The sequence below is a fragment of the Viridibacillus sp. NPDC096237 genome (assembly GCF_050278625.1).
Taxonomy (GTDB): domain Bacteria; phylum Bacillota; class Bacilli; order Bacillales_A; family Planococcaceae; genus Viridibacillus.
In genome coordinates, this window is record NZ_JBNNTI010000006.1 from 3608 (window position 1) to 117881 (window position 114274).

The window sequence follows — 114274 nt, forward strand, 5'->3', positions numbered from 1 at the left end:
TAGGAGGAACAAATGATGACAAAACCAATGAATGCTAAGGAAGTAAATACAAAAGAATTCGATTTAGAGGTAGAACTATTAGATTTGGATGAAGTATCAGCGATCCCAGAAACAACAGCTAGCAGTGGCTCAACAAGCTGTTCGGCATCATCAACATGCGGCTCAACATCATGCTGCGGTTCATGTTAATAATCGTCCTAAAGGCTTAGAGTCAGTTGTGTAAAACAACATAAACAAAATAATAACTATTCTATAGGAGGAACAAATGATGACAAAACCAATGAATGCTAAGGAAGTAAATACAAAAGAATTCGATTTAGAGGTAGAACTATTAGATTTGGATGAAGTGTCAGCGATCCCAGAAACAACAGCTAGCAGTGGCTCAACAAGCTGTTCGGCATCATCAACATGCGGCTCAACATCATGCTGCGGTTCGTGTTAATTACTTGACTATTATCATCAGGCGGTTGAAACAAAGAATTGTGACAACCGCCTGATTATACTAAATCAGAATAAGTTTTGGATGCTAAAGAAGAGTTTGAAAATAATTAATATTTTGGAGTAGATTATTGCTTTTTAGAAAATTACATAAGGATAAGGGTGTGTTGTTGTGTATCAAACCTGTATATATAACTATGACAGTACATTAGAACAATCATTGCTATCACTTATTGATGATCAGTGGAAAGGAACTCAATATTTTGTTTCAAAGGGGTGGGAAGGGGGGCCACATATTCAGTTGATTACAAAAAATAAAATATTGCCTTCTGAATATACAGCTTTGGAAAAAAGAGTTGGCCTTCTTATTGAAGAAAAACCATTAGATAAATCGTACATTGAAAAAGTAAAGAAAAAATATAATCAAAGCTTCCAATTGATCTCAAACTTGGAAAGTAAGAAAAATGAACAAGTGATTCGAGAACATGGTGAAATAGACATCTATCCATATTCATTTCATTTTCATAATGAAAGAATAACAAGCTTATATGTGAATGAACGATTCAAACATTACCAACTGCTACTGGATACAAGAAAATATCTAGAAATACAGAATGTAAGCGTTGAGGAGCTATTCCCACTTATTTTTTCAAGGGTTTCAGATATCTATCATGAAGAAAATAACAATAAAGGTTACCTTTCATTTGTCTCACATGTTCAAGGCTTCTTTGAGCTTTCAGCCAAGCAAAAGAAACCTTTTACCGAAAAGTCATTTGAGACACTTTATTTAGAAAAACAATCAGGTTTTAAAGTAGCTGAGCATGCACATTCACAAATAATTAATAGATGGTTCAAGTACTTTTCAGAGTTTTATAGAAGTTGTTTAAGCCAGATGGATGAATTAATAGATGATCACTATAAAGCGGAATTGGCGCGTACTATTGAGGAATTGGAGAAAAATTTTGAAAATGATTTTCATAGGAACTTTGTTAGCTATTCAAAGACAAATAATTTTATGGAAAATCCCGAAGCAACGGCTTATAGATTTACTGTAAATTTGCTGTATTTAATACTACCTTACTTTAATATAAGTGCTTTGAAGAAGCAAAAGTATATTTATATGGCATACAGAGTAGTGGAAAAAAATAAAGGAATGACTTGGAGGGAGGAGTTAGATCTTGACTATAACAGTTACTCAAAATCCATTTAGTGTTTATCGAGGAACCAATACCTCTGATCAGTGGTATTTTGAAATGCGGGAAAAAGCAAAAGAAATTCATACATTTATAGAAGAGATTAACAAAATTCATGAAAAAATTGAAAGAGAGAAGGAAATTGTAGTTAGTCAAATTGAAGAAGAATTTTCTTTACAAAAGGATCCAAAATTATTGAATTTAAAACGGGATGTTCATAATTTACGTAGTGTTCGTTTAAAGAAATACGAAGGACCAATTCTGATGAGTCGTCTAGTAGAACTACTAAATCAATTAGATTTGTATCAAGAAATGCTACAACAAAGTTATGAAGAAGCTGTAATGAAATCAAGAGAGATTCTGCAACGGGAAATAGCAAATGACCAATTACAAAAGACAGTTTTATTTTTTAATCAAACAATTTATAAGAACATTGAAAAGTACTTATCAAAACCTGTACAAACACATAATAAAAAAGAAAAAAAGTTGGATAATTTTATAATCAATTTGTTAATGCGTAGCTCAATGAAAACTAGTCCGTTTTCTTATCTTACTCAAACGGGCTCTTCTGGAAATCGATTTTTAATTAAAAAGAAGGCAAACATTGAATTGAACCATGCTCTACTTTTTAGAATATTTTTGGAAATCATTCGTTCGAATAAAGAAGCATTAGAAAAAATCCCAGTCCATGTTTCCAAATTTGGCCAAAGAGACTCCAAGATTTTCTATGTTACTCAAGAAAATGTTCCGCAATCTAAGAAAATATATGAAACAAGAGATAAGCTGGTTGAGATGGGAATTGCGGAAGAAGTAATTCAATTTCTAAAGAAAAATCAGGGTCAAACCATATTTTATAAAGACTTTGCTCAATTTCTTAGAGAAAATGAACTGTATTCGGAACACGAGTTGGATGTATTTAAAAAACTTGTTTCCACAAAAATATTAGTTCAGAAAATTACAGTAAATGCTAAAAGAAATCTTGTAGAAGAGATGATTGCCTATTTAAAAGAACAAGGGATATGTGAAGATCTATCACTCCAGCTTCATTTTATAAATGAAATGAAAAAGAAGTTCGAGCTGGCAGGTACAAATGAGCGGTTAGTTCTTTGGAAAAAGATTGAGGATGTTATTAAAAATTTGAGTGAAAGCATTCCGAACTTTGGTACGGAAATTCTATATGAAGATATCTTGTTTGATTCTCAAAATAATAAGAGCTGTCTTAAAGATATTGAAAATAAATTTTCTAATCATTTTTTTGAAGAAATTACAGCATTTTTACTGTTGTTTGATGTGAATATTCGTGTGCAATATGAAGTTGCTGCGCTTTATAAGAAATTATATGGTGATTCGGAAACCAGTTTATCTGACAGCAATTTATTAAACAATGTATTCTTTGAAAAATTGAGATACTTCTTCCCTTATTTCCAAGACATGGATTATCGCTATGGTGAAGCGATTGCGCCTGAAATAAAGATTTTGGATGATCTTAGAGATGAATTCAAGACATTCTTTTCTCAATACTTAGATGAAAATCAAAATACAGAAATAGATTTTCAAGAACTAATCAAACCATTTTCTAAAAAAATTCCTGAGTATATTAAATACGGCAATGAATTTAGTATGACGTTTTTTTATCAACTTTTACAGGACAAAGTAATTTTAAACGATATCTATGATGGCCAGGAAAAATTTCTATCTAGATTTAAAGACTTTTTTGAGAATTTGAATGACGATTTACAGTATCAAGAATATGTTCAAAAAAATTATTATGATAAGAACTATTACGAAGTAACAGAGTTGTTTGGGTTTAATGGCGGAATTCATGATAGAAATTATGATCAAAAGTTGAATTTAGAATTTGGAAATCAAAGGTTCCATGATATTGGGCATTCTAATATATCTGAATTTTCCGTCAAGTATGATGAGCAAACGAAAAAACTGAAAGTGCTTGATCCTCAGAAGAAAGAAGCGAAGGTAGCCTACAAATCGTCATTAGTTCCAGTCTTTCTCCCAGGAGTTCTATCTGTATTACTACTTCTGTTTCAAAGCGGGAGAATTAATTTTGATATTAATTATTTCCTGAAAAAAAGAAGTGATATGCCAAGAATTATATTTGAAAATATTGTGATGTACAGAAAGAAGTGGAATATTAAACTGGGAGATTTTGCTGAAATAAGCAAAGAGGCTGCAAATGAATTAGAGCTGTATATACTCATTAATGACTATTTTTTAGATAAGCATTTACCTAAAACATTCTTTTTAAAGAAATATCGTATGGGAGAAGAAATTTCTGCAATGAAGCCATTGTTTATTGATATCACAGTACCAATATTATTTAAACATTTTATTAATGAAATTATAAATGAAGAAAATCAAGATCCTATGTTTTATATCGAAGAGGTGTTACCTGAATTTAAGAATGAGCTTAAGGAATATGTTGTTGAATATACGATTGACAATTAGGAGGGTGAACCATGCAGAACTTTAATGTAAAGGTAGAAAAATTAACAAAGAACTATGGAAAAAAGGCTGTTCTGAAAGGAATAGACTTTACTGCTGAAAAAGGTGAAATTATAGGTGTTATAGGCAAAAATGGTGCTGGGAAATCAACATTCTTGGAAATTTTAATGACGATTAAAGATTATAATGACGGGAAGGTAGTTGTTTTTGGTAATAACCTGAAGGAACTTGATCAAGCTCAGTTGGGAAAAATCAAAAGTAATATTTCCGCAGTACTTCAACCTACACAGTTTTATAAAAAATTAAAAGTAAAAGAACTACTAGATCTTTTCCGTTCCTATTATGGGAGCAATGTGGATTTAGATGAAATTATAAAAGAGTTTGAATTACAAGAGCATTTAAATACGTTTTTTGATAATTTATCTGGGGGATGGAAGCAAAAGGTTAGCCTTGCAATTGCTTTTTCTTCAAAACCGCGTTTGATTATTTTAGATGAACCGACTACTGGTCTGGATCCTCATATGCGAAACATTTTATGGGAAAGCATCACAGGATATATTAAGAAAAATGACAGTACAGTGATTTTATCGACTCATTACATGGACGAAATCGAGCTTTACTGTGATAAAGTCCTTTTCATTAATGATGGTGTAACAGAAGTATTTGATACACCAGAAAATATACTGAAATCCGGTCATAAATCAATTAATAGCTTTTATCTTGATAAAATCGCCAAATAAGGAGGAGTAAACATGTTATTAACTCAAATTAAATATGACTTAAAAATGTTCTTTAGAGAGTTATTTTATTTAGTATTCACTGTTGTTGTACCACCGGTAACATATATTTTAATGGGACAAATGTTCAGTAATGCAACCTATAGCGGGGGAATGAACTATGTTCAAGTGTATACACCATCGTTTATAGTCCTAATTAGCTTTTCAGTAGTATTTTTTGCCTTTGGTTTCGATCAGGTAATGAATCGTGCAGCTGGGATTGAAAAGAGGCTTTTCATTACGCCTATAACAGATAAAATTCTTTTGATGTCCAGTATTGCGAAGTCATTCATTATTGCAACTGCAGGATTTATCTTAATAACATTAATTGGCCTACTTGTTTATGATTTGCAATTTTCTATTGTTAACTTTTTGGTTTCATATCTAAGTTTGTTGCTTATTAATGCGGTAATGTTGGTTTATTCTCATGCAATTTATTCAAATTTCAAGGAAGTAAAAACAGCACTAATTATATCTATTGTTTTATTTCAAATTGTTATGTTTACTGGCGGCTTTTCTGTTCCTGTGGAGAGTCTTCCTAAATTTATTCAATATGTATCTTATGCGAATCCGTTCTATCATTTAAATAACATATATATTTCAGTTTGGAATCAGTCATTTGAACTTAATCAAGATATGTTAATTTCGATCGGTTACGCTTCGGCTCTCCTAATTATTTCATTAGTTGTTATTAAACTCAACAACAAGAAGGAGTGATTATTATGATTATTAAAGCTAGAAGAAATATTAGATATCACTATAATGAACCAGATTTATTTATATATGGGCCAAACGAAAAAATAAAATTGAAATTGAGCGTTTCTGAATATGAAAACATTACTTCTTTGATTAGTAAGGCATACCAAGGAAGTGAAGAAACAGAACTTTTTGAAGAATTTAAGCGCTACAGGAAACTTACTCAGTTACTTATAGAAAAACATATTTTTTATCTGATTGATCCGGAAATCTATAACTTTCACAGAAGCAGTATCTATTTGCCATGGGTAGAAGAGCATTGTCTATCCGTAGAAAAAGGTCTGAAAGAAATTGAAAAAATTTGTGTAAGTATTCCCGAATCGTTTTTTGGTGCAACTTGCCTAAAAGAATTATTGGAAGAGAATCAAATTCAAAGTGAAATTACAAATGTAGAGAATATTGAAGTTCTAACCGGGAAAATTGCTGCAAAATATCATATTGGAAAAAAAGGAGATAGAATATGGGTTTCAACAAGAAACCATAGGAATTTTGAAGAGGTATCAGAAGAGGATATTTCAGAGAAACTTCTGTCGGGTTTCCTTTTTTATAGCGCCATTATATCTGCTGTTAGTAAAAATCACCCTGTATTCAATATAAATACTATGATGGAAGTCGAAAGAAAAATGGCGTTTGGTGGAATTGAAAAAGTGGATTATCAATTTTCTGGACGGACGCATCAAGACGCTATAAAGAATTTTAATTCGCTAGAAATCTTTGTAAAGAAATATGATTCAAAAATCGTTTCCTTTAATAATGATAAAGCATATTTCAACTACAACCAATCTCCGTTGCAGGTTATTACTGTACAAACGGAAGACGAAGAAAATTACTATTTCGCAGATATTTCTTATGAAAGGCTTGCACAATTTCTTGCAGAAGCAGCATTTCTTGAGATCCTAAAAAACAGTTATTCAAAAGAACTTTTACTGAAGCAACAGAAAAAAATCATATATAGTACCCAACATGATAAGACAGGAGAACTGTTCAGATTAGATTTGAATGAGTTAGAAGAATCCGAGCTTATTAGTAGTTTACTGAATCAAGAAAAGCTATCAGCAAATTTCTATCTCCAGGCTTGTGTTAATGGTGGGTATTACTTGTATGTTGTAAATAACGATTCAGAGGCGCTAATTTTCCAAATCCCTGTAAGAACAGCAGCTCAGCTGACAACAGTCATATTGACTTGGATTAGTATGTATAAAAATGATGTATCTGTCAAAGAATCATTCTTTAAATCAGTAGATTTAAATGAATTCCAAATAAAAGAAGATAGTTCTTTAAATTGGAACAGATCTATTCAAGAAAAACAAGTAAGCGGACAGCAGACTACTGTGGGGAAAATTCTCGATGAAAATGGTTTTGAATATGAACTTTTGGAGGTGGAGTGATGTCCATACAAACAATTGCAGCTACTACAATTCTGATAAACCAAAAGTATATTTTTATTCATTCATCAAAGAATGATTCTTCCTTTTGTTTCAACTGCTATAAAGAGCGAACAAAAGAACTAAAATGCTATCAACAATATTTCGGTTGGCTAGAAGATCAGCCTAACCAGCTAGAATCTGAATTAATTGCTATGCTTGTTCAGAAGCTTGAAAAAAGTATCGAACCGTTCCTATATGAGCTAAATCGAGATACATTGGAAATTCAAGCGAAAGCAACCTTCAAGCGAGGAGATTGTGAGTGTAATGTAGACACTAGTTCAAACCGGCTAATGGAATTGGATACGATTTTCGATGCAAAAGATAATCGACAACTGAGCTTTGAAAAGGTTCGGGAGAAGATTGAAAAAAACAAGAAGTTAATCTATGCGCATCCATCGTCGATTGTGAACGCCTTGACGCGTTCAGGAGATTCCTATGGGACACCAATGGTACAGACTGAGGTACTGTATAAGGGGATTTCAATGCTTTCCTATGGTCGGACAGGGACATATGAAAAATCAAAATATATTTCTATTTTGGAATCGTTGGAGCGTTATGCTACAGCGTTTCCTTATAAAATACAAAAAACAGCAATACGGGAAAAGGATTCGGAAATTATTGATCTCACGCTGAGTGAAGTAATGACGCAATGCGATTATGGTAATCCAGAGAATTATACAGAAGATCAGCCTCTGAATTATGAAAAAGTTTGGGCATTACACAGCGAAAAAGAAGTTTTAATTCCCGAGCAGTTGATTTATTACAACTCTCATGTTGTTTCTGATGAAAAGAGATATATCTATGAAAGCTCCAATGGTAGTGCTCTAGGTTCAACAGAAGCTGAAGCGAGTCTGCATGCGATGCTGGAACTGATTGAAAGAGATGCCTTTTTAGCCACATGGTATGGGCAGATTCCACCTGTCAGAATCGATGAATCAAGCATTTATTCCACAAAAATACAGGCTTATCTGGAATCTCTCAAGCGAAAAGATATCCGTGTTCATTTGTTTGATATTTCTATGGAAGTGAGAATCCCGACAATCTGGGTGTTATTAGAAAAGAAGGAACCTGAGGAAAATGAAATGGCCTTCTACACAGCTGCTGCAGCTTCTTTTGACTTGGAAGAGTCCATTGAACGAGCATTGATTGAAGCTACAACCGCGATTACTGTTTTTACAAATGTATTCAATAATCAGGAATATCAGACTAGAAAAAGACAATTGTTGAAGAATCCTCAATCCGTTCACAGATTGGAAGACCATTTGCTTCTTTATTCAAATAAGGAGATGAAGAGTGCATTTAAATTTGCATTAGATACTGAAATGGTTTCTTCCTTTGAGCAATTAGAAGCAGGGTATACAACTTATCAGGGAAAATTTTTAGAGGTTGTTCGAGCGCTTGAAGAGCAACTGGTCAAAATATCTGGTAAAGCGTATCGGGCTACTACAGAGAATCCGAACTTATTTTCTGCAGGATTTGTGAATGTGAAATATATAGTACCTGGTATGCTGACGATGACCTTTGGACATCAAAATAGACGAGTTGTAAGTCAGCGTATTGAAAAGGCTATTCAGTTTAAGAAGAAAGGGAAGTTAGATAAAAACTGGATAGAAAAGACGCCCCATCCATTTCCATAAATGAACGGGAGGGAATAAGGATGATTGATCAACATTATTTAGAACGATTCGGAGAGAATCGTTATAAGCAGAAATTGTCAGCTGCACAAATTGATGAAGATCTGTTGTTTAAAAATCATATAGATGTGATTGACATGAAATTTTTGGAAGAGCTTGGAAAAAGTGATGGCTGGAGTTCGATTATTTATGATCTCTATTATTATTTAGAAATGATACAACGGATAGATTTTTTCAGCAAATACTATTTCCATTCTTTTTCTCCAAAAGCTAGAAATATTGATAGTCTCAAATTGGTGTTTGTTCATAAGACCCATATGTTTGTTTACAATGCATTAACAGACAAAATTCATGTGTACAACCAAGAGTATTTTAAAGGATTGAATGCTGAAAGAGACTATCTAGTAATAGTAAATGATAATCGTCAGCTCCAAAAAATCTATGGTGGTTTTTCATCGATGCTGGGTTTACTGAATACGGGTCACTATCTCTATAATCTTGACTTTGTTTTAAATGGTCATCAAATTTGTCATCGTAGACTAACAACGGTTTCGTTGGAGATACCTCGTGAATTTGTCACAATTCCTCTTGTTTTGGAAATAGCTATGGATCAAGAATATCATTTGAATACAGAAGATATAAAAGAGCAACCAGAAACTGAATTTTTCAGGAGAAGGGTATCGGAGCAAAATATTCGCGGCGATGCAGTGTTAAGAAAGATTATGTCAGCTGATACTAATCGTCAGTTATTGAAGGAGTGTCAAGCAGCTGTGCAAGACTATCCTGATATAGGTTTATGGAGTTTTATAGATAATATTACTGATTTCAGAAGTGGGTTTTACCAGATTGGAGAAAAGTTTGAATTTATTCAACCTAAAGAAGAATTTATGTATAAAAAGATGTTACACGAATATCAAGATTTCACTAATCTAGAGGGAATGAACTATTGGTTTTTCTTTACATTTGAAAAAACAGGACAAGATTATGATGAAATTTTTTTGAAGATTGGCCATTTTGCTCAACGTTTATCAATTATTGCTGCGAAATATGGATTAGCAGCTCGTGGGATTAAAAATTATAACGACACTATAATAAAAGAGAAATTCAATTTAGAAGAAAATAAACAGATTGGCTACTCATTAAATCTTTTTAAGAGCTGGAATACAAGTCACAGTATATTTTTAAAATAAAGGAGAGTAGTAGTATGTGGATATCTAAACATTTATTCATTCATGATTATCTATTAATTGAGGAGTTTTTAAAAGATTGTCTGTTACCTTATTTAGATAAAGAAAAAGTTCGATATTTTTTCATTCGCTATTGGGATGGGGGTCCTCATATCCGATTGAGATACCAAACTGAACCTGAAGCAGCAGAGAGATTTGAAAAAGATTTGGATCAATTATTGGAAAGTTTTCATCAAAAGCATAAGAGCCATACGTTCCAACCTATTTCATATGATGAGGCAATTGTACAGACAGAAGGCATTAAACCAACTGCTCCTTATCCGAATTTTTCAATTCAGACAATTGATTATGTACCAGAGCTGAACCGTTATGGTGGAGAAGTAGCGATGGGATTGTCCGAAGAACTATTTGTACACTCGTCAAGATTTGCCGGACAAATTATTCAAAAGCTTAATCGAAATCAGCGTTATGTATTAGCAATTGATCTTATGTACTTCTGTACAGAAGTTGCTGAAGAATTAGGATATATCGAGAAGCATGAGACAATGTTTCTTGCGTATCGTGAAATATGGACACAATTTTCTAAGAATAAGACTTCGGAGAATTTATACAAAGTGATTAGCAACAGAATCAGTAGCTTGAAAAAGGGAGAACTTGAGACTGCAATCTATCAGCCGTATCTTAAGGTTTTTAAGTCATTGCTTGCACAAATAAAGTTATGTCAAACGACTTTTGAGCCTGAGTACGCCTTTTATATAGTAATTTCACATCTTCATATGCTGAATAATCGTTTAGGAGTTTCTCCGGAATTTGAATTTATTTTTTCAGATGCTTTCCTTAAAGCTGGATGATTTCTTAAAAGGGGGGGAGTTTAATTTGTGGAACTTTAAAGGTGAGCGGAATATAGAGAAAAAATTCATTGATTATCATATGATGTCAATCAATGAACCTGAATTCACCAATACTCAAGTATATGCTCACAGACCGAGGGAATTACAGGGAAATGGAAATTTTCCGCTAATTGATTTGGATTATACATTTGACCAAGACAATTTATTTGAAAGAATTTTAGGGACGAGATATTCGGCAAGGGAACCATTCAAAGCCAAGGTAAAGGTTGATAGAAAGTTAATGGCACAATTTGCTCAATTGGCAATGATTGGCGGAGATAGAGAGAATCGTACATATCCTTCCGGTGGGGCACAGTATTATGTCAACATTTACTTTTTATTCAACGAGCAATTGGTAGATATTGATTTAATAGAGCAGGGAAATATTATGCGGCTGAATAGTGATACTCAAAAGTTATTGGTTAAACAATATCAGCCGTGGAATGAAATCAGTAAAGTATTTATTCAAAAGTATCTGGCTAATACAGCACAGTTCGCTATTGCATTGAGTTGTGACATGTCGGAGATCTCTGGGAAGTATACAGATATCTCGTATAAGTTGGTGCAACAAGAGGCTGGACATATTGGACAGAATATTCAGTTAGTAGCGAACTATCTAGGATTGGAAAGTGTACCCTTAGGCGGTTTTTATGATATTGAGTTATCAAGACTGTTGAGAGATAATCAAACATCTTTGTATGCATTTCTTTTAGGCTAGAAAGGAGCTGGGATGGAATATGTATTGCTTAAAATTGAAATATCAAGTAAAAAAAGTAAACGATTTCTTTATGATTCAGGACTGTGTAACATTAGAAACAGTCATGGCTTTTAAAGTCAAAGATATGGAGTTTAATAAATTAAAAGAAATTGTCTATCACGGAATAGATGAAACAACAGATTGTTCGGAGAATAGGCTTGGGAAGCAGCTGTTGGAAAAGGATTCTAAACTGTTTACTTACTATGAAAAGCAAAAATCTAGAGATCTTTTGAATCTAGTTAGAAGCTATACGGAATTTTTTACCCCTTATTTTATTTCAACAGAAGCGATTAATGAATACGTGATTTTTGCAGAAAAAATTATTGAGACAGGGAAAATATTTAACATTCAGGTTTTTTTAGAAAATAAATTCCCAAATGTTCAAGAGTTTCTGGAAAAATCACCGTTTATACAAACTGTATATGATGAAAAACAGCAGGAAAATATTGATCTGCTAATTGGAACACAAAAGAAAATTGCAGAAATCAATCAAATAGACTCTTTTGCGAACTATGTACTGGCATTGAGCTGTCAGGAAAATAGTTTGGAGATTGGTCCATTAATAAATACAACAAAATTCGAGATTCCCAAGTTTACAATAGAAGGAGAGCAGAATGCAGCAATAATGCATCATGAAGAATTATTGATGTGTTTCTTCTTAGAGAGAATTCTATTTATTCAGCTATTCAATTTATATAATAAAATGCGGCAAAATGAATTTTTCCCAACTAGAAACAAAGTCTGCATTAATCGAATGAATCTTCAAGGATACAGTGAAGCGGTTACGCTTTATCCAAAATATTTAGTTGAGTTTGTCGTATAAAAAAATCATGATTGTAAGGAAAATACTCATAACTGTGTATTTTCCTTTTTTTTTTTACGTTTAAGTGATTAGAAGAATAACTTAATATACTTTTGATAATAATAGAATAAAGAAGGTTATCCTATAATTGTAAAGAAAAACAAGGGAGGGGTAAAAATGGAAGTCTTGCTAAAAGGATTCAGAGAAGAAGTGTTGTCAGAATATATGGTTAGGAAATTAAAAGAAAGACAAAACCTGACTAGAGTTCAAGAGTTGAAGTGTAAATTGGGTATTGAAGTTTGCCTCATAAATTTGGGAAAAGCCATTCCAGTTTATATGACAGCATTTTTACTTCATTCTATTTGGCTGACATTTATTTTTCACAGTGCTTATTTCTTAATAAGGCTAAATGCTAGAGGTATTCATGCTCAAAAAAGCAGTACCTGCACTTTAATAAGTGTTTTCCTATTCGGAATATTACCGGTAGTGGTACGAGATATTTCATTATCAGAACCGATTAGCTGGATTGTAATTCTAGCTGTATATAGCTGTCTTTATAAGTATGCCCCCCGAGATACAGAAAAGAATCGCATTAATGATAAGGTGTTAAGAGCAAAGCTGAGAAACAGAGCAATAATAGGTTATTCGATATGTGTGGCAGTAATGGTTAGTACTAGTTCACAAGTAGTTTTCAATCAAGTATTTTTTGGAAGTTTACTAGCTGTATTTTGTATTCTTCCAATAACATATAAAATATTAAAAAAATAAGAGAGGAAGAAAAAAATGAAAAAAATTCAAAGAATGTTTACTGAAGGTATAATAAATCTATTTATTGGAGTAGGTGCGTTAAGCGTGGAGAATTTCTGTTTATTGTATAATTTTGAACCAGAAATTCCAGAGGAATTAAAGAAGTAGATTATAAGTGGAAAGTATAAATTTGCCTAATATTACAATTTACTGATCTATAGTATAATATATAGTGAAGTTTACTATATAGAAATGAGGGGTCAGGGATTGACTATATTAGCATTCATACAAGTAGCAATTTATTGTATTTTAGTAAGCTTTGTAATAGGTAAACGTTTTTTTCGAAAGGAAAATATTATTTCAGTCATATTATTTAGTTTGATTATGGCATGGTTATATCCGTATTTAGACATTTTTGGTTCACTATTAATATTTACATTTGTTCTTGCTATATTTAAGTATACCTATCAAAAATGGATACCTGCATTGTACGACGCATCAATATTATTGATTGCTATGATTCTGATTGATCATTTAACAACTTTTATTATGGGAAAAATCTTAAGTATTAGTACTTTTTCAGAAACAAATGAAACCATTTTTTCAGCGGCATTACTTCATCAATTTATTACCCTGATTATTGGGCTTATATTTATAACTTTCTGGAAAAGATTGAATATTCAGATTTTTGAAAAGGATGAGAATGACAGGGATTTACAGCGTATTTTAGCTTTCCTAGGGCTTTTTACATATGTAATTTATTTTACAATGATTGTGTATGTAAGATTAACGGGAAATCAAAATACGCTGGTATTGATGAATACGATGTACTTATTTATCTATTTTGCTATTTTTGCTGTCAGTTTGTCGTTTCTAGTATATACCTTTAGAAAGCAGTTTGAGATGAGGGAAAAGGAAATTGAACTAAACAGTATACAAGTGTACACTGAACAGCTGGAAAAAAACTATTATGAGATGCGAACATTTCGCCATGATTACATCAATATCCTGTCTTCTATGTCTGAATATATCACCAATCGTGATATGACTGCTTTAGAGAGCTATTTTAATGACAATATTATGCGTGTCAGTCAAGAGATTCGTGACAATGATTTTAAGATGAGGGGTTTGTCCCAAATAAAAATTCCAGAAGTAAAAGGTTTGGTATCCTCCAAACTAATTACAGCACAGGAAAAGGGGATAGATGTGGTTTTTGAATGTCCTAACGAAATACATTATCTGAATATGGATAGTGTACTGTTGTGCCGCTGTATCGGAATTATTTTAGACAATGCCATTGAAGCAGCAGAAGAAGTAGAAGAAGGTATGGTTCGAGTTGGATTTGTGGAGCTTGAACAATCTGTATCCTTTGTGGTTTGGAATACGTTTAGAGATACTGGGTATAAGCTCTTTCAATATTTCGAAAAAGGTTTCTCAACGAAAGGAGAAAATCGAGGGCTGGGGCTGAATAGCCTGAAGAAAATGGTAGATCAAGAAAATAAGACACGGTTGGATACAGTTATAGAGGATAATTATTTTAAGCAGGAAATTGTAATTTTAAAGTGAGGGATTGAGATGATTGATGTTTTTATCTGCGAAGACCAAAAGGAACAAAGAGAAAGGATAGCCAGGTATGTCTCAAATTATATAATGATTGAAAACCTTGATATGCAACTGGTTCTAACAACTGCAAATCCAGAAGAAGTATTAACGTATATAAAAGAGAGCAAACGATCTGGTTTATATTTTCTTGATATCGACTTGAATCATGAGATGAATGGTATCACACTTGGCGCGGAAATCAGAAAAATTGATCCAACAGGTGATATTGTTTTTGTCACAACCCACTCTGAACTTACTTATTTAAATTTCATTTATAAAGTAGCCGCGATGGATTTTATTATTAAAGATAATGTTAATTCTATACAGAGCAAGGTTGTTAGCTGTTTGAAGGTGACAAATGAAAGAAAGCAAGTAACAAACAAGACATCCAATAAAAAATTCGTTCAGAGAATTGCAGATAAAATTATTAGTGTCAACTATGATGATATCATGTTTTTTGAATCCTCCCCATTACATAAAGTTGTTTTACATTTGGATAATCGTCAAGTAGAGTTTTATGGGAAGTTGAAAGATGTAGAAAAAGAGTATGAAGGCTTCATTCGTTGCCATAATTCTTTCGTAGTGAATATCAACAATATACAGGAAGTGGACTTTAAGAAGAAAGAAATTCTAATGAAAAATGGAGAAATTTGCTATGGGTCTGCTCGAATGATTAAAGCTGTACAAAAGAAATTAGAAATGAATGATATTGAATAAGGAAATAGAGAGTAGAGACCTAGGTGAAAGCCGCATAATTTCTCCACTGGAACGTCAATATGCGCTATAAACAGCATCACATATTCAATGACATTGTAATAATGATATAAAGAATTTGCACAACAAGCTAGTGAAAACTATAGTGGTAAGCTAAGCTAAGCTAAGCCGTCGGTCGGAGGTACGAATCCGAGTATGGGATAAAATACTACCTCCATTTTACACTACTGTTATTTTTAAAGATGGACCAATAATTGAATACACATATTTTGCACATAATGACGTCATTCAAATTGAGTAGCGTTCTTTAAATAATAAAGCTAATATAAAATCATCTGAACTTAAACATTATGAACCTTATTCAATTCGGAGAGCGAATTGAAATTATTCCCGACTTGAAAAAATAAGCGTATTCGAAAAGTATCTCGAATACGCTTATTAATATAAAGAAAATCAATAATAAAGTTAAACAGAGCCTACAAATAAAGAAAACCTCAACTCAGTTGGGAAATCCTTTTTATTCGTTCTAATTTAACTCTATCGCTCAGAAACAGCGACAAGGCTTGTAACAAAAAACATAATTGCTGTGATGTTATTAACTCATTTAACCGTTATATAGAAAATGTAACAGTTAAATGAGTTCAAACAAAACTTTATTAATCTTTTTCAACTTTTGGGAAAGGCATTAATTTTCTTTTAAAATACAGATGGTTAAGCTCTAAAAAATTCTACTTTTTGCTCAATAGTTTCTCACATGTTAAATTAAACCGATTAACATAGCAGTTAATACAAGCACGATACTTAATCCCCACATCAAGAAAAGGGAATAACGCAGGTGACGGCCCATTTCCAATCCAGCCAAACCTAAGGCAAGCCATACAGCTGGTGCTAACGGACTGACAAAAGTACCGACAATGTTACCTATAATCATAGCGTAGCCAGTTGATATTGATGCAACCCCATAAGTCGCAGCGATTTGGTCAACTACCGGGAATAAAGCAAAATAGTATGCATCTGTACTCAACACTAAATCAAAAGGCACACCTAACATACCTACTATTATGTGTAAGAATGGTCCTATAGCTGTTGGCATTATTTTGACTACATCGTTTGCAATTGCTTCAAGCATTCCAGTTCCGTTTAATATTCCTAAAAACAGACCCGCTGCTAGAATAATAGAAGCCATTGTAAGAGCATTAGGTGCATGGGCACGCAATCTCTCCATTTGACCTTTCACTTCTCTAAAGTTAATCGGCAAAGCAATGCTCACACCAATCATAAACGCCAACCCGGCGGGAATAATGCCATATACAAGTACACCAAGCACTAGTATAGCTAATAAAGCATTAATCCATAACAATTTCGGTCGAGCATGTGGATTTGCTTTTTCTAATGCATGTTTTTCATCTTTTTCTTCCACTTCTAATGCTACTGCAGCTTCAAGAGATCCATGGGCTTTCACAATTCTGCGTTTTTCTCTCATTCCTAAGAATACCGCTAATACAAGCATTAATACCATACCTAAAATTTGAATAGGAATGAGTGGTCTCCACAATTCGGTTACGTCCATTTCCAATACAGACGCTACACGTCCTAATGGCCCGGCCCATGGAAGCATATTCATGATGCTCGCACTTCCTGCTATAAGCAATAATAATAAATAGGGGCTCATCTTTAAGCGTTTATATAACGGCAGTAATGCCGGGATGGTGATTAAAAAGGTGGAAGCACCTGATCCATCTAGTTGAGCGATGGCTGCAACTACAACGGTACCTACTGTAACTGTAATAATATTACCGTGCGATAAAGTAACCAATTTATTGATAATTGGGTCAAATAAACCAACATCTTGCATAATACCGAAAAAGATAATAGCAAAAATAAACATGATTGCAACATTAATAACCGAGCTAACTCCACTATCAAAAAAACCGCCTACCTCACTAAAACTAAAACCTGCAATAAGCGCTCCTAAGATTGGAGGCAAAACCATCGCTACAATCGGAGTAACCTTACCACTAATTAATAAAGCCATAATTACAATAATTGTTATAAATCCAATAAGGCTTAAACTCATATTTATATCCCCTTTCCGTCATAAAAAAATTTCCACACTTAACCTCATTCTATAATTAATGAATGCGTTTTCAATTCAGCGTAAAAAATTATATTTTTTAGATTAGTATGAGATTAGCACGTACGAAAAGAAGAATAAATATTCTGAACATAAAATCAATATTGTCTATTTTATTGATTTTGTTCATAAGTTTCACAGATGATGTATCTTCGCTCAGGCCGTCCTACAGTACCATAGATTAACTTCGTTATTACCATCCTTTGTGAGACTAAGTATTCCAAGTAGCGCCTTGCAGTCGAACGGCTAATGCCAAGCTCGGAACTTAACTCAACAGCAGTGATCCCATCAATTTCTTTTACTGTGAATAACAAATAAATTTTATCGAGAGTAATAGAATCAATTCCTTTAGGCAGTTTTTCATCGCTTGTTGGAGATTGAGAACTTTGGCGAAGGCTAAATAAAGTATCTATTTCACCTTGTCCCATTTCACTTTTAGATTGAAGATTTTCTTGATAGTCCTTATACTTTAATAGCGATTGGCTAAAGCGTTTCTCATCAACTGGTTTTAAGATATAATCAAATACGCCACCGCGATAGGCTTCCTGAATGGCCTTTGTTCCTTTCTCGGCAGTTAGAACAATGATATCCGCTTCATGATACGACTGGCGAATCTGCCAAAAAAAATCCATCCCTTCGACATCAGGAATATATAAATCCAATAGAAAAATATCAGGAATCGTATGACTGGTTTCCAGATATTCTAATGCTTCTTTTTTACTTTTCACTATTTTTTGCACGGCAAAGCCACCGGTTTTTTCAACGTACTGACGATTAATATCGGCCACTCTAAAGTCATCCTCGATAATAAGTACAGAAAATATTTCGTTCACGGCTATCTCCTTTAATCCTTTGGTATGATGATAATAAAACAAGATCCTCCGAGATCTCCTTCTTCTAGAAGAATCTCGCATCCTGCATCATTCAGCATAAGTTTTGTTAGCGCTAGGCCTGTTCCTCTATGGCTTCCTTTTTTCGTTGAAAACCCTTGCTGAAAGATACGAGCGCTATTCTCTTCAGATACTCCTGAACCAGAATCCTCAATTTCAAAAATACAATCGTCCCCAATATCAGTAAAGAAGATTGAAATCTTGCGAAACCCGTCCTCTTTTTGTTTAATAGACTCTAAGGCATTTTCGATCACGTTACCCAATGCGGTTAAAAGCGCATTCTGCTTTTCTTCTGAAAGCGAGTATTCGAATCTGCTATCTGGATGAATGCTCATAATAATGCCGAGCTCATTTGCCTGATTAAACTTTCCTTGAAATAAAGCTTGAACAAGAGGATCTACAACCTTTTCTGATAAAAGCTTTAATCTATCCTGCTGAATATTGCTTTCTTTTTTAATAAAGTCTATTGCTTCATTCTGTAGGTCGTTTTGCACTAACCCAAGGATAATATGCAGTTTATTGGAAAATTCATGTGTTTGTGACCGCAGTGCATTCGCATATTGTTTAATTCGTGATAGCTCTGCTGTTACTTTTTCTAACTCCGTTTTTTTTCGGAAAGTATAGACAAATCCTGTGGAAACATCTTCACTTAGAATCGGCGTCTGGTTAACAAGCACAACTTCCCCGCCTAGTACCATTTCACGATCATAAAACCCACTTCGATGAATTACATACATACTATTGCCGAGCGGTGGTACAATTTCTTCTATTGAAGCGCCTACAAAATCTGTTTGTTTTTGCTCCAGCTTGTTGTAAATGATATCTTTAGCCGCTTTATTAATTGCCGTAATTGCTCCGTGATGGTCCACTGCAATGATGCCTTCATGCGTCGACTGCAATATAGCTTCCTTTTGAAAATACAAATGTGAAATTTCCTCAGGCTCCATATCATACAATAACCTTTTGATGTAATATGCAATAAAAATAGCACCGAATATCCCCAGTAGAATAATCGCACTTATGGTCAGCCAGAGAGATTTACTTTGTTCTGTAACAATTCTCTGTACATCATTACTGAGAAAACCAACTGATACTACACCTACGATGGTTCCTTCAGAAAGGATTGGCACTTTTCCACGGATTGATAACCCAAGTGTTCCATCTTTCTTTGACTTATAGGATTCACCCAGCAGTAAGGCCCTATCATTATCCCCGCCAACCATTTTCTTTCCTATAAAGTCTGGATTGGGATGGGAGTATCTTATTCCTTCCTTATTTCCAACAACAATAAATTCTGCGCCTGACTCCTGCTGAATCGGTTGAACGATGCCCTGGATTACTGAAGAAGGGTCCTCCAATGCAAATGCTTCTTTGACTTCTGGTATATTTGCTACACTATGGGCAAGACTCAATGCTCTTTTGCCGATTTGATCCTCCGCCATATCCGATATAAACCGCTCTAGGAATACTGAGAAAATTATCCAAATGCTAATAATCAATAAGCTAATAAGCAGAATCATTTTCATTCTTAAATTGAATTTTATATTTAGAAATCGCTTCATCGTTTCAAACTCCTCAAAGCCCTTATTAAAATAATCTCATTATATCATTATATTGCTTAACCTTCTTGAAATGTATTTCCTTGTTTAACCACTCCTAATACCTTTTGAAATTCCGTATGTTCTTTTAATTGTACCTGTAAAATGTTCTGAATAAATCACATCACAATTTTCAGTTTGCCATACTTTTATTTTGCTAAAGACAATTGTTGAGGTGAATAGTTTTGTTAGAACTTTGACTATCTAAAAAATAAAATGATGAATCAAGATATAGCAAATCTATATAGTGTATCATATCAAAAAATTATTAGATTAATTAAAATAAATCGTTTAGATCCAGACGTATTGAGAGAAAGTAATAAATATTTCCCCTATGTTTGTGCCAAAATCGCTAAAAGTTCTATGAGTTCTGCTACAGTATTTTGGGAGAGGAGATTTAGATACGAGTAAATACCATTTAAAATCGTTTTACGAAATACGCTAGCCTAGCAGGAACTAATAAGCGAGTTAGTCCACATATATTTAGGCAACTTTGGCAAGACGAATGGTAGCAGCAGGTATAGATACCTTTATCCTAATGACGATATTAGGACATACGGAAGGGTTACTTGCCGATTTCGCTCTGAAAAAATAGAGTTTTAGTTAAATTAAATTATTTCAATTATATATTATTTATTTGTAGTCAATTTGACCTAAACAATTCAGGTTTCCATTGAATATACTATTTTTACAGACTAAAAATGCCAACATAGGCACTAGAAAGGTTGATAAGCAAATTTATGAAAACGATTATTTTTATAGGTAGTAATAAATCTGGTTCAAGTAGAGAGGCAATAAAGGCTGCTGAAAGGCTAGGTTTTTTTACTATATTATTAACCGATAGGAAACGGTTCCTTGAAAACAGACTTGATTTCCCAGAAGTTCACCAAATGGTTCTGACTGAATTGAGGAATCATAATTTGTTAAAAGAAAATATAAGAGCAATACAAGCACAAGGAAAAAAAATAGAAGCAATATTGAGTTTTATTGATCCTTATGTCCATGTAGCTGCAAAACTGTCAAAAGAATTTGATTTGACTGCAGTGTCCCCTGAACCTTTAGAGAGAATGGAAGATAAGCTTTCAACACGTGAACTTTTAAAAAATCTTCCGGTATCCCCCTATTTTGCAAAGTTTGAAAAAGATGATTCCTTAGAAGACTTTATCGATAATCATAAAGGGTTATTTCCTCTCATTGTAAAAACCCCCGTTTCAACTGGTTCTAAAGATGTGTTATTTGTCAAAGATGACAAGCAATTAGAACAATCCATTAATACGTTATTAAAGAAAGGGAACAGTGAGGTATTAATTGAGGAATATTTAGAGGGTCCTCAATATTTGATTGAAGCTTGTGTGTACAAAGGAAAAGTTCATATTATTGCAGTTCTTGAACAGGAAATAACGTTTTTCGACCGTTTTATTGTTACTGGTTATTGTTTGTTGGGAGATATGGACATAGCCCTTTACAATAAAATCTATGAAACCGTTTGTTTGGTACTGGAACGGTTTAATTTGAATAATGGATCTTGCCATTTAGAAATGCGATTAATTAATAATGAATGGAAACTAATTGAAATAAACCCTCGGATTTCAGGGGGAGCAATGAATCGAATAATTGAAACGGCCTATGGAATTAATTTAGTTGAAGAAACCATAAAGATTTTTTTAGGACAAGAGCCTAGTCTCGAAAAAAAATACAAAAGATTTGTATATGCACAATATTTAACAAGTGAATCTACAGGTACTTTAATAAAGGTGACAGGAAAAAATCGCTGTTCTCGGATAGACGGCGTGGAGGAAGTATTTATTAAGCCTAAAAAAGGGAAGACATTACATCCACCTTTATCTATGGGGGATCGCTATGGATATGTGTTGGCTTCTTCAGAAAATAAAGAAGAAGCAATCAGGATTGCTAAGGAAGCTGCAAAGGAAATCCGTTTTTATATTGAACCTATTTAATTGGAGTGGATAAAAAATGATAGATGGCCGACATGAAAAAAAAGAAGAAGACGAGTCCGTTTGTAATCTGAAATCTACTTTGAAAACGATTTATGGAACTCAGAAAAGGGCAAAATTACCAATGTTTCAAGGTATACTTCAGGAAACCATCCCATTTATTTTATATTCCTCAGCAACTGCTGAACCTTATTTTACCTTTGGTACTACCACGACCTCACAATCCCTATTTAGAACTTGTTTTTTCCGTATTGAGGATATAATTGACTCGAATGTCTCCCTATCATTATTACGTCCAATTGATATAGAAGGGAATTGTTTAGACACCATACACAATCCTTATCGATTAGAAAAAACGAATATTAAAGTGATTGTATCCATACAAGAACTTTCCGGTATTCAGTGTATCAGCCCTAAATTAATAGATCGTCAAAGTATCATTGTTGAACAAAAGTGCTAGGAACAAAAGACGAATTAGCATTTTCAAATCTTTGATTCACCGGTCTTACTAAGCATCTTTAGATATTTAGCAAACTTGATGGGAAATTGGACTGCTAGGCTTTTGGATATATTATGCACGTATCTTTGTCATTGTACAGTGAAAATCATAAATTGATTATATAGGATATAGGTGTTCATAAAAAGGGGAATACTGGGATATTCTTCTCTAATGATTTTCTTAGAATGATATCTTTTATAAGGAGAGATGAAAAAATATGGTCTTAATTGGAATGCTGCATCACAGAGCAGAACCTGAGAAAGTTAAGAAGGCCTACGCTTATTCTGTTGTGGCTAAAGCTGAAGGTGTGGAGTTTTTTTACTTTACACCTGGTAAAGTTGATATTGAAAACCAAAAAATTATCGGGAAATATTATGAAAATGGTGTGTGGATTGACAAGGAATATCCATTTCCAGATGTCATTTATAATGCAAGTTATCCCTTAGGTGAAAAAGCAGAGCAAACCTTCGACTATTTATTTGAGAGGATTCCATTTACTAGTCATTCAATCGGAGATAAATTGAGTGTCCATAATAGGATTAAGGAAGGTGAGGATTTTAAACAATACCTGATTCCAACACTCGAACTAACAAATGTCAAAGATTTACTGGACATGATTAATCTATATCCAAAAATCATTATGAAACCTATTTCTGGCCACCAAGGTGCGGGTATCCTTTTCATTGAAAAAGAAGATGATGAATTCAAAATTAATGACGCAGGCAAAATCTCAATTTATACGAAAGAAGAGTTATTAGACTTGGCGTTACTTAAAATTCAGGAACAAGAATATATAGTTCAAAGGTTTATTTCATGTCAGATAAAATCAGGCCATGTATCCGATTTCCGTTTGCATGTACAAAAAAATGGAGAGGGCAAATGGGTCATTACATCAATATACCCCCGTATAGGACCTTTGGGCAGTATTACATCTAATTTAGGTAGTGGCGGTTATACTGCTTATCTTGATCATTTTTTACAAAAAGAGTTTAATGATGACTGGTTCAATGTCAAAAGATCACTTGAGCATTTTTCATTAAGCTTTTCTAGCCATTTTGATTCATTATATGATGATTTCCCACTCGATGAATTAGGAATTGACGTTGGAATCGATGAAAACCAAAGATTGTGGTTATTTGAAGTAAATTGGCGGCCTGGAATCCCAATAATATTTAATAGTGAATTAGACGTAGCAAAAAACACGATTCATTACGCTAAATATTTAGCCCTTAATAACAAGAACTTGTCTTCGAATTGAGGCTTAGAGAAATGTAACTGCCATTACTTTTTGAGAAGGCCGTTTTTTAAAAGAAATTTTATCTAGATTGTATACAATATTAGGTAAATGAAAAAATCCGTTATTGAACTAGCGGAGGCTTTACTCGAAGATTAATGAGCTGCGTAGACTGCTCTTTTTTCTTGTTCAATTAAAGGGGTAGATTCTTGAAGAAATAAAGGGGAGCAAATAAAGTATTGCTCCCTTTGTACTGACGAACATTAAACATTCGCACCTTAAAATTCAAAATCTATTTTTGGATTTTTAAAATAGTACACCTTATCACTCTCTAATTTCACGAACCACTTTACAAGGGTCTCCTACTCCATCACGTTTTCCGGAATATCTTTTGTCACGATACTTCCCGCACCATTAACCGAATTATCAATAATTGTCACACCTGGCATTACTATGACCCCAGCATCAAACCAAACATTTTTCCCAATATCAGCGTTGAATTGTAAATGTGAGCGATTATTCGAAGTTGGCGTGATTGGATAACCAGATTTTTTAAGTGTCACAATAGGACCAAACATGACATTATCTTCAACATAAAGAAAATCATATTCTTATTTTAAACATTAATACGCATCAAGCATTAAGGGTTATATAATAATAGGAACTCCTATTTTGATGTATACTCAAAATCGTGTTCTTTTGAGAGTGTCTGTTTGTCCCCGACCACCGGTATCCTAAAAATAAACTTTATCAAGAGTTCTCATTATGAGGGCTCTTTTTTTGTTGTCTTGAATAAGGTGAAAATAACTAATGATCTATTTAGTTATAAATTAAAGTCAATAATTATTCTAAAAAAGATGAGGTGTAGAAAACTCTAACAATACTTTTTGGAGTGACAACATGAATTTTTTCTATGCAATACAAGGTAATTCTTTCGCTAGGGACGGCTATTATAAAGTGTATATTAAACAGAAAGAGCTATGGTTTGGACAAATAGGGCGACAACTATATGGCATGTAGCAATTGGGAGGAAATTCAATTATACTGGAATTATTTTTTAGTAGTCTCAGACGTTGGCGCATTGTACCAAGAGGGAAAAAACGGGAACAAGCATTAGATGCAATTTTATCATCTAGAGAATTTTTAATGAGAAAAGGAAACCGTATTATCAGTTTCGATGATCTCGCAGAAGTGACCATCAACGAATTGCAATCACTACATACCATACATGGTAACAGTGGTACTTTAACTTTAAAATTAGTTGATGGAAAAGAATTTACACTGGTTCTAGAAGAAAATACAAGTTTAAAACAATTGGAAGCAATTTTTTATCAGAAGCCAGTAAAAAGGATTTGTGGTAGAGGTTCAGTTCTAATAATTCACAATGTAATTAAAGTTTCATTAGGAAACCTAATTTAAACTGTACTCACAGATGACTTAAGAATTCGCTTTTCATATATAGAGTTTGTTAAAGTAGAAATAAGAAAAAGAATATATTACTAGGAGTTTTAGGAGATGAAAATACGTCCAAAGAGATTACAAGCTGGAGATACAGTTGGGATTATTGCACCTGCCAGTCCACCAAATATAGAAACGTTAACAAAGTCATTCGCTTTTTTGGATGAGCTTGGCTTGAAATATGTTATTGGCAACTCTGTACAAATGAAGAATGGATATTTAGCAGGAACAGATGAGGAGCGTTTATCGGATTTACACGATATGATTAAAGATCCTAACATTACAGCGATTTTCTGTGCTAGTGGTGGCTATGGTGGTGCACGTATTGCAGAACGCATCGATTATCAATTATTAGAGGAGAATCCTAAAATTTTCTGGGGATTTTCAGATATTACGTATTTACATACCGCGTTTGGTTTGTATTCAGATATTGTGACTTTCCATGGTCCAACTTTATCTAGTATGGGTAGGGAAGATGTTACTGAACGTTCTAAGCATATGTTTAAGCAGTTATTTGAACCGGCTGAGATTCATTATGAAGAAGATATCTCTAAACTTACAACCGTGTCACGCGGTACGGTAAGAGGAGAACTTGCAGGTGGTAATTTATCGCTAATTGTCAGCAGTATTGGGACCAAGTATGAAATCGATACTAAAGGTAAGATTTTGCTTATTGAGGATATTGGTTTAGAGCCAGCTCAAATTGATGGTCTTCTCAATCAGTTAAAGCTGTCACGCAAGCTAGATGAAGTAGCAGGTGTTATTGTTGGAGAGTTTACAAACGCAGAGCCGAAAGATTATGTAGAGTCACTTACACTAGATGAAGTATTTGACCATTATTTTGGTCATCTAGGCAAACCCGTTGTGAGCGGTTTTAAAATAGGACATTGTGAACCAAATGTAGCTATTCCATTAGGTGTGGATGCTATTCTAGATGCAGATCGTAAGCGTTTGGCTATTTTACCTGGTGTTCAATGATGCCTTACTATAGCATTCAATAAAAATTAAAAAATTGGGTATTAGTTGAAGGTACAATACTCAATACTATTTATCATAATTCTTCAGACATTATTTTAATACAATAGCTTCTTGTTAATAAAATTTGCATTAAACTACAAAACTTTTACTATGAAACTCATCTCTCTACGAGGTGAGTTTTTTTATATATCTATTAGTATATCCCAGTAATTAAAAGTAAATATATTAATTTATAAATAATTGATATTAAAGTAAATTTCTGCTAATGTATTTTTATAATATTATCAGAATATTATAAAAACTAAAAGGGGTGGTATTGTGAAGTATTTTTTATCAGTAGATATGGAAGGAATTACGGGGTTACCGGATTATACGTTTGTATCTCAATCAGAAAATAATTATGAACACTCTAGAAAAATTATGACAGATGAGGCTAACGCAATAATAAGTGCTGCTTTTAAAAGCGGGGCTAAGGAAGTGTTAGTGAACGACAGCCATTCCAAAATGAATAATTTATTGGTCGAGGATTTGCATGAGGATGCAGATTTGATCACGGGAGATTTAAAACCTCTCTCAATGGTTCAAAACGTAAATGAAACATTTGATGGCGTTATGTTCGCTGGTTATCATGCGAGAGCGGGGCAACCTGGGGTAATGAGCCATTCAATGACATTTAGTATTCGAACAATGTTCATTGATGATGTAGAAATCGGTGAAATTGGCTTTAATTCTTATGTGGCTGGTTATTTTGGAGTACCAGTTATTTTCCTAGCAGGTGATGATTGTGCATGTCGTGAGATTGAAGCACTTATTCCTGGTGTTGTAACTGTAGCAGTAAAAGAATCAATTTCGAGATCGGCCGTGAAGACATTACATCCTAAAAAAGCACGTGCGTTGTTAGCTGAAAAAACGGCTGAGGCAATTGCGAAAAAGGATTCAATTAAACCACTTGTACCACCAGCTACACCGACGTTATGTATTGAGTTTACAAATTACGGGCAAGCCGAGTGGGCTGCATTAATGCCAGGAACGAGAATTATTGAAGGTACAACAATGGTGGAGTTTCAGGCAAGGGATATTTTAGAAGCATATAGAGCGATGCTAGTAATGGCTGAGTTGGCTTACCAAACACGATATTGCTAATAAAGAGGAGGGGGAGGGTTTGAATGATTCAATATATTATAAAGCGCTTCTTCATGATGATTGTAACGGTATTGCTTATTGCAACATTGACGTTTTTTTTAATGCATGCAGTTCCCGGCTCGCCATTTGATAATGATCGTACTTCAAATCCTACAATTCAAGAGAATCTTGAAAAATACTATAAGTTAGATGAGCCATTGCCGGTGCAATATATGAATTATTTGAAGGCAATTGTTACATTTGATTTTGGTCCTTCGATTAAGAAACCAAATGACTCAGTTAATAGTTTACTCGCTAGGGGGTTTCCTATTTCGTTTGAGCTAGGGATTGTGACAATACTCGTGGCCGTTTTATCAGGTGTAGTATTAGGCACACTAGCAGCACTCCGGCATAACGGGATAATTGATTATCTAGCGATGACTTTTGCCGTTGTAGGTATTTCAGTTCCTAACTTTATTTTAGCAACATTACTCATTCAAATTTTTGCAGGTGAATTGGGATGGTTACCAGCAGCAACTTGGCAGAGTCCACTACATATGATTTTGCCAACTTTAGCATTAGCAACAGGACCTATGGCAATTATTGCTAGGCTCACTCGTTCTAGTATGTTAGAGGTACTGACTCAAGATTATATAAAGATGGCGAGAGCGAAAGGTTTGAAACCTTCTAGAATTATTATCCGGCATGCACTCCGAAACGCAATGATGCCGATTGTAACAATTATGGGGACGATGCTAGCGGGTATTTTAACAGGTACGTTCGTTATTGAACGTATTTTCGCAATTCCAGGAATGGGAAAATATTTCGTTGAAAGTATTAATAATCGTGACTATCCCGTTATTATGGGCTCTACTGTTTTCTATAGTGCATTTTTAGTATTCATGTTATTCCTAGTCGATATTGTATATGGCATATTAGATCCACGTATTAAATTGCACAAAAAAGAAGGTGAATCATCATGACCAGTATAAAAGATGTTGAAATAAAAGACGAGTGGTTTAAACCTAAATCGAAGAACTTGGAAAAGGCTGAAATGGTAGTTAGGCCATCATTATCTTATTGGGCAGATGGTTGGCGTAAGTTAAGAAAGAATAAGCTAGCGATGTTAGGGCTGTTTTTTTTAATATTGCTTGCTTTGATGGCTATATTTGTCCCTATATTCTCGCCATATTCAGTAACTGCAACGGATTATCCAAATCAAAACAAAGCGCCTTCTATGACTTATTGGTTTGGAACGGACGAAGCGGGGCGAGATGTTTTTACTAGAACTTGGTATGGAGCTAGAATTTCTCTATTTGTCGGTTTGATGGCTGCATTTATAGATTTCTTTATTGGCATTATTTATGGGGGTTTTAGTGGTTATAAGGGCGGCAAAACTGATTTAATCATGATGCGAATCATTGAAGTTTTATATGGTCTACCTCATTTACTTGTAGTTATTTTGTTAATGGTTGTAATGGGACCTAGCTTAACGACAATTATCGTTGCCTTAACAATTACAGGATGGGTTGGTATGGCACGAATTGTTCGTGGGCAAGTATTGCAAATCAAGAATTATGAATTTGTAACAGCTTCTAAGTCTTTTGGGGCTAAGACTTCACGCATCATCCGAAAAAATCTGTTACCAAATACAATGGGAACTATTATTGTACAGATGACCCTGACAGTACCAAGTGCAATTTTTGCTGAAGCCTTTTTAAGCTTTTTAGGCTTAGGCATTCAAATGCCATTTGCCAGCTGGGGTGTTATGGCGAATGATGCATTACCGGTTATCTTATCTGGAGATTGGTGGAGGTTATTCTTCCCAGCATTATTTATTTCCTTAACGATGTTTGCATTTAACGTTCTTGGGGATGGACTGCAAGATGCACTCGATCCAAAACAAGGAGGGTGAGTGGGATGGTACGTGAACAAGCGCTACACAACAAATTTACGGGGCAACCTACATTCGAAGAAAAAGAGAAGATGAGTGAGAAAATTTTACAAGTGGAAGAATTACAGGTGACGTTTACTACATTTGGAGGTGTAGTTCAAGCTGTAAGGGGCGTTACATTCGATTTGCATAAAGGTGAAACACTTGCCATTGTAGGAGAATCTGGTTGCGGTAAAAGTGTTACATCAAATGCAATTATGGGATTAATCCCGCAACCTCCAGGGAAAATTACAAATGGTAAAGTAATCTTTAAAGGCAAAGATTTGACTTCTTACAGGAAATCAGACCTGCGTAAAATTCAAGGTCTAGATGTGTCAATGATTTTCCAGGATCCAATGACGGCATTAAACCCAACGATGACAATTGGAGAACAGTTGACTGAGGGACTACGTACGCATCATAAGATAAGTAAGGCAGAAGCTAAAACTAAGGCTATTGAAATGCTACTACTTGTAGGAATATCAAATCCTAGTGAACGTTTAAAACAGTATCCTCATCAGTTTTCCGGTGGAATGAGGCAAAGGATTGTTATAGCAATCGCTTTAATATGTGAACCAACCTTATTAATTGCGGATGAGCCAACAACTGCACTGGATGTTACGATTCAAGCGCAAATTTTAGAACTGTTTGATGAAATTCAAAAGAAAACAGGGGTCTCCATTATCTTAATCACACATGACCTGGGAGTAGTTGCTAAAATAGCTGATCGGATTGCAGTTATGTATGCAGGTAAGATTATTGAAATAGGTACGAAGCGAGAGATCTTTTATGAACCCGCACATCCTTACACAAAGGGACTGTTAAATTCTGTACCTCGACTAGATTTAGTAGAGGAAGAATTAGAGCCAATTGAAGGCACACCACCAGATTTATTTGCTCCACCAGATGGCTGTGCTTTTACAGCGAGATGTCCATATGCGATGGAAGTATGTAGTCATGTATATCCAACTGCAATATCTCTATCTGAGAAGCATAAGGTAGATTGTTGGTTACAAGATGAACGTGCAAAAGGATTATTTAACTGAAAATGGTGAGAGGCACCTTGTGCTTAATATATTTCACAAAAGAGTTAAAGGGGGATCATTCATGAAAAAGTGGTTAACAGTTTTATTTGTAGCAGTATTTGCAATTGTTTTATCCGCTTGTACGGCAAGTAAAGAAGCAGGTAAAGAACCATCATCCGGAAAGGGTGAGGGAGATGCTAAAGGAAAAGTTCTTTACTTAAATAATGGTAGTGAACCAACTTCTTTTGATCCATCTGTTGGTTTTAATGCAGTATCTTGGAATGCATTAAATAACTTGATGGAAGGTTTAGTTCGCTTTAATGACAAAGATCAACCTGTAGAAGCGACAGCTGAAAAAATTGCTGTTTCTGATGATGGATTAACTTATACTTTTACAATTCGAGATGGTGCTAAATGGTCAAATGGTGATGCAGTAACGGCAGGAGATTTTGTTTTTGGATGGCTACATATGCTTAATCCAGAAACAGCTTCACCAGCAGCATTCTTAGCTTATTCAATTGATGGCGCTGAAGCTTATAACACTGGTAAAGGTAAGGCGGAGGAAGTAGCAATCAAAGCAACAGATGATAAGACATTTGAAGTGAAGTTGAATGCACCGACTGATGCGTTCTTGAGCATCATTACAAACCCTAGTTTCTTCCCTGTGAATAAGAAAGTTGCGAAGAAAAATCCGAAATGGTTTGCAGAAGCAGATTCATTCGTCGGTAATGGGCCATTCAATTTATCAGAATGGGAACATGATGTGAAATTCGTATTCAAAAAGAATAATCAGTATTGGGAAAAAGACTCTGTAAAGCTTGATAAAGTAGATTGGGCAATGGTGAATGATACGAATACTGAATATCAAATGTACAAATCAGATGAGCTAGACGTATCAGGCGTTCCTGCTGAGCTAGCAGAACAGTTAAAGGATGATAAAGAATTACATGTAGAAGACCAAGCAGGCATATACTTCTATCGATTTAATGTAGAGAAAAAGCCATTTACAAATAAAAAAATACGCCAAGCTTTTGCTAAAGCAATAGACCAAGAGAATATCGTGCAATATGTAACAAAAAATGGCGAGAAACCAGCACATGGTTTCGTAACATATGGCTTTAAAGGTCCAGATGGTAAAGAATTCCGTGAATCAGTTGGAGATTTAGTTTCTTTAGATAAAGAAGAAGCAAAGAAATTGTTAAAAGAAGGTATGAAAGAAGAAGGCTGGTCTAAGCTTCCTAAAGTGACATTAACTTATTCAACAAGCCCAGAACATCAAAATATCGCTGTAGCTTTACAGAGTCAAATTAAAGAGGCACTAGGTGTAGATGCAAAACTTCAGAACGTAGAAGCTAGTGTATTCTTAGCTGAACAAAAAGAACTGAAGCATCAAACATCTCGTTCATCATTCTTATATGACTATGCTGATCCAATCAATGCACTTGAAAGTTTTATTACAGGTTCTCCAATGAACCGTACAGGATGGTCAAATAAAAAATTTGATAGCTTGATTAAAACAGCTAAACAAGAAACAGATGCAACAAAACGCTGGGAAGCATTACAAGAGTCTGAGCGTGTGTTAATCGATGAAGCACCAATTGTCCCATTATATTTCTATAATCAAGTTTCATTAGAAAAATCTAATGTATCTGGTATTGTTCGTCACCCAGTTGGTTATACGGAACTGAAGTGGGCAGATAAAAACTAATAAGTAGCGGTGCCTATTATAGGTACTGCACTTTCTTTAATAAATGAGGGAATGCATATGCCGCGTTCTTTGATTTATTTTAGAAAGGGAGGAAACGATGATGAAAAAAAGACCTATGAGACTTCAAAAGGGTGACACGATTGGGATTATAGCTCCATCAAGTCCACCAAACCTTGAAAGTTTACAACATTCACTCGTATTTCTTGAAGGGCTTGGATTGCATTATAAATTTGGTCCATCCGTGGAGAATATAGATGGTTATTTAGCAGGTACTGATGAAGAACGGCTAAATGACCTACATACTATGTTTGCGGACCCTACAATTGCAGGTATCGTATGCGCTGGTGGTGGTTACGGCTCGGCACGTTTTACAGATAAAATTGATTTTCAGTTCCTTGCTGATAATCCTAAAATCTTCTGGGGCTATTCAGATATTACATTTCTACATACAGCGATAGGAAAGTACTCTAATTTCATCACCTTTCATGGACCAATGCTAGCTTCTGATGTAGGGAGGCCAACATTCCGAGAAAAGTCGGGTCAAATGTTTAAACAACTTTTTCAACCAATGGAGTTGCAGTATACAGAGGATTACTCACCCTTGGAGACAATGGTTGCAGGGGTGGCAAAAGGAGAAATCACAGGAGGTAACTTAAGTCTCTTATCAAATGGACTTGGAACAGAATTTGATGTCGATACAAGAGGGAAAATTCTATTAATTGAGGATGTAGATGAAGAGCCTTATAGAATAGATTGTATGCTAAACCAATTACGACAAGCGGGGAAATTACAAGATGCAACAGGCTTTATTGTAGGCGATTTTAGCAATACAGAACCGAAAAAGCGTAAAGTAACATTGACGGTAGAGGAAGTGCTAACTCATTATTTAGGTGCTTTAAATGTGCCAGTAGTAAAGGGTTTTAAAATTGGACATTGTGAACCCCATTTCGCAATACCTTTAGGAGCAGAGGCTATTTTAAATGCTAATGATAAAACGTTGACCATTTTACCAGGGGTCCAATAAATTAAGGAGTGACACGTCATGATTATCCAATCCGTTGAAGCATTTAAAGTTGCTGTACCTTTACAAAAGCCATTTAAAACAGCATTACGTACTGTAACAGTCGCAGAGTCCATTTATGTACGAGTAACAGTTGATGATGGGCGAGTAGGTTGGGGGGAAGCGCCTCCAACACATGTGATAACAGGTGAAACATTAGGAAGTATTCAATATGCTGTTGAAAAAGTATTTGCACCATTATTAAGTGGGCAAGATCTCCGGTTTTATGAGCAAGTTTTTCAAACGTTGCATACCGCTATAGTGGGTAATACAAGTGCAAAAGCAGCAATAGATATGGCATTGTATGATTTGATTGCACAACGAGGAGAACTCCCACTTTATCAGTTTTTGGGTGGGCATAAAAAGGAAATAGAAACGGATTATACAGTAAGCGTAAATTCTCCAGAAGAAATGTCAGCTGATGCAGCAAAATATATTGCTAATGGATTTCATGTATTGAAAGTAAAGGTCGGTATTGGTGAAATTTCTGAAGATATCGCTCGGATAAAAGCAATTCGAGATGAAATTGGTTATACAACAAAACTTCGACTAGATGCCAATCAAGGTTGGAATGCAAAGGAAGCTGTGTATGCCATTTCTAAAATGGAAGATCTAGGTCTAGAAATAGAATTGATTGAACAACCCGTATTAGCGCATGATATGCATGGTTTAAAATTTGTAACGGATCATACATTAACACCAATTATGGCTGATGAGAGTGTCTTTTCAGTGCATGATGCAAAAATTATTTTAGAGATGCGTGCAGCCGATTTAATTAATATTAAGTTGATGAAAGCAGGCGGGATTTATCAAGCCTTGAAAATCAATGCACTAGCCGAAAGTTGCGGAGTGCAATGTATGACAGGGAGTATGATAGAAACCAAAATTGGTATTACTGCTGCAGCTCATTTTGCAGCTAGTCAACCAAATATACAATATTATGACTTTGATGCTCCGTTAATGTTGAATTTTGAAACGATCAAGGGAGGAGTCATATATAAAGAAAGTAAGATTTGTTTCTCAGAACGCAGTGGGTTAGGCATTGAGGAAGTATTTAAGGGGGAGAACTAGATGGCAGCATTACATAATATTTGGCATTGTTCTGTTGCAGTAGCATCTATTTGGACGAAGCCAGAATCAGCTCGAGATATTGATCAACCAGCTATTACAAACCCCGTACAGCTTGTAAAATGGTTAGAAGCACTCCCTTATAAAGAACGATTAGATTTATGTGATAGCAATAGAATTCAAACGCAATTGTTATTTGGAGAACCTGTAATAGTAGAGGAGATTCACGGAGAATGGGCGAAAGTTATTGCCATTTTGCAACCTACTCATAAGGATGAAAGAGGTTATCCTGGCTGGGTGCCTTTAGTGCAACTAGCTAAGCAACAACTTTCAGAGTCAATGGAAAACATCATTGTGAATGTAGATAAAACACAATTATGGTCAGAAGATGATACACCACAAATTGTCTTATCTTTTAATACGGTATTGCCTGTATTAGATGAGAGAGGGCAGTATTATATTGTTGATACACCAATAGGAAGAGGAAAAGTATTAAAATTGGGTGCAGTAAAATATACAGGAGACATTGTTCAAAAGATGGGTAAGGCTGTACAGTTTGGGTTGAATTATTTGGACTTACCGTATATTTGGGGTGGTATGTCTTCGTATGGCTATGACTGTTCTGGCTTTACTTATAATATGGCCAAGGCTTGCGGCCTGCGAATTCCGAGAGATGCAGGTGATCAAGCTACATATGGGATGGCTATAACAAAGGACAATGAAGAGGAATGGCAAGTAGGAGATTTATTATTCTTTGCAGATGAAAAGGGCACAAAATCTGTGAGGCATGTAGGTTTTTACTACGGAGATGGACAAATGCTTCATTCGCCTCAAACAGGGAAAACGGTTGAACTGATAAAACTTGCAGGCACGATATTCGAGGAAGAAATATGTGATGTTAGACGCTATGGACCGGGAGTGAAAACAACATGACAGAGAAAATAATATTATCCGTACAACAACTAAAAAAACATTTTGATTTAGGAAAAGGTGCAACATTAAAAGCGGTAAATGGCATAAGTTTTGATGTGATGGAAGGTGAGACGTTTGGATTAGTTGGCGAGTCGGGATGTGGCAAATCTACAGCAGGCAGAACAATTTTAGGTTTGTATAATCGTACAGATGGTAAAGTGTTATTCGAAGATCAAGATGTTCATTCAATGACAGAGAAAGAACGCAACAACTTCTTAAAAAAGATGCAAATGATTTTCCAAGATCCATATGCATCATTAAATCCGCGTTCTACTGTTTTTGAAATTATTGCAGAACCAATAGAAATTCATCATTTAAATAAATCGAAAGAAGAGCTAAAAGAAAGAATATATGAATTATTAGAGGATGTTGGTTTGAATCGTGATCATGCCAATCGCTATCCCCATGAATTCTCAGGTGGTCAACGTCAAAGAATAGGAATTGCCAGAGCATTAGCACTTGAGCCGAAGTTAATAATTGCTGATGAGCCGATTTCAGCTTTAGATGTATCTGTTCAAGCATCCGTAGTAAAGCTATTGCAGAAGCTCCAAAAGGAGAAAGGATTAACGTATTTATTTATTGCACATGATTTATCAATGGTAAAATATATTTCAAAACGAATTGGCGTTATGTATTTAGGGCAAATGGTAGAACTGACGACAAGTAAACAACTTTATCAAGAGCCTCTTCATCCATATACACAAGCTTTATTATCAGCTATTCCGATACCTGATCCGGATATTGAGGAAAAAAGAGAGCGTATTATTCTTGAAGGAGAATTACCGAGCCCGATTAATCCACCAACAGGATGCGTTTTCCACACCCGATGTCCAAAGGCGAAAGAAGTTTGTTCCCAACTACAACCAAAATGGCTAGAAAAAAGCGAAGGGCACTATATAGCTTGCCATTTATATGATGAAGAAGTGCTTGCGATGGAGCAGTTTGAGATAATTGCCCACTAAAGAACATATAAAAAACGGGGTTATCTAATAAGTCCTATTTCGACTCATTGTCGCTCCATTTTAAAAACCAAGAATGTTGATTTAACAGCATTCTTGGTTTTTTATTTACTTCATTTTGGATGATTTAGCCCTTTTGGGACAGCCCCGTTTTTTCGTAACGGCAAAATGTAATAAATATAGAACCCCATTAAATTTCAAGTGATTGTTGATCTTTAGATAGTAGACCAGTCGTGAAGTCGCTACCATGCACTTGCGTGAACATTTTGCCTGCAGCTGCTAACAATTCAGTGCTCTCTTTAGGAGATAAAGAAGGACGTAAATAGAATACGTGAAGCGCTTCGGTCGTATTCTCTGTTACAGCTGTCCGTTTTGAATCGACAAAGGGGCTACCAAATGCTCCTTTTATATCTGAAGTGACAATAATATTATTTAGCGAGTTGAAGCGGCCATTTAACCCTTCATAGCCCGTTTCCCCATTACCAAGTGATACTGTTATATCACCATCTAAATTGTTAATATCATAAATACCAACTGGCATTTCGTATTGTAATGAAAAGAAATTATTTAAGTCTACTGCCGAATGAAATGGCGTTATGTAGTTTTGCTTGGCAATACGACGCATCAAACTTTCAGCTGAGTGACGATAGCGGTTTGGATCTGCACCAAGTGATTTCCAAAGCTTACGCCATTCAGAAATGCCAGCACGCTCAGTTACAGGTTTATCCTGTAATTCTAGAAATAAGTTCTCTTGATATAACTGAGTACGTCCCTTAATCATTTGAGGAGATTCAGACACGACAATTTTGGTATAATGGATAATGCCGATTTTAAAGTCTGGTACTTTGTTTAATAAAGTAGAATCTAATGCAACTTTTATCATGAACATCACCTATATCTTGTATTTTCACAAGTGTAACATATAGAAAGGAGTAGAACCAAGTGATTGTCAACGACTTGCAAGAAGAGCTGATTGAGTACGCAAAAACCATTGGCATAGATAAAATTGGTTTTACATCCGCTACACCATTTTTGGAGTTAAAGAACTTATTACGTCGCCAGCAAGAGCTCAACTTCCAATCTGGCTTTGAAGAATCCGATATTGAAAAACGCACTGAACCAACCCTTTTGCTAGAAGAAGCACAAAGTATTATTGCCATCGCGATTGCTTATCCTTCACGAATGGAAAATGCACCTAAAGGTAAACGTGGTGAGCGCAGAGGTATTTTCTGTCGAGCATCTTGGGGAATGGATTATCATACTGTGCTACGCGAAAAATTAGCATTACTTGAAGCTTTTTTACAGGAGAAAATCCCGCATGCTAAAACGCGTTCGATGGTTGATACTGGAGAGTTGTCTGACCGTGCTGTAGCTGAACGAGCGGGCATTGGTTGGAGTGCAAAAAACTGTTCAATCATTACCCCTGAATTTGGATCTTACGTTTATTTAGGAGAAATGATTACGAATATTCCTTTCGCACCAGATGAACCAATAACTGACCAATGTGGGGATTGCACACTTTGTATTGATGTTTGTCCGACAGGTGCTATCGTACAAGGAGGCCAATTAAACTCAAACCGCTGTGTAGCGTTTTTGACACAGACAAAAGGTTTTTTGCCTGATGAATTTCGTACGAAAATCGGTAATCGAATTTATGGTTGTGATACTTGTCAAACGGTTTGTCCAAAAAACAAAGGCAAACTCAATTGGCTACACGATGCCTTTAAACCAGATCCTGAAATTGCGAAGCCACTACTAGAGCCATTATTAACAATTTCAAATAAGGAGTTTAAGGCAAAATTCGGCTATATATCTGGCTCATGGAGAGGGAAGAAACCAATTCAGCGTAATGCTATAATTGCACTCGCTCATTTTAAAGAAGAGTCAGCCATGCCAAAACTAATCGAAGTTTTACAGAATGATGAACGTCCAGTAATCCGTGGAACAGCTGCATGGGCTATTGGTAAAATGGGTGTAGTAGAAGCAGAACAAACTTTACAAACAGCACTACAAAAAGAACAAGATCCTGAGGTTATTATAGAAATAGAAAAAGGATTAGCCTTTTTAGCAGAAAAATAAAGGAAGTGTCAAAGTTGTCTTTGCATATCGTTTTATATCAACCAGAAATACCGGCCAACACTGGTAATATCGCCAGAACTTGTGCTGGTACGAATACAAGCTTACATTTAATCCGTCCTTTGGGATTTTCAACGGACGATAAAATGTTGAAAAGAGCTGGATTAGATTATTGGCATAGTGTCGATATTACGTATTATGATTCAGCGGATGAATTTTTCAGAAAAAATGATGGTGGGTCATTTTATTATATTGAAACATTTGGTGATAAAGCCTATTCAGATTTTAACTTTAGTAACCAAAATGAAGAGATTTTCTTTATTTTTGGGAAGGAAACGACAGGAATTCCAATGGAGTTATTAGAAGGACATCAGGATCGATGCTTGCGTATTCCACAAAGTGATAATATACGCTCGTTAAATCTTTCAAATACTGCAGCTATTTTAATTTTTGAAGCACTACGCCAACAAAATTTCCCTGGCTTAAAATAAAAAGAGGACAGCCTATGAAGTAGGTTGTCCTCTTTTTATATAATGGATTATTTTTCAGAAGTTCCTTGTTTGTCTTCATAACCTGAAGTGAAAATTGCAGTTAAGAATGCTACACAAACACCAAGAATTAAAATTAATTTCATGGAAGTACCCTCCTCATGTTTATAAAAAGTTCTTTATCAAGTATAGCCTACTTTGTATTAAAATGAAATATTCCCAAGTTATAAAATTATGGCAGAATTCGTTCTTTATTATTTGTAATGTTCTTACTAATCGCATAGGATGAATAAAAGATGCAAATAATTCCTAAGTAATACATTTTTGTTAAAGGAGCGGATAATATGGATAAGCATGAAAAGCAACCAGTAAATGGCTCAATGGCAACTTCAATGGAGGAGCTTAAACAATTAGGCAAGCAAATGGATAAAATGCGTGATGGTGAGGAACTTGAACGTGATGGTCGAATACAAGATCCTGTACAGTCAGATAAAGCACCACTAATTCATCAACGTGAGGATTAAATAATATGGTAATGACCCCAGACACGTACCCATCTTTTCATTTGAGATTCAGAAGGAATACCATATTTAATAGCTAATAATTTATAGCCTAAAGTACCTTTTAAATATTCTTTAACAACTTTTAATTTAAATTCATCGCTATATTTTGCCATACAAAAACACCCCAAAAGTTAGATTTTAAACTCTAACATTTGGGGTGCAGCACCTATGCAGTGGGAATTTTTTTGAATTATTAAGCTAAAAAGGTTAATTGAAATGCAAATAAAATAGCAAATAAATAAAGCAAAGGATGTACTTTTTTTGCCTCTCCTTTCGCTATTTTTAAAATAGGGTAAGAGATAAATCCGAAGGCAATTCCTGTTGCGATACTTGAAGTAAGTGGCATGATTAAAATAATTAAAAATGAGGGGAAAGCTTCCTCAAATTTATCCCATTCAATTTCTTTAATAGAACCAATCATCAACGTACCAACAATGATTAATATCGGTGAAGTAATTGCTGAAACCCCTGATACAGCATTAACTAATGGCCCAAAGAATGAAGCAACGATGAATAGAATAGCGACAGTTAAGCTAGTTAAACCTGTACGGCCACCAGCAGCAACACCAGCAGAAGATTCAACAAATGCTGTAGTTGGACTTGTACCAAACATAGCACCGAAAGTTGTAGCAACTGAGTCAGCTAACAATGCTTTGCGAGCGCGTGGTAATTTATTACCTTTCATTAAACCCGCTTGTTTCGCAACCCCAATCATAGTACCTGTCGTATCAAAGAGTGTAACTAAAATAAATGAAAACACAACGCTATATAATCCATAAGAAATAACCTGGCTAATTGCTTCGATCGGATTCCAAACTAATACACCTTCAGGTAGATGAGGAAGTGAAACCACCTTATTAATATGCAATTGATTCGTTAAAGTTGCAACAATACCTGTAATGATCATTCCGATGAATAAGGCGCCACTGACATTACGTACCATTAAAATTACTGTTACAAATAAACCGAATAATGTTAGTAGTACACCAGGAGAAGTCAAATCACCTAGCATCACTAAGTTACTTTCACTATCGACAATAACATTACCCATACGCAAGCCCAGGAAAGCGATAAATAAACCAATACCTGCAGCAATTGCACGTTTTAAATTTTCAGGAATTGCTATAATTAATTTTTCACGTAGTGGCGTTAGTGATAAAAGAACGAAAATAATACCTGCCACAAAAACAGCAGCAAATGCAGTTAAATAATCAACTTTACCATCTGATGATAATACGATTGAATAAGTAAAATATGCATTTAAACCCATACTTGGTCCGATAACAAGTGGATAATTCGCAAATAACGCCATCCATAAAGTTCCTATAACGATAGCAATTATAGTCGCTATGAACACTTGGTCAAGTGGAACCCCAGATGCAGCTAACATACTTGGATTCACAACAACGATGTATATCATTGTAAAGAATGTAGTCATGCCTGCTATTAGTTCAGTCTTAACATTCGTTCCATTTTCCTTTAAACGAAACATCCTAATACCCTCTCTCTTGGAAATGAACAATTTTTATAACGCGAAGTACTATATTCGTTCCTATTAGAGAAATTATACGCGAAATAATGATTGTTCCTATTCGAGAAATCAACTGTTTTTCTCAAAATCGTTATTCTCGAAATAATTTGATTATATTTGTATAATAAAATTAAATTAATCAATTAGAAGGAGTTGTGCTAATGTGTTGAATATTACATCTACAAAACCACTACATAACGGCGTGGGAATGCCACGTTTTGGACTTGGCGTATACAAAATGACTGATCGTGAAGAGGCGATTCAAGCGATGACTACTGCAATTGATACGGGTTATATCGCAATTGACACCGCTTCTCTATATAACAATGAGGTTGAGGTTGGGGAAGCAGTCAGAGCTTCTAATGTAAAACGTGAAGATTTATTCATTACATCAAAAGTTTGGAACACAGATCAAGGTTATGATGAAACTTTACGTGCTTTTGAAATATCATTAAAGAAATTAGATATAGACTATTTAGATTTATATTTAACTCATTGGGCAGTACCTGACAAATATAAAGACACATATCGTGCGATTGAACGTCTTTATGATGAAAAACTACTCCGTGCAACAGGTGTTTCTAATCATCAAATTCACCATCTAGAAGAAATCTTTGCTACAGCTAATGTCAAACCGATGGTCAACCAAATCGAAGTACACCCATATTTAACCCAAGTAGAAGTGCGTGACTTCTGTGCAGTAAATGACATCGCCGTTACTGCATGGTCTCCGTTAGCAAGAGGCAAAATTGTGGAAGATACAGCTATCACTAGTATTGGCCAAAAATACGGAAAATCTGCAGCACAAGTTATAATTCGTTGGCATTTACAGTTGGATAATATTGTGATTCCAAAATCTGTAACACCAAGTCGTATAAAAGCAAACGCTGATGTATTCGATTTTGAACTGACAAATGAAGACATGCAATTAATCAGTGCATTAAACAAAGACGAAAGAACCGGCGCACATCCAGATCATTTTAGTTTTAAGTTTTAATATTGAAGATACTCGTTCAGTTGCGGATCACGTTAGAAGACGGAGTTTTTTTATTTTATTGCTTGAAAAAGAGGACGTGAGTAGGGCTAAAGGGAGAGTGAGTAGGGCTAAAGGGAGAGTGAGTAGCGCCAAAGGGAGAGTGAGTAGGGCTAAAGGGAGAGTGAGTAGCGCTAAAGCCAGTGAGAAGCGCTAAAGCCAGTGAGTAGCGCCAAAGGGAGAGTGAGAAGCGCTAAAGCCAGTGAGAAGCGCTAAAGCCAGTGAGTAGCGCTAAAGCCAGTGAGTAGGGCCAAAGCCGCCAAAGCAGAGCCAGAGTGAGTAACACCTATCCACTCCACTCCTCCAAATAAAAAAGTATCTCCAAGCAATAAACTGCTCGGAGATACTATATTAATATTTATTGATCAATAATCTCCATTTTTTTATCTGTGAATGGATGAGTAAATTGAAGTTTTCTTGCGTGTAGAGAATAATCGCCAGATGCTGTTTCTCTTGCATCATATAAAGTATCTCCGACAATTGGGTGACCTATATGTGAAAGGTGGACACGAATTTGATGCGTACGTCCTGTTTCTAATACAAGATTGACGATTGTTGAATATTGCAGATGACGAACAACTTCAAAGTTTGTAATAGCCATTTGTCCTTCGGGTGCAACACGACGTCGAGTACCATGGTGGCGATCTTTAGCAATTGCTTCGCGAATTGTTCCTTTGCGTTCCTTCATATGGCCTTGAACTTCAGCTTCGTAAACGCGAAGGATTTTCTTCTCTTCTAACAAACGGTCGAAAATAGATTTTGCGATTGGATGTTTAGCAACGAGTAAAAGTCCGGCTGTACCTTGGTCCAGACGATGTACATGTTCTGCGTACACGCCACCTTGGTCTTGTATATATTTCATAACATGATTCATGCATGTAAAGCGATCCCAAAGATCATTTGGATGTGTAGCCATACCTTTTGGTTTAGAAACGATTAAGCAATGTGGATCTTCGTACACTACTTTAACTTCGCATTCACGAGTTGCTTCATATGAAGATTCAGGGACATCCATAGTGATGACGATCTCCATACCTTTTGGACGAGGGTCTTTCCATTGTAAAAGTTCGCCATTTGTATCTGAGATGGCTTTTGTCATACGTAATTCATGTACAGTCTTTTTACCAAGCCTCCACTGTTCACGGAGTAGCTCTTCAATTGTTTGGTTATCTTCTAGAATCGTAAAAGTCCAAGATTGTTTCATTATTATTCCTCCATTAAAAGAAGGATTACGTTGTTTGTACAACATAATCCTTACTAGTTGTATTATTTCACGAGATCAGTTTGTTTTAGGAATGCTTCGAAAGTAGCCTTATCAGCATCGCCTTCCATATGTTGAATCTCTTTACCATCTTTAAAGTAAGAAAGTGTTGGCGTTGCTTTGATGTTGTACTTGTCATCTACTTCATACTCATCTAAGTTTAATTGATCGATGTGTACACCTAATTTTTTTGCTATTGGCATTAATTTAGGTGTTGCAGCTCTACAATGTGTACACTCTGGACTGAAGAAGTATACCACTGTTGGGTCGCCTTTAGATAGCTTTTTCTCAAGTTCTGTCGGTGTGATGATGTTTTGATAGTTTTTATCACTAAGTAAATCAATTGTAGATTGTTTTAAATCGTCTTTGTCATAAAGGTTTGCTTTTAATTTTTCTTCATTTCCTTGATTGTTTAAGAAGATGATTAGTCCAAATAAGAGAACAATCACGCCGGCAATGATTAATAGCTTTTTCAATTATTTTTCCTCCTTCGATGCTTTTAACAAGTAAAAGCTTGCTCCTGCGATTAAGACAAATGCTGTTAATGCAAGGAATGGGATGGTGATGAAGCCAAACCAGTTAATATATTGCCCTGTACAAGGCACACGACCACATGTAATTGCAGAGCTCGATAAAAATTCGAACTTTTGAATGCCATAATGATAGATGGCAATACAGCCCCCGATTATGGAGAAAACAGCTAAAGTTACCGCAATACGTGCATTTTTTTGAATATAAGCCACAGTTGTAATGATGACAATTGGGTACATTAAAATACGTTGATACCAACAAAGCTTACAAGGTTCGTATTGTTGGATTTCTGAAAAAAATAGGGAGCCAAGCATTGCGACCAATGAGACAACCCATATGAATAGTAAACTATTCTCAACTTTTTTTGTCATATAAAAATCTCCTATTATTAGAGTATTTCCCTTTGAATTATATAGGGAATGAGAATATATGTAAAATATTTATTCTTGATAAAAAATTCTTTAAAGAGCTTTCTTGTGAAGGTGTAATGTCTAAATAACTAATGCTGGTCGATATAAGTGTTCAGATGTAACGGATAATGGGTATATTATCAAGCATAATCTAGATAGCTATAATTTATACGGAATCGAAATCATAGAAGACTCAAATTATCAATGAATGAAAGTGGGGCAACGTCTTTATGATGCACGAATAGATTTGGCTCGTCAATTCAATTTGAAATCTATTATTTAGGGGACGTATTCCAATCTATCATAAGCAATTCGTGGAGTATTCAATGATGATGTTGATTTGAAGTTTTAGGAGCCAACGATAAGTGTTATTGTTGCTTATTTGAAAGATCGTCGTCATGATGTATACCGTTTAAAATATTTTAAAGAGTAAAAAGTTTATACTACCTTATTTTATGAATAGATAAGGTAGTTTTTTCTATTTTCTCGGTCAAAAGGATGAGGGCTATTTCATGCGAAGGTATGACAGGCAGTGTTATCATAGTAGATACAATATATTTATGGATGGAAAAAGGAAGGAGGCAATTACATGCAGCCAAATGATCATTCTAACATCAGTTTACTCAAGGAAATTGCCGAACTTCTAAATGAAGAAACTGAAATTCAAGCAATGTTGCAAGGCGCTTTGCGAAAGTTTTTAGCAGGTACGAATTTTGAAACAGGTTGGGTATTTTTTATAAATAAAAAAGGTAAACATGAGCTTATAGCACATGATAATTTGCCACAAGCTTTAAAGCATAATAAGTGCCATTTTTTAGAAAAGGGTGGCTGTTGGTGCGTATCACGATATCGTAACAATGAATTAAAAAAAGCATCTAATATAATTGAATGTCAACGTATTGAAAGTGCCAACGCAGCTGAACTAGAGGGTGATGGAGGCATTACTCATCATGCAACAGTCCCATTGCAATCTGGGCAGGAGCGCTTTGGACTATTAAATGTAGCTACGCCAAACACCGTCAGTTTTTCTGATGATGAGCTTGCTCTGTTAGAATCAGTTGCCTTTCAAATGGGTTCCGCGATTAAACGTATTTTACTAACAAAACAAGAACAGCAAATGGCACTAGTAGAAGAGAGAAATCGATTGGCGAGGGATTTACATGATTCAGTGAATCAATTATTATTCTCTGTTACGTTAACATCTCGTGCAGGAATTGAAATGGCTGAGCAATCAGAATTGAAGGAAACGTTTAAGGAAATTCAAAATTTAACACAGGAAGCCTTAACAGAAATGCGTGCTTTAATCTGGCAGTTACGTCCTAAAGGATTAGAAAGTGGCTTAATGGAGGCGATTAAAGGTTATGCAGAAATGTTAGGCCTTAACCTATCTGTGAATGTTTCAGGTGTTTTACAATTGCCTTCTCGTGTAGAAGAAACGTTATTTCGTATCACACAGGAAGGACTAAATAACGTACGCAAGCATTCGGGTGTAAAGGATGCAGAAATTTTTGTCATTATTACACAGTCAGATGTGTTGTTAGTAATTAAAGATGAAGGTAGGGGATTCCAAGTAGACTCACTTGTGAATTTGCCATCAATCGGTTTGCAAAGCATGAGAGATCGTGCAAAAGCACTAGGCGGTAAGGTTGATTGGGTGAGCAATATAGGAAGGGGAACGGAAATTTTAATCCGTCTACCATATTAAGGGGGATTTCGATGATTAGAGTATTAATCGCAGACGATCACCATGTTGTAAGAAGAGGATTATTATTTTTTCTGAAAACGCAGAAGGATATAGAGGTTATTGGTGAAGCTAAAAATGGTAAGGAAGCAGTGGCATTAACGTCGGAACTAAAGCCGGATATTGTTTTAATGGACTTGGTCATGCCTGAGTTAGATGGTATCCAAGCTACAAAACGTATTAAGGAAAAATTTCCTAACACGCAAGTTTTAATGCTAACAAGTTTTTCGGATAGCGATCATGTTATCCCTGCGATTGAAGCTGGTGCTGCAGGGTACCAGTTGAAAGATATTGAACCAGATGAATTGGTGACATCAATTCGTAGAATAATGGCAGGAGAAAATACATTGCATCCACAAGCGACAACACAACTTATTAAAAGTCGTGAGATGCAAGAAGATTTGCCACATATGAAGCATACTTTAACACCTCGAGAACGTGATGTACTAGCTGAATTAACTAAAGGTAAGAGTAATAGAGAAATTGCATCCTCACTATTTGTTACAGAGAAAACAGTGAAGACACATATTTCGAATATTTTTTCTAAGTTAGAAGTACAAGATCGCACACAAGCGGCACTTTATGCAGTAAAGCATGGCTTAACTGAATCGAGTGAACAATAATAGAAGAAAAGCTGTCCTATAGTCATCGATATGACTAATAAGACAGCTTTTTTCAACGTTTTTTCTGTGGTTTTTGGCGTATGGTTTTTGAAACCTGTTTCCATTTATTACGTTCAGCAATTTGTGCTTGAGCGTTAGTCTTTCTTTCGGTATAAGCTAATTCACGTTTTAGCTTTATATAGCTGTTGTATCGTTTGTTTGTCAGCGTTCCTTCATGAATGGCAATTTGTACGGCGCATCCAGGTTCACGCTTATGTTCACAATCTCTAAAGCGACACTGAGTTGATAATTCCTCTATATCTTTAAAACTGCTATCTAAGCTTTCACCTTGATCCCATAATTGAAACTCGCGCATTCCGGGGGTATCAATTAATAAGCCACCGCCTGGAATTTTAAATAATTCTCGGTGTGTAGTGGTATGGCGACCTTTATCATCATCCTCACGAACTTCTTGGACGAACATTACTTCAGAGCCACAAAGTGCATTAGTTAAAGAAGATTTACCAACACCAGATGAACCTAAAAGTGCAGCTGTCTTGCCATCTACTAGTAATTGTTGAAGTTCATTAATACCTTCACCAGTAAAACTACTTACTGTATAGATGGGGACACCAAAAGCAACGGATTCTGCTGCTTGAATAAATGGCTCTACATCCTCACATAAATCTTTTTTTGTTAATACGATGATTGGAGTCGCACCTGAGTCCCAGGCAGCGATTAGATAGCGCTCTAATCTCCGTAGATTAAAATCTAAGTTCAAACTCATAATTAAAAAAACGATGTCAACGTTGACCGCAATTAATTGCTCTGCAGTAGTAGCACCTGCGACTTTACGCGAAAACAAAGAAGTGCGTGGCAATACAGCATGAATAATCGCTTTTTCTTCACCAGGCATTTGTTCAACTAATGCCCAATCGCCAACTGCAGGGAAATCACGTCGTTCAAAAGCGGTATGTTGGAAGCTTCCCGATGGACTGGATAGCCATTCTCCTTGTTCCGTAATTACACGGTAAGAATGCTTATGCTCTAGTAATACACGTCCGGGAATTGTTTTTGCTAATTTATTTGAAGCTTGGGCGATTTTATATTTTTCTTCCCAAGTTGTATTCCAGCCGAAATCTTGTAATTTTGTCATTTGTAAATCCTCCTATTGTGTGTGTAGAGATATTGAGCCGAGGTAACTGTTTTTGAAAGTGGGTCCTCAGCATTTAATTAAGATATCCAGCTTCACACGCCAGCTACTCGGGTCACTTCGGTCTCTCGACACAAGACAAAAAGCGTCTTGTGTTCGAGCCCTCCAGTGCCAGTCATAGCTAAACAGTCGTGTTCAGCATTTAATAAGATATCCAGCTTCAGGCGCTAACGGCTCGGGTCGTTTCAGTCGGTCGCTCAAAGTCAAAGAGTGACTTTGGCTTCCGCCTTCCAACGACCTCGCCGCTGAACTAGCGCCTTCAGCATTTAAGATAAAAAAAACTGTAGCTGCAAATCGGCAGCTACAGTTTATACACGCACAATAAAAGAAAGTATCCTTAAAAAGCATACGGATGGCGAGTATTTTGTAACAAACCGATTTGCGTTGATGCAATGCTCATTAAATTTGTCATAAAACCTCACCTGCTTTCCTTAAAGTTGTTCTTAGATTATCAAAATGGAAATATAATGTCAACATAAATATTCAATTATTATCAAAAAATTACATTAAGGCGGAATTATGCTCATGTATTAAACCATCTGGTTCAATATGGACAAGTACAACTGTCAACGGTTTAGCTAGACGAATCGTATTTTCAATATCCTCGGTAATTTGATGACTTTTCCAAACATTTAGCTCAGGATTAACGGTGACAGTTAAATCTACAAACACCATATTCCCGTGATTACGTCCTTTAAAATCTACGAGGTGAATAACACCATCTACATTACGGACAAGTGTTGATAATGTTTCAACCTCTTCTTCGTCAAAGCCATCAGTTAATGTATGAACAGCTTCAAAAAATATTTCGTAAGCAGTTTTAATAATGATAATACCAACAATGATTGCAGTAATGGAATCAATTATTGGAAAACCAACAATAGCACCTAAAATACCAATGGCAGTACCAAAGCTGACTAATGCATCTGAACGATTATCAAGAGCGGCAGCTTTAACAGCGGAACTCTTAGTCCTTTCAGATAACTTTAAATTATAGCGATAAACACTATACATGATAATACCACTAATAATAGCAACAACTGCGGTTAGCAGGGAAGGGGATGAGTGGTTGTTATCGATAAAGCTTTTACCTGAACTGAACAAAACTTGTAAACCAACGACTGCCATAATGAATGATGCTATTAGAGAAGCTACCGTTTCAGCTCTTAAATGGCCATAGTGGTGATCTCCATCTGGTGGCTTTTGTGAAATACGTAACCCGATTAGAACTGCCACAGAAGCAATAATATCTGTTGTATTATTTAGTCCATCAGCTTTTAATGCAGTAGATGCACCAATAAAACCAATTGTGAGCTTTGCAGAGCTGAGTATAAGATAAGTAGCGATACTTAGCCAAGCGCCTTTTTCCCCTTGTCTTAAATTTGTATATAACTCCACAATGTTTCCTCCTTGCAAGATTTATGGGCAATATAAAACGACGCACACTATTAGGAGTGTGCGTCGTTCTTTGTTAAATTTTCATTATTAATGTTCTGAAGATGAACTTTCATTATTTAATGTATCGTTGATGGTTTCATCTGGTAACTTAATAACTTCTAAGTATAAGATATGATGACCATCTACTTCTTTTACGATAAATTCATAGCCCTGTTCAGTGATTACTTCGCCTTTAACGGCATCAAAGTTTTTGGTCATAAACCAACCGCCGATAGTATCGATATCATCTTCATTAATGTCAATTTTAAGGAAATCATTTACGTTTTCAATTAACATTTTGGCATCAAAGATAAAATGATGCTCATCTACTTTGCGGACTTCAGGAATTTCGTCTGCATCAAACTCGTCTCGAATATCACCGACAATTTCCTCGATAATATCTTCGATTGTTACAAGGCCAGAAGTACCACCGTATTCATCCATTAAGATGGCCATATGAATACGCTCTCGTTGAATTTTCAACAATAAGTCACTAACTGGGATTGTCTCGATGACTCGAATGATAGGCTGCATATATTCCAACACCGATTTAGAGCCATTAGCTGGGTCTTTAATGTAAGCAGTTAATAGATGCTTCATATTGACGAGACCTATAATGTGATCTTTGTCTCCATCAATAATAGGGTAGCGTGTATATTGCTCAACACCCATTACTTCGAAAACCTCTTTAAGTGTCAATTCTTTATCAATACTAATGATTTCAGTACGAGGTACCATAATTTCTTTGGCAATACGATCGTCGAATTCAAAAATGCTATTCACATATTTATATTCAGACTGATTTATTTCACCGCTTTTCAAGCTATCCGATAAAATCATGCGCAACTCTTCTTCAGTCATAGCTACTTCCGATTCAGATACATCCTTTAAACCGAAAAGTGATGATAATGAGCGTGCAGAGAAGTTTAACGCTTTAATAAATGGATACATGATGTTGTGGAACGTAATCAAAGGACCAGCTGTTGCTAATGCTACAGATTCTGCCTTTTGAATGGCAAGCGTTTTAGGTGCTAATTCACCAACTACAACGTGAACAAATGTCACGATAGAGAATGATAGCACGAAGGATAGAACAGATGTCACATTTCCTTCAAGAGAAAACAAATCAAATATCGGTCTTAATAAAATTGATACTGTCTCTTCACCGAGCCAACCAAGTCCTAAAGAAGTAATCGTAATTCCCAACTGACAAGCGGATAAATATTCATCCAAATTAGATACTACTTTTTTTGCTTTTAAAGCTTTTTTGTTACCTTCAGCTATAAGCTGATCAATTCGAGTTGTTCTGACTTTAACGATAGAAAATTCAGTTGCTACGAAAAAAGCCGAACATGCGATCAAGACAGCAAATGCTGTCAACCGTATGGCTATGTCCAAAGACTTCCTTTGTTCCTGACCCAAATGAGGGGTGAGAACAAAGTGTACACCTCCTGTAATATAAAAAATAGTTAAGTAATATAATGATAAGACAAGTAGCGCTAAAAAACAAATCATCTACATGTTTTATTTTGCCTATTAATAATAATTGGTTATTAAAGAATGAAATGTTGTCAAAAGTAAGAATAAAATTAAATTACCCATTTTTTTCTAAAAGTATTGACAATTCAAAATTCGGAGTGCTAATATTGAGAGGTACTAAACAATTTATGGAAATGGAGGTATGGAACATGAAAAAGTTAAGAAGTTTAATTGTACAACTAAATAATGAATCCACACCTACCTATTCGGAAATTAAGTCTGTAATTTAACTTATGTAAATAATCGGTACAGGTGTAGGTACCTGTATCTTTTTTCAAAAGCGTATGCTCTGAAAAGGGTATGCGCTTTTTTTGTTGCCTTTTTAAGTAAATTACGAGTGCAAAATTTAATAAGGAGAGCTGAATATGTATATTCAAAAGCGGAAAAAGAAATTTAACAAGGATTCGATTGAAGACGGTTAGTGTAAAACCAAAATAAGAAAGTAGGAATATTAAATGTTCGAGGTATTATTTAAATTAAAATGGTTTTTTAAAGAAAACCGAAAGCGTTATGCAATAGCTATTGCCTTATTATTAGTGGCTAACGTCATTGAAGTGATGCCACCGTGGATTATTGGTCAATCGATTGATGCAATCCACTCAGAAACAATAACTAGTCAGTCTCTTATACTTTATATTGCTGCGATGCTAGTTATTTTGATAGTGGCGTATATCGTTAACTTTGTGTGGCAACATCAATTATTTGGTGGAGCGAATGTAATAGAGCGAAAACTACGGTCAAAGCTCATGACAAAGTTTTTGAAAATGTCACCACCTTTTTATGAACGAAATCGCACTGGAGATTTGATGGCGAGATCTACAAATGATTTACGTGCTGTCTCTGAAACAGCTGGTTTTGGTATTATGACGCTAATTGATTCGACATTATACTTATTAACAATTTTACTAACAATGGGATTCCTTGTTTCGTGGAAGCTAACAATAGCTGCTATATTACCATTACCGATTTTAGCGATTGTTATGCAAATTCTTGGTAAGAGAATTCATGAGCGCTATATGGTAGCTCAAGACGTATTTGGTGAAATGAACGATAGCGTACTTGAAGCTGTAGAGGGTGTGCGTGTTGTTCGTGCGTACGTTCAAGAACGTGCTACAGAGCAGCAATTTAGTGAAATGACAGAAGATGTTTACAAAAAAAATATGCATGTTGAGAAAATCGATGCATTATTTAACCCAATTACAAAGGTTTTAACGGGTCTTAGCTACATGATTGGTCTTGGTTTCGGTGCTTATTTAGTGTCTAGGCAAGAAATGACTTTAGGTGAACTAGTTACATTTAATGTGTATCTAGGCATGATTGTCTGGCCAATGTTCGCAATTGGAGAACTCATCAATGTTATGCAACGCGGGAATGCGTCACTTGATCGTGTTCAAGAAACATTAGACGACAAAGAAGATGTTGTCGATCCAAAAACTCCAACAATCATTCAAAATCCAGAGTCTATTGTCTTCAAAGATGTGACATTCCAATATCCACAATCAGCTTCTATTAACCTGGCAAATCTTGAGGTTTCTTTGAAAAAAGGGCAAACGCTGGGGATTGTTGGGAAAACAGGTAGTGGAAAGACGACAGTCGTTAAACAGTTATTACGTGAATATCCAAACGGTGAAGGTGATCTATTTGTCTCAAATAGTCCGATTCATGATCAAACGAAGGAGCAGGTTCGTAACTGGATAGGTTATGTACCTCAAGACCACGTATTATTTTCAAGAACAGTGAAAGAGAATATTTTGTTCGGTAAATCAGATGCGACAAATGACGAATTACATGAAGCAATTCGTTTAGCAAACTTTGAGAGTGATTTAGAAATGTTACCACTCGGTTTGCAAACACTAGTTGGAGAAAAAGGGGTTTCATTATCTGGAGGGCAAAAACAACGTATTTCGATTGCTCGCGCATTAATTCGTGATCCAGAAATATTAATATTGGATGATTCCTTGTCTGCTGTTGATGCTAAAACAGAGGCAACGATTATTCAAAATATCCAAACAGCTAGAAGCGATAAAACGACCATTATTGTGACACACCGCTTATCGGCAATTCAACATGCTGATTGGGTCATAGTATTAGAGGATGGTCGTATCGTTGAAGAAGGTACACATCAAACATTGCTTGAAGAAGAGGGCTGGTACAAAGAACAGCATGACCGTCAGCAAGTTGAGGGGGTGAAATAATGGGTACTGGTAAACGATTATTTCAATATGCTTTGATGTATAAAAAGCTACTTATTTCAGGCCTGTTATTATTAGCTATTGCTGTTGCTGCAGACTTAGCGGGACCATTAGTAGCAAAGAAAATTATTGATGAGCATATTGCAAAAGCAGAAGTTGCAGGAGTAGATTTTCAACCGATTGCCATTTTATTGGCTGTATTCTTTGGATTAGCAGTTGTAGCAGCTATTTTCCGCTATGGTCAATATCTTTTACTTCAAATGGGTGCAAATCGTATAATTCAAAAAATGCGAAATGAAGTATATGAGCATATTCAAACATTGCCGATTCGTTATTTCGATAATTTGCCAGCTGGAAAAGTGGTTGCGCGTGTTACAAATGATACGGAAGCCATTCGTGATTTGTTTGTAACAGTTGTCTCACAATTCGCTGCGAGCTTCATGACGATTTCCGGTATTTATATCGCGTTATTCTTCCTTGATTGGAAGATGGCGTTAATCGCATTATTTGTAATACCAATCTTGATTGTTTGGACGATTGTCTATCGTAAGTATGCTTCCAAGTATAATCATATCGTACGAGGAAAAGTATCGGATATGAATGGTATGATCAATGAATCGATTAATGGGATGACAATCATTCAAGCTTTTGGTCGTGAAAAACAAATTGAAGATGAATTTGCGGCATTAAATGAAGAACATTACCGCTATCAAAATAAACTGCTTATATTAGATGCAGCTACATCTCACAATTTAGTAGGTGTTATTCGCTCGCTTACATTTGTCCTCTTTATATGGTATTTTGGCAGTGCTGAATTAGATGGCGCAGCTGCTATCTCAGTAGGTATGCTATATGCTTTTGTTGATTATATTACACGTTTATTTAATCCTGTAACTGGAATTGTTAATCAGTTGGCTCGCTTAGAAAGAGCGAACGTTGCAGCAGAGCGTGTCTTTGAGTTATTAGATCAGCCAGGGGAACCCGTAGTAGATAAACGCATTTCTCGATATAAAGGGAATGTTCGCTTTGAGCATGTGTGGTTTGCTTATAAGGAGCAAGAATATGTGCTGAAGGATATTGATTTTGAAGCAAAGCAAGGGGAGACGGTCGCTCTTGTTGGTCATACTGGCTCTGGGAAGAGTTCTATTATGAATTTACTTTTCAGTTTTTATGATGTTTCAAAAGGTGCAATTAAAATCGACGGTATCAACATTAAAGAGCATTCTCGTCAAACCATTCGCGAGCATATGGGAATTGTATTGCAAGACCCTTATTTATTTACTGGTACGATTGAATCGAATGTTAGTTTAGGAGATCCTAGGATTACACGTGACACCGTGCAGAAAGCATTGGATGCAGTCGGTGGTGAACGCGTTTTGAAAAATTTACCGAAGGGCTTAGATGAGCCAGTGATTGAGAAAGGTAGTACATTATCTTCTGGTCAACGACAGTTGATTTCATTCGCTAGAGCGCTTGCCTTTGATCCTGCAATTTTAATCCTTGATGAAGCAACTTCGAATATTGATACAGAAACTGAAGAAATCATTCAGCACGCAATGGATGTATTGAAAAAAGGACGTACAACATTTATCATCGCGCACAGACTTTCTACTATTAAAAATGCAGATCGTATTTTAGTATTAGATCGTGGTGAAATTGTAGAACAGGGTACACATGACGAGCTACTGAAACAAGGCGGGCGTTATGAACAAATGTATAAACTCCAATCAGGTGAAAAAAACATCAGTTAATATGAAGACCCTTCATTGCATTAGCAATTGAAGGGTCTCTTTTAATGGAATAATTAGTTCAATATAGCTGCGATGAAAATAGAAAGAACTGCACAAAAGGTAATAGAGGTAAGCCAGTTCATTTTTGAAGTGGTTTCCAAAAAGACATTTAATATGCCACTAATTAGTAGTGAAACAAAAAAGGAGAAGATAAAATAATAGACTACTACTGGCATACAAATGTATCCTCCGATTTGAGAAATATAATGAAATATTTATTAAGGTTAGTGTATTTGATGCAAGTAGCTATTGCGAATTTCTGCCGAAACTCGTATATTTAGGGTGACGAATTAATTCGCTGATGGAAAGTAGGTGTCTCTTCTGAATTGGTGGCAAGATTGGTTACATAGTATCAAATCTTTTAATCGAAATATAAAATTGTTCATTATTGGGAATATACTTATTCAAATAGGAATGGGCGTATTCAATGTTATGTATAATTTATATATTCGGGAATTAGGCATGAAGGAAGCTGTTAATGGAAATGTTATTGCGATGACTGCATTAGCAACCGCAATAATACTAATTCCAGCGGGCCTACTAAGTGATCGCTTTGGACGTAAGTGGGCGCTTATTATAGGAACAGCATTAACAGCCATCACACTTTTCTATAGAAGTATTGTCACTGTTGAGCAACCGATGCTTTGGGCAGCATTCGCAACTGGAATTGTATGGGCTGTAGCTCAAGTTTCAGGGGTACCATTTTTAGCTGAAAACTCAAAGGCTTCCGAAAGAATGAAGTTATTTAGTATTCACTTTTCAATCATGACAATTGCAGGCTTTATCGGGAATTTACTTGGTGGAGTTGTAGCCGACAGCGCAAGTTTTCTATTGAAATTGTCTGCTGTCGAAGGAATTCGAGTATCACTATATAGTGGGGTCGCAATCTTTGTCATTGGATTAATCCCATTGTTCCGCTTGAAGATGGAAAAGAAAGTTGCCATAGATTCAGTAGCTTCTATCAAAGATGTAGTAAAAGAATCGGAAAAAAGTGCGAGCTTTAAAGAAAATATAAAAATCATTGTACTATTTGGTTTAGCACAATTGATTATTGGAATAGGTTCTGGGCTGGTCATTCCATATTTAAATTTGTATTTCGCCAATCGCTTTAATGCATCCAATACATATATCGGACTTATTTTGGCACTAGGATCAGCAATGACAGCTGTTGCAATGCTGATAGGACCTGCACTAGTTAAACGTGTGGGTGAAGTACGGGCTATTATTATATTTCAGTTTTTGTCCATTCCATTTCTATTTTTAACTGCATTTACGAATTCTTTATTTGTAGCATCTATTGGTTTTTTATTCCGCCAAGCATTGATGAATGCGGCAAATCCAATCCAATCGGCTATTGCTATGGAAATTGTGCATGATAAATATAAAGGTTTAGGGAACTCAGTTAATCAAATGGTATTCCAAGTTGGGTGGGCATCGATGGGACTACCAGCTGCCTTCTTTGTTACGAGGTTTGGGCCCTACTGGGGCTATGCCTATACGTTTACGATTACAGGAATATTGTACTTAATTGCATCGACTTATTTTTATCTGGTGTTTGGACGGAATAAAAAACTGGCTGAAGCATGAAAAACATATGAATAAAAAACATCTACATGTTGTACAGGGCACTGATAAACTTACGGTATTAAAATGTAATGTTCTTCAATAGTAAACACCGGCACTTTTCGTTCGATTTTGAACAGAAAGTGCCGGTGTTTTTTTGTACTTTCCTTGTTCTTCATTTAATAGCTCATGATACGTTTCAAATTCACCGCAAATAATGTTGTAGCTCCTTGGACTTCCGGGCCAAATAAACCCACCGATTTTGCCGTATTGTAGCCATGCGGATTTTTCAACACACTATTCTTCGCTTCAATTTTATAGCGCTTTTTCTCTTAAGTCTTCAAATTTTTCCATTTCTTAGAAATCCTCTTGCTCTTCATGTTCGGTTGATTTTATGGAAACTGGATACGTTTTGCTTTTGGCACCGCCTTTATAACAGCCATCTTATAATGGAGAAACCTTACATTTTTCTATGTCAAAGTAATACGTAACGAGTTCCTTGATTTGACGAAGCATATTCTCTCTAGACACAATTAAATCGTAACGCGTCATATAAGGGCTTAGAGTGAATGTTTCTTGCTTGGAAATCATGGTCTACACCACCTTGAATTAGTCCTTTCATAATAAAGGGTTAGGTGTGAATCGGAAAAACTCAGAAAAACGATAAAACTAGTTGATTGGAGTGCAGGTGGCGACTCCTTGGGGAATTAGTGAACATCTTGAGACCCCGCAGGAGCGTTAGCAACGAGGAGGCTCAAGGTTCGTCCCCAGGAAAGCGTCCGCCGGAACGGAAATTAACGGTATCGAAGAAAAAGCCATGGCTAAAATTCATTTTATGGACTTTTTCAGTGCCCTACATGTTGTGATGGATATAAATCAACAGGTAGGTGTTTTTTTATAGTTATATTAATAATTATTCCATAATACATCAATTACCATCGCCTTTCTAACATTCGAAAATTCAAATACGATAGCAAAACTGCTATTATAGAAATTAGTGTTTTTAAAAATTAACCAATTTCGAAGAGAGGAAGATATGTTCATGGGACAAGTAGTAGCTAAAGTTGAAACAGTGCGCACAAACCTAATCATGACAAACAAAGCACGTGAAGGAATTTTAGCATGGTCAAAAGATGAGCATGCTTTTTTTCATATTCAAAAATCGTTTTTAGTACATATTGAAAGAATGAGTAATTCTGCACAGGGAGAGACAGCAATTACAATTTATTTTGACAATGTAGCAAATACGAACCTTGCTGAGAAGCTAGATAGTCAAGTTGCAGTGATGAATTGTATTGTGAAATATGAAGGGCTACTGGCCACAAATTTCCGTGTTATTAGTTCTAGGGTTCCTGTGCGAACAAATAGAAGATTTGCCACACAGTTAGAATTCGTGACAACTCCTAAAAATACAGTAGGGTTGCCAATTGAACTCCATTCTAAAATTCGTCAGTTACCAATAGCTGAAGAGCGTTCAGAATATGTTAGAAAACGTATTTCTAGCTGGGAAGGTTATTTGAAAATTCAAGAGCGTGATGCCACGATAGAAGATATGACAGCATCATTTTCAAAGCTTTCGGTTAATGAAGATTTCAGTAGAATAACTCTAAATTGTAGTGGCTTAAAGGATAACGAATGGAATAAAGCAAAGGGTTTAAGTGCTAAATTTAAAGACTCTAGAGATGAACTTGGTGAAGTATTAAAAGTAAATCGTGCGAACAGAACAGTAGAAATTGAGCTACGTCCTTATATAAGGGAGAAACTTCGTAAAAATCAGCTAAAACCAAAAACAAAAGAAGTCGTCTTTAGTAATTTCGCTACTTTAAGCCAGATTCGAAGGTTACGTAAGGGGTTTGTTGATTTAGAAAAAGGCTTAGCAGCAAATGCCAATCTAGAAAAGATTTTATTTGAAGATCGACCTCGAATCCAAGTACCAAAGAAAAGAGCAAAACTAGAGTTTCATAACCGTTTAAATGAATTTCAGCAAGAAGCAGTGATTGGTGCCATGTCTGCAGAAGACTTATATGTTATTCAAGGACCTCCTGGAACTGGTAAAACAACAGTTATCTCAGAAATTTGTCAACAAAATGCGAAGGCAGGTTTGCGTACATTAGTGGCATCTCAGTCTAACTTAGCTGTAGATAATGCATTAAGTCGACTACTTTCAAATAAAGACATTCGCATTTTACGCTTTGGTCGAACAGAAAGTATTGAAGAAGAAGGCAAGAAATTTATTGAAGAAAATGTAGCAGAGTATTGGAGAGAGCAAACGTTACAAGATATCGAGCGGGAGCTAACGTTGCACGCTACTCATGAATCTGAACTTACTTCAACATTAGCGACATGTGAAGAAGAACTTCCAACATTGGAATCCCGTTTATTAGTTATCAAGGAAAAAATAGTAGAACAACAACAAGCAAAAGTCGATTATGAAGTTATTACTGAAGAAATTCAAAAACTAAAGAAGACATTAGGAACTTTAAGAAGAGAGCTTCGGGACCTTGAAGAACATTTTGGAGAAGTAGCCAATAAATACGAGCAGGTCTTAGCAAAGGTAGAAGAGCTAGAGCATTTTCTTGAAACAAATGAATCCAGTGAAAAATTACTTGAGCAGACTAATCGGTTAGCGAATGAAATTGAACTAACAAGAAATCAATTGCTATACCTTCAAGTTGAAGGGGAATTGAATGCTGTTAATGTAGAACTAAATGATTCTCGTACAGAATATATGAACTGGCAAAAAAATATTTTAGAACTACATCAATTGCAACATGCGTTAAATGACTTTACGAAAGTTGATGAACTAACTAATTTTATGCAACAGTATGATATTCCAATGGGGTTCATCATTGACCGACAGATTAATGCATTAGAGAAAATTAAAAGTCAAATGGTTAGTTATCACGATTGGATGGCTGTAAATAATAAGTTGAAAGCAGCGATTGACTATGTAGAGAAGCAAATGGGGCAGGCTGCTCAAATTATTTTGCAACAAGTTAACGCACGTTCAGAAGATAGCTATTCATCCTATTCTATCCGAGAAGTGCATGAAGCGATAGATTATATGAAGCAGTTTTTAATAACAGAAAAAGTTGTGAATCCTGCACAGTTAAAGATGCATTTAGAGCGACTTTATTTAAGAAGGAAATTTGTTTGGGAACAGGGTGTCATCCTACAACAATTAAAACAAGAAGCTATTAGATTGTTTGAGATGATTAAAAGAGAAGTGATTAAACAAACAACTGAAGTATTAACTAACGCACAGCATAAGAAAAGTACTTTAACGAATAAAGGGATGCTACTAAAGGATAAACAAGCCCAGCTTCAAAAACGATATGACCAACTAAAATTAAATTTGTCTGACGTACCTACCTCTAGCAATACAGAGCAACTAACAGCACTATTACACAAGCTAGAATTAGAAGTACAGCATGTTCAAACAACCTATCAAGCAGTATTACAAACAATGCCTCAGTTAGAACAAATGCAGCAGCAACATCAAAAGTTAATGGAAGAAAGAACTTCGATAGCTAGTGAACTTGAAGAAAAAAAACAAGTAATTCAAGAGATCAATTCTCAAGGCTTACAACAAGAAAAGAATTTAAAAGCTTTAGAAGAAATCCTTGACCAAGACTATGAAGACCAACAATTACAAACAGATTATGCTATTAAAAAGCTTACAGAGAAAATAACAAAACTCCAGCACAACAAAGCGCAGTTACCTATTAAACAAGCGCTACAAAAACAATGGTATACATTATTACAAGAAGCCAATGAGCATGATTTAGATGAAATTCGCAAAATGTATGTACGACATGCCAATGTTATTGGGACAACATGTGTAGCTTCCGCTCGTAAAGAGTTTATGGATAATTACCCAACATTTGATGTCGTAATTATCGATGAGGTATCAAAAGCAACACCACCAGAATTGTTGCTGCCAATGTTAAAAGGAAAGAAAATCATACTAGTAGGGGATCATCATCAGCTACCACCATTAGTTGGGGACGATACGTTAGAAGAAACATTAAAGTCTATTATAGATGAAAGTGATGCACTAGAAGAAAGTGCAGAGCTAAAAAAATTATTAAAAGAATCTTTATTCGAACGCCTATTTAAAAACCTCCCTCGAGATAATAAACAAATGCTAGCCATTCAATATCGTATGCACGAGAATATTATGAAAACAATTACGCCTTTTTATGAAAATGAAGATGACCAATTGCAATGTGGTCTAATTGATTCAGATAATGTTCGAGACCATTTCCTAGAGGGGCATTATATAAAAAGGGCTGATCACTTATTATGGATCGATATGCCAAATGAAACGCCGTATTTTGAAGAACAAATGAAAAATGGTAAAAGCCGTTTCAACCAAGGTGAATTGGATACAATTCGTCAGATGTTGCAAGATTTAGACCAAGCAACAGAGATGGCTAAAGCGGCAGGGAAGATAAAGCAAAATGAACGTAAAAGTATTGGAGTTATCAGTTTTTACGGAGAGCAAGTTAAAAAAATTGACCGCCTTATCCAACAAGAGTTAAATCTACAACATTTACATCTACGCACGGGTACTGTTGATAAGTTCCAAGGTATGGAAATGGATGTTATTATCGTTAGTATGGTTCGTAATACCCAACATAAAGGCGGCGATATCGGCTTTGCTAATGATTATCGTCGATTAAATGTAGCTCTATCGAGAGCGAGAGAAATGCTCATTCTTGTAGGTAGTACTGAAATGTTTACACAAAGGGCGAAACAGAGACATGCAAGAGATATGTATAGTCAATTATTAGAAACAGTTAAAGAACAAAATGGCCTCCGTGACCAAGACGGTAATGTGAAAGAGTAAAAGGGAAAGGAGGACCGAGTTTGAAAGCTCTTGAAAAAAGATTACAACGAGAAGTATTACAAAATGGAAAAGTGGAGATTTTAAAAACTTCCAGCTGGTGCGTACCCGTGCAAACAATTGACGTCACCTACCAACCAGTGAAACGCTTGAAAATGGATATTTTAATGAAAATGACACTACTGACTTTCCAACAAGCAGAAATTTCAAATGCTAACGAATTAGGTGAACTACTGTTAGTAGAGGATCTCTTCATTCAAGATCTTCTAAGCAGTTTAACGAAGACAGGGGTGATTGAAAAAGGGGAGAAATACTTTCTTCTTACATCTAAAGGTAAAATCCAACTCGAAAACGGTGTGTTTGAAGAAGAGCAAGAAATAGAAACCCAGCAGTTACTTTATAGCGCTTGCCACGAGGCATTTTTGCCTGTTGAAATTAATCAGATGAATGAGTATGACGAGTTACCAGATTTATTTCGATATGCTTCAGAAGAGCCCGAGGAGTCTTTAAAATTTGTAGAGGAAGAGTTAATAGAAGTTCTACAAAATAGCCGAGAATCAGAAGAAGAAGGTGAAGAACAAACGGTTATTACTGAAGTTTTATCAAAAGAAGCACAGCAAATTAATGATATACCTTGTCTGGAGTTTATCTTATACAATCGAGAGCAAGACCTTCTTTTCGTCCGAATTTGGAATACATTATTATCTCAATGGGATGAAAAGTTGGAGAAGTTGCTGATTGAAAAAGAAGTTGTTAAGTGGAGAGAAGAGTATTTAAAGGTATAACTAAAACATATTATTAAAAAAGGCATTATTATTAGGGGCACTTTGAAGGAGTGGACTTTTAATAATGCTTTTTTATTTTGTGGCAGAAATATTTAATTGTAGTTAAGTAATCGATGATTTTATGAACCTAGTTAAAGATCGATGAAAATGAAATATTCATCTTTTATGTTCTTTAATAGATAATTAAGAAAGGCTATTCAATGAACTGGGGTGATATTAATGAAACAGATACTATTGGCTGCTTGTTTGTCTGTTTTTGTATTAGCGGGGTGTAGTGAGAAAGTAGATAAGGAAATAAGCGAAAACTATATTCAACATTTAGAGCTCTCAAATCGTGAAAAAAGTTTAATTCAAGCCGTCACTGGTGATGGTGATAATCCAACATTTTTACATGAATTTAAAGTTGATGAGAAGTGGAAGTCAGTAAAATTATGGGTAGAGAAATATGAATTTGGTCAACTAAAAGAAAAGGATGCTGTAGCTGTTAGTGTGGGAATTGAAGAAAAAGGGAAGTTTGTCGTAAGCTTCAGGAGACTTCCCGATGGAAAATCTAATGCCATTGTTAGAATCGCTGTACTAGATGATAAAGCGATTTATTCTAGTGAAGGTAATATCGAACTACCAAAAACCGGTTCTTCTGGTTCAGCAAATATTGTTTCAGAAAAAGTAAAGGTAGAGCAAGATATGGTGTTAGCACAAGTGATTTATTCTAAGCAAGATCAAGGTATTTCTATTGGTGATTGGGATTTATATAATAACCCTAGTGGATTAGGAGAAAAAACGGCGAAGTATCCTGCTGTCTATTTTGTACGCTGTTCATTTTCTGAAAAAGATATATAGGAGAGTTTAGTCTGAGGTCAGGGGCCAACAGGATGTTGGTCATGCAACCGTTGCGACAGGACGTCGCGAACTTAGGTTGCCTACCTAAAGTGAGATATCCAGCTTCCGGCGCTAGCGGCTCGGGTCGTTTCAGTCGGGCGCTCAAAGTCAAAGAGCGACTTTGGCTTCCACCTTCCAACGACCTCGCAGCTGAACGAGCGCCTGAAGCATTTAGTGAGATATCCAGCTTCCGGCGCTAGACGCTAGATCGTTTCGGTCTCTCGGCACAAGACAAAAAGCGTCTTGTGTTCGAGCCCTCCAACGCCAGTCGAGTCTAAACGAGCGCCTTGGGCCAACAGGATGTTGGTCATGCAACCGTTGCGACAGGACGTCGCGCCTTTAGGTTGCCTCCCTAAACTAACATATCCAGCTTCACACGCCAGCTGCTCAGGTCACTTCGGTCTCTCGGACAAAAGCTGTGGTGATGCTTTTGATTCGAGCCCTCCAGTGTCAGTCGCAGCTATACGGGCGTGTTCAGCATTAAGAAAGATATCCAGCTTCAGCGGCCAGACTCTCGAGGTCACTTCCACTTTCTCGGTCGAAAACTAAAAGATGTTTTCAATTCGAAAGTTCCAGTGCTTGTCGAGTCTTGACGGGCCGCTTCAGCATTTAGGATATCCAGCTTCCGGCGCTAGCGGCTCGGGTCGTTTCAGTCGGGCGCTCAAAGTCAAAGAGCGACTTTGGCTTCCGCCTTCCAACGCCCTCGCAGCTGAACGAGCGCCTTGGGCCAACAGGATGTTGGTCATGCAACCGTTGCGACAGGACGTCGCGCCTTTAGGTTGCCTCCTTAAGAAAGATATCCAGCTTCCGGCGCTAGACTCTCAGATCGTTTCGGTCTCTCGGCACAAGACAAAAAGCGTCTTGTGTTCGAGCCCTCCAACGCCTGTCGAGTCTGAACGAGCGCCTTCAGCATTTAGTTAGTCATACACATGATAAAGCATTAGTTCATGTATCATTTTCTTAACGGTTTCTTCATTTGGAGGTGTTGGTCCTGTCCAGATGATGGAGCCGTCTTTTTGGTATTCGCCTTCGTATCGTTGGTGTTTGTAGAAGAAGGCGATTTGCCAGCCTGGTAATTTGGTATTTTCGAATAGTGGTTTGAAGCTGAAATGTTGAATCATATGTATACCCCTTTTCATAGTGTTGGTCCCGTTCGCATATAGTGTGAAAAAGCGTATGGGAGATGGCGGTATGTTTGAAGAACAGCTAAAGAAAGCGATTCAAGATGAATATCAGACTTATTTTTGGTACAAATCGATGCTCGAGCTGACAAAGGATCCGACATGGAGATCGTATATCGAGCATGCAATGACAGATGAGAAGAGTCATTATGAAATGTTCCAACAGCTTTATTATATGATGACTGAGGGATATGTACAAAATTTAACGAAAAGGCCACCGTGTAATAACCTTAAAGCTTGTGCTAAAGAAGCAATTGGCGAAGAGCTAGAGGCGACGGATTTATATAAAGAAATGTTCTTAAATACACCACTTCAACAAGGACAATATCCATTTTTTATCGCTATGCAAGATGAGATGGAGCACGCTATTCGCTTTTCAACAATTTACAATGCTCTATAATAGGTTGAAATCCCAAACTTCAATAGCTATTAATTCTCACCTACTGGACTGTCTGTTATAATGTAGGAGAGTTTTTGAAGAAATGGGTGAAGTATATGAGTGTGTTCGTAACAATACTATTCATGGCAGTAATTGGAGCAGTCATTGGTGGTTTTACGAATCATTTAGCGATTAAAATGCTCTTTAGGCCACATAAAGCAATTTATATTGGTTCTTGGCGTGTTCCTTTTACACCAGGCTTAATTCCGAAACGCCGAGATGATTTAGCAAAACAATTAGGGAAAACAGTAGTAAATTATTTACTCACCCCTGAAACATTTCGCAAAAAGTTCTTTTCAAATGATATTCGTTTGAAAATTGAACAATGGTTAAATGAAAAAATAGAAACAACTTTATTTACAGATGATAAAACAATCAATGATTGGCTTAAGCAAGCGGGTGTTGAAAATATCCACTTAGCGATTGAAGATAAAGTTGATGCTTTAATCATTGAGCAAGTAGATAAAGTACAAAATGTGCTATCTACTAAAACGGTACGCGAGCTTTTACCCGAAAGATGGCAAGAGAAGGCGAATACAAAAATTCCGGATATCGCACGTTATATTTTAAATAAAGGCGATGTTTATTTTGAATCAGAAGAAGGCTATCAGACAGTCAAACGATTAATTGACGATTTTCTTGATACAAAGGGAACGCTTGGTGGTATGATTCAAATGTTCTTAGGCGATTCATCATCAATAGTTAACAAAGCTCAAAAGGAAATTAAAAAATTTCTTAATGCAGATGGCACATTTGTGCTCGTTTCGAATATGTTAACGAATGAGTGGGTTAAGTTACAAGATCAAACAATTACTCAGCTCGTTGGTGATTTAGATTTCAATTCTACGACAAATGCGATTCAAAGTTATGTGAAGAGTGAATTACGAATTGAAAATCGTCTAGACCAGCCAATTGTACATTATTGGGCAAATGGAGCTGAATGGATGCAACAAAATGTTGTACCCCAGGTAATTGATAATGCTTTTGTACAAGCAGAAGCAAAATTAGAAGATGTTTTAAAACGATTAAATTTAGAAGAAGTGGTACGGGAACAAGTGGATACATTCCCTGTTGAAGTACTCGAGGATTTAGTATTAGGTATTTCAAAACGAGAATTTAAAATGATTACTGTTTTAGGTTTTGTTCTTGGTGGTATCATTGGGGTTGTTCAAGGTATTATTGTGACATTGATTTAATTAAAATTGAAAGTAGGGTATTAAAATGATTAATATTTATAATGACATTAACAAATTAGAAGCAACATTCCGTCAAACAGCAGAATTTGACGCATTAAAAGCTGCTGTTGCGGAAGTGAAAAATGATTCAGAGGCGTTGGCTTTGTTCCAAAACTTCCGTAAAGTTCAATTAAGTCTACAAGAAAAACAAGCAAAAGGTGAGCAAATCCAAGAAGATGAGTTAACATACGCTGGAAAAACTGCGCAACTTGCTCAACAAAATGGAAAAATAGAAAAAATGCTTCAAGCTGAAATGGCGTTAAGTGGTTTAATTGAAGAAGTAAATCGCATTCTGATTAAACCAGTTCAAGAACTTTACGCAGAAATCTAATCACGAATATAATTTGTGAGATATACACAAATAGATTAAGCCAAGCAAAATAATAAAGGAACTTGAAGAGGAGATACTACAATTTATGTAGTACCTCCTTTTTATTTTTTAGTAAATTTAATTGAACTAACAATTTCAATCTATCACGACGAAATTAGCTTGAATTCATCATAATATGCAAACATTCTTTGTACGCATCCAATTACAATGCATTTACATATTAAATTTTCAGCTCAAAATATAAACTCCCAACAATACAGAAACATTAATAATCAAGGTTTTCCTTTATAGACGAAACAAGGAATATACATAAATAATTTGGTTTTAAATTGATTCATTTACATATGGATAGTGTTCAAAAAATATATATAATTTCAAATATAATAGGTCTAAGTTATCAGGTGAAACTGTATGAATTTATATAGCTTGATTTATTAATCAATTAATAGAATGAGAGTCCTTAAATATTAAGATATTATACATAATTTGTGAATTTATTATCCCTATTGGATGAGTGTTGTAAAATATGTAAATGTTACCAAAGTGGTCTAGAATCTATGCGAAGCATACCATATAATCGAAATTATACTTAATAGATTTTCTATTAGGTAAGGTGCAACCAAAAAGTATAGAGAGGTGTGAGATAGTGAGGAATTACAGTTATAAATTTGTAAAACCGTTAACATCATTAGTGTTAGGGGCAACTTTATTAACAAGCGCCATCATAGCTCCGATAAATACCGTGGAGGCAGCAGGGTCTTCTAGCTATAAAGTTACCAAAGGGAAGCTAGTTTCAAAATCAACTAGTAAAATAGTAAAAGGTACTAAAACTTACAAAGGTAAGGTTTACAAAGATGGAAAGTTACTAACAGGATTAAAATCAGGGATTTATTACAAAAAAGGTTTTAAATCGACTGGGTGGTATAAAGGAAAATGGTACGAAAAAGGTAAAGTATTAACTGGGTTCGGTAAAAATACTAGCAAATTATATATTAATGGAAAGCTCGCAATGGGTAATTGGTATAAAGGTAAATGGTATGAAAATGGTAAAGTTTTAACCGGACTAAGTAAAAATACAGGGAATTTATACGTTAACGGTGTTTTAAACACTGGAAAGTATTTATTCAAAAATAAATTATATGACGGTGCAGTTTTAAACAAAGGTCTAACGCTATATAGAGACAAACTATACAGTGGTGTAGCATTAAATCAAGGTCTAATATTATTTGAAGGTAAACTATATAATGGCACGGCATTAAATCAAGGTTTAACACTATTTGAAAGCAAACTATATAGCGGTACAGCGTTAAATGTAGGCATCGTACAATATGGAGGTAAATGGTACAGCGGCTCTAGCTTAGCGTCGGGCACTATTACAACTCCGGACGGAAAAACAATACAAGTTGAGAATGGTGTTGAAAGTTCACCAGGTAATGGATCATCGTCAGGTAATAATGGCGGAACAAGTGATCATGCCCCAACCGCATCAAATGTCAAGATTGTAGGAGCTGCAAAAGTAGGTGTAACGTTAGAAGTTACTTATACTTATATAGATGTAGAAAAAGATGTAGAAAAGGGTACAACATTCCAGTGGTATGAGGATGGAAAAGCAATTACTGGCGCAACTACATCGACATTTAAACTGACAACAGACCAAGTAGGCAAAGTAATCTCTGTACAAGTGACACCTAAAAATGATAAAGCGATAGGAAATGTCGTAACAGCAACTTTACAAACTGTAGTAGTAACTCCTCAATAAAATTAAACGAAACGTTACTTTATAAGCTAGAGAAATATCTAGTGAAATAAGTGGAAATAATCATTCATGAATAGAATGTTTTATAAGATAAAGAATCTTCATAATGAATGTTTCTAACTGTTATTTTCCAATTGGTAGGTGTAATTCCTACTCTTGCTCAACAGTCTTTTAAAGCAAGTGCCTAATCCTCCTGGACCCAGTGATGCGCTGATCAGCGGAAGGGGTTAAGTCAGGTGAAGTCGTACTCGAAAAACGAGGCGGGGTTCTTTAAAAGACAGCTATGGTTAGGTAGACGAATCCATGTAGGCAGGGTGAGGTAGTGAATGTTGCGAATCGCTAGGAGTTCAACATTCATCCTTATAGATGTAATGGTGTAATGGGGGTTAGTAGAATTGACTGTTAAACTAACCATTCTCACACCTGAATAGTGGAGACCTAAGGCTGTCAAAATAAGGGGTGGATTTAACGGAACGTTTGAAGTTCTTCTTGAAGAGGTGAATCAGCACCAAAGAAGCAAGAAGAACGGCAGCGGGTTCGTAGTAGTGATGATTGCTGGCCGTTTGGATTTGTATGGTAACATACGAAAAGGATAAAACCAGTTGGAGCGAAGGAACCCAGTCAGTAGAGTATTTTCTAAATTGCTTATCTCTCTAGTGAGAATTCATAATATTCAGTTAATATAAGTATTTAGACGAGGTAAGGAAATAAGTAAAAAGATAATCATTCTACTGATAGCACGCCGTATGCGATGAAAGTCGCCTGTACGGTGTAGGCCCGAACCGAAAGCCACGAGATGTGGTATAAGACGGGAATAGCGAAGAAAACTTTACTTTGTCATTAATGCATACGAACGACACACATGCACATTTAGATAATATTGCGAAAAGAACTACTGCCATCAAAAATGTTAGAGCTAAAAAGCCAAATTCATTATTACTGGATGCAGGTGATGTTTTTAGTGGAACGTTATATTTCAATGAATTCCAAGGAAAAGCAGATTTGGAATTCATGAATTTATTAGGCTACGATGCAATGACCTTTGGCAATCATGAGTTCGACTTAGGATCAAGTTCTGAAGGGCATCAAGCTTTAGCTGACTTCATCAAAGGCGCAAAGTTCCCATTTATTAGTGCCAATGTAGACTTTTCTGCAGATAAGCGTTTTACAGGCTTATTTACAGATTTAATTTCGAGTAAACCTGAAAAAGGTAAAATTTATAATGGAATCATTAAAGAAATCAATGGCGAAAAGGTAGGGATCTTTGGTTTAACAACTGAAGAAACGAAGGATATTTCAAGCCCTGGTAGTATAGTTTTTGAAAATTATATTAAAAAGGCTGAAAAAGCAGTTAAAGCGTTTGAAGGACAAGGGGTTAATAAAATTATTGCCCTAACACATATTGGGTATGATGACAATGCCGCAATCGATAATGATTTAACATTAGCCGCAGCTGTTGAAGGTATAGACGTAATTGTTGGTGGGCATAGCCATACACAGCTTGATAAACCAGTTATTATAAATAAAGATAGTAATAACAAAGCAAAAGATCCAACAATCATTGTTCAAGCTTATCAATATAGTGATTTTTTAGGCAACGTAGATGTTGAGTTTGATGTGAAAGGTAAAGTTACTAAGGCAAATGGTGAACTGATTAAACTTAGTGGTCTGGTAGATGATCCAAAAGCAGCTGACATATTAAAAAGATACTCTGATCAGATTAAAGAAGTATCTAGTAAACCAATCGGAGCAAATGCAATAAGTGAATTGATTAATCCTAGAACAACAGATCCAGGAAATGATGGTACAAGTGTACGTAACAGTGAAACAGCACTTGGTAACATCATTACAGATGGTATGTTAGCAAAAGCAAAAACTTACAACGATAAAGTCATTATGGCACTACAAAATGGTGGAGGTATTAGATCAGGCATTAATGCAGGTGAAATCACTGTTGGAGAAGTCATCACAGTACTACCATTTGGCAACACATTAGCAACAATGACTCTTACAGGAGCTGAATTAAAGCAAGCATTTGAAATAAGCTTTAAGGAATTCCCAAAAGAAAACGGAGGCTTCCTTCATGTGTCTGGTGCAAAAGTTGAATTTGATTCATTAGAACCAGCGGGCAAACGGGTTGTATCGATCAAGTACAAAGATACAAATAGAACTTACGTGGATATAAAAGACAAAGAGAATTATACGGTAGCAACTAACGCCTTCACTGCAAAAGGTGGAGATGGTTATGATGTCTTTAAAAAGGCCTATGAAGAAGGTCGTGTAACAGACTTAGGATTGTCAGATTGGGGAAATTTAGCTGATCATTTAAAATCTCTTGGAAAAATCGAACCTACACTAGATGGACGTATTGTAGACGTGCAAAAGGGTGGAAATCTAGATATTGAAATTCCGGGTGCAGAATTCTCTGGTACAACTGAATCTCCAAAAGTTTACAACGGGAATGTGACCGTTGATATAACAGATGTTACTTTTTTGTCCAATGCAGTTATTAAAGGTAACTTAATTGTCAAAGGTACTATATCTAAAGAAATTACTATTTCTAATATAAAAGTTCATGGTAATTTAGATTTAACGGCAGTTGAAGGGGATAGTAATAACAGTTTTGAGAATATCGAAGTAACTGGTGAAACAATCTTTTGATTTTTTAACGGAGCCTTCAGCGAGTGAACGGTTGGCTTCCCCATTTAATATTAACGCTACAAATAAACTCTATAAGTGTAGAAGGAGACTGACTCTATGAGTAAAGGGAACTGGAAAAAGGCATTTAATGTTTTGTTGTCGGCAAGCTTAGTGACAAGTTTCATATTGCCTTCGCTGTCAACACCTACAAAAGCTGCAACGACTGAGACAGATTTAATTATTTCTGAGTATATTGAAGGAAGTAGTTTTAACAAGGCAATTGAAATTTACAATGGCACTGGTGCTTCAGTCAATTTAAATAATTATACGTTAGAACTTCATACGAATGGAGCAGCAACAGCAGCTCAAAAAGTGGCATTGGAAGGAACGTTGGAAAATAACGACACGTATGTTGTATATCATAAAGATGCAAATGCGACCATTAAGAGTAAAGGGAACCTTGAAAACTCTTCTGTCATTAATTTTAATGGTGATGACCCTATTGTTTTAAAAAAATCTAGTGAAGTCGTTGATTCGATCGGACAAGTTGGTCAACAAATTAAATTTGGAGAGAACATGACGCTTGTCCGAAAGAGCTCCGTGACGACTGGTGACAAGATTATCAATGATGTCTTTAATAAAGATGTAGAATGGGTAACTTATCCAAATGATACAACTGATTATTTAGGAGCTCATACAATGGATGATACTCCAGGAGAGCCAGGAGAGCCAGGAAATCCAGAGGACAATACAGTTATTTCAATTGCTGATGCACATGCTAAAGCAGTGGGTGAAACTGTAAAGGTTAAAGGTATAGTTGCTGCAAAGTTAAAGAATACTATTTCAGTTCAAGATGGGACTGGTGGTATTGCAGTTCGCCCGGTAAGTTTAAATGCCGTGGTTGGAGATGAAGTTACATTAACAGGTAAATTAGTAGACTATCGTGGATTGCTTCAATTAGATGGGGCGATCATTGTAGAAAAAAAGGAAAATGTAGGTGAACCTCAGCCAAAAGTAATTACAGGTGCTGATGTTAAGGAAGAAAACGAATCACAACTTGTGACAGTGAAAAACGTTACACTTTCGGCTGTACAAGATGGGGGTAGCTGGGCAAACTTTACTGGGAATGATGGAGCAGAATTCATCATACGGGATGAAACGAATGCTCTAGGTTTAACAGTTAATACGAGATATGAGTCTATTACGGGGATTGTTCAACAATTCGATAATGACTATCAAATCGTCCCGCGTTCTACAACAGACATTGTTTCTGATAGCACAACATTAGCTCCTGCTGTGGCTACTCCAGGGAGTGGGACATATGTTAAAGATACAGCTGTCACGTTATCTACAACTAGTGCAAATGCAGAGATATATTACACGCTAGATGGTACTGAGCCAACTATTGCTAGTACTAAATATGAAAAGCCAATCCAAATTACTAAAACTACAACACTCAAGGCAATAGTTAAAGCTCAAGATGGTAAATTGAGTGAAGTATCAACCTTCAATTATACAATAGCAGATCAATTTGAAATTCATGATATACAAGGAGATAAACATGTTACTCCATTTGATAATCAAACTGTGGAGGGTATCGAGGGTGTTGTAACCTATTCATTTAAGCTAGGCACTGCAAATTATTATACGATCCAAACGCCAGATGATTTGGCAGATAACAATCCAAATACGTCTGAAGCTATTTTGCTTTATAGCGGTAACAAAGCTTGGCCAATCAAAGTGGGCGATTTAGTATCTGTCACTGGTAAAGTAAGTGAATACGCATACGATGGATATAGTGATCGTCAAGATACAGACTTGAAAACAACTCAAATCAATATTCGTGATGATCAAGGTGGAAAGGTTACTGTCATTAAAAGTGGTGTTAAATTGCCAGCACCAATCATTATTGATGAAGAAAAAATGTCATTAGAGAAAATCGATAGTGATCATTTATCCGTTTTTAATCCAACAGTAGATGCAATTGATTTCTGGGAAAGCATTGAAGGTATGCGTGTACAAGTCGGAAACGTGAGAGCTGTAGCGCCACAAGATAACGGAGATTTAGTAACTGTTCTAGAAAGTGCATCAACGAATTCACTTCATGGCGGTGTTTTATTTGAAGAAAATAACCAAAATCCAAATCGTATCCAATTCCGTTTAGAACCAAATGGACCTGCTCGTGATTTTGAAGTAGCAACAGGAGATCGATTTAATGGCCCAATTACAGGGGTAGTAGGTTATTCATATCAAAATTTCAAAATTTATACTTCATTAGATGAGATGAAAGCAGCTCATAAAAAAGGAACTGCAACACCTGAAAAAACAACGATTGTCAAAGCAGATGATAAGTTAACGGTTGCTTCATATAACTTAGAAAACTTCTCTAATAATAAGACATCAACTTCTGATAGCAAAGCTAGTAAATTAGCAAGAGCAATTGGTATTGACATGCAAAGCCCTGATATCGTTGGTGTGACAGAAGTACAAGATAATAATGGTGAAAGTACAGGGGATAGCAAGGCAGACCAAAGTTTTGCAAGATTGATTACAGCTATTAAAGCAGCAAGTGGTGTGGAATACAAATATGTGAACATTGACCCAGTAAACAATCAAGATGGTGGAGCACCGAATGCAAATATTCGTGTGGGCTTCTTATACAATCCAAATCGTGTAACATTAACGGAAGGTATGCAACCAGGTGATGCAACGACTGCAGTGGGCTATGAAAATGGTAAGCTTACGCTGAATCCAGGACGAATTGATCCAACAAATGAGGCATTTAATAGTAGTCGCAAACCATTAGCAGCACAATTTAGTTTCCAAGGTAAGAATGTTGTAGTCATTGCAAATCATTGGAACTCTAAATCAGGTGATACACCATTATTTGGTTCTAAGCAACCACCTGTCTATAAGAGTGAAATACAACGCAAAAAAATTGCGCAAATTGTTTCAAATTTTATAAATGATATTAAGGCAAAAAATCCAAAAGAAAATATTATTTCTCTTGGGGATTTCAATGATTACCAATTTACTGAATCTCTTAAAATTCATGAAGGTAAGCATATGACCAATATGATTAATAAAGTAGAAGAATCCGATCGTTACACATATCTTTATCAAGGGAATTCTCAAGTGCTAGACCATATTCTAGTTTCTAATAACTTAGCGAACAAAACAGCAATTGATATCCTTCACATTAATGCTGATTTTACAGATATGGCTGGTCGGGCAAGTGATCATGACCCTGTCTTGGTACAAGTCGATTTCGATGAAGATACAGAAGTTGAACCATTGAAACCAGAAAAAATGTATGATTTGGTGAATTTTAAAACAACGAAATTAACTATTACGAAACCAAGTATTGCAGTACATTTAGATGGTAAATCTATCATCACAGAAGGTGTCTTATTAAAAAGTAATTATGCAGAACTGTATGGTACTGGATTTGAAACGACAAAAGTCAAGATTAATCCTATCAAAGAAGGCGCGATTATCGACTTAAAAGGTACTAAAATGAAGGAAATCATTATTGACGGATCAAATGTTAAGGAAATAAGAGGTGCTGAAAATATTCAAAGCATTGAGTTTACTAACGGTGCCAACGCAAAACAAATTAAATTTTCGAATACGAAAGGGGAACCCATTGAGGTTCCTTCTTTCCCATCAGAAAATAAAGCACCAGTCGTGTCGAGTGCAATTCCAAACAAAACAATAAAGACTGGGGAAACGGTTTCCATATTACTTACAAACCACTTCTCTGATCCAGATGGCGAAAAATTAACATTTACAGCTACAAAAGGAAATGTTAACCAAGCGACTGCTACCCTAACACTTTCACTTGAAGAAGGAAGCTATATTATCGGTGTTACGGCTTCTGATGGTAAAAAGGAAGTGACGACTAGCTTCTCTGTAACCGTTAAGGCAGCCGACGTTCCAGCTGGCGACTACTATAAAGACGCATTTGGAAAAACAGGTCAAGCTTTAAAAACAGCATTACATGACATTATAGATGATCATAAACAACTATCTTATGACCAAGCATGGGAAGCATTGCGTGAAACAGATGAAGACCCAAATAACTCAAATAATGTGATTTTGTTTTATTCTGGAGAATCACGTTCTAAAACGCGTAACGGAGGAAATGTAGGTGACTGGAACCGAGAACATACTTGGGCAAAATCACATGGAAACTTTGGTACTACCAAAGGTCCAGGTACAGATATCCACCATTTACGTCCTACCGATGTTCAAGTGAACAGTAGCCGCGGCAATTTGGATTTTGATAACGGTGGTAGCCCAGTTGCAGGGTGTAATGGTTGTTTTAAGACTTCTAATTCATTCGAACCACCTAATAACGTAAAAGGTGATGTCGCAAGAATTCTCTTCTATATGGCAACACGTTATGAAAAAGGTGATAAAGTAGATCTTGAGTTGAATGAAAAATTGAATAATGGAACTGCCCCATATCACGGTAAGCTTTCAGTATTATTACAATGGCATTTACAAGATCCAGTCGATGAATTTGAAATAAACAGAAATAATGTCATTCAAGAGTGGCAAGGCAATCGTAATCCATTCATCGATCATCCTGAATGGGTAAATCTCATTTGGGGAACGCAAAGCAACAGCAAAATAAGCGCAGTCAACTTAGTTTCTTAAGTACTACTGCTCAGTCAAATAAGCGGTGTATAGACATTTATGTATCCTTTGTTATAGACATTAATAATACATTAATTCGAGGAAGTTGATTTCTCCATTGTTCAGAAATCATTTTTCTTCAATTTGCATCTTTTAACTCACGCTATTGCTTGCATTAAAAGCATAAATTGCAAGTCAAAGGTTAAGCGAGCGAAGGGTTCTGCGAATGAAGTTTTAGATGTATTATATAAAGGGGAAACAAAACTAATATATATAATTAAAACCTCGCACTGGCAATTGTCAGTGCGAGGTTTCTTGTTACATAGCGGTAAGATTTTCAGTTGCATTATGGATAAGTTCAGAATTCTATTGAATAGAATTTAAGTTTTTATTAATATCACTCACACCAATAAATAGTTCGTTATTGCTGTTTTTTAGCTGATGCATCTGTTCAACGATTTTCTTAAATGACTTCTCTGAAATTAACACTTGAGTGTAAGAATCATTGACAATAAGCTGCAATTCTTGTGATGTCATTGAAATGGTATTCGTTTTTCTATTCGTTTCAGTTAAAATTTGCTCAACCTCTTCTAAAGAAGATTTAGTGCTTTCAGCTAACTTACGCACTTCGATTGCTACTACTGCAAAGCCTTTTCCATGTTCACCACGTGCTGCTTCAATTGAAGCATTAAGAGCTAGCAAGTTTGTTTGATTGGAAATTTCTGCAATCAATTGAGAAATAGTCATCTACATTCTTTGAGATTTCTATCATTTTATTTTGTAGAGTTTCACTATTTCTTTCAGTCGTTTTTAAGCTAAGTTGTTCCTGAGAAGCATCGTCAGCAACTTAATCAGTCAACTCTGTATTATTGCCAGAAAGTTTTTCTGAAAAGTTAAGAACCTTTGTCATTTCAACAATATCCTTTGATGTTTCTGATGTAACTGCACTAAGGGAAACGGAGTTTGAATAGATAACTTCCATGATTTCAGACTTCCGTTTATTTTCTTTAGTGAGCGCTTCTTGATGTTGCTTTTCATACGCTTCTAATACAATTTGCTGTTCAAAATTAATAATTTTACCTATAGTATTAATAATTTTAAGTTGTTCCCCATGATCAAAGTGGGTTTGTTGTACAATTGAGAAAAAGCCATTGAGTAAATCTTGGAAAGCACTCATATACCATTTAGGTTCCAGCCCAACCTTAGCATGGATAAAAGCGATTTTTGTAACGTTTCTTCATAAAACCTTCATCAATGTGTCCATCGAACATTTCTGTAATATGACTTTTTAACGCGGTTCTTAAACTATTTATAGAGCTGTTTTTGTTAATAATTTCTCCTAATGAATTTTCTTTTTCGAGATTTTCATAAAACTTTGCTACAATGGATTCAATGTTTTTGACTAGAATAGGTTTCATGATGCGTAAAGTAGCTAAGTCATTTTTTGTTAGTTGGATCATGTCCATCTGTGTATAAATGGATCGGTTGAGCGAATTAGAAATAACAATGTTTTTAAGTTCTTGAAAAACTAACATTTATAGAGATGGATTTATGTGTTTTGACTTCTTTGAGAGTAGAGGCAATATACTCACTCCTTTAACATTATAGTAAGAATAGTATAAAATTTTACCATTTTATATGAAAGTAAAAACGAAAGAAGTGAATAAATGATATGAAAGTTCTTGGAATTAATGGTGACTTCCCTCAAGATTGGATTAGAGTCTTCAATCATATTACGAATTTGTTTTTTGAGGATTCGAAAGTTTCGAAAACGGGTAAAGACACAGATTTAAATGTGTATTTTGATTGGCGTGTAGATGCTAACTATAAAGTAATAACAACTGCCGAACTACATTCAGAAGGTCAAAAATATACGAGTGAATTTGTACAAGAGTACACTAAGGAAGGCGATGAAAAGGAACAAAATATCCGATTGAAGAGAGCCTTATCTCATGTACTCCTAGATACACTTGAACAACTTACGGGTATCCACCAAAAGTGGGGTATCTTAACGGGGATTCGTCCTACAAAGTTGTATCATAAATTTAGAAAAAGTGGATTAACGGACCTAGAAATTCATAATAAGTTAAAAGAAGAATTTAGATTATCGGATGAAAAAATTACTCTTATGAAAAAAATTGTAGATCGCCAGCTCAGGACTATTCCGGACTTAGATACAATTGGTGAAGAAGTGAGTATTTATATTGGAATTCCATTTTGTCCAACAAAATGTGCCTATTGTACATTCCCAGCATATGCTATTCACCGAAAAAATGGCCGAGTAGAATCATTCTTGGATGGACTACATATTGAAATTCGTGAGATGGGTAAATGGTTGAAGGACCGTGATATGAAAATTACATCGATTTATTGGGGTGGGGGTACACCAACATCTATAGAAGCAGATGAAATGGATGCATTATATCAGACGATGTATGAATCATTCCCACATGCTGAATCGATTCGTGAAGTGACTGTGGAGGCTGGGCGCCCAGATACAATTACTCCATCAAAATTAGAAGTCTTAAAAAAATGGGGTATTGATCGCATTAGTGTTAATCCACAATCCTATACAGATGAAACGTTAAAAGCAATTGGACGTCATCACACAGTCCAAGAGACTATTGATAAGTTCTGGCTTTCTCGTAATATGGGAATGAATAATATTAATATGGATTTAATCATCGGTTTACCAAACGAAGGACTCGAGGAATTTGAGCGCTCATTAGCTGAAACAGAAAAAATGCAACCAGAGTCATTAACGGTTCATACATTATCATTTAAACGTGCTTCAGAAATGACTCATAATAAACAAAAGTATAAAGTCGCGGACCGTGAAACAGCAGAGAAAATGATGCATCGTGCACATGAATGGACTGCTGACAACAACTACGACCCATATTATCTATATCGTCAAAAGAACATTTTAGGGAATCTTGAAAACGTCGGATATTCTAAAAGAGGCGAAGAGAGTATTTATAACATCGTTATTATGGAAGAAGTTCAAACAATTATTGGACTTGGTTGTGGTGCTTCAAGTAAATTTGTAAACGCTGAAACTGGCAAGATTACGCAATTCCATAATCCTAAAGATCCTGCGGCTTATATTATGACTTTTACAGATGCTATTGATAAAAAGATTGAAATTCTTGATGAACTTTATAAAGAAGAACCAGAATTAATATAAAAAATAGGTGAGCATCTCTAATCAAGAGATGTTCACCTATTTTTCTTTATTTTTTAACCAAATGGCGATTTGAAGAATGATTGCATCTTGGAATATCGTAGGATTATAACCGGTCAATTCATGGATTTGATTTAAGCGATAAGTTAGTGTATGTCGATGAATACCGAGTTCTTCTGAACAGTTTGCGAGCTGTTGATTATTTAAAAAATATACAACCAACGTATGTATAAGTTTATTATTTAAATCTTTTAACGTACGGTTTGTAAAGAGCAAAGCTTCCGGGGAATCGCTTTTTTTTAGTAAGGAAAAAACTTCTACTTCTTCAAAAAAGTTAATGGTTTTTGTCTTATCACCATATTCAATTGCGTTTTTCGCCGTTTCATATGAATGAGCTGCTTTTTCTAATGTTTGAACGGGCTGACCGATACCGATTCTGACGGTAAAATATTTTCTCACTTGAGTTAACAGCAGCGTTAGTTTATCTATAATCGCTTTAACATCCATACCTGATACTAAAATAAAATGCTCGTTTAATTGATATCTACCAAAGATGACAGATTCATGAATAAAAAAGTCTTCCATATGTTCGACAAAAGATTGGTAAGCCATTAATGTTGCATCGACATCCAATGTAATCGCATAAAAAGGTGGTGCATGAAAGAAGCCGATTTTAGATAATCGTTCTTTTACTTTTTGCAATGGTTGCTGATTCATCAAATCTTCGAAAATAGTTTCACGCATTTTACGCTTCAATTCGCTTTGCGAGGCTATAAGTGCTTGGTGTACCATCATTTCAGTTGTTAACTGAACGAGCGGTGCCCATTCTGCAATATCATCTGGATTTCCTGTAATGCCAATTACACCTACAAGCTCATTTTGAAAGAAGATGGGCAAGTTAATACCAGGCTTTGCATTTTTGAAAAGATGGTTGTTTTCCTCCGTAATAATGAGCACCTTTTCTGTTTCTACAACAATTCGCGCCCCGCCATGAATACTTTCTACACGTAAGCGATCCCCTGAAGCCAAAATTCTCCCATTTGTATGCACAACGTTTATATTACGGTGTAAACGTAGCATGGTCTGTTCTACTATTTGGTTTGCTAACTGTTTTGATATCATAATTTTTCCTCCGAGATGTATAAAAACTAGTTGTTATAATACATGGAATATATACGTTAAGTATAATGTAAAGTATTGGGTTTATCACTATAATTATAGTAAATATTATAATTATTGGAGGTGTTGAGGTGAGAATCGTAGTCAGTCCTGATTCTTTTAAGGGTTCGCTTACAGCTAGTGAAGCGGCAAATGCAATGGCAGCTGCTATTCATGAAATAAATTCAGACATTGAAACGGTACTACTACCTGTAGCAGATGGAGGCGAAGGAACACTAGAACCAATAGTGGAAGCTACAAATGGTCAAATTATTACTGTAAAAGTACAAAATCCAATAGGTCGACTTGTTGAAGCTGAATACGGCATTTTAGGGGATGGAGAAACTTGTGTTATTGAAATGGCAAAAGCGTCTGGTTTAACGCTCTTGGCGAATGACGAGAGAAATCCACTTATCACTTCCACTTATGGAACTGGGGAGTTAATCCGTCATGCATTAGATGCTGGTTTCCGTAAATTCGTCATTGGCACTGGGGGAAGTGCTACGAACGATGGTGGCACAGGTATGCTAAATGCACTTGGTATGAAGTTTTTAAATACTGACGGACAGGAGTTAAAACTTGGTGCAGGCGCACTAAGTACGCTTTATAAAATTGACGATTCGTCTTTCGATGAACGTATTAAAGTATCTGAGTTTGTTATCGCATGTGATGTTAATAATCCATTCGTTGGGGCTAATGGAGCGACGGAGGTTTTTGGTTTGCAAAAAGGGGTAATGCCAGAAATGGTGCAACAAATTGACTATAATTTAACAATTTTAGCAGATAAGATCGAAGCTATGACAGGTGTTGCATTACATAATGAACCAGGCGCGGGCGCTGCTGGTGGTATAGGTGGAGCATTTTTAGCGTTTTTCCCTGTACAATTAAAACCAGGGATTGAGGTCGTTATGACAGCAATTAATTTTCATAGTCAAATACAAGTTTAACTGGGGAGGGAAAATCGGATTCTCAAACACTTTCGGGAAAAGCGCCAATTGGTATCGCAAATGTAGCAAAAAAAATGCAAGCATGCAGCTGAAAATGGTGTATGGTCTTTTGATGAATTTCATGGTGAACTTGGTAAACTCGTTACACATGATAAAAAAGGCAGAGAGAATAATTATGAGATAACAATTTCCAAATCAGTTGGCGCTGCTTACTACGATCTACGATTTGGCCGTTGCAAAAGGTGTATATAAAAAGGCCAAAAAACAAAAAATCGGTGTGGAAATAGATGTGTAGCTGTGAAATAAAATAAAAATTTATAAAAGCTCTTAAGCAAACGGCAAATATAATGCTTAAGGGCTTTTTCTATTTTTATGAAGAAGTTTAATTAATCCAGTGCTAAGGGAATATACTATCAAATTTATTTTTTGAGAATATTAGGATGTAAAAGGTTAATCATGAATAGCTTTACCAGTGAATATGTTAATAAAAGAGAATTATCACTAAAGGTGGTGTAGCTATGAATGAGGAAGAAGTAAAGAACCTACTATTAGAGTTGCAAAATGGTCAGAGGAATTGGACAGAGATAGCTGAGCATCGTTTTGTGTTTTCAATGATGGAGCATATTGGGTCAACTGATGCTGATTTTCGAGATGAATTGATTTATCAAGCATTTTGGAAACTAATTGATAACAGACATCTATCTGATGAGCTAATGATAGATATGTTAAATACTGCGCTTAGCGACATTTATTTATTTGATGAAATTGGTGGAAATGGCGTGGACAGTGTTTTTAAACGTTCTAACACAGCATTATTAATAGCTCTACTATTAAATCAAGACTTACAGCATCCATTTTTGACTGAAGAAATGATTGGAAAGGTTAAGGACAAGTTAGTTACATATTTAGATTTAGAGGAAGATATAAGGGGCTATGTTACAAACAAAGGGTGGGCTCATAGTGTTGTAAATACTGCGTATGCCATTGATGAACTAGTAAAGAATCCATATTTAAAAGTAGCCGATTATGACGAAATTTTTCAATCATTAGTGAATAAAATTTTTACATCGAAAGCAGTTTATATTTCCGATGAGGATGAGCGAGTAATCATACCGATATTTACGATGCTTGAAAATGGATTATCTATTGATATAGCAAAAGGACTTTTTGAGAGGATTCCGCCTTTTTTGGCCAAGCAAAAAGAAAAGGCGTCTACTAAAAAATTTGTTATTCTACAAGCGAACTGTAAGAAATTTTTAAAAAGCTTCTACTATATAGCGTCTACGGATAAAAAGTATGCTTTTATTGAGAGAAAGATTGTACGCTGTTTGAAAGAAATTAGTTAAATAATTTTCCTTAGAGTAGTTTGAATGGTTTTTCAAGTAAAATAAAAACCAAACTACATAAATAGATTGAACAGGAAACTAATATATTGCATTAGAATTTTTTAGATTTAAGATAAAATGCCTACCTTTAATATGGTACAATATTGAGAACTATAGGTTCGGAAGGTAGGGAAATATGTATTTCAAAGGTTTACTAGCAGGCGGAATAATCTCTAGTGCATTAGTGATTTCAGGCTGCTCATCTGAAGAGAAAGCAGAAAATATGCAATATAAAAAAAGTGACTTTACAGTAGAGAAAGACTTAATGAATATCGAAATAAAAGTCCCAGCCTCATTTTATGAAGGTGAAGATATAGATGCAATTATCAAGGATGCAAAGGAAAAAAATAAATATATAAAAGTTGAAAAAAATAATGATGGTTCTGCAACCTACATTATGTCACGCGAGAAACACAATACTCTTATGAAGGAAATGAAGGAGAGTACAGCTTCTAATGTAAAAGAAATTGAAGATGATTCAGAAATACCTTCAGTTCTTAAAATCAACTTTAATAGTAATTTCTCTGAGTATACAGTAACAGTCGATAAAAAAGAGTTTGAAAATAGCTTTGATGGTTTTGCGGTATTCTCTCTAGGTATTGCAGGTATGTTTTATCAAGTCTTTGACGGAACTGCAGAGGAAGATTTGAAGGTTACTGTCAAAATGAAAGATGCTAAAAACGGTAAAATATTCAATGAAATAATTTATCCAGATGTATTGGATGAAATCGGTGAAGATAATTGAAACGCTTTACATTAGGTCATTAGCTAAGAATCTCAAGCTAATGATCTTTTTGTTTTATTACGATAAAATTGTTGATTTAATTTGATGGATTTTAATAATTAATAACTAGAAATATGCTAGGATAATGATAATACATAAACTTTTCTTTTGATGAAGGAGACGATTATTTTGACAATTCGAACGGTAATTTTTGACTTAGATGATACTTTGCTTTGGGATAAAAAAAGTATTGCAGCTGCATTTGAGCTGACTTGTAAAAAGGCAGCAGAGCAGGTGACAGTAGATCCTTTTGAACTTGAAGAAACAGTGAGAGAAGCAGCATGTAATTTCTATGCGTCTTACCCTACATATGAATATACACAAATGATCGGCATTAACCCATTTGAAGGTCTTTGGGGAACATTTGATGATCCAACAGAGGAGTTTCAACAATTAAAACAAGTTGTTCCGGCTTATCGTAAAGATTCTTGGACAGTAGGTTTAGCAAAATTAGGAATAGATAATGCTAAGCTAGGTGCAGAACTAGGAGAATATTTTATCGAGGCGCGTAAGCAAAGTCCTTTTGTTTATGAAGAAACATTTGAAGTACTGGATGCATTAAAAGGGAACTTTAAATTGATTCTATTAACAAATGGTTCACCAAGTCTACAACAAACAAAATTGGAGATTACGCCAGAAATCGCTCCTTACTTCGAACATATCGTCATTTCAGGTGATCTTGGTCGTGGTAAACCGGATGTCTCTATTTTCGAACATGTCTTAAAAATCGCTAACATTCAAGCGGATGAAGCTATTATGGTCGGGGATAATTTGATGACTGATATATTAGGGTCATCACGTGTTAACATGCGCTCTGCTTGGATTAATCGTGAAAAAAAAGCACCTGTTGAAGGCGTTTCACCAACTTATGAAATTGAATCATTACGTGAATTATTACCACTTCTTAAAACAATTTAATTCTTTAAAAAGCTATCTAAAGAATAGATGGCTTTTTTGTTTTTATAAAGTAGTGCTTTAGTATATGAGAGAAGAATAATACAACTAAAAAAGAAATTTAAAGAATTGAAACTAAAAACTACTCCAGATTAATAAATCGAAGAGTAGTTTAGTGTGATAGGTATTAAGTTAATTGTTGAACGAGCGCCTTGGGCCAACAGGATGTTGGTCATGCAACCGTTGCGACAGGACGTCGCGAACTTAGGTTGCCTACCTAAAGTGAGATATCCAGCTTCAGGCGCTAGACTCTCAGATCGTTTCGGTCTCTCGGCACAAGACAAAAAGCGTCTTGTGTTCGAGCCCTCCAACGCCAGTTGAGTCTAAACGAGCGCCTTCAGCATTAATTATAAATCAATAGTTTTCGCGTCAAAGATGTTGTCTTGTGCTTTTAGGAAATCGACGTTTTCGATGTGGTTATCTACTGATAACATCATGATGGCATCTCCACCTTGGTTTGAACGACCAACTTGCATTGTTGCGATGTTAATATCTTTTTCTGCTAATAGAGTACCGACACGACCAATTGCACCTGGTTTATCAGTATGTTTGATAAATAATAAGTGGCCTTCTGGTACAACATCGATTACGTAATCATCTACTTTTACGATACGAGCACCTAGACCGTTTAATAGAGTACCTGTTACTTTATGAGTTCCAGTAGCAGTAACTAATTCAACGGTGATTGAGTTTAAGAAACCTTTTGCTGTAGTAGTTTTATGTTCGTTAATTTTAATTGTGTTACGTTCAGCTAAGTAACGTGCATTTACGTTGTTTACGTGGTTACCTAAATTACGTTTTAATAATCCTTTAACAGTGTTATTTGTTAATGGACGAACGTCGAAGTTAGCTAGTTCTCCAGCGAAGTAAAGGTTGATTTCTTCAACTGCTGCATCAGATAAACGAGAAACGAAAGCACCTAATTTTTCGCCAAGATCGAAGAATGGCTCGATTTTCGCAATAATGTCTTTCGGAATAGAAGGCATGTTTACTGGGTTACGAACAGTACCAATATTGAAATAGCTAAGGATGTCATGACTTACGTCAACAGCAACTGATTCTTGTGCTTCGATAGTAGAAGCGCCTAAGTGTGGTGTTGCAATGACTTGCGGTAATTCTAACAGACGGTTTCCTACAAAAGGTTCTTCCTCCATTACGTCAAGAGCAGCACCAGCTACTTTACCTGCAACGATTGCATCATAAAGTGCTTGTTCATCAATGATTCCACCACGAGCACAGTTGATGATACGAACGCCGTCTTTCATTAATGCGAAAATTTCTTTGTTGATCATATGTTTTGTTTCTTTTAATAGAGGTGTATGAACTGTGATAAAGTCAGCTACTTTAACTACATCTTCAACTGAACCGAAGTCTACGCCTAGTTTTTCAGCTTTTTCAGCAGTTAGGAACGGATCATATGCAATAACATCCATGCGGTTACCTTTTGCACGATGTGCCACTTCTTGACCAATACGTCCAAAACCGATAACACCTAATGTTTTATTTTTTAATTCGACACCTACGAATTTTTTACGATCCCAACGGCCTTCTTGTAATGACATATGTGCGTGTGGAATATGGCGAGCAAGGGCCATAATCATTGCAGTTGTATGTTCAGCAGCAGAGTTTGTATTACCATCTGGTGCATTTACTACGATAATTCCTTTTTCAGTAGCAGCTTCAAGGTCGATGTTATCAACACCAACACCAGCACGACCAATTAATTTTAAATTATTTGCAGCTTCAATAATGTCACGGGTAACCTTAGTTTGGCTACGAACTAATAAGACATCGAAGTCTTTGATTTTAGCTTTTAATTCATCTGGAGATAAGCCCGTATCAATAACAATATTTAAATCTAAATTTTTTTCTTGGCGAAGAGGGTAGATACCATCTTCGCTTAGTGGATCACTGATTAAAATGTTAATAGCCATGATTAGTTGTTCGCTCCTTCAAGATAAACTTTTTGTGCTGCAGCTATACCTTTACCAAGCTCAATTTCCTTACCAATTTTAATAAGCGCAATTTCGATTGCTGCTAATGTTTGTAATACGTCAGTTGGTGCGCAGTAGCCCATATGACCAACACGGAAGATCTGACCTTTTAAGTGTTGTTGACCACCTGCAACAGAAAGATTGAAATCAGTTTTTAGTACTTTACGGAATGCTTCAGCATCAAAATCAGCTGGTTTAACAGCTGTTACTGTTGGAGAACCATCAGCATCTGTTGTAAATAATGGAATATCTAGTGCTTTAAATGCTGCTCGTGTCATATCACGCATTAAAGCGTGGCGTTTGTATACTTCTTCAAACCCTTCAGTTTCAAGGTTTTTTAGTACTTGTTCAAGACCAAATAGTAAAGATAGTGCAGGTGTAAATGGTGTTGTATCTTTTTCTAAGTTGTCACGGTATTTTGTTAAGTCTAAGTAGAAGCCCTTTTTGGGATTAGCTTCGATGACTTTCCAAGCGCGATCGCTTACACCGATAAAGTTTAAGCCTGCAGGAAGCATGAATGCTTTTTGAGAACCAGTTACAAGAACATCGATGCCCCACTCGTCCATTTTTGTTTCAATACCGCCCATGCAAGATACACCATCAACGATTACTAGTGCTTCAGATACTTCATGAACTGCTTTTGCTAGTTCACCGACGGGGTTAATAACTCCAGTTGAAGTTTCGCAATAAGTAGAGAATACAGCTGTAATATCTTGATGTTCTTTTAAGTAATCTTTTACCTCTATTGGATTTAACGATGTACCCCATTTAACGTCAAATTCTTCAACATCAATTTGATACGCTTGGCAAATTTTCGTGAAACGTTGACCGAATACACCAGTTGCTACAACTAACACTTTATCGCCAGGTTTTACAACATTAACAATAGCAGCCTCTAAACCTGATGTACCGCTACCTGTAATCATAAGAACATCTTGTTCTGTACCGAATACTTTTTTCAAGCCAGGTTTAATGTTTTGGATCATTTTAGAAGTTTCTGAACCTCGATGACCAATCATTGGCTTTGCCATAGCGCGCTCTACACTTGGTGGAATTGGAGTTGGACCTGGAATTCTTAATAATTGATAATCTTGTAACATGTTAAATCTCCTCTCTTATTTGAAAAACAATTAAAGTATTTGAAAATATAAAAAGCCTTCCGTCCCTTACATAAGATTATGTAAGGGGCGAAAGGCTAAATTAACAGTCGCGGTACCACCCTTGAATTACTATCCGTATATATTGGACAGTCTTTGCTATATGCGTAACGTGCATGATCCGTATAGGCATACTTTGGAATGTTCAACCTATCTACTCGGGAGTGGAACTTGCCGCTGAAACCGCTAATTTTCACCAACCATTAGCTCTCTAAAGATTTCAAATTCGGGAAGCATGTCTCCGTCATCATATTTTTGCTGTGTTTTAAATTTAAATCAATATTAATGCTATATTCGGGTAATGTCAACAATGTTTTGAAAAAATTATATAAATGAGGTTTAAATGAGGCTTAAATTGATGTAAAACCGAACAAATAAATTAAAAAACATTATCGTAGTTCGTGTTAATGGAGAGGACAGTTTTTTAGGGGAATATTAAAATTATGTAATTATGCTTTTGGTTTTGTATCTATGTTTGTATATAAAATGCACTTGTAAAGCACTTTTCAGTATTAATGTGGTAAAGTGAAGCGTTTTCATAAAATAACAATTTTTATAAACTGGTTGTGTGAAAATAGTTGAAACTACCACAAGTTTTTTTCTGGAAAATGCTTAAACGTTCGTAATTAACATTATGGTATCTATTTCTGTAAAGACGATTTAGTACTTCTGGATTGTGAATTAAACTCTTTTTTATTTCATTGATTTGTAATTTTTCATTATGTTGATAATATAATTCCTTATTCAAACAATACGTAAACTGAAGAAATATATTAAAGTGAATGAAAGAATGAATATTTAAGTTGGTGCGTATAAAGGAGGAAGACGATGAAGTACGATGTAATAGTCGTAGGGGCAGGGTTAGAAGGAACATTTTTAGGAGGGTGTTTATTTAGCGGTAGGCAGGGAGTGGTGTTTAAAAAGATATAAAGAATAATAATTTTTCAAAAAATAAAGGGGTTCTGGAGAAAGTAGAGAATATTATTATATGAATGACTGTTCATTTTTAAAAAAAGGGGTGTTTTTTATGACATTTGAAACATTAAAATTAGAAAAAAGTGGTAGACTGGCGACGTTAACTTTAAACAGACCAGCTGCGATGAACTCGATGAATGAAGTAATGATGAGAGAATTAGCCGAATGCTTTGAAGCATTAAATGATGATGGGGATATACAAGTACTCATTATTAAAGGGGAAGGGAAAGTATTTTCAGCTGGTGGAGATATTAAAGCAATGCTTCATGAAGAAAGCCCAATGGATATTGACGAAGTTATGATTGATATTACTCGCTTCGTGAAAGCAATGTATATGTTACCGATGATAACAATTGCAGCAGTTCATGGAGCATCTGCAGGATTAGGCTTTAGTTTAACGCTAGCTAGTGACATTATTATTGCAGAAGAAAATAGTAAACTTGCAATGAATTTCATTGGAATTGGTCTAATACCAGATGGAGCAGGGCATTTCTTTATGAAGGAGCGTTTAGGTACGCCGCTTGCAAAACAGATGATTTGGTCAGGTGACGTATTAACTGGTTCTGAAGCAAAAAAACTAGGCTTGGCAGACGAAGTAGTACCTGAAGGGAAAGCTTCTGAACAGGCAGATTTATTAGCAAGAAAATTATTACAATCACCAGTTGCAGCAATGATTGCATCAAAGGAGATATTGCATACGCAAAAATATGCAGAGCTATCGAATGTTCTCAAAATGGAAGCAGTTGCGCAATCTAAAATGCGTAAAACAGTAGATCATTTAGAAGGTATTCAAGCATTTATACAGAAGCGTACACCCGTTTTCAACGGACAGTAAAAAAATGCCTTTCACAATGTAACTTTGTGAAAGGCATTTTCATTATGAATGGAACAAAATCAATTTGCCAGCAGAATTTACTAAGCGATGTGTTTGGTCTGCCAACCCTTTTTCTTCAATTTGTTGTTGCCCTTGATTTTTTGCAGTTTCATCGTCTGCAAATTCCCATGCTTCGTCAAAAAGTGTTTTCCCTGATTTTTCGAATGCCGTAAATCGGTATGCTTTCATAGTCATCACCCTTTTTTATGAATGTGTATTCATTATACTAGAAAAGTCAGAAAAAACATACAACTCATCAAGTGGATTATTATAGTAGTCTATTAGTTAAGCTAGATTATGCTATAAACTACCAGAATTTTATGATAAAATAAGAACAAATATTCGTGTTTATTATAGGAGGGAATCATGTCAACCATTCGATTTTTTCATACTGCTGACTTACATTTAGATAGCCCATTTAAAGGGATGTCTGCACTCCCAAAGGAGCGTTTACAGGAGCTTCGTAATAGCACATTTGCTGCGTTTGATCGCTTCATCCAATATGCAGTAAAAGAACGTCCAGATTTTATTGTAATTGTGGGTGATATATATGATGGAGAGGATCGTAGTTTACGTGCACAAGCTCATTTCCAAAATGGGATGGAACAATTATATGCCAAGGGTATTCCAGTCATCTTAAGTTATGGAAATCATGATCATTTAAATGGAAAATGGACACGTTTTGACTTGCCTCCTAATGTCCATGTACTACCAAAGGAAACGAAGCAAGTGACATTGCAAATCCGTGAGACTACTGTTCATATATATGGTTTTAGTTATCCTAATCGGCATGTGACAGAGCCCATGATTAATACATATCCAGTTGCTACAAATAATAAGGATACACTTCACATTGGTATGCTTCATGGTAGTTTAATGGGTAATACAACGCATGATGTCTATGCACCATTTACAAAAGAAGCCTTACTTTCAAAACAATATAATTATTGGGCGCTTGGTCATATCCACTTACGTCAAATAGTAAATGATTACCCACCTATTGTTTATTCAGGTAATATTCAAAGTCGCCATCGCAAAGAGCGTGGGATAAAAGGGTTTTATGATGTAGAGATGGACCAGCATTGCGCTAACCTAGACTTTGTACCGACATCAGTGATTGTTTATGAGCAGCTTGAAGTTAATTGCGATGGCCTTATTCATGCCAATGAAATTTTACAAGCATGCGAAAGTACGTTACAACAATTTCGAGATATATCTGGTGCAGGCGTTGTTGAACTAAAACTTGAGCACATAGAACCTAGCGCTAAAATGTTATTCGAAGATACTACTATAGAAGAATGGCTTGAATTGATACGCGAGAGAGAAGAGTTGAAATCCCCCGCTATCTGGGTGCAGTCTGTTCACATCAATTGGCAAGATTTTACGGAGTATGATCCTACTGTAGCAACAGAAGCAGTACTTTATGTTATTGACAGTTGGGACGATATGCAGTGGAAAGAAAATCTAAAAGATCTTTACCAGCATCCTAGGGGAGGACGTTATTTAGAGCCGCTATCTGAATTAGATTTAGAGCAAATTTCAGCACAAACAAAGAACTTATTTAAAAACCTAGTTTCAAGAAAACTTTAACTTCTTTCAGCAGAAGTCTCCCACCTCTATAGGTGGTGAGATGAATGCGGATTTAAGCTACTTTTCAGCGGGTGTCCAAACACCCGCTGAAAGAAGTTAAAGCCTCCGGCGGATGTCACGGAATCGGAAAGGAGTTTTTGTGCAAGCACAAAGCCGATTCCGGACACAATTATGCCGAGGCATAATTGATCTTTGAAGTAAAAGAAGGGAGTGAACAATATGTATATCCACAAACTGGTTATTTTCGGATTCGGGCAACATGAGAATGTCACGGTTAATTTGAAAAATGGCATCAATGTATTCTATGGGCTTAATGAAGCAGGGAAAACGACGATTCAGCAATTTATACTTCATATACTATTTGGTTTTCCTCAGAAGAATGCGCAACAGCTACGCTACGAACCGAAAGCAGGCAGTAAATATGGGGGCCAAGTGCATATAATAGACGATGAATTTGGGAACTGTGTTATTGAACGAGTGAAGGGGAAAGCAATAGGCGATGTTACGGTTTATTTTGAAGATGGTACAAGAGGGCATGAAGAGGAGTTAGCGAAAATAGTTCACGGCTATAATCGTGAAAGTTTTGAAGCCATTTTTTCTTTTTCTGTTCACCAATTACAACAGCTAGAGAATATATCTGAAGACGAACTGAGTAAAGTGTTATTAGCTTCAGGTACAACAGGTGTTGACCAGCTAACTAAATTGGAAAAGGAACTTGAAAAGAAAATTGGAGAGCTCTTTAAGAAATTAGGTAAAAACCCAACAATAAATAGACAAATTGAAGAACTTCGTGAAAGTGATCAAATTCTAAAAGAAGAGCGTAAAAAACTTGAGGAATATGAGCCTACTATTTTGAGGTTACAGCAAATTACAGCAGAATTAGATGATATTAAATCAGCTGAATCTATGCAATTGCAAGAGCAACAGAGGTTACATATTTTCCGTCAACTCTATCCTCTATTACAAAAGAAAGAACAGATAGAGCAAGGGCTCAAATCTATTTTACAGAGAGGATTTCCGACAAACGGAGTGCATCGTTATGAACTGTACAAAGACAAAAAACTTGAAGTACAAGCTATATTAAACCAAGTTCATCAAGAAAAAGAAGTACTCCAAAAACAGCTCCAAGCAGATTTTAATGATGAACGATACCAACGACTAAAGAACCTCAATGACCAAGATAGTGAATGGCGCGAGTGGCTCTCTAAAGTGAAAAGTATTGAAAATGATATTGAAATACTGCAACAAGAAAAAATGGCCCAATACCGTTTATTGGGCATTACGGATTATGAACAACAACAAGCTTTAGAGCAAACAGAAGTTTCTCTTGAACAGGAAGATTATTTTCGTCAATTAGTAAAGCAAATGGAAGAAAATGAAGAGCAATACCGATTTAGTCAGCGTACTGTGGACCAACTTCAACAGGAGTTAGTTGCAGTTGAACAAAAACTAGACAATCTCTTTGAACAGCAACCATCTGACTACGAGATAGAACGGGCAGCCAATTGGTCAGCAAAAATACAAAGAGCAGCTGAAGCGAAGGCAACCTTAAATCAAGGTCTAAAACCAGCTAAAAGCGCAAAGTCAGTAAAACTTTTCAGTATAGCGATTGTAGTATTAGCTATTCTAATTGGCATTAGTCAATCTAATTGGCTTGTGATTGCAATAGGCATTATTATAGCTGTTGCACTATGGTTTATTTTAGATAATAGTACAGTGCCAAAGGAAGAAAATCTAGTAGATAAAGAAGCTCATATACGTGAGATTCATGATTTTGAATCCCAGCAATCTGATATGGAACAACTTCTAACGAAAATTCGGCAATTTGAAGATCGTATTACTCTGTTACAAGAACAGTATGATGATAAACAAGGGCAATTGAAAGAAGCAAAGAAGGCCGTGTCTAAATTTAATATATTTATTGAACAAAGTGAAGAGCAACTTCAATTATTTTTAAAACGGTTTCAAATAAGCGGATCATTACAGCCGGAACTTTTAACAGAGTTATTCAGACAAGTACGTGAGCTTCAGCAAAAAAGTACAAGTATAATGATGAAAGAATATCAATTAGAAAGTCTTTCTGCTCAACTAGATGGGCGTACAAAAGATGCCACAGAAGCTTGTGAAATGATTTGTACGAAAGAAAACTTATCTTCTACCATTCAAGCTGTCTTTTTCAAAATGACTGAGCAACAACAGTTTGTTGTAACTGCTAAAGAAAAACTACAACAACTAGAAAGTATTATTGAGGAGAAGACAAATTTGCATAAATCTTATACAGCTGAAATTTTAAGTTTATTTGAAGAAGCAGATGTTGAAACAGCAGAGGGTTTCTATAAGGCTGCAGAACAATTTCAGCTTTATAAGGACAATTGCCTTTCATTAAAACAAGTAGAAGAACAATTGGCAATGTTTGATGAATCCGCTGTTAACATTCAATTAAATGATACAGAATCCCAAAATCTACTTGAGCACATATCAGCTACACTGCTATCTTTAAAAGAAAAGAAAGATAATTTACTCGGTGAACAAGCTGATTTACAAGCCAAAACAACAGGATTATTAAAAGACGAGAAATATGGTATTCAGATTCAAAGGTTTGAAGAGCAAAAAGCAGCTCTAGCGGAGCAAGCGCGTGAATGGGCTATAAATCAAGCAATCTCAACTGCAATACAAGAAACAATGCGAAACTTAAAAGAAAAAAGACTGCCAGCAGTTTTGAGAGATGCAGAACGATATTTTAAACAATTAACAGGTGGTCGATATGAGGCTTTAGAGATTAACTCAGAAAGTATTTTCGAAGCAGTGGCTGAAGATGGTATGCGCTATACAATAGCTGAATTGAGCCAAGGCACAAAGGAGCAAGCCTATGTAGCATTACGATTTGCATTGGCGGATTCATTACAACAATCTGCACCATTTCCGATTATTATGGATGATCCTTTTGTCCATTTTGATCGTTTGCGCATTGGGAACATGGTACAATTAGTTGATAGTATTCAAACGAAACACCAGGTACTCTATTTTACATGCCATGAAAATATGATAGATCAATGGTCAAAATCATTCGTCATTCATGTTTCAAATTTAAAAAGTGAAAGGAGATTGACTTCCATATGAATGGTATAGCATCACTTCAAGTCGGAGAGCCAGTCGATCATTATTTATTAATTAAGCAAGCTACAAAAGGCGTTACAACAGTGGGGAAGCCATTTATGACGCTTATTTTACAAGACAAGAGCGGTAGTATTGAAGCGAAATTATGGGATACAGGCGAAGAGCATGAAAAACTATATCAATCTGAGGGCATTGTACGTGTTGGTGGAGAAATCCATGATTACCGTGGTAAAGCTCAACTACGTATAAAAGCAATCCGTCCAGTAGCAAATGATGAGGGAGTTTCTGTAGTGGATTTAGTACCTTCTGCTGAAACACCGAAAGAGGAATTGTTTGAACAATTGATGCAGTTCTTCTTCGAAATAAAAAATCCACAAATATCACGCATTACTAGACATATATTAAAGGAAAACCAAGATGCGGTTATGACATTCCCAGCAGCGACAAAAAATCACCATGATTATGCATCTGGTTTAATAGACCACGTCGTATCGATGTTAAAATTAGGTCGAGCAATAGCTGATTTATATCCGACTCTAAATAAGGATTTACTATATGCAGGCATCATTTTACATGATATCGGCAAAGTAGTTGAGTTATCAGGACCAGTTGCAACATCATATACTGTAACAGGTAATATGCTAGGGCACATCTCGATTATGGTGACAGAAATTGCGAAAGCTGCAGATACACTTCAAATCGAGGGTGAAGAAGTCATGTTATTGCAACATATGGTGTTATCTCATCACGGTAAAGAAGAATGGGGAAGCCCTAAAAAGCCAATGTTGCAAGAAGCTGAAATGCTTCACTACATCGATAATATTGATGCCAAAATGAATATGCTAAAACGTGCTCTAGGTAAAACTGTTCCAGGAGAATTTACAGAAAGACTATTCCCATTAGATAATCGTTCATTCTATAAACCAACAATTGACTAATAAAATAAAAAAGGACCTTCCAGCGATGCTGAGAGGTCCTTTTTACGTACTAAAAGAGTATTACTGTTAACAGTTACGGAACAGTCCATGGAATGGTTTATGACACGGCATATTCGTAGGGCAGTGAACTGGTTTACCTGGATCAACTACTACGTTTTCAGTAGCTTGTGTGTAGTAATGACGAGGTACATTAACAATGTGTTTTCTGTTTACAGTAACTATAGGATGAATAACGGGAACTTCTCTTTCTACATAGCAATCATTGAACTGATATTGTGTAGGGCATACGACTGGGTGTTGACCGTGATGGCAATGACCGTGGCCGTGACGGTGGCCGTGGCCATGACCGAAACCATGGCAGTGGTGATGGTTGTGACATTTCAAAGGAATCACCTCCGTTCTAACTTGTTAATTCTATAACATGCTACAAATCAAAATGTTAAGAGGACAGAGGCCCGTATAAAGAAAAAATACCTGACCCATCGTAATGGACCAAGTACTTTTATGAGGCTAATTATTTTCCAGCCTTATCTTCATTTAAAAATTGGCTTAGTGCGTCTTTTAGATCTTTGTCTTTAATCTTCACGTCAGCTTCTTTGATTAACTTAGTAGCTGTTTCAAGGAATTTTTTTTGGGCTGTATCACCAGCAGCAATTTTTTGTTTAATTTCATTTTTGCTAGCTTCTAATGAAGGAAGGTCTTTAACATCACGCTTGTCCTCTAATTTAATGATGTGATAGCCGTGAGTAGATTTAACTGGCCCGCTAATTTCACCTTTTTTAAGAGCATATGAAGCGTCTGTAAATTCAGCAACCATTTTATCTGGGCCGAACCAACCTAGTTTACCACCAGCTTCTTTAGAACCTGGATCTGTAGAATACTTTTTAGCAAGTTTAGTGAAATCTCCACCTTTATCAAGTTTAGATTTTACTTCTTTCGCTGTTGCTTCATCAGCAACTAAGATATGGCTTGCTTTCACTTCTGTTTTCATACGTTCGTAGAAAGCTTCGATATCTTTTTCAGAAATATCCATAGCTTTTTCTTGTAATAAAAGAATACGGATGTAATTTTCTTTAAAATCTTTTTCAGTTAAGTTTTGAGTAGCAAGAGTTTGTTCGTAGGTATCACCCATTGCTTCTTTTTGTTTTTTGAACTCTGCGTCTACTTCTTTATCAGTTATTTTGTATTTATCTTCTAAAACACGTTTGATAACTAATGTTTGAAGCGTTTGTGTACCAGCCGAGTTTTTCATTTCTTGGTACAGTTGTTCTTTTGTGATGTTTCCAGCTTTTGATTCTGCTACTATTTCGTTACTTGAATTATTTCCACATGCAGCAAGAGCAAGAACAGATGCTGCTAGTGTAAGTGATAATACGGTTTTCTTCATCTTTAAAATCTCTCCCAACTTTAGTCACTTATAACCAATGTATTTGTAACTATAACACAAAACGATAAAAAAAGAAAAAGGTTCCATATATTCATTAGCCTAAAACAGAAAAACACCCATGCATAATATAGCAATTAGAAGGGGGTGCAGGTTATGAGTAATGGTGGCGGATACTCTAACGGTTCAGGCTTTGCTTTAATTGTCGTGCTCTTTATTTTGTTAATTATTGTAGGTACGGCATTTATTTGCTAAGTTTTAGGGAATAAGAAAGTCCATTTGCAGTAATGCGAATGGACTTTCTTATTTATAAATTTCATTTCACTAATTTTAGGATGGATGAACTAACTTAGTGTCGATAGAACTTATCCAACAAGCTATTTTAGATGTTATAAAATGGTTGCTTACACAGTAAACAGAATCTCCAAGTAAAAGGAGATTAACAAAATGGTAATCAACACATTTATTGTTCGATATATTTTTGGTTGTTTTTCTTCAGGAATTTCTTTTTGCACACAAAGAGCATACGTCATCCGGTTGATTTGAAATAAATAAAACACCGAGAATAGGACGACAATAGCAATCATCAAGTCTTTTCCTCCTCTCTATCTACACCACAAGCATAACAAAAGAAGAACAGAAATGACAAGTTAATCATCGTTGGTTAGAAGATGGAACTAAAATTTCAAAACCCTTATCTGTTTCTTCAATTAAAGCGGTTTTAGGTGAATGAATAAGATGCTTGACATACAATAGATCAATTAAGCAAAGTCCGCAGTGATAAGCCAACAAAATTGAAAAGTAATGTCTAAAGGATGGGAACAAAATCGCTCCAATCACTAAAGCTATGTTAAGCAGAACAAACGGTACAAGCAATGCAAAAATATAACGACTTTTTAAAATCGGCTCATGGATACGCATCGACAATACAGGTAAAAAACCATATTGTTTCTCAATAGAATAGCGCAAACTTTTACGATAATTAAAAAGTGGTATAAAATGCAGCACCTTATGAATAGGGTAAATCATAAAAAAGACAATTAAAAAGAGCGGGAATAAGTGATCTGATAACGGATCTTCTTTAAATATATTTAATAGTATATAAAAAACAGAAAATACGCTAATAACGATAATAGTAGACAATAAAAAAATACGATCGTGGCCGTATTGTTTCTGTACATTAATTGTTTTCCAGCAATGCAAGGTATAGCATCTCCAATTTCAAAATATGATAATCTTCGAAACCTAACATTAATGCTTTTTATAAGGAAAATCAAGTCATTTTATATTAAAAAAAAGATAGCGTTTTCATCCTTGAGAATTGCCCAATCGGAGCAATTCTCAGGTTGAACTCGTTGCGAATATTATTCAATATTGCGTAATGAACCTTCGAAAATATCCATGAAATCATCACCGTAGATATTACGAATAATAGCCATTAGGTCTAATAACTCTGGGAATTTACCATACATCTCCTTTAATGGCAGAGATCCTTCGAGAACACTATGTTTAGATTGGTTGTAATTTTCTGTTAATTCAACGAGTAATGACTTACCTTTTTCGGTGAGCTCGACATATGTATTTCGCTTATCGTCATTACGTTTAGAAAATGCAAGCAATCCACGCTCCTCTAAATTTTTCGAGAAATTGAATGCGGTTGATACGTGCATTACACCAAATTTTGCTATATCAGAAATCGATGCGCCTTCAAGATTAGAAGCAATCCATAATACATGGTGCTCATTGATATTTAAATCATATGGTTTTATCCATGCTTGCCAATCTTTTTCAGCAGCTTTCCATAGGGCCTTCGATAGCTGGGCGATTCTTTGGCTGTAAAGCATAGCTTCACGAACCGTATATAAGTCTTCAGGCATAGCTATCACCAACTTTCGCAATTTTCTAACATTATAACATTATTTGTAAATAATAAACAATCGTTTTCCAATATAAAATAGTATAAAAAGATACTTTTTCTAATAGTTTAACTATTTTTCTCGAAGAATATACTTTTATCAGATGATTTTATGCATTGTCTTTTTTTATTTTACGATTTTGAAACTCAGCTAAATGTTTTTCAATTTCTTCAACAGAGCTTTGTAAAGAATCGATCTCTTGTTGGAGATTCTCTTGAATAGGCGCTGTCTCAGCTTGCCAAGCAGCAAAAGATTCTTTAGATTCTTCAATAACTTTAGGGATAGTTTGTTGTGCTTCGTTTTTTATGTTTTCAATAGCCCCTTTAATATCTGCTATTCTATTTTGCAGGTCCTCTTTAGTAGTTTGTAATGATGATCTAAATTCTTTGCCTGATTGCGGTGTAGATAAAAGGACTGCTACCATACCACCAATTGCCCCCGTTGTTAATCCGATTAAAAATGTAGACGTTTTCATAATATCGTTTCTCCTTCCTACTTTTAACTATGTATATCCTTCTTTTACTATAATAAAACATGATAATTAATAAAAGAAAATAAAAACTGTTTATTCTTTGTAGCTATTAAAAAGAAGGTCATTATCTATAATACTGTAGATAGTGACCTTCTGGTTATATTATCTTTCATTTTGATATTTAGGCATGTGTTAAAGCTGTATTAAATTTCGAACGTTTAACCAAGTTAATGATGATTGGGTAAATAATAATAAATGCTACGACGTTAATGGCAACAGCAGGTAGTACAACTGTTATGAATAATGCTGTAAATGGAATTTTCGCTCCAACAACTAGTATGGCAGAACCTAAGAAAACACTTCCTGAAATAATCGTACCTACACCAGCAAGAACAGCTGATACTGCAATTTTCTGAGCAAACTTTCGTAATAATACAACTGCTACATAGAAAATAAATGCTGTGACTAATTTGTCGATAATGTTTGGTACAAAACCAGCTGGAAATGTTGAAAATAAGCCTGAAATCACGCCTGTTGTTATCGCAAGTAAGAAAACTTCCTTAATGCCAGGGAATAATAAGATGCCGATAAACATCATCGTTAGCATGAAGTCTGGCTTCATACCACCATTAATTCCTGGAATCACGACATATAATGCCGCACCTACACCAACTAAAAGTGCCATTAAAACTAAATTCTTCGTATTCATTTCTCATCTCTCCTATAGCTACACTGAGCTCAACTTTTGTTATTTCCTTCCGTATCCTCGTGATCGAAAGCGAAACTTACACATGATTTTACAGGTAAATTATCTGAAAATCAACACTATTATAATATTGTTAATAAGAAATTTAATCCTATTTATTTAGATTTACGATAATTTGTTCTGCTAGATCAGCTAAAATTACTGGCGTATATTCATCTGGTTTTGTAATCCAAGTAGGTTTAAATCCGTCTGTTTCATCATATCTTGGTATGAAGTGTAAATGGAAGTGGAAAACAGTTTGTCCAGCCGCTTCGCCATTATTATTTACTAAGTTCATGCCAGCTGGGTTGAAAGTATCTTTGATAGCGTTAGCTATTTTTGGTGCAATTGCAAATAGATTAGCAGCTACTTCAGAAGACATTTCAAAAACGTTTGCAACATGCTCCTTTGGAATTAATAATGTATGACCTTTTGATAAGGGACCGATATCCATAAAGGCGTAGACAAATTCGTCTTCATAAATTTTCTTGCTTGGGATTGAACCATCGATAATTTTACAAAATAAACAATCGCTCATAAAAAACACACCTTTCATCATTTTGCTTTTCATTTTACCATATTGATAACTGCTAGTTTGCGAAAATTTTGATAAACTGTAAGAAGAATAGGAGTGACGAGGAATGACAGTATTAGAATTGCAATCCGTAACAGGTGGTTATACGAGAAAGCCTGTTATTCATGATTTATCATTTACCATTCAACCTGGAGAACTAGTCGGGCTAATTGGGCTGAATGGGGCAGGGAAAAGTACAACAATTAAACACATCATCGGATTAATGACTCAAAAAAGTGGGGACATTCTTCTAAACGGGATCTCAATAAAGGAAAATATGGATCAATATCGTGCATCATTTTCATATATTCCAGAAACGCCGGTACTATACGATGAGTTAACGTTAAAGGAACATTTAGAATTAACTGCAATGGCATATGGGTTAGATGAACAGACATTGAAAGAACGCTCTGAACCATTATTAAAAGAATTCCGTATGGAAAAACGCTTAAACTGGTTCCCGTCGCATTTCTCAAAAGGGATGCGTCAAAAAGTAATGATTATGTGTGCATTCTTAGTTAATCCATCATTATATATTATTGATGAGCCTTTTTTAGGACTAGATCCACTCGGTATTCAATCATTATTAGACCATATGGATGAAAAGAAAAAAGACGGGGCATCTATTTTGATGTCTACACATATTTTATCGACGGCTGAAAAGCATTGTGACCGTATTTTATTGTTACATAATGGCCGACTTCGCGCACAAGGGACGATGGATGACTTACGCCAAGCTTTCAATATGCCAGGTGCGACTTTGGACGACTTATACATCGCAATGACAAAGGAGCAAGATCATGAATAACTTGCATGATGTGTGGCGTACACGCTTCTTTCATTATATAAATGAAGTGCAAAAGTATATGAAGTATGTCTTTACAGGGCATATGGCAATCGTACTTGTATTCATCATCGGTGCAGGTGGTTATCAATATAGTGAGTGGTTGAAAACAAATCCGACTGATTTTCCTTCTATATTAGTGACTGCAATGGTCTTAGGTTTTCTCTTAGCATTTAGTAGTCCTACGACTTTAATCCGCGAGCCTGACCAAGTATACTTATTGCCACTTGAGACAAAGCTTCCGATTTATTTTAGAAAGGCTCTAAATTGGACATTTTGGTCACAGATTCTTGTCGTTGTTATACCATTTATCGTAGCTCTACCTATGCTAAAGCAAATAGGACAAGTATCTACTGGAACGATTGGCTTCACATTTGTAGTTGTGGTGTTGATGAAGTGGTGGAATGTACAAGTCGATTTTGCATTTCGTTGGGCTAATCGAGGACAAGCAGTATGGGGAGACCGCCTCCTACGAGTATTAATCTCTATTACAGTTCTAGCATCAGTGTTATTGATGAACGTATGGATGATGATTATTGTTGCTATTCCAGTAATCTATTATGGTTTTACTTGGATGAAACAAAAGACAATGCATCCCTTCCCATATGAACATTTCGTAAAACTGGAGCAAAATCGTATGTTACGTCTTTACCGTTTTGCTAATTATTTTACAGACGTGCCGCATATACACGGTAGCATTAAAAGACGACAGTGGTTGGATGCTCTGTATAAAATGGTGCCGTTTAAAAAGGAAAACACACAAGCTTATTTGGTGTTCCGTACTTTCGTCCGTACAGATGACCATTTCTATTTATGGGTACGTTTAACGACAATAGCTGCCTTAGGTGCTTTTTTTATTAATATGCCTGTTGCTGTTGGAGTCTTTTTAGCTGCGCTTGCCTTTGCGACGACAATTCAGTTGAAGCAAGCATTAATTTCTTCAACAGATTTCACTATGTATATGTTATACCCAATACCAGCAGTTTATCGTAAACTAGCAGTTCATAAAATTGTTCGTCTAGTAAGTATCGTGCAAGCGATTATCGTGTTAATTTGTGGCATAGGTAATCCATTATTTTATGTCGGACCAATTATTATGTTAATCGTTGGTGAGCTTACTTTAAGAATGACAAAATAAAGAAAATCCTGAGACAGTAAAAATGTCTCAGGATTTTTTTGTTATAGATTTTGATAATCCAGTACAGCTGCACCTAACGTTTTAGAAGCAATTAACATCGATTCTTCACGGAAATCGAATTTCGGATGATGATGTGGGTAAACTGTATTTTCAGGCATTGCTCCGGTAAAGAAAAACACACCTGGTACTTCTTCAAGATAATAAGAGAAATCTTCGCCAACCATAAGAGGAGGACACTGCTGGACGTTCAGAACACCAGGAATTTCTTTAGCAATAGTTGTTAAGAAAGCAGCTTCTTTCTCATGATTGACTACTGGTGGATAGCCTCTTAAATAATCGTATGAATAAGAACAGTCTGCAGCAAGGCAAGTACCTTTTACAATACGTTCAATTTCAGCCTGAACTAAATCACGAATTTCGGGAATAAAAGTCCGTACAGTTCCAGAAATTTTAGCTTCTCCTGGAATTACGTTAAAGGTATCACCTGCGTTGAAAGAACCGATTGTTACAACAGCGGATTCGATAGGGTCTACTCGACGTGAGACAATTTGCTGTAGATAAGTAACAAGTTGAGCACCAACCGTTAAGGCATCAACTGTATCCTGTGGCATAGCCCCATGTCCACCACGACCATGTATTGTAATTTCAAAACGATCAGATGAAGCCATCATAGGTCCTGGGCGATGTTCGACTGTACCAAATGGCGTTAACGACCATAAATGGGTACCGAACACGGCGTCTACACCATTAAGACATCCAGCTTCTACCATTGGCTTCGCTCCACCTGGCGCAAATTCTTCTGCATGTTGATGAATAATTACGTATTCGCCAACTAACTGCTCGCGCATTTCATGAAGGGCTTTTGCTAGTTGTAGCATTGTGGCTGTATGACCATCATGGCCACAAGCATGCATAACGCCTGCTACAGTTGATTTATATGGTATATCATTTTCTTCTTGAATAGGTAATGCATCAAAATCTGCTCTTAAAGCAATTGTTTTACCAGGTTTTGAACCTTTAATGTGTGCAACAACGCCGTTACCACCAACATTCGCTTCATAAGCTACACCTAGCTCATCGTAAAATTTTTGTATATACTTAGCTGTTTCAGTCTCTTCAAAAGATACTTCAGGATGCATATGTAAATGGCGACGAATTTGTACCATATCTTTGTAAGAAGCATCTAGTTTATCAAAAAGTTGTATTTTCATTTGCTATACCCCACTCATAGATAGTATTTTTGATTAACTTCTATTATAGCAAAAAAAGCCGAGTGCCTTACTCGACTTTAGTAATTAATCTTTAGTTTCTTCATTTTTAGTAGTGGTATAGGTTGTTACATATGCTTTACTTGTGAAAATATTACGATTTTCAATACCTTCTATACCAACGCGATTTTCAAAAGCATCTTTATAGGCATTCGATGCTTTCCAAGCTTCAAATGAGTTTGGACCAGACCATTCAGTTAAGGTAATATAAGTTTCGGAATTTAGTGGTTTAAGTAAGCGGTATGCTGTGAGACCAGGGTCTGATTCAATTACATGAGAACGACTTAAAAAACGATGTTCAAATAGTGGACGACCTTCATCAGAGATAGGAAGATGATTCAGTACAAAAAAACCTTTATCTTCTAATTGATTAATTGAATCGATTACTTCGTAGCTTCTAGGGGTTTGAAATACTGATTTTCCCTCTGTTTCATGTAGTAACATAGAGTTACCTGAGCCAAGTAATACAATCATTTTTTCATTTGGGTATTTGTTTCGTAAGCTCTTCATAAATTCTGGTGTTCCAGATGTTAAATAAATATTCAATAATAACGCCTCCTGTTCAATTTATGTGTTCTTGGACTATATTCAGTTTCGGTTGCAAGTTGCCTTAGCCTGGAGCTGTATGTTTTCCATAGTGTCCAGCTTCAAGCGCGAGCACTTCGAGGTCACTTAAGGTCATAGGATGCGGGTCACACAACTGTCGCGTACTTAGGTTACCTTACTTGAATCGAAATCTTTTACCGTTATTTGTATAATATGTTTAGCCATAGCTTATATTAATTAAACATTATAGTATACATAATTAATAATTGTATGTTTGATATATCGATAAAAAGCAAAATATATTAAAAGGATTTGAGTATTTTTAGATTGTCAGACATCTTTGTCAAAAAGATGTCAACATTACAAACATTTTTATGACATTTCGGTCTGAAAACTATACAATAACATAGGAAACGACTATAGTGAAAACGGATACGAAAGTCGAAACGATTAACTTATATATATGAAGGGAATGAATCTGTTCATGAGAACGATTAATGATACGCTTTTACGCGCAGCACGTGGAGAGAGGACAGCCTATACACCTGTTTGGTATATGCGTCAAGCAGGACGTTCACAGCCTGAATACCGTAAGATTAAAGAAAAATACTCACTTGAGGAAATTACACATCAACCGGAATTGTGTGCATATGTAACACATTTACCAGTACAAAATTATAATGTTGATGCAGCTATTTTATATAAAGATATCGTAACACCATTACCAGGTATGGGTGTGGATGTGAAAATCAAAGCAGGTATTGGTCCAGTGATTTCAAATCCAATTCGCTCTGTAAAAGATGTAGAAGCTTTACGCGAATTTAATCCTGAAGAACATGTACCATTCGTGCTTGATACAATAAAACTTTTAACTGAAGAACAACTAGATGTACCTTTAATTGGTTTTGCAGGCGCTCCATTTACACTTGCAAGCTATATGATTGAAGGTGGTCCTTCTAAAAGCTACAGCTTAACAAAATCATTCATGGTATCAGAGCCACAAGCTTGGTTCATGCTAATGGACAAGTTAGCAGATATGATAATAGTGGATATTAAAGCGCAAGTTGGAGCAGGAGCTAAAGCGTTCCAAATTTTCGACTCATGGGTTGGCGCACTAAGTAAAGAAGATTATCGTATCTTCATTAAACCAGTTATGACAAGAATTTTTAGTGAACTAAAAGAGTTAGATGTCCCAATGATTACATTCGGCGTAGGTGCAAGTCACTTAGCAATGGAATGGCATGACTTACCAGTAGATGTTATTGGCTTAGATTGGCGTTTACCAATTAAAGAAGCGCGTGCTATGGGTATGACTAAACCAGTACAAGGCAACTTAGATCCAACATTATTATTAGCTGATTGGTCTATCATTGAAGAACGAACAAAAGCAATTATTGACCAAGGCTTAGAAGTACCAGGTCATATTTTCAACCTTGGACATGGTGTTTTCCCTTCAGTAGATCCAGATGTTTTAAAACGTTTAACAACACTTATCCATGAATATAGTTCAGAACAAGTAAAAGTACGTTTTTAATAAGTAGTAAATAACTTTTTGAGGTGAAATTACAATGAGAAAAACAATGGGCTTACTAGTTATGGCTTATGGTACACCAAACAACGAAGATGAAATTGAAGCATATTATACACATATTCGCCATGGTCGCAAACCTAGCGAAGAGTTAATCGAAGATTTACGTAGTCGTTATCAAGCTATCGGTGGTATTTCGCCTCTTGCTGAAACAACTCGTAACCAAGCAGCAGCTTTATGTGCACGTTTAAATGAAGTACAAGATGAAGTAGAGTACAAATTATATATTGGTTTAAAACATATTGCACCATTCGTGGAGGATGCAGTTGAGGCAATGCATAAAGACGGAATTACTGAAGCAGTTTCTATCGTACTTGCACCTCACTTCTCAACATTCTCTATTAAATCGTACAATGGACGTGCGAAAGAAAAAGCTGAAGAATTAGGTGGTTTAACAATCACTTCAGTTGAAAGCTGGTACAAAGAGCCGAAATTCATCCAATATTGGACAGAAAAAATTAACGATGCGTTTGCAGAAATGTCAGAAGAAGAACGTAAAACAGCTTGCCTAATTGTTTCTAACCACTCATTACCGGAAAAGATTGTTAAAATGGGTGACCCGTATGCGGATCAATTACATGAGACAGCTAATATTCTTCAAAAAGAAACAGGGGTAGAACATATGGAAGTAGGCTGGCAAAGTGCTGGTCAAACACCTGAGCCTTGGCTTGGACCAGATGTTCAAGATTTAACTCGCGAACTATACAATGAAAAAGGCTTCCGTTCATTTGTCTATACACCAGTTGGCTTTACTGCGGAACATTTAGAAGTATTGTATGACAATGACTATGAATGTCGTGTTGTTTGTGAGGAATTAGGTGCTAACTACCATCGTCCAGCTATGCCAAACGATGATCCATTATTCATCAATGCTATGGTTGATGTTATTAATAAAACGTTATCTCAAGCCTAATAGAAAGTGATGATTGATGTGACTGAACAAAAGCAAAGAGTAGCCGTTATCGGTGGTGGGATTACAGGCTTAGCTGCTGCGTTCTATTTGCAACAAGAGGCTAAAGAAAAAAAACTTCCATTAGAAATAGTACTGATTGAATCTTCTCATCGTTTAGGTGGTAAGATTCAAACTGTACGTAAGGAAAAATTTATCATTGAACGTGGTCCAAACTCATTTGTTGATAATAATAATTGTATGTCCAAATTAGTAAAAGACTTAGGAATCGAAGACCAACTTATTCGAAGTGAAGCAGGTCAAACTTACATTACAGCCAATGAAAAACTATATCCAGTACCAGCAGAATCAATTTTGGGGATTCCCACAAAGTTATCTTCCTTTTTAGCTTCTGATATTGTGTCATGGAGTGGTAAAGTACGTGCTACATGTGACCTATGGCTTCCTCGGTCTAGAATACAAGAAGATCAGCCATTAGGGAGATTTATGCGAAGAAGGTTTGGTAAGGAGACTGTTGAGAATATTATCGAACCGCTTTTATTAGGTGTTTCTGCTGGAGATATAGATATACTTAGTCTACAAGCGAATTTTCCAAAGCTTATCGAAATGGAAAAGGAATATAGAAGTTTAATAATAGGGATGAAAAACGCCCCTTCTGATATTACTATTAACGAATTGCAAGGTAATAAAAAGCGTCCTTTCCAAACTTTTAAAAATGGTCTTGAAACGTTGATTGAGGCATTAGAAGCTCAGCTAATAGATACGACTATTTTGAAAAGTGTCAAAGTGGAATCGATTGCAAAGACAGCGCATCAAGTAACATTATCTCTGAATAATAAAACCTCAATTGCAGCGGATGCAGTAATATTAGCTACACCACATCTGATAACCCAAAAAATGTTTGCCAATCAAGGTTTATTACAAAGTTTGCAAGAAATTCCCCTATCGACTGTCGCTACTGTTTCGATGGCATTTCCCATTGAAGCAATAGATGAAAGTTTTACTGGTTCTAGATTCGCTGTTCCGCGTAATAGTGATTTTTCAATTACATCGTGTTTATTGACACATCGAAAATGGCCGTCATTTGTTCCAGATGGCTATGCGTTGTTGGAAGTCTCTGTAGGACGTTCTGGAGATGAAGCAATAGTAGATTTATCGGATAGTGAGATTGAGAAGATTGTATTACAAGATATAAATAGAGTGACCCTGATAAAAGGAAGTCCTTTGTTTACAGTTGTTTCAAGATGGAAAGAAACAATGCCTCAATATACAGTTGGGCACGCTCAGCGCGTGGAATTAGCCAAACAAGATTTAAATGAACACTTTCCGACGGTGAAGTTGGTAGGAAGTTCGTATGAAGGTACAAGCTTACCAAATTGTGTTGACAACGCTCGAAGCGCAGTGGATGAGCTATTAATAAAGTTATTTGAATAATGAAGTCGTTCTTTTCGTTGGTTTACATATAGCCTACAGAAGAGCGATTTTTTTGTGGCTTAGGCCCACAGGATGTGGGTCACATAACCGTTGCGGCAGGACGCCGTGAACTTAGGTTATGTTCCATTATAAGGGCGTCCTCAGCATTTCAGAGTCCAGTTCCAAGCGCTAGCTGCTCGAGGTCGCTTCGGTCTCTCGGCACAAGACTGAAAGTGCGTCTTGTGTTCGAGTCCTCCAGCGCTTGTCGGGGGCCCACAGGATGTGGGTCACATAACCGTTGCGGTGGGACGCCGTGAACTTAGGTTATGTTCCTTTAGAAAGGCGTCCTCAGCATTTCGGAGTGTCCAGCTTCGGACGCCAGCTGCTCGGGTCACTTCGGTCTCTCGGACAAAAGCTGGAAAGATGCTTTTGTTTCGAGTCCTCCAGTGCCTGTCGCAGCTTGAAGGGCGTCCTCAGCATTGCAATTTGTTCACAAATTGCTTTGCTTTCTTTCATTATTATTTCACATTTATAAAGTATGATAAAAAGGGGAGGGGTGATGGGATTGAGAAAGAGTGTTACGGTCATCATATTATTTGTTTTACTGCTCCTTTTTGGGTGTGGAAAGGATGCGTACCCTGCGATTCCAGCAGATACTTCCTTTATTGCAGCAGTCAATATACAGCAGCCTTCAATAACTTTTGTGAATGAAAATCTTAATGTATTTGCTACTTGGCAATTAGAGAAAGCTTACACAGGAGCTACTTTGATTGGTCAACAATATATATTGCTTTATGGTAATCAATTAGAGAGTGCAGACGTTTTTAATTTAGCTACCGGAGAAATTACGTATTCCATTGCAACTGGAGTTGGAGTGACGAATGCGATTTATGCACAGGATAAGAAAATGTTCTATATTGCAAATGGTAAAACAAATCGCGTTACATCTTTCACTGCTCAAGGAGAGCAAGTCGCTGAGCAGAAGGTTGGGAATTATCCAATGTCGATGCTAATCCATGGACAAAATTTGTATGTAGTTAATTATAAAGATACAAAACTTTCAGTCCTTGATGCAAAGTCTCTTGAAACAAAAGATAAGTGGCAGATTCCAAAATCCTCTCACGGAATGGCCGCTTTAGATAAAAGAAGAGAACTATGGCTTGGTGGACACGGTGCAGGGATGAAGCCGAATACTACTGTCGATATTTTTGATATAGATAAGGGCAAGAAGAATCGTGAGCTTTCACTACCTATGATGCCAATCGGTTTTGCGGTAGATAATGACCGAATATATGTCGTCAGTCATGGGCAAAGTCAATTATATGAAGTAAATGGTGACGGACATATAATGAATAAACAAGAAATTGGTGCGAATCCATTTGCGGTGCAACTTTTTGAACAATATGTCGTAGTGGCAGGGTACGATGATCAAACATTATACTTTATGAAAAATAATAATGTTACAAAGAAAGTTAAAGTTGATAAAGGTCCATTTCAATTGATTGTAAGGGAGATGAACAAATGACATCTATTCTAATTGTAGATGATGAACAAGATATGAGAAATTTAATCGATATAATGTTGAAAAAGTCAAGATTTCAAACACTACAAGCTGAAAACGGCCACGTTGCTATCAATATCCTCTCACAAGAGAATGTCGACTTAGTGTTGCTTGATGTTATGATGCCGGGGATAGATGGCTTTCAAGTATGCGAAGAAATTCGTAAGACTTCGAATGTACCGATTATTTTCCTGACTGCAAAGGATGCGAATGAGGACAAGGTAAAAGGTTTAACGATTGGTGCGGATGATTATATAGTAAAACCATTTACTTCCACAGAGCTAGTAGCTCGAATCGTAGCTGTATTACGTCGCATGGGAAATACTCCTGTGGAAATGGACGTAAAGCATTTATGCAAAGGTACAATTGATTTGGACGAGGTATCGAGAAAAGTATTTGTAGCTGGAAATGTAATTCCACTAACATTAAAAGAATTTGATTTACTACATTTATTTATGACAAATGAAAATACGGTTTATACACGGGAACAATTATTAGAGATTTTATGGGGCATAGATTATGCAGGGGGAACCAGAACAGTAGATACACATATTAAAACACTTCGATTAAAATTAGGAAAAGAAGCCGGTAAATTTATTCACACTGTATGGGGGCTAGGGTATCGTTTTGAGGTAGGACTATGAAAAAACTATCATCGCGCATTTGGGCAATGATTTTAGTTTTTTTAACACTAACGGTTCTTTTTATGTACATACTAACCCATTTTTTATATGAACGATTGTATGTCAAAGATACGGAACAGTCGATGATTGAAGTTGGGGAGAAATTGGCAACAATTTACGAGGGTGGTAAAGTAACCGACGATTTAATCGCGCAAATTGATGATTATAATAACTATTCAGATATCTCTGTATTTGCCGTTAGAAATCCACGTGAACTAAGTGCTTGTGTACCATTTGATATTGATTATAAAACATTGATTGGTGCAGACGAGCGTCAACAGCTTCTACAAGAACAAGCTGTTACCAAGATGGGATATGAGGAGCGCTTTGATCGGCAAATTATTTCTGTCATAATACCGCTAACAGATCAAAATCGTTTAGAAGGCATTATTTATATCTATTTTCCATTAGCGAAAATATCGGAATTGGCATCTAAAGAAGTTATTTTTTTATTAGGAAGTGCAGCAGTATTTTTAATAATAGTAGGTTTTGGTATTTATAAAGGAATAGGGCATATTATGAAGCCACTTAATGCTTTGCAAAATGCGGCAGAGAAGATGGCTGACGGGAACTATGAAACGAGAGTACGAGTTACATCTAAGGACGAAATAGGTCGGTTATCAGAAACCTTTAATAAAATGGCGACCGCTATTCAACAAGAGGATGAGGCGCAAAGAAGTTTTTTAGCTACTGTATCACATGAATTACGAACTCCTATTAGTTATGTAAAAGGATATGGAGAAGTTATTAAAGAAGGGATAATTCCTGAACAAGAACAGCATGAGACGATTTCCTTAATCGTTCGAGAAGCTAATCGTATGGAGAAGCTGACAAATGAATTGTTACAATTATCACGAGCAACTAATTTATCTGAACCTATTGCATTATATCCGTTGCCGCTCGCTGAAACGATTCGTGAGGTAGTGTTATTAACAGAGCAACAAGCACATAAAAAGGACATGCAGGTGAATGTTAATGTTAGTGATGAAATCATCGTCAATGCAGATGAAGAAAAATTAAAGCAAATTTTCATCAACTTAATTGAAAATGCATTACGGTATTCTAATAACAACACATCGATTGAAATCACTGCAAAAGCTAATGGGAAATTGGCAGTTATTCAAATGGAAGATCATGGAATTGGTATTCCAGCTGAAGATCTACCTCATGTAACAGAGAGGTTTTATAGAGTAAATAAAGCGAGAAGCCGTAGTGATGGCGGAAGTGGATTAGGTCTTTCAATTGTTGAGCAGCTTGTCAAATTGCATGATGGAACTTGGCAAATTGATAGTGAGTTAGGAAAAGGGACAACGATTACAATACAAATACCAATGGTAGAGGAGTTTTAATGATGAAGAAATGGATAATTAGTTTATTAGTAATAACAGGTTTACTAGCAGGGTGTAATAATGATAAAAAGCAAGAAGACAATGTATCAAACAATGAAGGAACAACTGTGGAAGTGAAAGTTGATATCTTAACACCTGAAAAAGTGGATGCAAATAAAGAAATTGAATTAGCTGCACATGTAACACAAGGTGGAGAAGATGTGAATGATGCAGATGACGTGAAATTTGAAGTATGGGAATCAGGTATGCGTGAAGATGGGCAAATGATTGAAGGTAAACTCGATCAAAATGGGGAATATAAAGCGACTATCACATTAGACCATGATGGTGTTTACTATATGTTTGCTCATACGAATGCTCGAGGCCTTCATGTCATGCCAAAACAAAAATTAATTGTGGGTAATCCAGATATGAGTAAAGTGAAAGAAGAATCAAAAGATGGCTCAAAAGATATGAATCATATGAATATGCATGATAAAAAAGATGAAGAAACATCTGATCATTCATCAAAATAAAATAGAGAACTAATTTGTATGAAAAATACTTGCAACTTTCATTTGTTGCGTGTAGAATAAATGACCAGATGACTAAAATGGTTTTCTGGTCATTTTTATTTAATACGAAAGTGGGTGAGAAACAAAATGGACCGCAGACAAGAAATACTAGAAGCGGCTTCGAAATCATTTTCTCTTTTTGGATATAAAGCTACTACAATGGATCAAGTAGCGAAAATCGCGAACGTAGGGAAAGGAACTATTTATACTTTTTTTAGTAATAAAGAAATCCTTTTTCAAGAGATTGTCGTGAAAATGATTCAAGAAATGAAAACGGCAGCAAATGAAGCAATCTCAGCTGAACAGACATTCCAGCAAAATGCACATGCGGTGTTAATGAAAGTTTTAGAGTTTCGAGAAGTACACCTTCTGTATGCGAAATTGATTGAAGAAGAAAAGGAACTAAGAACACCTGCTGTGAAACATGTGCTCATTCGAATTGAACAAGAAGTTGTTAACTTTGTTGGTGATAAAATTAAAACAGCCATTATCAAAGGGGAAATTCGGGAATGTGAACCAGATCTAGTTGCATATCTTTTATTAAAAGCTTATTTCGGTTTTGTAGCTGACTGGGGAGAAACGCATGATTTTGAACTATCAGAAGAGAAAATAGCTTTAATGTTTCGAGATACCATTTTTCGGGGTCTCTTACCTTGAGACTCTTTTTTTGAATAAAAACGACTGATTGAGAGATTTAGTCACTTAGTTTTATAGGAGGAATGAAGAATGATTAAGGCAGAGTTTGCAAAAATTCTCCGCACGAAAAAAATGCTAATTGCTATTATTGCAGTTCTTTTCGTTCCTGTACTATATGCAGGTATGTTCCTATGGGCTTTCTGGGATCCATACGCAAATTTACAGGATTTACCGGTAGCTCTTGTCAACAATGATAAAGGTGCCGAAATAGAAGGAAAAGAAAAGCAATTAGGTAAAGATTTAGTCGATAATCTAAGAGATAGTAAAGAATTTAAATTTGTTGAAGTATCTAAGGCAAAAGGAGAGGAAGGATTAAAGGATCGCGATTATTATATTTTAATTGAAATTCCTGAAGACTTCTCAAAAAATGCTGGTACTTTATTAGAAGATAATCCTGAACAAATGAAAATTATTTACCGACCAAATGAAGGATACAACTTCTTAGGTGGACAAATCGGTAATACAGCAATGGAGCTTGTGCGTGCTGAAGTAAATAAAAAAGTTTCTGCTACATATGCAGAAACACTATTTGATAATATTGCAAAATTAGGAGACGGTTTCGGGGATGCAGCTGATGGTGCTGTTAAACTTGAAAAAGGCTCTAAAAAATTAAAAGACGGTGCTAGCCAATTAAAAGATGGTATCGGAACTGCTACAGATGGTGCCACTCAACTAAATGATGGTGCTAAAACAGCAGCAAAAGGTTCAACCGATTTAAAAAATGGTATTGATTCAGCGGCAGAAGGTGCAGGCACTTTAAATAGTGGAGCTCAAACCTTAGCAAAAGGTACATCTGAATTAAATACAGGTATTCTTTCTGCTAAAGACGGTTCAAATCAACTACAATCTGGTTCAACAGAATTGAAAAAAGGTACCGCTACTTTAGTAAAAGGTTTAGAAGGTAATACATCAAACATTAACGCATTAAATGACGGCGCACAAAAAGTGAATACAGGCGTTGGCACTTTAAGTGCTGGTTTAGGTCAATTAGCACCTGGTGCACAAAATGTTTCTGCAGGAGTTACAAAACTAGTAGATGGCCTTGGAGCAATGACTGAAAAAGTTCCTGCTTTGAAAAAAGGTGTTAACGATACAAATGATGGAGCTGCAGAATTAAGTGCGGGCACAAAAAAATTAGCAATGGGTACGAAACAACTAATTGCTCAAATTAATGCTATGGAAATTCCAGAAGCACAAAAACAAGCTTTACTAAAAACAGCAGGAACAATTGATACATCTGCTGATAATTTAAGTGCAGGCGCAGGTAAATTAAGTGCAGGTACAGCAGAATTAAACAAACAAGTTTCTACTATTCCAGTACCAACATCTGAACAAGCAACTTCACTAAAACAAGGTGCAACAACAGTTGCAGCTAGTTTAGATAAAATGAATAAAACCGTTAGTGGAGAATTAGCACCTGGTACAAAACAATTAGCTGGAGGTACTGATCAATTGGCTTCTAATTGGAGTTCTTCAATTGCAGGCGCTAAAAAATTAGATGCCGGAGCAGGCCAACTGCAAGGCGGTTTAACTGATCTAACTGGTGGTATGGGTAAATTACAATCAGGATCAACCCAATTAGCTGACGGTTCATTAAAACTTGCTGATGGTACTCAATCATTAACAAGTGGTCTTGGGCAATTACAAGACGGTTCAGGTAAACTTTCAACAGGTCTAGGTACATTAAGTGGTGGTACATCATCACTTGTAACGGGTCTAGATAAATTACAAGATGGTTCAGGTAAATTAAAAGACGGTACATCTGAATTAAAAGATGGTACTAACACATTACAAGGGAAATTAAAAGAAGCGAATGAAAAAGCTGCTGAAGTAAATGCAAATCAAAAAACTTATGACATGGTTGGCGAACCAGTAGCTGTTGAGAAACAAGAAATTAACGCAGTACCTAACTACGGTACAGGTTTCGCGCCATACTTCTTAGCACTTGGTCTATTTGTAGGTGCGCTATTAATTACAATCGTCTTCCCATTAGTGGAACCAGCTATTAAACCAATTAATGGTATCTCATGGTTCACTAGTAAAGTTGCTGTTTTGGCAGTTGTTGGATTAGTTCAATCATTGGCTGCAGTGGCGATAGTTATTTGGGGTCTAGATCTTGAGCCTATGAATATGGGGGCTTTCGTCTTAATGGCGATAGTAACAAGCTATACATTCCTAGCATTGACTCAAATGTTAGTATCAATTTTCTCTGATCCAGGTCGTTTTGTAGCTATCCTAATCTTGATTCTACAATTGACAACAAGTGCAGGTACATTCCCATTAGAATTAGTACCTAAACCATTGCATATCTTTAATACGTTATTACCAATGACATACTCTGTTCAAGGATTTAAAGCTGCAATTTCTACTGGTGATATGAGCTTCTTCTGGACAAATAGCGGTATCCTATGCGGCTTTATGGTAGGTTGTTTAGCTATTACATTCGGATATTTTGCATTAATCTTTAAAAAACGTCATTCAAATAGTGACGCTGTAGCAGAATAATATTTAAAAAGGTTAAAGAGCGAAAGGAGCTCTTTAACCTTTTTTGTTAAAATTTTTTTATAAAAGTTACTTTGTCAAATTAAGTGCAACACTTGCTCCATGAACGCTTCGTGTGCAGATTTCCAGCCCAAGCATTTTCTTGGGCGATTATTAATTAAATATAACGCCTTTTTTAATTCATCCTTGCTTACCTCAGCTAGGTCTGTTCGCTTAGGGAAAAATTCACGTAGTAAACCATTCGCATTTTCATTACTGCCCCGTTGCCAAGAAGAGTAAGGGTCTGCGAAATAAACTTGGATATTCAAGTCTTTTTCCAAGTTTGTATAACAACTAAATTCTTTGCCTCGATCAGTCGTTGCCGTTTGAAAACTGTCTTTTGGTAAAGCATG

At 35.8% G+C, this 114274-nt stretch carries 101 protein-coding genes, 4 pseudogenes and 1 other annotated feature; of the genes and pseudogenes, 71 read left to right on the forward strand and 34 right to left on the reverse strand.

Features of this window, described 5'->3' with window-relative positions; genetic code table 11:
* Positions 1–15 precede the first annotated feature (15 nt).
* From ACQKMD_RS05890 to ACQKMD_RS05965, 16 genes are all read left to right on the forward strand, one after another.
* Complete coding sequence (locus ACQKMD_RS05890) at positions 16–189, forward strand: thiazolylpeptide-type bacteriocin (RefSeq protein ID WP_100795899.1); 174 nt, start codon at positions 16–18, stop codon at positions 187–189.
* A 79-nt stretch (positions 190–268) separates the two neighbouring features.
* Complete coding sequence (locus ACQKMD_RS05895; protein ID WP_100795899.1) at positions 269–442, forward strand: thiazolylpeptide-type bacteriocin; 174 nt, start codon at positions 269–271, stop codon at positions 440–442.
* Positions 443–610: 168 nt separating this feature from the next.
* On the forward strand, positions 611–1648 hold the full coding sequence (locus tag ACQKMD_RS05900) for a hypothetical protein (RefSeq protein ID WP_427750287.1): 1038 nt from the start codon (positions 611–613) through the stop codon (positions 1646–1648).
* Positions 1617–4094 (forward strand): lanthionine biosynthesis protein, encoded by a 2478-nt coding sequence (locus ACQKMD_RS05905; RefSeq protein WP_427750288.1) that lies wholly within the window; start codon positions 1617–1619, stop codon positions 4092–4094. The genes ACQKMD_RS05900 and ACQKMD_RS05905 overlap by 32 nt, the downstream gene beginning before the upstream one ends.
* Positions 4095–4105: 11 nt before the next feature.
* Positions 4106–4831 (forward strand): ABC transporter ATP-binding protein, encoded by a 726-nt coding sequence (locus tag ACQKMD_RS05910; RefSeq protein ID WP_100795902.1) that lies wholly within the window; start codon positions 4106–4108, stop codon positions 4829–4831.
* A 12-nt stretch (positions 4832–4843) separates the two neighbouring features.
* Entirely contained in the window at positions 4844–5584 is a 741-nt protein-coding gene (locus tag ACQKMD_RS05915; protein ID WP_427750291.1) for an ABC transporter permease, read from the forward strand.
* 5 nt (positions 5585–5589) lie between these two features.
* The gene (locus ACQKMD_RS05920; RefSeq protein WP_427750293.1) at positions 5590–7011 is read left to right on the forward strand and encodes a hypothetical protein; all 1422 of its coding nucleotides are present in this window, start codon (positions 5590–5592) and stop codon (positions 7009–7011) included.
* The gene (locus tag ACQKMD_RS05925) at positions 7011–8687 is read left to right on the forward strand and encodes a YcaO-like family protein (protein ID WP_427750295.1); all 1677 of its coding nucleotides are present in this window, start codon (positions 7011–7013) and stop codon (positions 8685–8687) included. Before ACQKMD_RS05920 ends, ACQKMD_RS05925 begins: the two co-directional genes overlap by 1 nt.
* 20 nt (positions 8688–8707) lie before the next feature.
* Positions 8708–9874, forward strand: a complete 1167-nt coding sequence (locus tag ACQKMD_RS05930; protein ID WP_427750296.1) for a hypothetical protein — start codon at positions 8708–8710, stop codon at positions 9872–9874.
* A 14-nt stretch (positions 9875–9888) separates the two neighbouring features.
* Entirely contained in the window at positions 9889–10722 is an 834-nt protein-coding gene (locus ACQKMD_RS05935; RefSeq protein ID WP_390007140.1) for a thiopeptide-type bacteriocin biosynthesis protein, read from the forward strand.
* Positions 10723–10747: 25 nt separating this feature from the next.
* The gene (locus ACQKMD_RS05940; RefSeq protein ID WP_390007143.1) at positions 10748–11479 is read left to right on the forward strand and encodes a nitroreductase family protein; all 732 of its coding nucleotides are present in this window, start codon (positions 10748–10750) and stop codon (positions 11477–11479) included.
* 19 nt (positions 11480–11498) lie between these two features.
* Positions 11499–12341 carry an ABC transporter permease gene (locus ACQKMD_RS05945; RefSeq protein ID WP_100795908.1) on the forward strand — a complete coding sequence of 281 codons (843 nt, stop codon included), beginning with the start codon at positions 11499–11501 and terminating at the stop codon, positions 12339–12341.
* 156 nt (positions 12342–12497) lie between these two features.
* The gene (locus ACQKMD_RS05950; protein ID WP_390007149.1) at positions 12498–13088 is read left to right on the forward strand and encodes an accessory gene regulator AgrB; all 591 of its coding nucleotides are present in this window, start codon (positions 12498–12500) and stop codon (positions 13086–13088) included.
* Between the two features lie 15 nt (positions 13089–13103).
* Positions 13104–13235 (forward strand): cyclic lactone autoinducer peptide, encoded by a 132-nt coding sequence (locus tag ACQKMD_RS05955; protein ID WP_100795910.1) that lies wholly within the window; start codon positions 13104–13106, stop codon positions 13233–13235.
* A gap of 99 nt (positions 13236–13334) precedes the next feature.
* Positions 13335–14633 (forward strand): sensor histidine kinase, encoded by a 1299-nt coding sequence (locus ACQKMD_RS05960; RefSeq protein WP_427750300.1) that lies wholly within the window; start codon positions 13335–13337, stop codon positions 14631–14633.
* Between the two features lie 9 nt (positions 14634–14642).
* Complete coding sequence (locus ACQKMD_RS05965) at positions 14643–15386, forward strand: LytR/AlgR family response regulator transcription factor (protein ID WP_427750302.1); 744 nt, start codon at positions 14643–14645, stop codon at positions 15384–15386.
* 754 nt (positions 15387–16140) lie between these two features.
* On the opposite strand, the gene ACQKMD_RS05970 is transcribed toward ACQKMD_RS05965, so the two are convergent.
* From ACQKMD_RS05970 to ACQKMD_RS05980, 3 genes are all read right to left on the reverse strand, one after another.
* A complete protein-coding gene (locus tag ACQKMD_RS05970; RefSeq protein ID WP_427750304.1) occupies positions 16141–17460 on the reverse strand; it encodes a CitMHS family transporter in 1320 nt (439 codons plus the stop codon).
* 170 nt (positions 17461–17630) lie between these two features.
* Complete coding sequence (locus ACQKMD_RS05975) at positions 17631–18350, reverse strand: response regulator (RefSeq protein ID WP_427750306.1); 720 nt, start codon at positions 18348–18350, stop codon at positions 17631–17633.
* 11 nt (positions 18351–18361) lie between these two features.
* Positions 18362–19969 carry an ATP-binding protein gene (locus ACQKMD_RS05980; protein ID WP_427750308.1) on the reverse strand — a complete coding sequence of 536 codons (1608 nt, stop codon included), beginning with the start codon at positions 19967–19969 and terminating at the stop codon, positions 18362–18364.
* Positions 19970–20745: 776 nt separating this feature from the next.
* Here ACQKMD_RS05980 and ACQKMD_RS05985 point away from each other — a divergent pair.
* The 3 genes from ACQKMD_RS05985 to ACQKMD_RS05995 all read left to right on the forward strand — a co-directional run bounded on the left by ACQKMD_RS05985 (position 20746) and on the right by ACQKMD_RS05995 (position 23717).
* Complete coding sequence (locus ACQKMD_RS05985) at positions 20746–21963, forward strand: ATP-grasp domain-containing protein (RefSeq protein WP_427750309.1); 1218 nt, start codon at positions 20746–20748, stop codon at positions 21961–21963.
* Positions 21964–21979: 16 nt separating this feature from the next.
* Complete coding sequence (locus ACQKMD_RS05990) at positions 21980–22420, forward strand: CotY/CotZ family spore coat protein (protein ID WP_427750311.1); 441 nt, start codon at positions 21980–21982, stop codon at positions 22418–22420.
* 256 nt (positions 22421–22676) lie between these two features.
* Positions 22677–23717, forward strand: coding sequence for a YheC/YheD family protein (locus tag ACQKMD_RS05995; protein ID WP_427750312.1), 1041 nt, complete (start codon positions 22677–22679; stop codon positions 23715–23717).
* 338 nt (positions 23718–24055) lie between these two features.
* Here the strand turns inward: ACQKMD_RS05995 and ACQKMD_RS06000 are convergent, their stop codons facing one another.
* Positions 24056–24271 (reverse strand): hypothetical protein, encoded by a 216-nt coding sequence (locus ACQKMD_RS06000; RefSeq protein WP_427750314.1) that lies wholly within the window; start codon positions 24269–24271, stop codon positions 24056–24058.
* 568 nt (positions 24272–24839) lie between these two features.
* Here ACQKMD_RS06000 and ACQKMD_RS06005 point away from each other — a divergent pair.
* From ACQKMD_RS06005 to ACQKMD_RS06055, 11 genes are all read left to right on the forward strand, one after another.
* Positions 24840–25112: a hypothetical protein gene (locus tag ACQKMD_RS06005; RefSeq protein WP_427750316.1), complete on the forward strand. Its 273-nt coding sequence runs from the start codon at positions 24840–24842 to the stop codon at positions 25110–25112.
* 96 nt (positions 25113–25208) lie between these two features.
* Positions 25209–26129, forward strand: coding sequence for a S66 peptidase family protein (locus tag ACQKMD_RS06010; protein WP_427750318.1), 921 nt, complete (start codon positions 25209–25211; stop codon positions 26127–26129).
* Between the two features lie 318 nt (positions 26130–26447).
* Complete coding sequence (locus ACQKMD_RS06015; protein ID WP_427750320.1) at positions 26448–27272, forward strand: M55 family metallopeptidase; 825 nt, start codon at positions 26448–26450, stop codon at positions 27270–27272.
* A 23-nt stretch (positions 27273–27295) separates the two neighbouring features.
* Positions 27296–28234 carry an ABC transporter permease gene (locus tag ACQKMD_RS06020; RefSeq protein WP_427750321.1) on the forward strand — a complete coding sequence of 313 codons (939 nt, stop codon included), beginning with the start codon at positions 27296–27298 and terminating at the stop codon, positions 28232–28234.
* Entirely contained in the window at positions 28231–29166 is a 936-nt protein-coding gene (locus tag ACQKMD_RS06025; RefSeq protein WP_427750323.1) for an ABC transporter permease, read from the forward strand. Before ACQKMD_RS06020 ends, ACQKMD_RS06025 begins: the two co-directional genes overlap by 4 nt.
* Before the next feature lie 71 nt (positions 29167–29237).
* A complete protein-coding gene (locus ACQKMD_RS06030) occupies positions 29238–30230 on the forward strand; it encodes an ABC transporter ATP-binding protein (protein WP_427750440.1) in 993 nt (330 codons plus the stop codon).
* A 61-nt stretch (positions 30231–30291) separates the two neighbouring features.
* Positions 30292–31917, forward strand: coding sequence for a peptide ABC transporter substrate-binding protein (locus tag ACQKMD_RS06035; protein ID WP_427750324.1), 1626 nt, complete (start codon positions 30292–30294; stop codon positions 31915–31917).
* A gap of 100 nt (positions 31918–32017) precedes the next feature.
* Positions 32018–32941, forward strand: a complete 924-nt coding sequence (locus ACQKMD_RS06040) for a S66 peptidase family protein (RefSeq protein ID WP_427750326.1) — start codon at positions 32018–32020, stop codon at positions 32939–32941.
* 18 nt (positions 32942–32959) lie between these two features.
* Complete coding sequence (locus ACQKMD_RS06045; RefSeq protein WP_427750328.1) at positions 32960–34048, forward strand: dipeptide epimerase; 1089 nt, start codon at positions 32960–32962, stop codon at positions 34046–34048.
* On the forward strand, positions 34049–34978 hold the full coding sequence (locus ACQKMD_RS06050) for an NlpC/P60 family protein (protein ID WP_427750330.1): 930 nt from the start codon (positions 34049–34051) through the stop codon (positions 34976–34978).
* Positions 34975–35979, forward strand: a complete 1005-nt coding sequence (locus tag ACQKMD_RS06055) for an ABC transporter ATP-binding protein (RefSeq protein WP_427750332.1) — start codon at positions 34975–34977, stop codon at positions 35977–35979. The genes ACQKMD_RS06050 and ACQKMD_RS06055 overlap by 4 nt, the downstream gene beginning before the upstream one ends.
* A gap of 187 nt (positions 35980–36166) precedes the next feature.
* On the opposite strand, the gene ACQKMD_RS06060 is transcribed toward ACQKMD_RS06055, so the two are convergent.
* Positions 36167–36856 carry a B3/B4 domain-containing protein gene (locus ACQKMD_RS06060; RefSeq protein ID WP_427750442.1) on the reverse strand — a complete coding sequence of 230 codons (690 nt, stop codon included), beginning with the start codon at positions 36854–36856 and terminating at the stop codon, positions 36167–36169.
* 62 nt (positions 36857–36918) lie between these two features.
* On the opposite strand from ACQKMD_RS06060, the gene queG reads away from it, so the two are divergent.
* The 3 genes from queG to ACQKMD_RS06075 all read left to right on the forward strand — a co-directional run bounded on the left by queG (position 36919) and on the right by ACQKMD_RS06075 (position 39064).
* A complete protein-coding gene (gene queG / locus ACQKMD_RS06065; protein WP_427750333.1) occupies positions 36919–38055 on the forward strand; it encodes a tRNA epoxyqueuosine(34) reductase QueG in 1137 nt (378 codons plus the stop codon).
* 14 nt (positions 38056–38069) lie between these two features.
* Positions 38070–38543: a tRNA (uridine(34)/cytosine(34)/5-carboxymethylaminomethyluridine(34)-2'-O)-methyltransferase TrmL gene (trmL, locus tag ACQKMD_RS06070; protein ID WP_427750335.1), complete on the forward strand. Its 474-nt coding sequence runs from the start codon at positions 38070–38072 to the stop codon at positions 38541–38543.
* A 341-nt stretch (positions 38544–38884) separates the two neighbouring features.
* Positions 38885–39064 carry a hypothetical protein gene (locus ACQKMD_RS06075; RefSeq protein ID WP_427750337.1) on the forward strand — a complete coding sequence of 60 codons (180 nt, stop codon included), beginning with the start codon at positions 38885–38887 and terminating at the stop codon, positions 39062–39064.
* Here the strand turns inward: ACQKMD_RS06075 and ACQKMD_RS06080 are convergent.
* Entirely contained in the window at positions 39061–39216 is a 156-nt protein-coding gene (locus ACQKMD_RS06080; protein WP_427750339.1) for a transposase, read from the reverse strand. The two genes, ACQKMD_RS06075 and ACQKMD_RS06080, sit on opposite strands and share 4 nt — an antisense overlap.
* Before the next feature lie 80 nt (positions 39217–39296).
* Positions 39297–40595 (reverse strand): NCS2 family permease, encoded by a 1299-nt coding sequence (locus tag ACQKMD_RS06085; RefSeq protein ID WP_427750341.1) that lies wholly within the window; start codon positions 40593–40595, stop codon positions 39297–39299.
* A gap of 247 nt (positions 40596–40842) precedes the next feature.
* Between ACQKMD_RS06085 and ACQKMD_RS06090 the strand changes: the two genes are divergently transcribed.
* Positions 40843–41631 carry an aldo/keto reductase gene (locus tag ACQKMD_RS06090; protein WP_427750444.1) on the forward strand — a complete coding sequence of 263 codons (789 nt, stop codon included), beginning with the start codon at positions 40843–40845 and terminating at the stop codon, positions 41629–41631.
* Between the two features lie 394 nt (positions 41632–42025).
* Here ACQKMD_RS06090 and ACQKMD_RS06095 read toward each other — a convergent pair whose 3' ends face one another.
* From ACQKMD_RS06095 to ACQKMD_RS06105, 3 genes are all read right to left on the reverse strand, one after another.
* On the reverse strand, positions 42026–42871 hold the full coding sequence (locus ACQKMD_RS06095) for an RluA family pseudouridine synthase (RefSeq protein WP_427750343.1): 846 nt from the start codon (positions 42869–42871) through the stop codon (positions 42026–42028).
* A gap of 62 nt (positions 42872–42933) precedes the next feature.
* Positions 42934–43404, reverse strand: coding sequence for a thioredoxin family protein (locus tag ACQKMD_RS06100; protein WP_427750345.1), 471 nt, complete (start codon positions 43402–43404; stop codon positions 42934–42936).
* Positions 43405–43830, reverse strand: coding sequence for a disulfide oxidoreductase (locus tag ACQKMD_RS06105; RefSeq protein ID WP_427750347.1), 426 nt, complete (start codon positions 43828–43830; stop codon positions 43405–43407).
* Positions 43831–43969: 139 nt separating this feature from the next.
* On the opposite strand from ACQKMD_RS06105, the pseudogene ACQKMD_RS06110 reads away from it, so the two are divergent.
* From ACQKMD_RS06110 to ACQKMD_RS06120, 3 genes and pseudogenes are all read left to right on the forward strand, one after another.
* Positions 43970–44195: pseudogene (locus ACQKMD_RS06110) on the forward strand (carbon-nitrogen hydrolase); the annotation flags it as partial.
* 263 nt (positions 44196–44458) lie between these two features.
* Positions 44459–45574: a GAF domain-containing sensor histidine kinase gene (locus ACQKMD_RS06115; protein ID WP_427750349.1), complete on the forward strand. Its 1116-nt coding sequence runs from the start codon at positions 44459–44461 to the stop codon at positions 45572–45574.
* A gap of 11 nt (positions 45575–45585) precedes the next feature.
* Complete coding sequence (locus tag ACQKMD_RS06120; protein ID WP_427750351.1) at positions 45586–46233, forward strand: response regulator; 648 nt, start codon at positions 45586–45588, stop codon at positions 46231–46233.
* A 52-nt stretch (positions 46234–46285) separates the two neighbouring features.
* Here the strand turns inward: ACQKMD_RS06120 and rsgA are convergent, their stop codons facing one another.
* The 3 genes from rsgA to ACQKMD_RS06135 all read right to left on the reverse strand — a co-directional run bounded on the left by rsgA (position 46286) and on the right by ACQKMD_RS06135 (position 50260).
* The gene (gene rsgA / locus ACQKMD_RS06125) at positions 46286–47368 is read right to left on the reverse strand and encodes a ribosome small subunit-dependent GTPase A (RefSeq protein ID WP_427750353.1); all 1083 of its coding nucleotides are present in this window, start codon (positions 47366–47368) and stop codon (positions 46286–46288) included.
* A 558-nt stretch (positions 47369–47926) separates the two neighbouring features.
* Positions 47927–48823: a cation diffusion facilitator family transporter gene (locus ACQKMD_RS06130; protein WP_427750354.1), complete on the reverse strand. Its 897-nt coding sequence runs from the start codon at positions 48821–48823 to the stop codon at positions 47927–47929.
* An 87-nt stretch (positions 48824–48910) separates the two neighbouring features.
* Positions 48911–50260, reverse strand: a complete 1350-nt coding sequence (locus tag ACQKMD_RS06135) for a hemolysin family protein (protein ID WP_427750356.1) — start codon at positions 50258–50260, stop codon at positions 48911–48913.
* 596 nt (positions 50261–50856) lie between these two features.
* Here ACQKMD_RS06135 and ACQKMD_RS06140 point away from each other — a divergent pair.
* Both ACQKMD_RS06140 and ACQKMD_RS06145 read left to right on the forward strand, forming a co-directional pair.
* Entirely contained in the window at positions 50857–52596 is a 1740-nt protein-coding gene (locus ACQKMD_RS06140) for an ABC transporter ATP-binding protein (RefSeq protein WP_427750358.1), read from the forward strand.
* The gene (locus ACQKMD_RS06145) at positions 52596–54344 is read left to right on the forward strand and encodes an ABC transporter ATP-binding protein (protein WP_427750360.1); all 1749 of its coding nucleotides are present in this window, start codon (positions 52596–52598) and stop codon (positions 54342–54344) included. Before ACQKMD_RS06140 ends, ACQKMD_RS06145 begins: the two co-directional genes overlap by 1 nt.
* A 53-nt stretch (positions 54345–54397) precedes the next feature.
* Here the strand turns inward: ACQKMD_RS06145 and ACQKMD_RS06150 are convergent, their stop codons facing one another.
* A complete protein-coding gene (locus tag ACQKMD_RS06150; RefSeq protein WP_427750362.1) occupies positions 54398–54559 on the reverse strand; it encodes a hypothetical protein in 162 nt (53 codons plus the stop codon).
* 145 nt (positions 54560–54704) lie between these two features.
* Here ACQKMD_RS06150 and ACQKMD_RS06155 point away from each other — a divergent pair, with 145 nt between their 5' ends.
* On the forward strand, positions 54705–55970 hold the full coding sequence (locus tag ACQKMD_RS06155) for an MFS transporter (protein WP_427750446.1): 1266 nt from the start codon (positions 54705–54707) through the stop codon (positions 55968–55970).
* A 155-nt stretch (positions 55971–56125) separates the two neighbouring features.
* Here the strand turns inward: ACQKMD_RS06155 and ACQKMD_RS06160 are convergent.
* Positions 56126–56435: pseudogene (locus tag ACQKMD_RS06160) on the reverse strand (transposase); the annotation flags it as partial.
* Between the two features lie 553 nt (positions 56436–56988).
* Here ACQKMD_RS06160 and ACQKMD_RS06165 point away from each other — a divergent pair.
* The 3 genes from ACQKMD_RS06165 to ACQKMD_RS06175 all read left to right on the forward strand — a co-directional run bounded on the left by ACQKMD_RS06165 (position 56989) and on the right by ACQKMD_RS06175 (position 62420).
* Positions 56989–60798, forward strand: coding sequence for a DEAD/DEAH box helicase (locus ACQKMD_RS06165; protein ID WP_427750363.1), 3810 nt, complete (start codon positions 56989–56991; stop codon positions 60796–60798).
* Positions 60799–60818: 20 nt separating this feature from the next.
* Positions 60819–61580, forward strand: coding sequence for a hypothetical protein (locus ACQKMD_RS06170; RefSeq protein WP_427750365.1), 762 nt, complete (start codon positions 60819–60821; stop codon positions 61578–61580).
* A gap of 219 nt (positions 61581–61799) precedes the next feature.
* Positions 61800–62420 carry a hypothetical protein gene (locus tag ACQKMD_RS06175; protein ID WP_427750366.1) on the forward strand — a complete coding sequence of 207 codons (621 nt, stop codon included), beginning with the start codon at positions 61800–61802 and terminating at the stop codon, positions 62418–62420.
* A 956-nt stretch (positions 62421–63376) separates the two neighbouring features.
* Here ACQKMD_RS06175 and ACQKMD_RS06180 read toward each other — a convergent pair.
* Positions 63377–63580, reverse strand: a complete 204-nt coding sequence (locus ACQKMD_RS06180) for a YheE family protein (protein WP_427750368.1) — start codon at positions 63578–63580, stop codon at positions 63377–63379.
* A gap of 70 nt (positions 63581–63650) precedes the next feature.
* On the opposite strand from ACQKMD_RS06180, the gene ACQKMD_RS06185 reads away from it, so the two are divergent.
* From ACQKMD_RS06185 to ACQKMD_RS06210, 6 genes are all read left to right on the forward strand, one after another.
* Positions 63651–64040 (forward strand): ferritin-like domain-containing protein, encoded by a 390-nt coding sequence (locus ACQKMD_RS06185; RefSeq protein WP_427750370.1) that lies wholly within the window; start codon positions 63651–63653, stop codon positions 64038–64040.
* 95 nt (positions 64041–64135) lie between these two features.
* Positions 64136–65275: a DUF445 domain-containing protein gene (locus ACQKMD_RS06190; RefSeq protein WP_427750447.1), complete on the forward strand. Its 1140-nt coding sequence runs from the start codon at positions 64136–64138 to the stop codon at positions 65273–65275.
* A 25-nt stretch (positions 65276–65300) separates the two neighbouring features.
* Entirely contained in the window at positions 65301–65645 is a 345-nt protein-coding gene (locus tag ACQKMD_RS06195; protein ID WP_427750371.1) for a YlbF family regulator, read from the forward strand.
* 646 nt (positions 65646–66291) lie between these two features.
* Entirely contained in the window at positions 66292–67404 is a 1113-nt protein-coding gene (locus ACQKMD_RS06200; RefSeq protein WP_427750373.1) for a hypothetical protein, read from the forward strand.
* A gap of 840 nt (positions 67405–68244) precedes the next feature.
* Positions 68245–70062: a bifunctional metallophosphatase/5'-nucleotidase gene (locus ACQKMD_RS06205; protein WP_427750449.1), complete on the forward strand. Its 1818-nt coding sequence runs from the start codon at positions 68245–68247 to the stop codon at positions 70060–70062.
* A 96-nt stretch (positions 70063–70158) separates the two neighbouring features.
* Positions 70159–74703: an endonuclease gene (locus ACQKMD_RS06210; protein WP_427750375.1), complete on the forward strand. Its 4545-nt coding sequence runs from the start codon at positions 70159–70161 to the stop codon at positions 74701–74703.
* 345 nt (positions 74704–75048) lie between these two features.
* On the opposite strand, the pseudogene ACQKMD_RS06215 reads toward ACQKMD_RS06210, so the two are convergent.
* From ACQKMD_RS06215 to ACQKMD_RS06225, 3 genes and pseudogenes are all read right to left on the reverse strand, one after another.
* Positions 75049–75402 (reverse strand): annotated as a pseudogene (locus ACQKMD_RS06215) (methyl-accepting chemotaxis protein); the annotation flags it as partial.
* A gap of 127 nt (positions 75403–75529) precedes the next feature.
* Entirely contained in the window at positions 75530–75859 is a 330-nt protein-coding gene (locus ACQKMD_RS06220; protein ID WP_427750377.1) for a protoglobin domain-containing protein, read from the reverse strand.
* A 25-nt stretch (positions 75860–75884) separates the two neighbouring features.
* A complete protein-coding gene (locus ACQKMD_RS06225) occupies positions 75885–76217 on the reverse strand; it encodes a protoglobin domain-containing protein (protein ID WP_427750379.1) in 333 nt (110 codons plus the stop codon).
* Positions 76218–76354: 137 nt separating this feature from the next.
* On the opposite strand from ACQKMD_RS06225, the gene ACQKMD_RS06230 reads away from it, so the two are divergent.
* Positions 76355–77869 (forward strand): coproporphyrinogen III oxidase, encoded by a 1515-nt coding sequence (locus ACQKMD_RS06230; protein ID WP_427750380.1) that lies wholly within the window; start codon positions 76355–76357, stop codon positions 77867–77869.
* Positions 77870–77905: 36 nt separating this feature from the next.
* Here ACQKMD_RS06230 and ACQKMD_RS06235 read toward each other — a convergent pair whose 3' ends face one another.
* The gene (locus ACQKMD_RS06235) at positions 77906–78988 is read right to left on the reverse strand and encodes a CdaR family transcriptional regulator (protein WP_427750382.1); all 1083 of its coding nucleotides are present in this window, start codon (positions 78986–78988) and stop codon (positions 77906–77908) included.
* Between the two features lie 128 nt (positions 78989–79116).
* Here ACQKMD_RS06235 and ACQKMD_RS06240 point away from each other — a divergent pair, with 128 nt between their 5' ends.
* The 5 genes and pseudogenes from ACQKMD_RS06240 to ACQKMD_RS06260 all read left to right on the forward strand — a co-directional run bounded on the left by ACQKMD_RS06240 (position 79117) and on the right by ACQKMD_RS06260 (position 83058).
* Entirely contained in the window at positions 79117–79971 is an 855-nt protein-coding gene (locus ACQKMD_RS06240; protein ID WP_427750384.1) for a glycerate kinase, read from the forward strand.
* 35 nt (positions 79972–80006) lie between these two features.
* Positions 80007–80063 (forward strand): annotated as a pseudogene (locus ACQKMD_RS06245) (hypothetical protein); the annotation flags it as partial.
* Positions 80064–80489: 426 nt separating this feature from the next.
* On the forward strand, positions 80490–81317 hold the full coding sequence (locus ACQKMD_RS06250) for a DUF2785 domain-containing protein (protein ID WP_427750385.1): 828 nt from the start codon (positions 80490–80492) through the stop codon (positions 81315–81317).
* Positions 81318–81492: 175 nt separating this feature from the next.
* A complete protein-coding gene (locus ACQKMD_RS06255; RefSeq protein WP_427750387.1) occupies positions 81493–82101 on the forward strand; it encodes a hypothetical protein in 609 nt (202 codons plus the stop codon).
* Positions 82102–82269: 168 nt separating this feature from the next.
* On the forward strand, positions 82270–83058 hold the full coding sequence (locus tag ACQKMD_RS06260; RefSeq protein ID WP_427750388.1) for an HAD family hydrolase: 789 nt from the start codon (positions 82270–82272) through the stop codon (positions 83056–83058).
* Between the two features lie 383 nt (positions 83059–83441).
* Here the strand turns inward: ACQKMD_RS06260 and serA are convergent, their stop codons facing one another.
* Both serA and ACQKMD_RS06270 read right to left on the reverse strand, forming a co-directional pair.
* Complete coding sequence (serA, locus tag ACQKMD_RS06265; RefSeq protein WP_427750389.1) at positions 83442–85028, reverse strand: phosphoglycerate dehydrogenase; 1587 nt, start codon at positions 85026–85028, stop codon at positions 83442–83444.
* A gap of 2 nt (positions 85029–85030) precedes the next feature.
* Entirely contained in the window at positions 85031–86188 is a 1158-nt protein-coding gene (locus tag ACQKMD_RS06270; RefSeq protein WP_427750391.1) for a pyridoxal-phosphate-dependent aminotransferase family protein, read from the reverse strand.
* Positions 86189–86268: 80 nt separating this feature from the next.
* Positions 86269–86502: a binding site (T-box leader), on the reverse strand.
* Positions 86503–87272: 770 nt separating this feature from the next.
* Here ACQKMD_RS06270 and ACQKMD_RS06275 point away from each other — a divergent pair.
* Positions 87273–88055, forward strand: a complete 783-nt coding sequence (locus tag ACQKMD_RS06275; RefSeq protein ID WP_427750393.1) for an enoyl-CoA hydratase — start codon at positions 87273–87275, stop codon at positions 88053–88055.
* 42 nt (positions 88056–88097) lie between these two features.
* Here ACQKMD_RS06275 and ACQKMD_RS06280 read toward each other — a convergent pair whose 3' ends face one another.
* Positions 88098–88283: a YhzD family protein gene (locus tag ACQKMD_RS06280; protein WP_427750394.1), complete on the reverse strand. Its 186-nt coding sequence runs from the start codon at positions 88281–88283 to the stop codon at positions 88098–88100.
* A gap of 177 nt (positions 88284–88460) precedes the next feature.
* Here ACQKMD_RS06280 and ACQKMD_RS06285 point away from each other — a divergent pair, with 177 nt between their 5' ends.
* The 3 genes from ACQKMD_RS06285 (at position 88461) to yhaM (ending at position 93739) form a co-directional block, all read left to right on the forward strand.
* The gene (locus ACQKMD_RS06285) at positions 88461–89684 is read left to right on the forward strand and encodes a metallophosphoesterase family protein (protein ID WP_427750396.1); all 1224 of its coding nucleotides are present in this window, start codon (positions 88461–88463) and stop codon (positions 89682–89684) included.
* Positions 89685–89903: 219 nt separating this feature from the next.
* Positions 89904–92804, forward strand: a complete 2901-nt coding sequence (locus ACQKMD_RS06290; RefSeq protein ID WP_427750398.1) for an AAA family ATPase — start codon at positions 89904–89906, stop codon at positions 92802–92804.
* Complete coding sequence (yhaM, locus tag ACQKMD_RS06295; protein WP_427750400.1) at positions 92801–93739, forward strand: 3'-5' exoribonuclease YhaM; 939 nt, start codon at positions 92801–92803, stop codon at positions 93737–93739. The genes ACQKMD_RS06290 and yhaM overlap by 4 nt, the downstream gene beginning before the upstream one ends.
* Before the next feature lie 66 nt (positions 93740–93805).
* Here yhaM and ACQKMD_RS06300 read toward each other — a convergent pair whose 3' ends face one another.
* Both ACQKMD_RS06300 and ACQKMD_RS06305 read right to left on the reverse strand, forming a co-directional pair.
* Positions 93806–94123, reverse strand: a complete 318-nt coding sequence (locus ACQKMD_RS06300) for a hypothetical protein (RefSeq protein ID WP_427750402.1) — start codon at positions 94121–94123, stop codon at positions 93806–93808.
* Positions 94124–94253: 130 nt separating this feature from the next.
* Positions 94254–95126 (reverse strand): peptidylprolyl isomerase, encoded by an 873-nt coding sequence (locus ACQKMD_RS06305; protein WP_427750404.1) that lies wholly within the window; start codon positions 95124–95126, stop codon positions 94254–94256.
* Positions 95127–95270: 144 nt separating this feature from the next.
* Here ACQKMD_RS06305 and ACQKMD_RS06310 point away from each other — a divergent pair, with 144 nt between their 5' ends.
* Positions 95271–95378, forward strand: a complete 108-nt coding sequence (locus tag ACQKMD_RS06310; RefSeq protein ID WP_427750406.1) for a YjcZ family sporulation protein — start codon at positions 95271–95273, stop codon at positions 95376–95378.
* A 149-nt stretch (positions 95379–95527) separates the two neighbouring features.
* Here ACQKMD_RS06310 and ACQKMD_RS06315 read toward each other — a convergent pair whose 3' ends face one another.
* The 6 genes from ACQKMD_RS06315 to ACQKMD_RS06340 all read right to left on the reverse strand — a co-directional run bounded on the left by ACQKMD_RS06315 (position 95528) and on the right by ACQKMD_RS06340 (position 98794).
* Positions 95528–95710 (reverse strand): hypothetical protein, encoded by a 183-nt coding sequence (locus ACQKMD_RS06315; protein WP_427750451.1) that lies wholly within the window; start codon positions 95708–95710, stop codon positions 95528–95530.
* A 67-nt stretch (positions 95711–95777) separates the two neighbouring features.
* Positions 95778–96326 carry a DUF3267 domain-containing protein gene (locus ACQKMD_RS06320; RefSeq protein WP_427750407.1) on the reverse strand — a complete coding sequence of 183 codons (549 nt, stop codon included), beginning with the start codon at positions 96324–96326 and terminating at the stop codon, positions 95778–95780.
* A 161-nt stretch (positions 96327–96487) separates the two neighbouring features.
* Positions 96488–97000, reverse strand: coding sequence for an HTH-type transcriptional regulator Hpr (locus ACQKMD_RS06325; protein WP_427750409.1), 513 nt, complete (start codon positions 96998–97000; stop codon positions 96488–96490).
* A 148-nt stretch (positions 97001–97148) separates the two neighbouring features.
* Positions 97149–97514: a YtxH domain-containing protein gene (locus ACQKMD_RS06330; RefSeq protein ID WP_427750411.1), complete on the reverse strand. Its 366-nt coding sequence runs from the start codon at positions 97512–97514 to the stop codon at positions 97149–97151.
* A gap of 178 nt (positions 97515–97692) precedes the next feature.
* The gene (locus ACQKMD_RS06335) at positions 97693–98220 is read right to left on the reverse strand and encodes a tryptophan transporter (RefSeq protein WP_427750413.1); all 528 of its coding nucleotides are present in this window, start codon (positions 98218–98220) and stop codon (positions 97693–97695) included.
* A 148-nt stretch (positions 98221–98368) separates the two neighbouring features.
* Positions 98369–98794 carry an HIT family protein gene (locus ACQKMD_RS06340; RefSeq protein ID WP_427750414.1) on the reverse strand — a complete coding sequence of 142 codons (426 nt, stop codon included), beginning with the start codon at positions 98792–98794 and terminating at the stop codon, positions 98369–98371.
* Positions 98795–98897: 103 nt separating this feature from the next.
* Between ACQKMD_RS06340 and ACQKMD_RS06345 the strand changes: the two genes are divergently transcribed.
* Both ACQKMD_RS06345 and ACQKMD_RS06350 read left to right on the forward strand, forming a co-directional pair.
* On the forward strand, positions 98898–99638 hold the full coding sequence (locus ACQKMD_RS06345) for an ABC transporter ATP-binding protein (protein WP_427750416.1): 741 nt from the start codon (positions 98898–98900) through the stop codon (positions 99636–99638).
* Entirely contained in the window at positions 99631–100812 is a 1182-nt protein-coding gene (locus ACQKMD_RS06350) for an ABC transporter permease (RefSeq protein WP_427750418.1), read from the forward strand. Before ACQKMD_RS06345 ends, ACQKMD_RS06350 begins: the two co-directional genes overlap by 8 nt.
* Before the next feature lie 41 nt (positions 100813–100853).
* Here ACQKMD_RS06350 and ACQKMD_RS06355 read toward each other — a convergent pair whose 3' ends face one another.
* Together ACQKMD_RS06355 and ACQKMD_RS06360 are read right to left on the reverse strand one after the other, a co-directional pair.
* Positions 100854–102023: a M20 metallopeptidase family protein gene (locus ACQKMD_RS06355; RefSeq protein ID WP_427750420.1), complete on the reverse strand. Its 1170-nt coding sequence runs from the start codon at positions 102021–102023 to the stop codon at positions 100854–100856.
* Between the two features lie 84 nt (positions 102024–102107).
* Entirely contained in the window at positions 102108–102626 is a 519-nt protein-coding gene (locus tag ACQKMD_RS06360; RefSeq protein ID WP_427750422.1) for an antibiotic biosynthesis monooxygenase family protein, read from the reverse strand.
* A 484-nt stretch (positions 102627–103110) separates the two neighbouring features.
* Here ACQKMD_RS06360 and hemE point away from each other — a divergent pair, with 484 nt between their 5' ends.
* The 9 genes from hemE to ACQKMD_RS06405 all read left to right on the forward strand — a co-directional run bounded on the left by hemE (position 103111) and on the right by ACQKMD_RS06405 (position 113885).
* A complete protein-coding gene (gene hemE, locus ACQKMD_RS06365) occupies positions 103111–104160 on the forward strand; it encodes a uroporphyrinogen decarboxylase (RefSeq protein ID WP_427750423.1) in 1050 nt (349 codons plus the stop codon).
* 34 nt (positions 104161–104194) lie between these two features.
* Entirely contained in the window at positions 104195–105127 is a 933-nt protein-coding gene (gene hemH, locus ACQKMD_RS06370; RefSeq protein WP_427750425.1) for a ferrochelatase, read from the forward strand.
* Between the two features lie 9 nt (positions 105128–105136).
* Positions 105137–106558: a protoporphyrinogen oxidase gene (hemY, locus tag ACQKMD_RS06375; protein ID WP_427750427.1), complete on the forward strand. Its 1422-nt coding sequence runs from the start codon at positions 105137–105139 to the stop codon at positions 106556–106558.
* Between the two features lie 544 nt (positions 106559–107102).
* Complete coding sequence (locus tag ACQKMD_RS06380; protein WP_427750428.1) at positions 107103–108062, forward strand: YncE family protein; 960 nt, start codon at positions 107103–107105, stop codon at positions 108060–108062.
* A complete protein-coding gene (locus tag ACQKMD_RS06385; RefSeq protein ID WP_427750430.1) occupies positions 108059–108742 on the forward strand; it encodes a response regulator transcription factor in 684 nt (227 codons plus the stop codon). The genes ACQKMD_RS06380 and ACQKMD_RS06385 overlap by 4 nt, the downstream gene beginning before the upstream one ends.
* Positions 108739–110130 carry a sensor histidine kinase gene (locus ACQKMD_RS06390; RefSeq protein WP_427750432.1) on the forward strand — a complete coding sequence of 464 codons (1392 nt, stop codon included), beginning with the start codon at positions 108739–108741 and terminating at the stop codon, positions 110128–110130. The genes ACQKMD_RS06385 and ACQKMD_RS06390 overlap by 4 nt, the downstream gene beginning before the upstream one ends.
* A 2-nt stretch (positions 110131–110132) precedes the next feature.
* The gene (locus ACQKMD_RS06395; protein WP_427750433.1) at positions 110133–110645 is read left to right on the forward strand and encodes a FixH family protein; all 513 of its coding nucleotides are present in this window, start codon (positions 110133–110135) and stop codon (positions 110643–110645) included.
* A gap of 126 nt (positions 110646–110771) precedes the next feature.
* Positions 110772–111341 (forward strand): TetR/AcrR family transcriptional regulator, encoded by a 570-nt coding sequence (locus tag ACQKMD_RS06400; RefSeq protein ID WP_427750435.1) that lies wholly within the window; start codon positions 110772–110774, stop codon positions 111339–111341.
* 69 nt (positions 111342–111410) lie between these two features.
* A complete protein-coding gene (locus tag ACQKMD_RS06405; protein ID WP_427750437.1) occupies positions 111411–113885 on the forward strand; it encodes a YhgE/Pip family protein in 2475 nt (824 codons plus the stop codon).
* Between the two features lie 74 nt (positions 113886–113959).
* On the opposite strand, the gene ACQKMD_RS06410 is transcribed toward ACQKMD_RS06405, so the two are convergent.
* Positions 113960–114274, reverse strand: a 315-nt coding sequence (locus ACQKMD_RS06410) for an IS30 family transposase (RefSeq protein WP_427750438.1), incomplete at its 5' end; no start/stop codon positions are given.

Bases quoted from the DNA above. Each gene is read 5' to 3' on its own strand.
- ACQKMD_RS06165 (WP_427750363.1), top strand. From the start codon at position 56,989: ATGGGACAAGTAGTAGCTAAAGTTGAAACAGTGCGCACAAACCTAATC.
- ACQKMD_RS06395 (WP_427750433.1), top strand. From the start codon at position 110,133: ATGAAGAAATGGATAATTAGTTTATTAGTAATAACAGGTTTACTAGCA.
- ACQKMD_RS06225 (WP_427750379.1), bottom strand. From the start codon at position 76,217: ATGTTAGTTTTTCAAGAACTTAAAAACATTGTTATTTCTAATTCGCTC.
- ACQKMD_RS06210 (WP_427750375.1), top strand. From the start codon at position 70,159: ATGAGTAAAGGGAACTGGAAAAAGGCATTTAATGTTTTGTTGTCGGCA.
- ACQKMD_RS05930 (WP_427750296.1), top strand. From the start codon at position 8,708: ATGATTGATCAACATTATTTAGAACGATTCGGAGAGAATCGTTATAAG.
- rsgA (WP_427750353.1), bottom strand. From the start codon at position 47,368: ATGACAAAATTACAAGATTTCGGCTGGAATACAACTTGGGAAGAAAAA.
- hemY (WP_427750427.1), top strand. From the start codon at position 105,137: ATGATTGATGTGACTGAACAAAAGCAAAGAGTAGCCGTTATCGGTGGT.
- ACQKMD_RS05955 (WP_100795910.1), top strand. From the start codon at position 13,104: ATGAAAAAAATTCAAAGAATGTTTACTGAAGGTATAATAAATCTATTT.
- ACQKMD_RS05945 (WP_100795908.1), top strand. From the start codon at position 11,499: ATGTATTGCTTAAAATTGAAATATCAAGTAAAAAAAGTAAACGATTTC.
- ACQKMD_RS05985 (WP_427750309.1), top strand. From the start codon at position 20,746: ATGAAAACGATTATTTTTATAGGTAGTAATAAATCTGGTTCAAGTAGA.
- ACQKMD_RS06145 (WP_427750360.1), top strand. From the start codon at position 52,596: ATGGGTACTGGTAAACGATTATTTCAATATGCTTTGATGTATAAAAAG.
- ACQKMD_RS06230 (WP_427750380.1), top strand. From the start codon at position 76,355: ATGAAAGTTCTTGGAATTAATGGTGACTTCCCTCAAGATTGGATTAGA.
- ACQKMD_RS06055 (WP_427750332.1), top strand. From the start codon at position 34,975: ATGACAGAGAAAATAATATTATCCGTACAACAACTAAAAAAACATTTT.
- ACQKMD_RS06075 (WP_427750337.1), top strand. From the start codon at position 38,885: ATGGATAAGCATGAAAAGCAACCAGTAAATGGCTCAATGGCAACTTCA.
- ACQKMD_RS05925 (WP_427750295.1), top strand. From the start codon at position 7,011: ATGTCCATACAAACAATTGCAGCTACTACAATTCTGATAAACCAAAAG.
- ACQKMD_RS06285 (WP_427750396.1), top strand. From the start codon at position 88,461: ATGTCAACCATTCGATTTTTTCATACTGCTGACTTACATTTAGATAGC.
- ACQKMD_RS06020 (WP_427750321.1), top strand. From the start codon at position 27,296: ATGATTCAATATATTATAAAGCGCTTCTTCATGATGATTGTAACGGTA.
- ACQKMD_RS05890 (WP_100795899.1), top strand. From the start codon at position 16: ATGACAAAACCAATGAATGCTAAGGAAGTAAATACAAAAGAATTCGAT.
- ACQKMD_RS06045 (WP_427750328.1), top strand. From the start codon at position 32,960: ATGATTATCCAATCCGTTGAAGCATTTAAAGTTGCTGTACCTTTACAA.
- ACQKMD_RS06115 (WP_427750349.1), top strand. From the start codon at position 44,459: ATGCAGCCAAATGATCATTCTAACATCAGTTTACTCAAGGAAATTGCC.
- hemE (WP_427750423.1), top strand. From the start codon at position 103,111: ATGAGAACGATTAATGATACGCTTTTACGCGCAGCACGTGGAGAGAGG.
- serA (WP_427750389.1), bottom strand. From the start codon at position 85,028: ATGGCTATTAACATTTTAATCAGTGATCCACTAAGCGAAGATGGTATC.
- ACQKMD_RS06195 (WP_427750371.1), top strand. From the start codon at position 65,301: ATGATTAATATTTATAATGACATTAACAAATTAGAAGCAACATTCCGT.
- ACQKMD_RS06325 (WP_427750409.1), bottom strand. From the start codon at position 97,000: ATGCCTGAAGACTTATATACGGTTCGTGAAGCTATGCTTTACAGCCAA.
- ACQKMD_RS06025 (WP_427750323.1), top strand. From the start codon at position 28,231: ATGACCAGTATAAAAGATGTTGAAATAAAAGACGAGTGGTTTAAACCT.
- ACQKMD_RS06400 (WP_427750435.1), top strand. From the start codon at position 110,772: ATGGACCGCAGACAAGAAATACTAGAAGCGGCTTCGAAATCATTTTCT.
- ACQKMD_RS06355 (WP_427750420.1), bottom strand. From the start codon at position 102,023: ATGAAAATACAACTTTTTGATAAACTAGATGCTTCTTACAAAGATATG.
- ACQKMD_RS05995 (WP_427750312.1), top strand. From the start codon at position 22,677: ATGGTCTTAATTGGAATGCTGCATCACAGAGCAGAACCTGAGAAAGTT.
- ACQKMD_RS05915 (WP_427750291.1), top strand. From the start codon at position 4,844: ATGTTATTAACTCAAATTAAATATGACTTAAAAATGTTCTTTAGAGAG.
- ACQKMD_RS06000 (WP_427750314.1), bottom strand. From the start codon at position 24,271: ATGTTTGGTCCTATTGTGACACTTAAAAAATCTGGTTATCCAATCACG.
- ACQKMD_RS05920 (WP_427750293.1), top strand. From the start codon at position 5,590: ATGATTATTAAAGCTAGAAGAAATATTAGATATCACTATAATGAACCA.
- ACQKMD_RS05895 (WP_100795899.1), top strand. From the start codon at position 269: ATGACAAAACCAATGAATGCTAAGGAAGTAAATACAAAAGAATTCGAT.
- ACQKMD_RS05935 (WP_390007140.1), top strand. From the start codon at position 9,889: ATGTGGATATCTAAACATTTATTCATTCATGATTATCTATTAATTGAG.
- ACQKMD_RS06005 (WP_427750316.1), top strand. From the start codon at position 24,840: ATGAGAAAAGGAAACCGTATTATCAGTTTCGATGATCTCGCAGAAGTG.
- ACQKMD_RS06350 (WP_427750418.1), top strand. From the start codon at position 99,631: ATGAATAACTTGCATGATGTGTGGCGTACACGCTTCTTTCATTATATA.
- ACQKMD_RS05965 (WP_427750302.1), top strand. From the start codon at position 14,643: ATGATTGATGTTTTTATCTGCGAAGACCAAAAGGAACAAAGAGAAAGG.
- ACQKMD_RS06220 (WP_427750377.1), bottom strand. From the start codon at position 75,859: ATGAGTGCTTTCCAAGATTTACTCAATGGCTTTTTCTCAATTGTACAA.
- ACQKMD_RS06280 (WP_427750394.1), bottom strand. From the start codon at position 88,283: ATGAAAGCATACCGATTTACGGCATTCGAAAAATCAGGGAAAACACTT.
- ACQKMD_RS06030 (WP_427750440.1), top strand. From the start codon at position 29,238: ATGAGTGAGAAAATTTTACAAGTGGAAGAATTACAGGTGACGTTTACT.
- ACQKMD_RS06385 (WP_427750430.1), top strand. From the start codon at position 108,059: ATGACATCTATTCTAATTGTAGATGATGAACAAGATATGAGAAATTTA.
- ACQKMD_RS06340 (WP_427750414.1), bottom strand. From the start codon at position 98,794: ATGAGCGATTGTTTATTTTGTAAAATTATCGATGGTTCAATCCCAAGC.
- ACQKMD_RS06270 (WP_427750391.1), bottom strand. From the start codon at position 86,188: ATGTTACAAGATTATCAATTATTAAGAATTCCAGGTCCAACTCCAATT.
- ACQKMD_RS05950 (WP_390007149.1), top strand. From the start codon at position 12,498: ATGGAAGTCTTGCTAAAAGGATTCAGAGAAGAAGTGTTGTCAGAATAT.
- ACQKMD_RS06335 (WP_427750413.1), bottom strand. From the start codon at position 98,220: ATGAATACGAAGAATTTAGTTTTAATGGCACTTTTAGTTGGTGTAGGT.
- ACQKMD_RS06205 (WP_427750449.1), top strand. From the start codon at position 68,245: ATGCATACGAACGACACACATGCACATTTAGATAATATTGCGAAAAGA.
- ACQKMD_RS06330 (WP_427750411.1), bottom strand. From the start codon at position 97,514: ATGAAAACGTCTACATTTTTAATCGGATTAACAACGGGGGCAATTGGT.
- ACQKMD_RS06190 (WP_427750447.1), top strand. From the start codon at position 64,136: ATGAGTGTGTTCGTAACAATACTATTCATGGCAGTAATTGGAGCAGTC.
- ACQKMD_RS06150 (WP_427750362.1), bottom strand. From the start codon at position 54,559: ATGCCAGTAGTAGTCTATTATTTTATCTTCTCCTTTTTTGTTTCACTA.
- ACQKMD_RS06080 (WP_427750339.1), bottom strand. From the start codon at position 39,216: ATGGCAAAATATAGCGATGAATTTAAATTAAAAGTTGTTAAAGAATAT.
- ACQKMD_RS06345 (WP_427750416.1), top strand. From the start codon at position 98,898: ATGACAGTATTAGAATTGCAATCCGTAACAGGTGGTTATACGAGAAAG.
- ACQKMD_RS06235 (WP_427750382.1), bottom strand. From the start codon at position 78,988: ATGATATCAAAACAGTTAGCAAACCAAATAGTAGAACAGACCATGCTA.
- ACQKMD_RS06175 (WP_427750366.1), top strand. From the start codon at position 61,800: ATGAAACAGATACTATTGGCTGCTTGTTTGTCTGTTTTTGTATTAGCG.
- ACQKMD_RS06120 (WP_427750351.1), top strand. From the start codon at position 45,586: ATGATTAGAGTATTAATCGCAGACGATCACCATGTTGTAAGAAGAGGA.
- ACQKMD_RS06250 (WP_427750385.1), top strand. From the start codon at position 80,490: ATGAATGAGGAAGAAGTAAAGAACCTACTATTAGAGTTGCAAAATGGT.
- ACQKMD_RS06185 (WP_427750370.1), top strand. From the start codon at position 63,651: ATGTTTGAAGAACAGCTAAAGAAAGCGATTCAAGATGAATATCAGACT.
- ACQKMD_RS06315 (WP_427750451.1), bottom strand. From the start codon at position 95,710: ATGATTGCTATTGTCGTCCTATTCTCGGTGTTTTATTTATTTCAAATC.
- ACQKMD_RS06390 (WP_427750432.1), top strand. From the start codon at position 108,739: ATGAAAAAACTATCATCGCGCATTTGGGCAATGATTTTAGTTTTTTTA.
- ACQKMD_RS06010 (WP_427750318.1), top strand. From the start codon at position 25,209: ATGAAAATACGTCCAAAGAGATTACAAGCTGGAGATACAGTTGGGATT.
- ACQKMD_RS05970 (WP_427750304.1), bottom strand. From the start codon at position 17,460: ATGAGTTTAAGCCTTATTGGATTTATAACAATTATTGTAATTATGGCT.
- ACQKMD_RS06255 (WP_427750387.1), top strand. From the start codon at position 81,493: ATGTATTTCAAAGGTTTACTAGCAGGCGGAATAATCTCTAGTGCATTA.
- ACQKMD_RS05990 (WP_427750311.1), top strand. From the start codon at position 21,980: ATGATAGATGGCCGACATGAAAAAAAAGAAGAAGACGAGTCCGTTTGT.
- ACQKMD_RS06095 (WP_427750343.1), bottom strand. From the start codon at position 42,871: ATGAAACAATCTTGGACTTTTACGATTCTAGAAGATAACCAAACAATT.
- ACQKMD_RS06275 (WP_427750393.1), top strand. From the start codon at position 87,273: ATGACATTTGAAACATTAAAATTAGAAAAAAGTGGTAGACTGGCGACG.
- ACQKMD_RS06105 (WP_427750347.1), bottom strand. From the start codon at position 43,830: ATGACAAAAAAAGTTGAGAATAGTTTACTATTCATATGGGTTGTCTCA.
- ACQKMD_RS05910 (WP_100795902.1), top strand. From the start codon at position 4,106: ATGCAGAACTTTAATGTAAAGGTAGAAAAATTAACAAAGAACTATGGA.
- ACQKMD_RS06035 (WP_427750324.1), top strand. From the start codon at position 30,292: ATGAAAAAGTGGTTAACAGTTTTATTTGTAGCAGTATTTGCAATTGTT.
- hemH (WP_427750425.1), top strand. From the start codon at position 104,195: ATGAGAAAAACAATGGGCTTACTAGTTATGGCTTATGGTACACCAAAC.
- ACQKMD_RS06305 (WP_427750404.1), bottom strand. From the start codon at position 95,126: ATGAAGAAAACCGTATTATCACTTACACTAGCAGCATCTGTTCTTGCT.
- ACQKMD_RS06405 (WP_427750437.1), top strand. From the start codon at position 111,411: ATGATTAAGGCAGAGTTTGCAAAAATTCTCCGCACGAAAAAAATGCTA.
- ACQKMD_RS06090 (WP_427750444.1), top strand. From the start codon at position 40,843: ATGCCACGTTTTGGACTTGGCGTATACAAAATGACTGATCGTGAAGAG.
- ACQKMD_RS06140 (WP_427750358.1), top strand. From the start codon at position 50,857: ATGTTCGAGGTATTATTTAAATTAAAATGGTTTTTTAAAGAAAACCGA.
- ACQKMD_RS06050 (WP_427750330.1), top strand. From the start codon at position 34,049: ATGGCAGCATTACATAATATTTGGCATTGTTCTGTTGCAGTAGCATCT.
- yhaM (WP_427750400.1), top strand. From the start codon at position 92,801: ATGAATGGTATAGCATCACTTCAAGTCGGAGAGCCAGTCGATCATTAT.
- ACQKMD_RS06040 (WP_427750326.1), top strand. From the start codon at position 32,018: ATGAAAAAAAGACCTATGAGACTTCAAAAGGGTGACACGATTGGGATT.
- ACQKMD_RS06085 (WP_427750341.1), bottom strand. From the start codon at position 40,595: ATGTTTCGTTTAAAGGAAAATGGAACGAATGTTAAGACTGAACTAATA.
- ACQKMD_RS06290 (WP_427750398.1), top strand. From the start codon at position 89,904: ATGTATATCCACAAACTGGTTATTTTCGGATTCGGGCAACATGAGAAT.
- ACQKMD_RS06180 (WP_427750368.1), bottom strand. From the start codon at position 63,580: ATGATTCAACATTTCAGCTTCAAACCACTATTCGAAAATACCAAATTA.
- ACQKMD_RS05980 (WP_427750308.1), bottom strand. From the start codon at position 19,969: ATGAAGCGATTTCTAAATATAAAATTCAATTTAAGAATGAAAATGATT.